The organism is Embleya sp. NPDC020630, assembly GCF_044334985.1.
Classification (GTDB): Bacteria; Actinomycetota; Actinomycetes; order Streptomycetales; family Streptomycetaceae; genus Embleya.
The window spans coordinates 1-112,371 of the sequence record NZ_JBIRUB010000012.1; the positions used below are offsets into that span (position 1 = coordinate 1).

Annotated in this window: 106 protein-coding genes and 1 pseudogene (1 of these 107 only partly in view); 54 read left to right on the plus strand and 53 right to left on the minus strand. The window is 72.5% G+C overall.

Going from position 1 to position 112,371, the window contains the following annotated elements; all coding sequences use genetic code 11:
• Positions 1–175 precede the first annotated feature (175 nt).
• The gene (locus ACH4XV_RS32465) at positions 176–1,213 is read right to left on the minus strand and encodes an RNA ligase family protein (RefSeq protein WP_395795891.1); all 1,038 of its coding nucleotides are present in this window, start codon (positions 1,211–1,213) and stop codon (positions 176–178) included.
• Positions 1,214–1,291: 78 nt separating this feature from the next.
• Positions 1,292–1,942 (minus strand): TetR family transcriptional regulator, encoded by a 651-nt coding sequence (locus ACH4XV_RS32470; protein ID WP_395795892.1) that lies wholly within the window; start codon positions 1,940–1,942, stop codon positions 1,292–1,294.
• An 87-nt stretch (positions 1,943–2,029) separates the two neighbouring features.
• Between ACH4XV_RS32470 and ACH4XV_RS32475 the strand changes: the two genes are divergently transcribed.
• The 3 genes from ACH4XV_RS32475 (at position 2,030) to ACH4XV_RS32485 (ending at position 6,382) form a co-directional block, all read left to right on the plus strand.
• Positions 2,030–3,463, plus strand: coding sequence for a purine-cytosine permease family protein (locus ACH4XV_RS32475; protein ID WP_395795893.1), 1,434 nt, complete (start codon positions 2,030–2,032; stop codon positions 3,461–3,463).
• Positions 3,464–3,608: 145 nt separating this feature from the next.
• Positions 3,609–5,270, plus strand: a complete 1,662-nt coding sequence (locus tag ACH4XV_RS32480; RefSeq protein WP_395795894.1) for an amidohydrolase — start codon at positions 3,609–3,611, stop codon at positions 5,268–5,270.
• On the plus strand, positions 5,267–6,382 hold the full coding sequence (locus tag ACH4XV_RS32485) for a C45 family autoproteolytic acyltransferase/hydolase (protein ID WP_395795895.1): 1,116 nt from the start codon (positions 5,267–5,269) through the stop codon (positions 6,380–6,382). The genes ACH4XV_RS32480 and ACH4XV_RS32485 overlap by 4 nt, the downstream gene beginning before the upstream one ends.
• Positions 6,383–6,435: 53 nt before the next feature.
• On the opposite strand, the gene ACH4XV_RS32490 is transcribed toward ACH4XV_RS32485, so the two are convergent.
• The gene (locus ACH4XV_RS32490; RefSeq protein ID WP_395795896.1) at positions 6,436–7,866 is read right to left on the minus strand and encodes an APC family permease; all 1,431 of its coding nucleotides are present in this window, start codon (positions 7,864–7,866) and stop codon (positions 6,436–6,438) included.
• 101 nt (positions 7,867–7,967) lie between these two features.
• Between ACH4XV_RS32490 and ACH4XV_RS32495 the strand changes: the two genes are divergently transcribed.
• A complete protein-coding gene (locus ACH4XV_RS32495) occupies positions 7,968–8,666 on the plus strand; it encodes a TetR/AcrR family transcriptional regulator (protein ID WP_395795897.1) in 699 nt (232 codons plus the stop codon).
• Entirely contained in the window at positions 8,663–9,814 is a 1,152-nt protein-coding gene (locus tag ACH4XV_RS32500) for a P1 family peptidase (protein WP_395795898.1), read from the plus strand. Before ACH4XV_RS32495 ends, ACH4XV_RS32500 begins: the two co-directional genes overlap by 4 nt.
• Positions 9,815–9,909: 95 nt before the next feature.
• Here the strand turns inward: ACH4XV_RS32500 and ACH4XV_RS32505 are convergent, their stop codons facing one another.
• From ACH4XV_RS32505 to ACH4XV_RS32515, 3 genes are all read right to left on the minus strand, one after another.
• The gene (locus ACH4XV_RS32505; RefSeq protein WP_395795899.1) at positions 9,910–11,406 is read right to left on the minus strand and encodes an MFS transporter; all 1,497 of its coding nucleotides are present in this window, start codon (positions 11,404–11,406) and stop codon (positions 9,910–9,912) included.
• Between the two features lie 113 nt (positions 11,407–11,519).
• Complete coding sequence (locus ACH4XV_RS32510; RefSeq protein WP_395795900.1) at positions 11,520–12,437, minus strand: ornithine cyclodeaminase family protein; 918 nt, start codon at positions 12,435–12,437, stop codon at positions 11,520–11,522.
• A complete protein-coding gene (locus ACH4XV_RS32515; protein WP_395796103.1) occupies positions 12,434–13,462 on the minus strand; it encodes a proline racemase family protein in 1,029 nt (342 codons plus the stop codon). Before ACH4XV_RS32515 ends, ACH4XV_RS32510 begins: the two co-directional genes overlap by 4 nt.
• A gap of 271 nt (positions 13,463–13,733) precedes the next feature.
• Here ACH4XV_RS32515 and ACH4XV_RS32520 point away from each other — a divergent pair, with 271 nt between their 5' ends.
• Positions 13,734–14,933 (plus strand): hypothetical protein, encoded by a 1,200-nt coding sequence (locus ACH4XV_RS32520; protein WP_395795901.1) that lies wholly within the window; start codon positions 13,734–13,736, stop codon positions 14,931–14,933.
• 28 nt (positions 14,934–14,961) lie between these two features.
• Here ACH4XV_RS32520 and ACH4XV_RS32525 read toward each other — a convergent pair whose 3' ends face one another.
• Positions 14,962–16,047, minus strand: a complete 1,086-nt coding sequence (locus ACH4XV_RS32525; RefSeq protein ID WP_395795902.1) for a winged helix DNA-binding domain-containing protein — start codon at positions 16,045–16,047, stop codon at positions 14,962–14,964.
• 195 nt (positions 16,048–16,242) lie between these two features.
• Positions 16,243–18,645, minus strand: coding sequence for an ATP-binding cassette domain-containing protein (locus tag ACH4XV_RS32530; protein ID WP_395795903.1), 2,403 nt, complete (start codon positions 18,643–18,645; stop codon positions 16,243–16,245).
• A gap of 196 nt (positions 18,646–18,841) precedes the next feature.
• Here ACH4XV_RS32530 and ACH4XV_RS32535 point away from each other — a divergent pair, with 196 nt between their 5' ends.
• Positions 18,842–19,684: a TIGR02452 family protein gene (locus tag ACH4XV_RS32535; protein ID WP_395795904.1), complete on the plus strand. Its 843-nt coding sequence runs from the start codon at positions 18,842–18,844 to the stop codon at positions 19,682–19,684.
• Between the two features lie 25 nt (positions 19,685–19,709).
• Here ACH4XV_RS32535 and ACH4XV_RS32540 read toward each other — a convergent pair whose 3' ends face one another.
• Entirely contained in the window at positions 19,710–20,711 is a 1,002-nt protein-coding gene (locus ACH4XV_RS32540) for an erythromycin esterase family protein (protein WP_395795905.1), read from the minus strand.
• Between the two features lie 126 nt (positions 20,712–20,837).
• On the minus strand, positions 20,838–21,428 hold the full coding sequence (locus ACH4XV_RS32545; RefSeq protein ID WP_395795906.1) for a TetR/AcrR family transcriptional regulator: 591 nt from the start codon (positions 21,426–21,428) through the stop codon (positions 20,838–20,840).
• 153 nt (positions 21,429–21,581) lie between these two features.
• On the opposite strand from ACH4XV_RS32545, the gene ACH4XV_RS32550 reads away from it, so the two are divergent.
• The 3 genes and pseudogenes from ACH4XV_RS32550 to ACH4XV_RS32560 form a co-directional block, all read left to right on the plus strand.
• The gene (locus ACH4XV_RS32550; protein WP_395795907.1) at positions 21,582–22,403 is read left to right on the plus strand and encodes an SDR family NAD(P)-dependent oxidoreductase; all 822 of its coding nucleotides are present in this window, start codon (positions 21,582–21,584) and stop codon (positions 22,401–22,403) included.
• The gene (locus tag ACH4XV_RS32555; RefSeq protein ID WP_395795908.1) at positions 22,400–23,053 is read left to right on the plus strand and encodes an NAD(P)-dependent oxidoreductase; all 654 of its coding nucleotides are present in this window, start codon (positions 22,400–22,402) and stop codon (positions 23,051–23,053) included. The genes ACH4XV_RS32550 and ACH4XV_RS32555 overlap by 4 nt, the downstream gene beginning before the upstream one ends.
• 198 nt (positions 23,054–23,251) lie before the next feature.
• Positions 23,252–25,354: pseudogene (locus tag ACH4XV_RS32560) on the plus strand (MMPL family transporter); the annotation flags it as partial.
• Positions 25,355–25,451: 97 nt separating this feature from the next.
• Here ACH4XV_RS32560 and ACH4XV_RS32565 read toward each other — a convergent pair.
• Together ACH4XV_RS32565 and ACH4XV_RS32570 are read right to left on the minus strand one after the other, a co-directional pair.
• Positions 25,452–25,937 carry a nucleoside deaminase gene (locus ACH4XV_RS32565; protein ID WP_395795909.1) on the minus strand — a complete coding sequence of 162 codons (486 nt, stop codon included), beginning with the start codon at positions 25,935–25,937 and terminating at the stop codon, positions 25,452–25,454.
• A gap of 10 nt (positions 25,938–25,947) precedes the next feature.
• Complete coding sequence (locus tag ACH4XV_RS32570; protein ID WP_395795910.1) at positions 25,948–26,871, minus strand: LLM class flavin-dependent oxidoreductase; 924 nt, start codon at positions 26,869–26,871, stop codon at positions 25,948–25,950.
• Positions 26,872–26,964: 93 nt separating this feature from the next.
• Between ACH4XV_RS32570 and ACH4XV_RS32575 the strand changes: the two genes are divergently transcribed.
• Positions 26,965–27,453: an Lrp/AsnC family transcriptional regulator gene (locus ACH4XV_RS32575; RefSeq protein ID WP_395795911.1), complete on the plus strand. Its 489-nt coding sequence runs from the start codon at positions 26,965–26,967 to the stop codon at positions 27,451–27,453.
• 30 nt (positions 27,454–27,483) lie between these two features.
• Here ACH4XV_RS32575 and ACH4XV_RS32580 read toward each other — a convergent pair whose 3' ends face one another.
• A complete protein-coding gene (locus ACH4XV_RS32580; protein WP_395795912.1) occupies positions 27,484–27,894 on the minus strand; it encodes an organic hydroperoxide resistance protein in 411 nt (136 codons plus the stop codon).
• A 113-nt stretch (positions 27,895–28,007) separates the two neighbouring features.
• Between ACH4XV_RS32580 and ACH4XV_RS32585 the strand changes: the two genes are divergently transcribed.
• On the plus strand, positions 28,008–28,610 hold the full coding sequence (locus ACH4XV_RS32585; protein ID WP_395795913.1) for a TetR/AcrR family transcriptional regulator: 603 nt from the start codon (positions 28,008–28,010) through the stop codon (positions 28,608–28,610).
• 18 nt (positions 28,611–28,628) lie between these two features.
• Here ACH4XV_RS32585 and ACH4XV_RS32590 read toward each other — a convergent pair whose 3' ends face one another.
• A complete protein-coding gene (locus ACH4XV_RS32590; RefSeq protein ID WP_395795914.1) occupies positions 28,629–28,766 on the minus strand; it encodes a hypothetical protein in 138 nt (45 codons plus the stop codon).
• 95 nt (positions 28,767–28,861) lie between these two features.
• Between ACH4XV_RS32590 and ACH4XV_RS32595 the strand changes: the two genes are divergently transcribed.
• Complete coding sequence (locus tag ACH4XV_RS32595; protein ID WP_395795915.1) at positions 28,862–30,466, plus strand: phytoene desaturase family protein; 1,605 nt, start codon at positions 28,862–28,864, stop codon at positions 30,464–30,466.
• On the opposite strand, the gene ACH4XV_RS32600 is transcribed toward ACH4XV_RS32595, so the two are convergent.
• Together ACH4XV_RS32600 and ACH4XV_RS32605 are read right to left on the minus strand one after the other, a co-directional pair.
• Entirely contained in the window at positions 30,438–31,085 is a 648-nt protein-coding gene (locus ACH4XV_RS32600; RefSeq protein ID WP_395795916.1) for a response regulator, read from the minus strand. The genes ACH4XV_RS32595 and ACH4XV_RS32600 overlap by 29 nt on opposite strands.
• Entirely contained in the window at positions 31,073–32,170 is a 1,098-nt protein-coding gene (locus ACH4XV_RS32605) for a sensor histidine kinase (protein ID WP_395795917.1), read from the minus strand. The genes ACH4XV_RS32600 and ACH4XV_RS32605 overlap by 13 nt, the downstream gene beginning before the upstream one ends.
• A 111-nt stretch (positions 32,171–32,281) precedes the next feature.
• Here ACH4XV_RS32605 and ACH4XV_RS32610 point away from each other — a divergent pair, with 111 nt between their 5' ends.
• Positions 32,282–33,499 carry a serine hydrolase domain-containing protein gene (locus tag ACH4XV_RS32610; protein WP_395795918.1) on the plus strand — a complete coding sequence of 406 codons (1,218 nt, stop codon included), beginning with the start codon at positions 32,282–32,284 and terminating at the stop codon, positions 33,497–33,499.
• A gap of 107 nt (positions 33,500–33,606) precedes the next feature.
• On the plus strand, positions 33,607–34,305 hold the full coding sequence (locus ACH4XV_RS32615) for a hypothetical protein (protein WP_395795919.1): 699 nt from the start codon (positions 33,607–33,609) through the stop codon (positions 34,303–34,305).
• A 133-nt stretch (positions 34,306–34,438) separates the two neighbouring features.
• On the opposite strand, the gene ACH4XV_RS32620 is transcribed toward ACH4XV_RS32615, so the two are convergent.
• On the minus strand, positions 34,439–37,141 hold the full coding sequence (locus tag ACH4XV_RS32620; RefSeq protein WP_395795920.1) for an immune inhibitor A domain-containing protein: 2,703 nt from the start codon (positions 37,139–37,141) through the stop codon (positions 34,439–34,441).
• A gap of 466 nt (positions 37,142–37,607) precedes the next feature.
• On the opposite strand from ACH4XV_RS32620, the gene ACH4XV_RS32625 reads away from it, so the two are divergent.
• Positions 37,608–38,126 (plus strand): pyridoxamine 5'-phosphate oxidase family protein, encoded by a 519-nt coding sequence (locus ACH4XV_RS32625; protein WP_395795921.1) that lies wholly within the window; start codon positions 37,608–37,610, stop codon positions 38,124–38,126.
• A gap of 22 nt (positions 38,127–38,148) precedes the next feature.
• Here ACH4XV_RS32625 and ACH4XV_RS32630 read toward each other — a convergent pair whose 3' ends face one another.
• Positions 38,149–38,592, minus strand: a complete 444-nt coding sequence (locus ACH4XV_RS32630) for a MarR family winged helix-turn-helix transcriptional regulator (RefSeq protein ID WP_380012342.1) — start codon at positions 38,590–38,592, stop codon at positions 38,149–38,151.
• 119 nt (positions 38,593–38,711) lie between these two features.
• Between ACH4XV_RS32630 and ACH4XV_RS32635 the strand changes: the two genes are divergently transcribed.
• Positions 38,712–39,104, plus strand: a complete 393-nt coding sequence (locus ACH4XV_RS32635) for a nuclear transport factor 2 family protein (protein WP_395795922.1) — start codon at positions 38,712–38,714, stop codon at positions 39,102–39,104.
• A 34-nt stretch (positions 39,105–39,138) separates the two neighbouring features.
• Here ACH4XV_RS32635 and ACH4XV_RS32640 read toward each other — a convergent pair whose 3' ends face one another.
• Positions 39,139–40,317, minus strand: coding sequence for a citrate/2-methylcitrate synthase (locus ACH4XV_RS32640; RefSeq protein ID WP_395795923.1), 1,179 nt, complete (start codon positions 40,315–40,317; stop codon positions 39,139–39,141).
• Between the two features lie 112 nt (positions 40,318–40,429).
• Here ACH4XV_RS32640 and ACH4XV_RS32645 point away from each other — a divergent pair, with 112 nt between their 5' ends.
• Complete coding sequence (locus ACH4XV_RS32645) at positions 40,430–41,701, plus strand: citrate synthase (protein WP_395795924.1); 1,272 nt, start codon at positions 40,430–40,432, stop codon at positions 41,699–41,701.
• Positions 41,702–41,723: 22 nt separating this feature from the next.
• Here ACH4XV_RS32645 and ACH4XV_RS32650 read toward each other — a convergent pair whose 3' ends face one another.
• Positions 41,724–42,311, minus strand: coding sequence for a cysteine hydrolase family protein (locus ACH4XV_RS32650; RefSeq protein ID WP_395795925.1), 588 nt, complete (start codon positions 42,309–42,311; stop codon positions 41,724–41,726).
• Positions 42,312–42,405: 94 nt separating this feature from the next.
• Here ACH4XV_RS32650 and nadE point away from each other — a divergent pair, with 94 nt between their 5' ends.
• Positions 42,406–43,266, plus strand: a complete 861-nt coding sequence (gene nadE, locus ACH4XV_RS32655; RefSeq protein WP_395795926.1) for an ammonia-dependent NAD(+) synthetase — start codon at positions 42,406–42,408, stop codon at positions 43,264–43,266.
• A 66-nt stretch (positions 43,267–43,332) separates the two neighbouring features.
• Here nadE and katG read toward each other — a convergent pair whose 3' ends face one another.
• The gene (gene katG / locus ACH4XV_RS32660; protein WP_395795927.1) at positions 43,333–45,564 is read right to left on the minus strand and encodes a catalase/peroxidase HPI; all 2,232 of its coding nucleotides are present in this window, start codon (positions 45,562–45,564) and stop codon (positions 43,333–43,335) included.
• Between the two features lie 435 nt (positions 45,565–45,999).
• On the opposite strand from katG, the gene ACH4XV_RS32665 reads away from it, so the two are divergent.
• Positions 46,000–46,410, plus strand: coding sequence for a Fur family transcriptional regulator (locus tag ACH4XV_RS32665; RefSeq protein ID WP_380033639.1), 411 nt, complete (start codon positions 46,000–46,002; stop codon positions 46,408–46,410).
• A 222-nt stretch (positions 46,411–46,632) separates the two neighbouring features.
• On the opposite strand, the gene ACH4XV_RS32670 is transcribed toward ACH4XV_RS32665, so the two are convergent.
• Complete coding sequence (locus ACH4XV_RS32670; protein WP_395795928.1) at positions 46,633–47,220, minus strand: GNAT family N-acetyltransferase; 588 nt, start codon at positions 47,218–47,220, stop codon at positions 46,633–46,635.
• A 166-nt stretch (positions 47,221–47,386) separates the two neighbouring features.
• Here ACH4XV_RS32670 and ACH4XV_RS32675 point away from each other — a divergent pair, with 166 nt between their 5' ends.
• Positions 47,387–48,850 carry a S41 family peptidase gene (locus tag ACH4XV_RS32675; RefSeq protein WP_395795929.1) on the plus strand — a complete coding sequence of 488 codons (1,464 nt, stop codon included), beginning with the start codon at positions 47,387–47,389 and terminating at the stop codon, positions 48,848–48,850.
• On the opposite strand, the gene ACH4XV_RS32680 is transcribed toward ACH4XV_RS32675, so the two are convergent.
• Positions 48,847–49,698 (minus strand): class I SAM-dependent methyltransferase, encoded by an 852-nt coding sequence (locus ACH4XV_RS32680; protein ID WP_395795930.1) that lies wholly within the window; start codon positions 49,696–49,698, stop codon positions 48,847–48,849. The genes ACH4XV_RS32675 and ACH4XV_RS32680 overlap by 4 nt on opposite strands.
• Positions 49,699–49,996: 298 nt before the next feature.
• Here ACH4XV_RS32680 and ACH4XV_RS32685 point away from each other — a divergent pair, with 298 nt between their 5' ends.
• Positions 49,997–50,947 (plus strand): hypothetical protein, encoded by a 951-nt coding sequence (locus ACH4XV_RS32685; protein WP_395795931.1) that lies wholly within the window; start codon positions 49,997–49,999, stop codon positions 50,945–50,947.
• 53 nt (positions 50,948–51,000) lie between these two features.
• On the opposite strand, the gene ACH4XV_RS32690 is transcribed toward ACH4XV_RS32685, so the two are convergent.
• The 3 genes from ACH4XV_RS32690 to ACH4XV_RS32700 form a co-directional block, all read right to left on the minus strand.
• Positions 51,001–52,419 (minus strand): DUF2252 domain-containing protein, encoded by a 1,419-nt coding sequence (locus ACH4XV_RS32690; RefSeq protein ID WP_395795932.1) that lies wholly within the window; start codon positions 52,417–52,419, stop codon positions 51,001–51,003.
• Between the two features lie 191 nt (positions 52,420–52,610).
• Positions 52,611–53,420, minus strand: a complete 810-nt coding sequence (locus tag ACH4XV_RS32695; RefSeq protein ID WP_395795933.1) for a hypothetical protein — start codon at positions 53,418–53,420, stop codon at positions 52,611–52,613.
• On the minus strand, positions 53,417–53,743 hold the full coding sequence (locus ACH4XV_RS32700) for a PadR family transcriptional regulator (RefSeq protein ID WP_395795934.1): 327 nt from the start codon (positions 53,741–53,743) through the stop codon (positions 53,417–53,419). The genes ACH4XV_RS32695 and ACH4XV_RS32700 overlap by 4 nt, the downstream gene beginning before the upstream one ends.
• Before the next feature lie 136 nt (positions 53,744–53,879).
• On the opposite strand from ACH4XV_RS32700, the gene ACH4XV_RS32705 reads away from it, so the two are divergent.
• Positions 53,880–56,102, plus strand: a complete 2,223-nt coding sequence (locus tag ACH4XV_RS32705; RefSeq protein ID WP_395795935.1) for an MMPL family transporter — start codon at positions 53,880–53,882, stop codon at positions 56,100–56,102.
• A gap of 4 nt (positions 56,103–56,106) precedes the next feature.
• The gene (locus ACH4XV_RS32710) at positions 56,107–56,268 is read left to right on the plus strand and encodes a hypothetical protein (protein ID WP_395795936.1); all 162 of its coding nucleotides are present in this window, start codon (positions 56,107–56,109) and stop codon (positions 56,266–56,268) included.
• A 73-nt stretch (positions 56,269–56,341) separates the two neighbouring features.
• Here ACH4XV_RS32710 and ACH4XV_RS32715 read toward each other — a convergent pair whose 3' ends face one another.
• The 6 genes from ACH4XV_RS32715 to ACH4XV_RS32740 all read right to left on the minus strand — a co-directional run bounded on the left by ACH4XV_RS32715 (position 56,342) and on the right by ACH4XV_RS32740 (position 60,896).
• Entirely contained in the window at positions 56,342–56,893 is a 552-nt protein-coding gene (locus tag ACH4XV_RS32715; protein ID WP_395795937.1) for a cob(I)yrinic acid a,c-diamide adenosyltransferase, read from the minus strand.
• 71 nt (positions 56,894–56,964) lie between these two features.
• The gene (locus ACH4XV_RS32720; RefSeq protein ID WP_395795938.1) at positions 56,965–57,207 is read right to left on the minus strand and encodes a hypothetical protein; all 243 of its coding nucleotides are present in this window, start codon (positions 57,205–57,207) and stop codon (positions 56,965–56,967) included.
• Between the two features lie 195 nt (positions 57,208–57,402).
• Entirely contained in the window at positions 57,403–58,380 is a 978-nt protein-coding gene (locus ACH4XV_RS32725) for a phosphotransferase family protein (RefSeq protein ID WP_395795939.1), read from the minus strand.
• Between the two features lie 79 nt (positions 58,381–58,459).
• Entirely contained in the window at positions 58,460–59,482 is a 1,023-nt protein-coding gene (locus ACH4XV_RS32730; RefSeq protein ID WP_395795940.1) for a nucleotidyl transferase AbiEii/AbiGii toxin family protein, read from the minus strand.
• Positions 59,483–59,574: 92 nt separating this feature from the next.
• Complete coding sequence (locus ACH4XV_RS32735; protein ID WP_395795941.1) at positions 59,575–60,222, minus strand: response regulator; 648 nt, start codon at positions 60,220–60,222, stop codon at positions 59,575–59,577.
• Positions 60,210–60,896: a sensor histidine kinase gene (locus ACH4XV_RS32740; RefSeq protein ID WP_395795942.1), complete on the minus strand. Its 687-nt coding sequence runs from the start codon at positions 60,894–60,896 to the stop codon at positions 60,210–60,212. The genes ACH4XV_RS32735 and ACH4XV_RS32740 overlap by 13 nt, the downstream gene beginning before the upstream one ends.
• Positions 60,897–61,267: 371 nt before the next feature.
• On the opposite strand from ACH4XV_RS32740, the gene ACH4XV_RS32745 reads away from it, so the two are divergent.
• From ACH4XV_RS32745 to ACH4XV_RS32760, 4 genes are all read left to right on the plus strand, one after another.
• A complete protein-coding gene (locus ACH4XV_RS32745) occupies positions 61,268–61,633 on the plus strand; it encodes a YybH family protein (RefSeq protein WP_395795943.1) in 366 nt (121 codons plus the stop codon).
• A gap of 208 nt (positions 61,634–61,841) precedes the next feature.
• Positions 61,842–62,066 carry a hypothetical protein gene (locus ACH4XV_RS32750; RefSeq protein WP_395795944.1) on the plus strand — a complete coding sequence of 75 codons (225 nt, stop codon included), beginning with the start codon at positions 61,842–61,844 and terminating at the stop codon, positions 62,064–62,066.
• Positions 62,067–62,181: 115 nt separating this feature from the next.
• Positions 62,182–62,796, plus strand: a complete 615-nt coding sequence (locus tag ACH4XV_RS32755) for a dihydrofolate reductase family protein (RefSeq protein ID WP_395795945.1) — start codon at positions 62,182–62,184, stop codon at positions 62,794–62,796.
• A gap of 65 nt (positions 62,797–62,861) precedes the next feature.
• Complete coding sequence (locus ACH4XV_RS32760; protein WP_395795946.1) at positions 62,862–63,368, plus strand: hypothetical protein; 507 nt, start codon at positions 62,862–62,864, stop codon at positions 63,366–63,368.
• Between the two features lie 99 nt (positions 63,369–63,467).
• Here the strand turns inward: ACH4XV_RS32760 and ACH4XV_RS32765 are convergent, their stop codons facing one another.
• Complete coding sequence (locus ACH4XV_RS32765; protein ID WP_395796104.1) at positions 63,468–63,629, minus strand: DUF6193 family natural product biosynthesis protein; 162 nt, start codon at positions 63,627–63,629, stop codon at positions 63,468–63,470.
• 407 nt (positions 63,630–64,036) lie between these two features.
• Between ACH4XV_RS32765 and ACH4XV_RS32770 the strand changes: the two genes are divergently transcribed.
• Positions 64,037–64,711, plus strand: coding sequence for a hypothetical protein (locus ACH4XV_RS32770; protein ID WP_395795947.1), 675 nt, complete (start codon positions 64,037–64,039; stop codon positions 64,709–64,711).
• Positions 64,712–64,732: 21 nt separating this feature from the next.
• Here ACH4XV_RS32770 and ACH4XV_RS32775 read toward each other — a convergent pair whose 3' ends face one another.
• A complete protein-coding gene (locus tag ACH4XV_RS32775; protein WP_395795948.1) occupies positions 64,733–65,527 on the minus strand; it encodes an inositol monophosphatase family protein in 795 nt (264 codons plus the stop codon).
• Between the two features lie 158 nt (positions 65,528–65,685).
• On the opposite strand from ACH4XV_RS32775, the gene ACH4XV_RS32780 reads away from it, so the two are divergent.
• The 4 genes from ACH4XV_RS32780 to ACH4XV_RS32795 all read left to right on the plus strand — a co-directional run bounded on the left by ACH4XV_RS32780 (position 65,686) and on the right by ACH4XV_RS32795 (position 70,375).
• Positions 65,686–67,110 carry a hypothetical protein gene (locus tag ACH4XV_RS32780; protein ID WP_395795949.1) on the plus strand — a complete coding sequence of 475 codons (1,425 nt, stop codon included), beginning with the start codon at positions 65,686–65,688 and terminating at the stop codon, positions 67,108–67,110.
• A gap of 163 nt (positions 67,111–67,273) precedes the next feature.
• Entirely contained in the window at positions 67,274–68,524 is a 1,251-nt protein-coding gene (locus ACH4XV_RS32785; protein WP_395795950.1) for an AAA family ATPase, read from the plus strand.
• Positions 68,521–69,768 carry a VWA-like domain-containing protein gene (locus ACH4XV_RS32790; RefSeq protein WP_395795951.1) on the plus strand — a complete coding sequence of 416 codons (1,248 nt, stop codon included), beginning with the start codon at positions 68,521–68,523 and terminating at the stop codon, positions 69,766–69,768. The genes ACH4XV_RS32785 and ACH4XV_RS32790 overlap by 4 nt, the downstream gene beginning before the upstream one ends.
• An 85-nt stretch (positions 69,769–69,853) precedes the next feature.
• Positions 69,854–70,375 (plus strand): GIY-YIG nuclease family protein, encoded by a 522-nt coding sequence (locus tag ACH4XV_RS32795; protein ID WP_395795952.1) that lies wholly within the window; start codon positions 69,854–69,856, stop codon positions 70,373–70,375.
• A gap of 26 nt (positions 70,376–70,401) precedes the next feature.
• On the opposite strand, the gene ACH4XV_RS32800 is transcribed toward ACH4XV_RS32795, so the two are convergent.
• Together ACH4XV_RS32800 and ACH4XV_RS32805 are read right to left on the minus strand one after the other, a co-directional pair.
• Positions 70,402–71,310 carry an aminoglycoside phosphotransferase family protein gene (locus ACH4XV_RS32800; RefSeq protein WP_395795953.1) on the minus strand — a complete coding sequence of 303 codons (909 nt, stop codon included), beginning with the start codon at positions 71,308–71,310 and terminating at the stop codon, positions 70,402–70,404.
• A gap of 84 nt (positions 71,311–71,394) precedes the next feature.
• Complete coding sequence (locus ACH4XV_RS32805; RefSeq protein ID WP_395795954.1) at positions 71,395–72,036, minus strand: HD domain-containing protein; 642 nt, start codon at positions 72,034–72,036, stop codon at positions 71,395–71,397.
• Between the two features lie 71 nt (positions 72,037–72,107).
• Between ACH4XV_RS32805 and ACH4XV_RS32810 the strand changes: the two genes are divergently transcribed.
• Positions 72,108–73,097 carry a GlxA family transcriptional regulator gene (locus tag ACH4XV_RS32810; protein ID WP_395795955.1) on the plus strand — a complete coding sequence of 330 codons (990 nt, stop codon included), beginning with the start codon at positions 72,108–72,110 and terminating at the stop codon, positions 73,095–73,097.
• Here the strand turns inward: ACH4XV_RS32810 and ACH4XV_RS32815 are convergent.
• Positions 73,061–74,227 (minus strand): PP2C family protein-serine/threonine phosphatase, encoded by a 1,167-nt coding sequence (locus ACH4XV_RS32815; RefSeq protein WP_395795956.1) that lies wholly within the window; start codon positions 74,225–74,227, stop codon positions 73,061–73,063. The genes ACH4XV_RS32810 and ACH4XV_RS32815 overlap by 37 nt on opposite strands.
• A 288-nt stretch (positions 74,228–74,515) precedes the next feature.
• On the opposite strand from ACH4XV_RS32815, the gene ACH4XV_RS32820 reads away from it, so the two are divergent.
• The 4 genes from ACH4XV_RS32820 (at position 74,516) to ACH4XV_RS32835 (ending at position 79,290) form a co-directional block, all read left to right on the plus strand.
• The gene (locus ACH4XV_RS32820) at positions 74,516–74,938 is read left to right on the plus strand and encodes a hypothetical protein (RefSeq protein WP_395795957.1); all 423 of its coding nucleotides are present in this window, start codon (positions 74,516–74,518) and stop codon (positions 74,936–74,938) included.
• Between the two features lie 375 nt (positions 74,939–75,313).
• Positions 75,314–76,489 carry a glutamate--cysteine ligase gene (locus tag ACH4XV_RS32825; protein ID WP_395795958.1) on the plus strand — a complete coding sequence of 392 codons (1,176 nt, stop codon included), beginning with the start codon at positions 75,314–75,316 and terminating at the stop codon, positions 76,487–76,489.
• Positions 76,490–76,588: 99 nt separating this feature from the next.
• Positions 76,589–78,019 carry a KamA family radical SAM protein gene (locus ACH4XV_RS32830; protein WP_395795959.1) on the plus strand — a complete coding sequence of 477 codons (1,431 nt, stop codon included), beginning with the start codon at positions 76,589–76,591 and terminating at the stop codon, positions 78,017–78,019.
• The gene (locus ACH4XV_RS32835) at positions 78,016–79,290 is read left to right on the plus strand and encodes a pyridoxal phosphate-dependent aminotransferase (RefSeq protein ID WP_395795960.1); all 1,275 of its coding nucleotides are present in this window, start codon (positions 78,016–78,018) and stop codon (positions 79,288–79,290) included. The genes ACH4XV_RS32830 and ACH4XV_RS32835 overlap by 4 nt, the downstream gene beginning before the upstream one ends.
• A gap of 45 nt (positions 79,291–79,335) precedes the next feature.
• On the opposite strand, the gene ACH4XV_RS32840 is transcribed toward ACH4XV_RS32835, so the two are convergent.
• Positions 79,336–80,322 carry an ArsR family transcriptional regulator gene (locus ACH4XV_RS32840; protein WP_395795961.1) on the minus strand — a complete coding sequence of 329 codons (987 nt, stop codon included), beginning with the start codon at positions 80,320–80,322 and terminating at the stop codon, positions 79,336–79,338.
• 56 nt (positions 80,323–80,378) lie between these two features.
• On the opposite strand from ACH4XV_RS32840, the gene ACH4XV_RS32845 reads away from it, so the two are divergent.
• Positions 80,379–81,674, plus strand: coding sequence for an MFS transporter (locus ACH4XV_RS32845; RefSeq protein WP_395795962.1), 1,296 nt, complete (start codon positions 80,379–80,381; stop codon positions 81,672–81,674).
• Here ACH4XV_RS32845 and ACH4XV_RS32850 read toward each other — a convergent pair.
• Positions 81,664–82,863, minus strand: a complete 1,200-nt coding sequence (locus ACH4XV_RS32850; RefSeq protein WP_395795963.1) for a cytochrome P450 — start codon at positions 82,861–82,863, stop codon at positions 81,664–81,666. The genes ACH4XV_RS32845 and ACH4XV_RS32850 overlap by 11 nt on opposite strands.
• Before the next feature lie 297 nt (positions 82,864–83,160).
• On the opposite strand from ACH4XV_RS32850, the gene ACH4XV_RS32855 reads away from it, so the two are divergent.
• On the plus strand, positions 83,161–83,376 hold the full coding sequence (locus ACH4XV_RS32855) for a hypothetical protein (RefSeq protein ID WP_395795964.1): 216 nt from the start codon (positions 83,161–83,163) through the stop codon (positions 83,374–83,376).
• Between the two features lie 20 nt (positions 83,377–83,396).
• Here ACH4XV_RS32855 and ACH4XV_RS32860 read toward each other — a convergent pair whose 3' ends face one another.
• Positions 83,397–84,254 carry a phosphotransferase family protein gene (locus ACH4XV_RS32860; RefSeq protein WP_395795965.1) on the minus strand — a complete coding sequence of 286 codons (858 nt, stop codon included), beginning with the start codon at positions 84,252–84,254 and terminating at the stop codon, positions 83,397–83,399.
• Positions 84,255–84,355: 101 nt separating this feature from the next.
• Positions 84,356–85,117, minus strand: a complete 762-nt coding sequence (locus ACH4XV_RS32865; RefSeq protein ID WP_395795966.1) for an SDR family oxidoreductase — start codon at positions 85,115–85,117, stop codon at positions 84,356–84,358.
• Positions 85,118–85,238: 121 nt separating this feature from the next.
• Here ACH4XV_RS32865 and ACH4XV_RS32870 point away from each other — a divergent pair, with 121 nt between their 5' ends.
• A complete protein-coding gene (locus ACH4XV_RS32870) occupies positions 85,239–86,165 on the plus strand; it encodes a LysR substrate-binding domain-containing protein (protein WP_395795967.1) in 927 nt (308 codons plus the stop codon).
• A 185-nt stretch (positions 86,166–86,350) separates the two neighbouring features.
• Entirely contained in the window at positions 86,351–86,959 is a 609-nt protein-coding gene (locus ACH4XV_RS32875; RefSeq protein ID WP_395795968.1) for a hypothetical protein, read from the plus strand.
• Positions 86,960–87,227: 268 nt separating this feature from the next.
• On the opposite strand, the gene ACH4XV_RS32880 is transcribed toward ACH4XV_RS32875, so the two are convergent.
• A complete protein-coding gene (locus ACH4XV_RS32880) occupies positions 87,228–88,451 on the minus strand; it encodes a serine hydrolase domain-containing protein (protein ID WP_395795969.1) in 1,224 nt (407 codons plus the stop codon).
• Between the two features lie 424 nt (positions 88,452–88,875).
• Here ACH4XV_RS32880 and tpx point away from each other — a divergent pair, with 424 nt between their 5' ends.
• Positions 88,876–89,379 (plus strand): thiol peroxidase, encoded by a 504-nt coding sequence (gene tpx / locus ACH4XV_RS32885; RefSeq protein ID WP_380033561.1) that lies wholly within the window; start codon positions 88,876–88,878, stop codon positions 89,377–89,379.
• A 320-nt stretch (positions 89,380–89,699) separates the two neighbouring features.
• Positions 89,700–90,551 (plus strand): hypothetical protein, encoded by an 852-nt coding sequence (locus ACH4XV_RS32890; protein ID WP_395795970.1) that lies wholly within the window; start codon positions 89,700–89,702, stop codon positions 90,549–90,551.
• A 94-nt stretch (positions 90,552–90,645) separates the two neighbouring features.
• Here the strand turns inward: ACH4XV_RS32890 and ACH4XV_RS32895 are convergent, their stop codons facing one another.
• Positions 90,646–92,214: a carboxylesterase/lipase family protein gene (locus tag ACH4XV_RS32895; protein ID WP_395795971.1), complete on the minus strand. Its 1,569-nt coding sequence runs from the start codon at positions 92,212–92,214 to the stop codon at positions 90,646–90,648.
• A gap of 239 nt (positions 92,215–92,453) precedes the next feature.
• Positions 92,454–93,299 carry a M55 family metallopeptidase gene (locus ACH4XV_RS32900; protein ID WP_395795972.1) on the minus strand — a complete coding sequence of 282 codons (846 nt, stop codon included), beginning with the start codon at positions 93,297–93,299 and terminating at the stop codon, positions 92,454–92,456.
• Between the two features lie 251 nt (positions 93,300–93,550).
• Here ACH4XV_RS32900 and ACH4XV_RS32905 point away from each other — a divergent pair, with 251 nt between their 5' ends.
• A complete protein-coding gene (locus ACH4XV_RS32905) occupies positions 93,551–95,017 on the plus strand; it encodes a serine hydrolase domain-containing protein (protein WP_395795973.1) in 1,467 nt (488 codons plus the stop codon).
• Between the two features lie 10 nt (positions 95,018–95,027).
• On the opposite strand, the gene ACH4XV_RS32910 is transcribed toward ACH4XV_RS32905, so the two are convergent.
• Positions 95,028–95,963: a 4-hydroxy-tetrahydrodipicolinate synthase family protein gene (locus ACH4XV_RS32910; RefSeq protein ID WP_395795974.1), complete on the minus strand. Its 936-nt coding sequence runs from the start codon at positions 95,961–95,963 to the stop codon at positions 95,028–95,030.
• Between the two features lie 72 nt (positions 95,964–96,035).
• Between ACH4XV_RS32910 and ACH4XV_RS32915 the strand changes: the two genes are divergently transcribed.
• The gene (locus tag ACH4XV_RS32915) at positions 96,036–96,941 is read left to right on the plus strand and encodes a LysR family transcriptional regulator (RefSeq protein ID WP_395795975.1); all 906 of its coding nucleotides are present in this window, start codon (positions 96,036–96,038) and stop codon (positions 96,939–96,941) included.
• Between the two features lie 52 nt (positions 96,942–96,993).
• Here ACH4XV_RS32915 and ACH4XV_RS32920 read toward each other — a convergent pair whose 3' ends face one another.
• Positions 96,994–97,890: a LysR family transcriptional regulator gene (locus tag ACH4XV_RS32920; protein ID WP_395795976.1), complete on the minus strand. Its 897-nt coding sequence runs from the start codon at positions 97,888–97,890 to the stop codon at positions 96,994–96,996.
• Positions 97,891–97,996: 106 nt separating this feature from the next.
• On the opposite strand from ACH4XV_RS32920, the gene ACH4XV_RS32925 reads away from it, so the two are divergent.
• The gene (locus ACH4XV_RS32925; RefSeq protein ID WP_395795977.1) at positions 97,997–98,980 is read left to right on the plus strand and encodes an EamA family transporter; all 984 of its coding nucleotides are present in this window, start codon (positions 97,997–97,999) and stop codon (positions 98,978–98,980) included.
• Positions 98,981–98,990: 10 nt separating this feature from the next.
• Here ACH4XV_RS32925 and ACH4XV_RS32930 read toward each other — a convergent pair whose 3' ends face one another.
• Positions 98,991–99,578, minus strand: coding sequence for a TetR/AcrR family transcriptional regulator C-terminal domain-containing protein (locus ACH4XV_RS32930; protein WP_395796105.1), 588 nt, complete (start codon positions 99,576–99,578; stop codon positions 98,991–98,993).
• 45 nt (positions 99,579–99,623) lie between these two features.
• On the opposite strand from ACH4XV_RS32930, the gene ACH4XV_RS32935 reads away from it, so the two are divergent.
• Genes ACH4XV_RS32935 through ACH4XV_RS32950 form a run of 4 tightly spaced genes read left to right on the plus strand, consistent with a single transcriptional unit; the run spans position 99,624 to position 101,689 of the window.
• Positions 99,624–100,244: a CocE/NonD family hydrolase gene (locus tag ACH4XV_RS32935; protein WP_395795978.1), complete on the plus strand. Its 621-nt coding sequence runs from the start codon at positions 99,624–99,626 to the stop codon at positions 100,242–100,244.
• 26 nt (positions 100,245–100,270) lie between these two features.
• The gene (locus ACH4XV_RS32940; protein ID WP_380012165.1) at positions 100,271–100,450 is read left to right on the plus strand and encodes a ribbon-helix-helix protein, CopG family; all 180 of its coding nucleotides are present in this window, start codon (positions 100,271–100,273) and stop codon (positions 100,448–100,450) included.
• 1 nt (position 100,451) lies between these two features.
• Positions 100,452–100,796, plus strand: coding sequence for a VOC family protein (locus ACH4XV_RS32945; protein WP_395795979.1), 345 nt, complete (start codon positions 100,452–100,454; stop codon positions 100,794–100,796).
• Between the two features lie 32 nt (positions 100,797–100,828).
• Positions 100,829–101,689 (plus strand): class I SAM-dependent methyltransferase, encoded by an 861-nt coding sequence (locus tag ACH4XV_RS32950; protein ID WP_395795980.1) that lies wholly within the window; start codon positions 100,829–100,831, stop codon positions 101,687–101,689.
• Positions 101,690–101,732: 43 nt separating this feature from the next.
• Here the strand turns inward: ACH4XV_RS32950 and ACH4XV_RS32955 are convergent, their stop codons facing one another.
• On the minus strand, positions 101,733–102,689 hold the full coding sequence (locus tag ACH4XV_RS32955; protein WP_395795981.1) for a hypothetical protein: 957 nt from the start codon (positions 102,687–102,689) through the stop codon (positions 101,733–101,735).
• Between the two features lie 202 nt (positions 102,690–102,891).
• Between ACH4XV_RS32955 and ACH4XV_RS32960 the strand changes: the two genes are divergently transcribed.
• Positions 102,892–103,281 carry a DUF1801 domain-containing protein gene (locus ACH4XV_RS32960; protein ID WP_395795982.1) on the plus strand — a complete coding sequence of 130 codons (390 nt, stop codon included), beginning with the start codon at positions 102,892–102,894 and terminating at the stop codon, positions 103,279–103,281.
• Between the two features lie 6 nt (positions 103,282–103,287).
• Here ACH4XV_RS32960 and ACH4XV_RS32965 read toward each other — a convergent pair whose 3' ends face one another.
• Positions 103,288–105,240, minus strand: coding sequence for a LamG-like jellyroll fold domain-containing protein (locus tag ACH4XV_RS32965; protein WP_395795983.1), 1,953 nt, complete (start codon positions 105,238–105,240; stop codon positions 103,288–103,290).
• A 166-nt stretch (positions 105,241–105,406) separates the two neighbouring features.
• Entirely contained in the window at positions 105,407–105,997 is a 591-nt protein-coding gene (locus ACH4XV_RS32970) for an HAD family hydrolase (protein ID WP_395795984.1), read from the minus strand.
• Positions 105,998–106,184: 187 nt separating this feature from the next.
• Here ACH4XV_RS32970 and thrS point away from each other — a divergent pair, with 187 nt between their 5' ends.
• Positions 106,185–107,417: a threonine--tRNA ligase gene (gene thrS, locus ACH4XV_RS32975; RefSeq protein ID WP_395795985.1), complete on the plus strand. Its 1,233-nt coding sequence runs from the start codon at positions 106,185–106,187 to the stop codon at positions 107,415–107,417.
• Between the two features lie 67 nt (positions 107,418–107,484).
• Here the strand turns inward: thrS and gyrB are convergent, their stop codons facing one another.
• Complete coding sequence (gene gyrB, locus ACH4XV_RS32980) at positions 107,485–109,491, minus strand: DNA topoisomerase (ATP-hydrolyzing) subunit B (RefSeq protein WP_395795986.1); 2,007 nt, start codon at positions 109,489–109,491, stop codon at positions 107,485–107,487.
• Between the two features lie 393 nt (positions 109,492–109,884).
• On the opposite strand from gyrB, the gene ACH4XV_RS32985 reads away from it, so the two are divergent.
• Entirely contained in the window at positions 109,885–110,403 is a 519-nt protein-coding gene (locus ACH4XV_RS32985) for a tetratricopeptide repeat protein (protein WP_395795987.1), read from the plus strand.
• Here ACH4XV_RS32985 and ACH4XV_RS32990 read toward each other — a convergent pair.
• Together ACH4XV_RS32990 and ACH4XV_RS32995 are read right to left on the minus strand one after the other, a co-directional pair.
• Positions 110,355–111,854, minus strand: a complete 1,500-nt coding sequence (locus tag ACH4XV_RS32990; protein WP_395795988.1) for a PLP-dependent aminotransferase family protein — start codon at positions 111,852–111,854, stop codon at positions 110,355–110,357. The genes ACH4XV_RS32985 and ACH4XV_RS32990 overlap by 49 nt on opposite strands.
• 116 nt (positions 111,855–111,970) lie before the next feature.
• Positions 111,971–112,371 carry the 3' end of a slipin family protein gene (locus tag ACH4XV_RS32995; RefSeq protein WP_395795989.1) on the minus strand. It continues 526 nt past the right edge of the window, so 401 of the gene's 927 nt are visible here — the last part of the coding sequence; its start codon lies beyond the right edge, outside the window; its stop codon occupies positions 111,971–111,973.

A 112,371-nucleotide genomic window follows, 5' to 3' on the forward strand; every position in this document is an offset into this window, starting at 1 on the left:
GTTTGCTCCGTCCTTATAAAACATTCACTTTTTTTTTGTTGGTTGCGGGCCCCCCCCCCCGTTAAAAACGGGGGGGGGGGGCCCCGGGGGGGGGGGGGGGGGGGCCCGGCCCCGCGCCCCCCCCCCCCCCGCCCGCAGGCCCACCCACATACCCACCCGCACAAGCGCGGCACACTCACCCCGAACCGCGCCCGCGCCCGCCTCGCGCGCCCTCGCGTTCGGCGGCGTCGAAGCGGGCAAGCGCGCGGGCCCCCGACTCCAAGGCCCGGGCCAGGCTCCGCAGTTGCGCGTCCGACAGGCCGCCCACCTCGTCGGCGATCTCCTCCGCCGCGTCGTGGGAGATCTCCTCGGCCACCGCGTCGAGGGCCGCCCGGGGCCCGAGTTTGCTCACCGCCGCCGCCGCGCGGGTCGGCGTGAGCAGCGTCGCGGCTCGCACCAGCAACCACGCCGGCACCCCGGCCGCGCCCTCCGGCGGGGCCAGGTACGGCCGGGAGCCCGCGAAGCGGCGGTCCTCGGCGAAGCCGTCCTGCTTCACCTTGATCACCGGGCGGGCCCCATCGTGCTCCCACCACTCCCCGGCCGGCTTGAGCACATACCCCTCGGCGAGGTTGTCCTCGATGCGCGGCAGCCCGAGCAGGCCCGGGACCAGGCTCGCGAACACACACGACAGGTCCCCGAGCGAGTGCGCCGAGCCGTGCCCGAGCGCCGGCACGCAGCGCAGCCCCGCGTCGGCCGCGCCCGACCGCAACGCGCGGTCCGCGATCCAGCACCGCCCGTCCGCCGTCTCCACCGCCGCGTCGAACACCAACCAGTGCAGGTCGGGCGCGTACCAGACGCCGGTCTGCACCGGCTCGCAGGTGGGATCGGCCGGGACGTCCGGATGCGGGTAGCACCCACCGGCCAACTCGCCGTACACGGTCACCGAGGCCGCCTCACCCCACACCGCCCGCAACGAGGCGGCGAAGCGCGCCGCGCCCACGGCCAACCCCGGCCAGATCCTGGCGACCCCGAAGAAGTCGTCCAGCAGCTCGTCGGACAGCAGTTCGCGCCGTTTGGCCGGCCGCACCCCGGAGCCGTCGCACACCACCGCGAAATGCGCCCCGTGCACCTTCTCCGCCGCCACCCACTCGCGCCCGCCGCCCGCCCCGGGTCGCGCCTTCGCGGACATCTTCGGGTACGGCCACGCGAAATCCCCGGACCTGGCTTGTGACATGGCGAAATCCTCCGCCGTCCGCATCGCGCCCGGCAACCGGGTTTCCGGGTGGCGCCAAGCCCGACGCCGCCGCCCTCGTCAGAGTCGCGCCCGCAACGTGCCCCGTTCCAGGCCGAGTTCGCGTTCCGCCGTGGTGATCGCCATATCGTCGAGCACCGGGTGGTCGAGCCGGCCGTGGGCGTCGGCATCGGCGTTGGCGTTGGCGTAGGAGCCGAGGCCGTCGACGGTGACCAGGATGTGCAGGGCCGCGCCGAGGGCGTCGTCGGTGTCGAACTCCCCGGCCACGACGCCTGCTTCGATCAGGGCGGTGAGCGCGGTACGGGTCACCGTCTCCTGCGCGCCGACCGCATCGCGCAGGCCCTCCTTGAATCGGCTGAGGTGACGGGCGTTCAGCCACAGCCGGCTCAGGTCGAGATACGTCCCGTCGGCCAGCCTGACCAGGAACCGGGCCAGCCGGTCGATCGGCGCCAGCCCCTCCTCGTCCGCCGGCAACAACGTGTCGCGCTCCTTCGTCGCCGCGTCCGTGAACGCCTCGGCGACCAGGGTGTCCGCGGCCGGGAAGTAGTGGCCGATCAGCCCCGGCCGCACCCCCAACTCGTCGGCGACCCGGCGCAGCGTGATGCGTTCCAGGCCCTCTTCGAGGGCGATCCGCGCGGCGCTGCGCAGGATCTCCGCGCGGCGCTCGTCGGGCAGCTTGCGAACGCGGGTGGGTTGGGGTCTTGACGCCATGGCCCACAGCTTATTGGATGTGCGACCATTAGCCAGTTGGCCATGCGACCAATAACCGGCTCGGCCGGCCGACCCCGAGAGGCCCCGATGACCACCACCAAGCCCACTCCCGACGCGAGATCGCAGGACATACCCGGTTCCGGATCCGCCGGGCACCGGGAAACGCGCGGCATCGACCAGGTCCCCGCCGACGAGCGCGGCGGCGATCCCCGCCGGCTGTTCGCGGTCTGGGCCGCCCCGAACGTGAGCTATCTGAGCTTTGTCGTCGGCGCCACGCTGATCATCATGGGCCTGTCCCTCGTCCAGGCGATCGGGCTCATCCTCGCCGGCAACCTGCTGTGGATCTGTACCGGCGTGATCGCCGCCTCCGGCCCCGTCGCCGGCACCAGCGGGTCGGTGATCTCCCGCGCGATGTACGGCGTCCTGGGCAACAAGGTGGTCCTGGTCCTGACCGGATGGCTGATCGCCGCGGCCTACCTCGCGCTGAACTGGTCGGCCGCCTCGGTCGCCGGCATCGGCCTGGCCGCACGCTACGGCCTGCCCGACGATTCGGCCGTCGACGCCGCGGTGATCTGCGCCATCGCGGCCGGCACGATCCTGATCGCGATCTACGGATACGCCACGATCGTGCGCCTGTACTCCGGGCTCAGCGTGTTCCTGACCGTGGTGTTCGTCGTGGTGACGGGCTACGTGCTCGCCGAGACCGACTGGTCGTACACGCCGGCCGAACCGCTGCACGGCGCCGCCCTCGCCGCCGCGCTCGGCGCGGGGTTCACCATCATCGCCTCCACCCCGCTGTCCTACGCCAACAGCCCCGACCTGGCCCGCTACCTGCCGCGCGACAGCAACCCGTACGCCATCGCCGGCTGGACCGCCGTCGGCGCGTACCTGCCCAGTGTCGTCTTCACCACCGTGGGCGCCCTCGCCGCCACCGGCCTGGACATGAGCGACCCCGAGGCCGCGCTGGAAAGCATCCTGCCGGGCTGGTTCATCCCCGTCTTCGTGATCGCGGTCGTGGTCAACACGATGACCAACAACGGCATGACCGCCTACAGCGCGAGCCTGTCCATCCAGTCCGTCGGCGTCCGGCTCGCCCGCATCCCCGCCGTACTGATCATCGGCGTGCTCGGCACCGCCATGACGCTGTACGCGATCCTGGTCGTCGACTTCCTCGACAGCGTGCAGACGATGTTGCAACTCGTGGTCGTGGCGACCGGTCCGGCGATGGCGGTCGCGGTGACCGACCTGATCCTGCGGCGCAATCGATACCACGGGGCCGACCTGCTCGAACAACGCCGCGGCGGGCCGTTCTGGTACCACCGCGGCGTGCACCCTGCGGGCGTTCTCGCGCTGGTCGGCGGCGGCCTCGTCTCCGCGATGTGGGTGAACACCAGCTTCTGGACCGGGCCGATCGCCGCCGCGATGGCGGACGTGGACCTGGCCATCCCGTCCGGGATGATCACGGCCGCGGCGATCTACTGGGGCGTCTCCCGCGGGACCGGCACGATCCCGCGGACGTGACCCCACCCGGACGACACCAGGCACCCCACGCCATCCGAGCTACCCGAGCTACCCGAGCACCCCACGCAACCGAACGCCCCAAGCACTCCGAGAACCCCGAGCACCCCGAGCACCCCGAGCACCCGGCAAGACCGAAGGAAACCGCGTGTACGCCGACGTCATCCTGTTCGCCCGGCACCTCGAACAGCCCACCGCCGCTCCCGAAGCGCCCGCAGCCCCCGCGAGCCCAGACCCGCTCGACCGCGCCGACGCCGTCGCCATCACCGGCGACCGCATCGTCGCCGTCGGCCCCGCCGCCGACGTCGCCGCGCTACGCGGCCCCAACACCGTCGTCCACGACTTCCCGGGCGCGACCATCCTGCCCGGCCTCGTCGACGTGCACGCCCATCCGGTCTGGGGCTCGATCTCCATCGGCAGCGGCGTGGACCTGCTCGGCGCCGGCACCCTCGACCAAGTCTGCGATCGGCTGGCCCGCGCCGTGCGGGAGCGGCCCGCCGACGCCTGGATCACCGGCTACGACCTCGACGTGAACGTCTTCGCCGGCGACCCGACCGGACTCGTCCTCGGCGAACGATTCCCCGGCGTGCCGATCTCCCTGATGACCCGCGACGCACACGCCCTGGTGGTCAGCCCGCACGTGGTCGAGCTGATCGGCCTGACCGGCCGCGAGACGTTCACCGACGCCTCGTCCGTCGAGGTCGGCCCGGACGGCCGCCCGACCGGCTACATCGTCGAACTCCAGGCCATGGACCTGGTGTTCGCGCACTACCCCGAGGTCCCCCTCGACACCGCAGCGGAGTTCGTCCGGGACCGGCTCGAACGGCTCGCCGCCGGTGGGCTGACCGGGCTGCACGCGCTCGACTTCGCCGACCCGTCCGAGGCGGTGTACCGGCACATCGAGGCCCACGGCGACCTGCCGCTGCGCATCCGCTGCTCCCCCCTCGTGCCGGCCGACTCCGGCCCGGACGTCTGGCAACACGTGGCCGACCTCCAGGGCCGCCGCGGTCGGCGCTGGCACGTGGCGGGCGCCAAGTTCATGCTCGACGGCACCGCCGACAACGGCACCGCGTGGTTCGACCACCCCGACACCCACGGCGAGAACCGCGAGCCGCTGTGGCGCGACGTACACGCCTACCGCGCCGCGATGCGGTTCTTCACCGAACACGGCATACCGACCGCGACCCACGCGATCGGCGACCGGGCGGTGCGCTTCGCCCTCGACGTGATCGAGGAGGTCGGCCCGGTCGACCAGGCCCCGCACCGCATCGAGCACATCGAGTCCATCCCCGACGACCTCCTCGGCCGCTTCGCCGAACTCGACGTGGTGGCAAGCCTCCAGCCCGCGCACGCCACCCGGCACACCCGCGCCGACGGCACCGACAACTGGTCGCGCCGGATCGGGCCGGACCGGGTCGCGCACGGGTGGCGTACCCGCGACCTGCTCGACCACGGCGCCGTGGTGGCACTCGGCTCGGACTGGCCGATCGGCCCCGGCGACCCGCGCGTCGGCCTCGCCGACTGCCAACTGCGCCGCCCCGTCGAGGAGCCGAACTCGGCGCCCGTTCAGCCCGATCAGGCGCTCACCGCCCGCGAGTCCTACGCCGGGATGACCGTCGCCGCCGCGCACGCCGCCGGCGCCGGCGCCGAACTCGGCCGCATAGCCCCGGACTTCCTCGCCGACCTCACCGTCTTCGCGGCCGATCCGCTCACCCTCGCACCCGAGGCGCAGCCCGGAAACGCCGTACTGGCCACCGTCGTCGGCGGCGAGGTCCGCCTCCACCCGCGCTCCCCGGAAGGACGCCCGTGACCACGCTCGAAGTCCCGCCCTCCCCCCGACCCCGTCGCCACGTGGCGGTCGCGGCCGCGGACCCGCACACGCGCGGCGTCGCGCGCGGCGAACAACTGCGCGACGGCATCCCGGCCGCACTCGACGCATACGACCGCCTGTTCGCGCTGGGCGGCATCACGCCGGACCTGGTGCGTGCCGACGCCGAACGTGCCCTCGACACGATCGGGCGCTTCCACGCCGGGGCCCGGGCCGAGATCGAGGGCATCGCGCACGGCGCCGGCCTCGACCCGTGGCGGGTGGCCGCGCTCAACGCGCGCACCGAGATCCTGGCCCGCAGCGCGGCCGTACCCCCGGGCGAGTGCACCACGATCGTGCGCCGCGTCGCGGGCGAGCCGGGCCGCACGGCGCGGACGTTCGGCGTGCAGACCTGGGACTGGCACGTCGAACTGCGCGACCTGTGGCACACGGTGGAGTCGCGCGGCGGCCGGTACGACTTCGTCGGCATCACCGAACACGGCATCCTCGGCAAGATCGGGGTCAACAGTGCCGGGCTCGCCCTGCACTTCAACATCCTCGGCCACGAGCGCGACGGCATCGGCGGCGTGCCGATGCACGTCCTCGCCGCGATCGTGCTCGGCGAGGCGGGCGGCGTCGCCGAGGCCGTCGAGATCATTCGCGGCGCGCCCCTCGCCTCGTCCGGGTCGTTCGCGCTCTTCGACGAGGGCGATGCCGTGCTGCTCGACCTGAGCCCGGTCGGGGTGTTCGAGGTCCGGCCGGAGCCGGCCGAGGGATACCTGCTGCGCACCAACCACTTCCTGACGCCGGTGCCCGCCGAGGCGGAGAAGTCCTGGCTGTACCAGCCCGATTCGGGGCAGCGCTACGACTTCGTCCGGGCCCGGCTCGCCCGCACCGAGCCGCCCGCCGCTCCGGCCGGGCTGGCCCGGCTCCTGGTGACCGGGCCGGGCGAGCCGCCGGTGACGTGCGTCCCGGATCCCGCGCAGCCCCTCGGCGCGCGCTGGGCCGGCCTGGCCACCGTCACCCTGGAGCCGGCCGGCCGCACCGCCCATGTCCTCGACGGCACCCCGGCCGACGCGGGCTCCCGTCCCTGGCGCCGCCTCACGGCGGCCTGACCGGGTGGGTCGGGGCCGACACGGGACGGCCCCGACCCCCGAGGGGCGATCGGCTACTCGGTCGTGTCCCGAACCGGGTCGGGCATGGTCCAGCGGTGCTCGCGCCTGGGGTACAGGTAGGCGTAGTAGTAGAGGTATCCCGCCGCGACCATGGCCACGGCGATGCCGGCCGGGCGCCAGTCGGCGTCGATCGACTCGTACAGGACGTACGCCATCACGCCGATCGCGGCCACCGGGACCCACGGCCAGGCGGGCATCCGGTACGTCGCGTGGGCGGTCGCCCCGGAGATCCGGCCGTACAGCGCGGCGACGGCGACGAAGATGTACAACAGCACCAGATTGGCGCCGGTGGCCAGGATCAGTTTGTCCAGCGGAACGAGCCAGGCGACGACGATCGCGGCGGCGCCCATGAGCAGGGTGGCCAGGACCGGGGTGCGCAGGCGCGGGTGCACCGCGGCCAGCGGCCGGCCCACCATGTCGGGCCAGGCCCGGTCGCGGGCGGAGGAGTACACCAGTCGGCCGATCTGCAGCATGATCGCGATCACCGCGTTGACGATGGCGATCGCGATGCCCAGGCTGACCACGGTGTTGACCGTGTCGCCGCCGCGTTCGAGCAGGAAGTAGTTCATCGGGGACGGGGCCGCCATGAGTGCGCTCGTACTCGGCGTGCCCAGGAGCACCGCCACCAGCGGCAGGCACTCCGCGACCACGGTGATCCCGAGCGACCACATCACGATCCTGCCGATCGAGGAGACCTGTCGGGTCTCCTCGGCGTAGTACACCGACGTGCCGTAGCCGTTGTAGGCGAACAGCGCGCCGGCGGCGAAGGACGAGACGAGCCCGGCCGAGGCGCCGACGAGCACGCCGTTCTCGCCGAGCGCGTGCGGCGTCCACAGCGTGGATATCGGTTGCTCGACGTTGACCAGACCCAGCCAGGCCAGTACGGCGATCGCGGCGAGTTCGACGGCCAGGAACACCCCGGTGACCCAGGCGTTGGTGCGGATGCCGAGCACCGAGACGAGCGAGGCCACCGTGATCACGGCCAGTCCGGTCTTCTTGCCGCCGAGCGAGTCCCAGACCACGCCCAGGTAGTCGCCGGTGCCGAGGGCGATCACCGCCACCGTCAGGACCCCGGCGAGCAGCGCCAGCGCGAACAGCGCGAAGCCCGTGGCGCGGCCCAGGGTGCGTGCCGCGAAGGCGTATTCGCCGCCGGTGATCGGGAAGGCGCTGGACAACTCGGCGTAGCAGAAGGCCATCAGCATCCCGGCGACGGCCGCGAGCGCGAAGGCCAGTGCCGCCGCGCCGCCGAGCCCGCTGATCACCGACGGCATGATGATGAAGACGCTCGACGCGGGCGTGACCGCGGACAGCGTGATGAACATGTTCTCGCGCAGGCCCAGCGAACGGGACAGGTCCTGGGCGTAGGCCGGCGACTGCGGCGGCGGGGTGCCGGCGGGCGGCCGGCTGCCCTGGGTTTCGGCCATGTGGCTCCCTTGTCAGTTCTTTGACGCCGGAGTCAACGATATGGAAGAGTCCCACGTCAATGGGTTGACAATAATTTGGCAATGAAGACAAGGAATGGTGCATGGCACGTCCGAGGAATCAGACGGCGCGGCGCGAGCAGCTGGTCCACGCGGCCACCGAGGCGGTCGGCCGACGCGGGCTGGCCCAACTGCGGGTGGCCGATATCGCCGAGGTGGCGGGCGTCGCGCGAGGCTCGGTCAACTACTACTTCAGCGATCTCGGCGACCTGCTGCGGCAGGTCTACCAACAGGCGGCGGACCGCTTCTACACCTCCCGCACGGACACCGCCTCCCGGCTGCCCGACGCCCGGGACAAGCTGGTGGCCTGCGCCCGGCTCGGGCTGCCGGCCGGTCCGGAGGACGAACTCGCCGTGGTTCTGTACGAGTTCAGCGCCGCCGCCCGGGACGAGAGCGAATACGCCACGCTGGCGCAGAGCCTGTACGACCGTCAGGTCGCCATGTACGGCTCGATCCTGGAAATCGGGCGCGCCCAGGGCCACTTCCGGTTCACCGAGCCGATCCCGGACGTGGCCGCGAACCTGGTCACCCTGGAGGACGGCTACGGCCTGCACATCGTCGGCCGCAACTCCTCGCTGCCGCACGAGCGGGCCCTGGCCCTGATCCTGGCCCACGCCCGGCAGGCCACCAACTGCCCGGACCTGCGGCCGGACCGGGTCGTCCCGGATCCCGAGGCGACCGGTCCCGACACCTCTCCTCGGCATACCCCGGCTTCCCAGCACACCCCGGAAGGCACCACGTGAACGTCCACGCCGCATCCCCCCTCACCGCCACCCCGTCGGGACGGCCCCGCGCCCGCGCCCTGGGCATCCGCCTCGACGGCACACCCGGGCCGGCCAACGCGCTCACCGACGTCCCCGGCGTCGAGATCGGCTACACCACCCTCGTCGAGGGCACGTCGGTACGCACCGGCGTCACCGCCCTGCTGCCGCGCGGGCGGGCCGACGTGGGCCTGCCGTGTGCCGCCGGACGGTATGCGCTCAACGGCAACGGCGAGATGACCGGGGGCAGTTGGCTCGACGAGACGGGCAGCCTGGCGGGCCCGGTTCTGATCACCAACACGCACGCGGTGGGGCCCGTACACCGCGGCGTGATCGACTGGACCGTGGCCAACCGGCCCGACCTCGCCCGGCAGTGGCTGCTGCCCGTGGTCGCCGAGACCTGGGACGGCTACCTCAACGACATCAACGGCTCGCACGTCCGCCCCGAACACGCGGTCGCCGCGATCGACGCGGCTGCCCCGGGCCCGGTCGAGGAGGGCTGCGTCGGTGGCGGCACCGGTATGAACTGCTATGGCTTCAAAGGCGGTTCGGGCACGGCCAGCCGGCTCGTCGAGTACGGCACGGCCCGCTATACGGTCGGGGCCTTCGTCCAGGCCAACTTCGGCGCGCGCCGCGAACTCGTCGTCGCGGGCGTACCGGTCGGCCGCCGGATGACCGAGGACAACCCGATGGAGGACACCGACTGGTTCGCCCCCGGCGGGGCGGGCTCGGTCATCGTGGTGGTCGGCACGGACGCGCCTCTGCTCCCCGGCCAGTGCACGGCGCTGGCCCGCCGGGTCCCGATGGGCCTGGCCCGCACCGGCACCACCGGAAGCCACTTCTCCGGCGACATCTTCCTGGCCTTCTCCACCGCCAACCGGGGCGCCCTGGCCAGTGGCTTCCCCCAGTCCCCGGCCACGGACGAGGACTACGACACGCTGCGCCACATCCCGTGGGGTCGCATCGACCCGTTCTACACGGCCACCGTCCAGGCGGTCGAGGAGGCGGTCCTCAACGCCCTGACCACCGCCGAGGAAACCGTAGGCCGCGACGGCCACCGCACCCCGGGCCTCCCCCACGCCCGGCTGCGCACACTGCTCGAGGAGCAGAGCCACCCCACCGGCGACTGATCCGGCCACCGCGCGGGTGACGGATGACGCCGCCCGCGAAACGCCGCGCGGCGCCGACCCCGAGTGGGGTGGCGCCGCGCGGCGGGGGTGGGTGCTCAGTGGACGGGGGCGTGCGCGGCGACCTCGCGGGCGGCCGGCCTGCGCAGGGCCAGCGCGGCCAGGGCCGTCAGCACGATGCCGGCGGCGGCCAGGTACACCGCGGTGCGCAGGCCGTCGGCGGTGGCGACGCGCAGCGCCTCGCCGGTGTGCTCGCCCAAGCCGGCGTTGGCGATGGCGACCAGGAGGGCCAGGCCGACGGCGCCGCCGATCTGCTGGCTGGTGGAGGCGATACCGGACGCGATGCCCTGGTCGGTGGGGTTCACCCCGGTCGAGGCGGCGCCGAACATCAGGGTGTAGCCCGCGCCCTGGCCGATGCCGAGGATGACCAGCCCGGGAATCAGGGCGGCGTAGGAGGCGTCGGCGGACATGGTCGGCGCGATGATCGCGGCGCCGGCGGCGCCGGTCAGCAGCGAGGCGATCAGGATCGGGCGGATGCCGTACCGGGTGGCCAGCCGCCCCGCGGTCTGCGAGCCGACCGCGATGGCGGCCATCGGCACCAGGAAGGCCAGCCCGGTGCGCAGCGCGCTGTAGCCGTGCACGCCCTGGAAGTAGACGGTCAGGAAGTAGAGCAGGGTGCCGAAGGTGGCCATGTAGAGGAAGGTGACGCCGGTGCCGACGGTGAGGTTGCGGTTGGCGAACAGGCGCAGCGGCAACAGCGGGTCGGCGCTGCGGCGTTCGACGGCGACGAAGGCGGCGAGCAGGGCGAGGCCGGCGAGCGCGGCGCCGAGCACGGGGGCGGCGGTCCAGCCGGATTCGGGTCCCTGGACGAGGGCGTAGACCACGGCGGTGATTCCGACGGTGGAGGTGAGCGCGCCGGTCAGGTCGAACGAACGGCCCCTGGTCCGCGCCGCGTCGGGGGCGATCAGCGGGAACGCGAGGGCGGCGGCGAGGGCGGCGAGCGGGACGTTGACGAAGAAGACCGATTCCCAGCCGAGGGACTGGGTCAGCACGCCGCCCAGGAGCGAGCCCAGGATCATCCCGCTGCCGCCGGCAGTGCCCCACACCGCGAACGCCCGGTTGCGTTCCCGCCCTTCGGCGAAGCTCGTGGACACGAGGGTGAGCGTGGCGGGGAAGAGGAAGGCGCCGCCGATGCCCTGGATCGCCCGGGCGGCGATCAACAGCGCGGGCGATCCGGCGAGTCCGCCGAGCAGGGACGAGACGGCGTAGAGCGACAGTCCGAGCGTGAACATCCGACGCGGCCCGAACAGGTCGCTCGCCCGGCCGCCGAGGAGCAGGAAGCCGCCGAAGGCCACGGCGTAGGCGCTGATCACCCACTGGAGGTTCTGCGCGGAGAAGCCGAGCCCGGTGCCGATCTCGGGGAGCGCGACGTAGACGATGTTGTAGTCGATCGAGATGATCAGTTGGGCGAAGGCCAACAGCGCGAGCACGAGCGCCGGCCGACGGCGGGAGGGTGTCTCGGCGAGGGTGGTACCGCCGCCGGGGGCTTCGGCGGCGGCGGTCCTGCGGTGTGGCGTGGCGACTCGGGACGACATGGCGTGGCCTGTTCTGTGGAAGTGCGGTGCGGTGTGGTTCGCCTGGTGGCAAACACAAACCTAGGCGCGCGATCGACCAGCCACAGGGTGCATTCCGAGCCCGGATTCATGGGTCAATTTCCCCCGTGCCGCCGGTGGATCTCCACCGCGACGGCCAGGTCCTCCCAGGCCATCCCGACGCTCTTGAAAAACCGCGGCCGGTCCTCGGGGACCGTCCTCTCCCCCCGGACCAACTCCGCGAGGTTCACCCCGGCGTCACGGCCCGCGTCCCACCCGGCGAGGAGCAGATCGCCGGCCTCCTCGGCGGCGGCGCAGCGCGCCTCGACGTACACGGCCGAGCGCCGGACCAGCGCGGTGTCCACCTCTCGCGCCGTCGGCTCGTGTGAGCCCACCGCCACCACGACCGCGTGGGCGGGCACCAGCGTGCCGTCGAACAGCGGCTCACGGGCCGTGGTCGCGCACACCACGATGTCGGCGTCGGCGACCGCCTCCGGCGTCCCGACCGTCGCCGCGAGGCCGAACGTGCGGGCGTGCTCGGCCAGTTCCCGGGCCGCCTCGACGCGTCGCGCGACCACAGTGAGCCGTTTCAGCGGCCGGACGGCGAGCAGGGCCGCCAGGTGCCCGTACGCCTGCGGACCCGTACCGAACAGCACCAGGTGCCCGGCATCGGGGACGGCCAGCCGCCGGACGGCGACGGCGCTGACCGCGGGCGTCCGCAGCGTGGTCAGCGCGGCGCCGTCGAACAGCGCCAACGGTCGCAGCGTGGGCCCGTCGAGCAGCAGGTAGCTGCCGGTGATCCGGGGCAGTCCCCGGGCCGGATTGCCGACGGCGACCCCGGCGATCTTGACGCCCACGTGCGACGGGACCGCCGCGGGCATCAGGAGCAGCTCCCCGGCGGGCACGGCCACGCTCGACCGGGGCGGTACGCCCTCCGGATCGAGTCCGCCGAGCAGCGCGCGCTCGATCGTCCCGATCGCCTGCGCCGGCGTCAACTGCACTGGGATCGTGGGCAGTTGATCCGTCCCCGTCACAGCAAAAACCCCGTCCCGAGCGTGTCGTCGGCGTCGAGCAGGAACCGATGCTCGCCGGTGCGATACGCCGTGCCGGTGACCTCGGTGAGCACTCCGGCGGCGTGCGTCCCGACGACCTCGCCGGTGAAGATCGTGCCGATGATCGACTCGTGGCGCAGTTCCTCGCCCGTCGCGATCCGACCGCTGTCGGCGAGCAGCGCCAGCCGTGCGGACGTCCCCGAACCGCACGGGGACCGGTCGATCTGGCCGTCGGCGAACACGGTGACGTTGCGCTGGTGGAGTCCGGTCCCGGTGTCCGGCAGTTCCTCGTGGAGGATGACGCCGTAGACCCCGGACAGGCGCGGGTCGTCGGGATGCCGGGTGGCCGGCTCGTCGGCGAGCGCGGCGCGGATCTCCCGGCCGATCGCGGTGATCTCGGGCAGCTGCTCCGGGGTGACGGCGAGGCCGAGCGAGGTCGCCGAAACGGAGGCGTAGCAGGCCCCGGAGTGGGCGAGGTCGACCTGTACCGTGCCGCGCGAGGTGGTCACCGGGATCTTCCTGGCGGCGATGCCCGTGGGCACGTTGCGGAAGGTCACCGAGGTGGTCCGCCCGGCGCGGCGGTGCACGATGGCGGTGACCCGACCGGAGGGAACATCGATGTACACCCGCGCCGTTCCGTCCGCCGGCGCCGCCACCCGCCCCGAGTCGACCGCCCACGCGCCGAGCGCGATGGTGCCGTGGCCGCAGGCGGTGGAGTAGCCGTCCTTGTGCCAGAACAACACCCCCAGGTGCGCTTCGTCGTCGTCCGGCGGAACCACGAAACCGCCGTACATGCCGCCGTGCCCGCGCGGTTCGCGGGTGAGCAGTCGGCGGATGTCGTCGAGCGGGCCGGGTCGCGGCGCGGTGGCGGTACCGCCCGCCCCGAGTACGATCGCCCGTCGCTCGGCCACGGTGTCCCCGGCGATCACGGGCAGCCCACGGGAGACGATCCGGAAGGGTTCGCCGGCGGCGTGGTAGTCGACGGTCTCGATGGCGGCGATCACGATGCGGGCGCCTTCTTCCTGGGCGGGGGTGGGGACGTGCCGGGCACGAGCGGATGACGCGACGGCTCTGTAAGGTGTGACATTGTATTAACAGATATCAGACACCCGCAAGTATTTCCCGGACCGATCCCCCGGGCGGCTTCCTCCATCCGCGCTCTCGCCCTCGTTCTCACCCCGCGCCCGCCGCCGTCCCATTCTCGGCTATTTGCCAGACGACGGTCTTTCGTGGCGGATAGGTTGAAGTGAGGCATTCCGCCTCCCCGCATCTGACCGCATGGAGGTCGAAGTGCCGCATTTCGCCTACCAGTTCCACGCCGCCGTCGGCAACTGTCAACCGGTTCTCGCCGCTCCCGCCGGGGCGGGCAACCCGGCGCCGCGACTGATCAATCTGGCCAACACCGCCGGCGCCGCGCTGGTGCCGCACCTGGCCGGCGGAATACCCGCGGCCGGATTGGCGGCCATTCCCGCGCTGGCGGCGAACGCGCCCTACACGTGGGCCGGACTGACGAACGCGTCGCTGCGCATCGGGCTGTACCCGGCGGGACCACACCCCGCATACGAGGCGACCTGGCGCGTCGCGTCGTTGCGCGTGTCCGCCTATACGGCCGCGGGCGGCCACCTGCACGACACGCCGATCCTGGCGGCGCTGGACGCGGGCGAAAAGCGCTCCCTGGCCTACTTCACGGGCGTGACACTGGCCGTGTACACCGCCGGGATCACCGGCTTCACCTTCCCGCGCCACCTGTCCCGCCACGCCGCCGCCTACGGGGGAGCGGGCGTCGGATACACGCTCGATCCCGCGTTCGCCGCGGCCAACCTGCCCGACATCGTGTTCTTCAACCTGGGGGCGGGCACCTGCCAGGTGTGGGAGGCCAAGGGGCGCGGTGTGGGCGCGGCCGGCGGCGGTTTCGCCGTCGCCGGGGTCGCGGGGCTGCTCGGCACGGCGATCGACCAGACCCGCAAGCTCGCCACGGTGCGCATGCCGGGCGTCTTCGGCGCGCTCGTCGCGCCCAATGCCCGCATCGCCTCCGTCGCGCGGGTCAATCCCGCCGACGGCCGGTGGCACCTGCACGTGGCCGACCCCGCCCAAAAGCGGCGCCGGGAGGAAGGCGATCCCATGGAGAAGGCGAAGTTCTACGAAGAGTTCTATCGTCCCTTCCTCGAGATGATCGACGGCAGCACCGCCACGCTCACCGTCGACAGCGTGCGGTTCCTCGTCGCGGTGGTGCCGGGAACCCGGGTCCGCATCGGGCTCGACGAACGGATCGCGGATCTCTTCGGTCAACACGTCGGCAAGCGGGGACGCCCCGAGGGAGATCGTGCCGCAACGGCGTCACCGGAGGAGATCTGCGAACGGATCGAGGAGATCGTCGAGGCGGGCTACGGCCAGGCCCCGATCGACAACCTCTACATCAGCCCGGAGGGCATCCTCACCGAGGCCGACGAGGAGGACCTGACCCAACCTCCGGCCTGACAGCCGGACGAGCGGACCACATGGCGGCCTACCCGATCCGCACCCGGTCGTTCTCGCCGTCGGACAGGAACGACGCCAACGCCTGCCCCTCCTCGCCCACGGCGGCGTGTTCGGCCCGGGACAACGACCCCAGCGGGGTGACCGTCACCGCCCCGCCCTCGACGCTCCACGTCGCGCCGACCCGGCCGTCGAGCAGGACCACGCGCACGCCGGCGACCGACAGGCCCCGGTGTGCGTCGTCGACGACGCGGGTGCGGTCGTCGTAGCCCAGGAGCGCGTTGTCGAAGGCGGGGAGGAAGCGCACCGGGGCGGGGGTGTCGGGGTCGGGGCGCGGCGCGTCGGGCAGGTCCAGCAGTTCGCGCCCCCGCTCGTCCCGGAACGAGACCAGTTCCGGGCGCACCGCGGCAACCGCGCGCGGCAGACCCGCGAGGCCGCACCAGGCGCGCAGGTCGGCCGAGGAGGCGGGGCCGAACGCGGCCAGATAGCGCCGTACCAACGCCTCGCCGACCGGATCCGCGTCCCCCGGGGCCGGCGGGTCGACCTCGCGCCCCAGCCACGAGGAGACGAGCGCGTTGCGCACACCCGCCCGGGTCCGCCACACCCCGCGCGGCGGGAGCTGCACCACCGGGACGAGCGCGATCAGCATCTCCCCCAGCGCCTTCGGCGACACGTCGGGCCAACGATCGGCGAGCGCCCGGGCGAACTCCGACATCGAGCGCGGCAGCCCGTCGGCCATCACCTTCCGGCCCTGCGCGGCCAGTTCGTCGAGATCGATCCCCTCCAGCTCACGGCGGTACACGCCCATCACCCGCTGCCGCAACATCGCGTTGTGACGGGTCCGCCAGGCCAGTGCGTCGGCGGCGGTGACCAGGTGCACGGTGCGGCGCATCAGGTGGGTGCGCACCACGTCGCGTCCGGTCACCAGGTCGGACAGCGTCGCCGGGTCGAACGCGCGCAACCGCGACCAGAGCCCGATGAACGGCTCCTGCGGTTCCTGCGCCTGGAGACCGCCGACGTGCGCGACGGCCGCCGCCGGCGCCATGTCCATCCGATCGAGCAACAACTGCCGTGCCAGGGTCGCCCGGTTGAGCGCCCGCGCGTCGAGAACGGTCATCGCAACCGACCCCCCTTCGTTTCCCCGCCCACGATCACGACAGATCCCTCGCCTCTCCTCGCGTCCATATCCCCAGCCTCACATCGGTAGCGGTCAGATTGTGACCGCTACTCGGAGGCATCATGGGGGCTCCAGGCACGGGAGTTGCCCGGGGGAACACACCGCCGAGCCGGGACGCACCGACCCACCGCCCCCTCAGCCCCCCACATAGTCCGCCAGGTGCTCGGCGGTCAGCGTCGACCGGGCCGCGACCAGATCCGCCGGCGTGCCCTCGAACACCACCCGCCCGCCGTCGTGCCCCGCCCCGGGCCCGAGGTCGATGATCCAGTCGGCGTGCGCCATCACCGCCTGGTGGTGCTCGATCACGATCACCGACTTGCCCGCGTCGACCAACCGGTCCAGCAGCCCGAGCAGTTGCTCGACGTCGGCGAGGTGCAGTCCCGTGGTCGGCTCGTCCAGGACGTACACCCCGCCCTTGTCGCCCATGTGCGTGGCCAGCTTGAGCCGCTGCCGCTCGCCGCCGGACAGCGTGGTCAGCGGCTGCCCCAGACCGAGGTAGCCGAGCCCGACGTCGGCGAGCCGCCCGAGGATGGTGTGCGCGGCCGGCGTATGCGCCTGGCCCGCGCCGAAGAACTCTCGAGCCTCGTTCACCGACATCGCCAGCACCTCGCTGATGTCGCGCCCGCCGAGGTGGTATTCCAGCACCGAGGCGTCGAACCGCCGGCCCTCGCACTCCTCGCACACACTCGCCACGGAGGCCATCATCGCCAGGTCGGTGTAGACCACGCCGACCCCGTTGCAGGTGGGACAGGCCCCCTCGGAGTTGGCGCTGAACAGGGCCGGCTTCACCCCGTTCGCCTTCGCGAACGCCTTGCGAATCGGGTCGAGCAGCCCGGTGTACGTCGCCGGATTGCTGCGCCGCGAACCCCGGATCGGCGCCTGGTCCACCGACACGACACCCTCGCCGGCGGCCTGCGAGCCGCCCACCAGCGAGCCGTACACGAGCGAACTCTTCCCGGAGCCCGCGACCCCGGTGACCACCGTGAGCACCCCGAGCGGCACATCCACGTCGACGTCGCGCAGGTTGTGCGTGGCCGCGCCGCGGATCTCCAGCGCGCCGGTGGGCTTGCGTACCCGCTCCTTGAGCCTGGCCCGGTCGTCGAAGTGCCGGCCGGTGACGGTGTCGCTCTTGCGCAACTCGTCCACGGTGCCCTCGAAGCAGACCGTGCCGCCCGCCGAACCGGCGCCCGGGCCGAGGTCGATCACATGGTCGGCGATCCCGATCGTCTCCGGCTTGTGCTCCACCACGAGCACCGTGTTGCCCTTGTCCCGCAGACGCAGCAGCAGGTCGTTCATCCGCCGGATGTCGTGCGGGTGCAGGCCGATGGTGGGCTCGTCGAAGACGTACGTGGTGTCGGTGAGCGCGGAGCCGAGGTGGCGGATCATCTTGACCCGCTGCGCCTCGCCGCCGGAGAGCGTGCCCGACGCCCGGTCGAGCGAGAGGTAGCCGAGGCCGATCTCGACGAACGAGTCGAGGGAGTGCCCGAGGTTGGCGAGCAGCGGCGCCACCGACGGCTCGTCGATGCCTCGGATCCACTCCGCCAGATCGCTGATCTGCATCGCGCACGCGTCGGCGATGCTCACCCGCTTGATCCGCGACGACCTGGCCCCCTCGCTCAGCCGGGTACCGCCGCACTCGGGGCAGGTCCCGAACGTCATCGCCCGCTCGACGAACGCCCGGATGTGCGGCTGGAGCGCGTCGATGTCCTTGGCCAGCATCGACTTGCGGATCTTCGGGATGAGCCCCTCGTAGGTCAGGTTGATCCCGTCGACCTTGATCTTGGTCGGCTCCCTGTACAGGAGGTCGTGCAGCTCCTTCTTGGTGAACTTGCGGATCGGTTTGTCCGGGTCGAAGAAGCCGCAGCCGCCGAAGATCCGGCCGTACCAGCCCTCCATGCTGTAGCCGGGGACGGTGAGCGCGCCCTCGTTGAGCGACTTGGAGTCGTCGTAGAGCTGAGTGAGGTCGATGTCGGAGACGGTGCCCCGGCCCTCGCAGCCGGGACACATGCCGCCGGTGCGCTGGAAGGACGCCTTCACCGCCTTCTTGGTACCGCGCTCGACGGTGATCGCGCCGCTCGCCCGGACCGAGGGCACGTTGAACGCGTACGCGCTGGGCGGGCCGATGTGCGGCTTGCCGAGTCGGCTGAACAGGATGCGCAACATCGCGTTGGCGTCGGTGGCGGTGCCGACCGTGGAGCGCGGGTCGGAGCCCATGCGCTGCTGGTCGACCAGGATCGCGGTGGTCAGCCCTTCGAGGACGTCCACCTCCGGCCGGGCCAGGGTCGGCATGAAGCCCTGGACGAAGGTGCTGTAGGTCTCGTTGATCAGCCGCTGCGACTCCGCGGCGATCGTGCCGAAGACGAGCGAACTCTTGCCCGAGCCGGACACGCCGGTGAAGACGGTCAACCGACGCTTGGGGATCTCGACGTCGATGTCCTTGAGGTTGTTCACCCGGGCGCCGTGCACGCGGATCAGATCGTGGGTGTCGGCGGCGTGCGGCGCGGGCGACCGCGGATTCGTCCTCGGGGCCTTGCTCATCCTGACTCCTGTGCTCGCGGTCGGGCGCTTTCGGTGGGTCGGCGCCGGCGGGTCGGCGGTGTGTGGCGATCACGCTAGCCGCCGGCTCCGCGACCGTGCTTCTTCATTCCTGATCGATTCGATCACCGGCCGAGCGACGCGCCGCGTGCCGAGAGTAATTGGGCCCTCGCGTGGCAAACCTCTAGCGTACGAGCCTGTGAACAGCAGATTGCGGGACATCGCTGCCGTGAACGCCCGGATCGTCGCCACGGGCGAATACTCGACCCCTTACGGCACGGTCCGGGTGGGGCCCGCGCTGCACGCGGCGATGTCCGGCACCGTCGGCCATCCCCCGGACGAGCCGCTCGCCCCGCACCCGGTCGGCACCGGGCCGTCGACGCGGGTCCGGGTGACCGGCGAGAGCAGCCTCCAGGCCGCGCGGCGCCTGTCCGGGTCGGGCTCGGGCACGATCGCGGTGCTCAACTTCGCCTCCGCGCGCAACCCGGGCGGCGGCTATCTGCGCGGTGCCCGGGCCCAGGAGGAGGACCTGTGCCGCAACAGCCTGCTGTATCCGTGCCTGTTGCGGGCCCCCGACTACTACGCCGCCCACCGAGCCGGACCCGATCTCCTCTACAGCGACCGGGTCATCTGGTCCCCCGCCGTCCCGGTGCACCGCGACGAGCACGGTCGCCTCCTCGACGAGCCGTTCCCGGTGTCGTTCCTGACCTGCGCCGCCCCCAACGCCGGCGAGACCCTGCAACGCGACCCCGCCGCGCACGGCCGCGTCCGGGAGACCCTTCGCCGCCGCGCGGGCCGCGTTCTGGCGGTGGCCCGGCATCACGGCGCCCGCCGCCTGGTTCTGGGCGCCTGGGGATGCGGGGTGTTCCGCAACGACCCGCGCGAGGTCGCCGGCGCGTTCCACGACCACCTCGCCCCCGACGGCCCCTTCGCGACGGCCTTCGAACACGTCGTCTTCGCCATCCACGACCCCTCCCCCGACTCGCCCGACCGGACGGCGTTCACGGAACGCTTCGGCGCCGCGGAGGCCGCCCGGCGCTGACCGGGCGGGGCCGCGTCGGTGCGCTTCAGCGGTGGTGTGCGGCGCCCACGTGGTGCAGGTGGACGAGGATGTCGTAGGTCGGGTGCAGGCGGGTGTTCGTGTACTCGTCGCACGGCCACACGACGCCGACGCCGCGGGTGGGGTGGGCGTCGGCCAACCAGTCACGGGCGAGCCCGGGGGCGACCGTGCGGGTGTCCAGATACCAGTCGCGTCGACACACCTGTCCGAGGACGAACTCGGCGGCGCCCGGCCCGGTGGGTCCGAGGTCGAAGCGGCGCCGGGGCCGCCCCGGGGCGGTGGTGTCGATCGCGCCGAACGAGCCCTGGCCGAAGGTGAATCCGACGCCGGCGTACCGACCGCCGAGCCGTTCGCGCAACGCCCGCCCCGCGTTCGGCGGTTCGTCCCCCACCCCGCTTCCCGCGGCGACCTCGGTGTTGTGCGCGCACACGAACACCCCGGCGCCGATCCGGCGTTGCCACCGGATCACCCCCTCGGCCGCGGCCTCGGCCCGGTCGGCGTGCGAGAGTTCGCTCCCGATCCCGAGCACCCGTACCGCGCCCGGCGCACCGCGCACGTTCCACAGCCGCATCCAGCGGAACACGTCGAGCGTCTCCAGGGTGTTCCATGGGCTGTCGTCGGCGCGGAACTCCTCGTCCATGATCGTTTTGAGGTGGCCGGTGCCGTGCCGCACCCACGCGTCCAGACGCGCTCCGGCGCGCGGATGGATCCCGAGCACGAGGCCGCGGAAGCCGTGGTGGTCGACGAGATGTCGGAACAACCGATGCTTGACCGTGCCGAACTCGCCCGAGCCGTGGGTGGCCGCTCCCGCGCCGACCACCTCCACGCCCTGGAGCATCGTGCCGAACGCCGCCAGATCCGTGTCGGGCCCGCCGGGGACGGTGCTGCGCAGCGGAAAGGCGTAGGCCGCCAGCGCCAGGGCGGGATCACCGCGCAACGGAGCGGGGGCCGGGGGCGTCACGGAGACGGCCGCCGGGCCGTAGGCAAGGGACAAACGTTGTGATTTCATGCATCGACGCTAGGCAACCCACCGCGCCGCCCGCGTCGTCCACGAGACCCAGGACTCGAGTACCCCTCGGGCTCCGGCCGGCCATTACCCGGGTCACCCGGCGGCCGGCTCGGCGCGGCCTCCCGGTCAGTCCCGCGCGGCCGCGTATACGGCCGTGACGGCGTCGGCGATCGGGCCGGCCGGGTCGCGCTCGGGGTCGCGGCGGGCCAGGCCGTCGTACATCTCGAAGCCGGTGAGTTGCCAGACGACGTCGATCGTCTCGGACCCGGCCTCCACCCCCCGGGCCGCCAGGAGCGAGCCGAGCGCGGTGCGGCGCATGTCGTCGCGCTCGCGCAGCAGTCGGTCGAGATCGGCATCCAGCACCGCCATGCCGCGCAGCCTGCGGATCACCACCGGGTCGGCGGCCCAGAAACGACAGAAGGTCTCGGTGAACCGGCGCAGCGCCGCGTGCACGTCGGGCGCGGCGAACGCCTCGGACAGGTCGACGCCCGCGCGCGTGGCCAGCCCGTCGAAGAGGGCTTCGAGCAGGCCGGCCTTGGTGCCGAAGGCGTTGTAGACGGTCTGGCGGGACACGTCCGCCGCCTTGGCGATGGCGTCGAGGGTGATCTGGGTGGGCTTGGCGGCCGCGAGCAGCGAGCGGGCGGCGGTCAGGATGCGCAGTCGGGTGTCCTCGGCTGCGGCCTGGCGTTTGTCGGACTTGTACACGCGCGGACTCACGCGGCTTGCCCCTTTCCCAATTTTGGATTTACTGTCTGTCCATTGAATTCTACGCGACCTCGCGGATCGCGGATACCCCGGCCTGCCCGGGCGTCCCGATACGCGGGATTCGCACCCTCCACACTTTGCGCCACCTCGATTCGGGAGTGCACCATGTCCACCCTTCACCAACCTCTCGCCGACCGCGTCGCGATCGTGACCGGTGCGAGTCGCGGCATCGGCGCCGCCACCGCCCGAGCCCTGCACCATGCCGGTGCGCGCGTCGTGCTCGCCGCCCGTGACGCGGACGCGCTGACCGCGCTGGCCGACGAACTCGACGCGGCCCACGGCCGGGCGCTCGCCGTGCCGACCGACGTCACCGACCCCGGCGCCGTCGAGCGACTGGTCGCCACCACCGTCGACCGCTTCGGCCGGCTGGACGCCGCGGTCAACAACGCCGCCGGCGGCGGCCACCCGCCCACCCCGCTCGCCGACGTCGACGTGGCCGCCTTCGACAGCGCCTTCGCCGTCAACCTGCGCGGCGTCTTCCTGGCCCTGAAGTACGAGATCCCCGCCATGCTCGCGAGCGGCAACGGCGGCGCCATCGTCAACATGTCCTCCACCGCCGGCCTCCAGGCGGTCGGCGGTCTGGCCGGGTACGTGTCCAGCAAGTTCGGCCTGATCGGGCTCACCCGCACCGCCGCGCTCGACTACGCCGACGCCGGCATCCGGATCAACGCGCTCGCGCCCGGCCCGATCCACACCGAGCAGCTGGAGGCCGCCGGGGAGCAGGCCCGACAGGCCGCCGCCCAGGCCATGCCGATGCGCCGGATCGGTCTGCCCGACGAAGTCGCCGCGGCCGTGGTGTGGTTGTGCTCCGACGAGTCCTCGTTCATCACCGGCGCCACCCTGCCGATCGACGGCGGCAAGCTCGCGGGCGCGCCGCCCTTCCGTCGCCCCGCCGGCCGGCCGCAGACGAACCCGACCGCGCCGTGAACCTGCTCGTCGTGGGCGCCGCCGGCGGCACGGGCATGCGGCTCGTCGCGCAGGCCCTGGTCGCCGGCCACCGCGTCACCGCCCTCGCCCGCGATCCGCGACGCGTCACCACCCGACACGAACACCTGCACGTGGTCGCCGGGGACGCGCTGGACCCGGACACGATCGACGCGGTGGTCCCGGGCCACACCGCCGTGCTCAGCGCGCTCGGCGCCACCACCCGCGCGCCCACCACGATCTACTCGCGGGGCACGGCCAATCTGCGCCGCTCGATGACCGCCGCGGGTGTCCGGCGCCTGGTCTGCCTCTCCTCCGGCGCACTCGACTCGGGCGCCGGGGTGCCGGCGGCCCAGCGCCTGGTCACCAAATTCATCGTCAAGCCCCTGCACCGGCACGCCTATGCCGACATGCACCGCATGGAGCAGGACCTGGCCGAGGCCGACCCCCGCGCCGACGCGCTCGACTGGACCGTGATCCGCGTCCCGATGCTCACCAACGGACCGCGCACCGGCACCTACCGGTACAGCCCCGACGAGGGGCGGCCACTGGATCGCCCGACCCGGCTCTCGCGCGCCGACCTGGCCGATTTCATCCTCGGCCACGTCGACGACCGCGAGACCTTCGCGACCCGGGTCGCCATCTCGTACTGACCCGCGCCGACGACCCTCGGAAAAAAGGCCGCCGAGGGGCGGTCCGGTGCCCGCCACCGGCACGGCGACCGCACGCGACCGCCCCTCGGCCCCCCATGCCGCCGTCCCGCCCCGGCCGACGTGCGACCACCGGCGCCCGGCACCCGTCGACCGGCGCCCTTCTCCCCTACCGCTTTCGACCGCATCCACGAGGTAGACATGGCCACAACCCGGGCGGCGATACGGCCCCCCGCTTCACCAGGTCCGTCCGCCACACCCGGATGGACGCGTTACGCCCGGGTCGTCGCGGGCCGCCGCTCCAAGTGGGCGGTCCTGGCGATCTGGGTCCTGCTGATAGCCGTCGGCGGATCGTTCGCCGCGAAGATCGGCTCGGTCCAGGACAACGACCCGCAGACCTGGCTGCCGGCCGACGCCCAGTCGACCAAGGCCATGGACATCGGCGAGAAGCACTTCGCCGACAAGAACGTCGCCACGGCGGTGGTCGTCTACGCCCGCGAGAGCGGCCTGTCCGCCACCGACCTGGCCAAGGTCGACCGCGACCGGGCGGCCCTCGCGGCCGAGGGCGCCGCCGCGCCCGTGCCGGCGCCCGTGGTCGCCGAGGACCGTCGGGCCGCGTTCCTGAGCGTCGCGCTGCGCACGTCCAAGAACGACAACGCCGTGCTCGGCGACGGCGTCGACAAGCTGCGCGACCTGGCCCGGGCCGACGCGCCGGCCGGGCTCGACGTACGAATCACCGGACGCGCCGGCAACATCGCCGACTTCATCGACGTCTACTCCGGCCTGGATCTGGCCCTGCTCGGTGCCACTCTCGGCCTGGTCGCGCTGCTCCTGCTGATCACGTACCGCAGTCCGATCCTGTGGCTGATCCCGCTGCTTTCGGTCGCCTTGGGCGCCCAGGTCGCCAACGGGGTGGTGTATCTGCTCGCCCGGCACGCCGGGTTGCTGGTCAACGGGCAGAGCGCGTACGTCCTCACCGTGCTGGTCCTCGGCGTCGGCACCGACTACGCACTGCTCCTGGTGGCCCGCTATCGCGAGGAGTTGCGCCGGCACGAGGACCGGCACGAGGCGATGGTGCAGGCGTTGACCAGGTGCCTGCCGGCGATCGTCGCGTCCGCGCTGACCGTGATCGTGGCCACTTTGTGCCTGGTGTTCGGCAGCATGAACTCCACCCGGGGACTCGGCCCGGTCGTGGCCGTCGGCGTCGCGGTGGTTTCGCTGGCGATGACCTCGCTGCTCCCGGCCCTGCTCGTGATCCTCGGCCGGTGGGCGTTCTGGCCGTTCGTGCCCCGGTATACCCCGGACGCGCCGGCCGAGCCGGTCGCCGCCGAGCGGGCACGCGGACTGTGGCCGGCGGTGGCCCGGTTGGTGGGACGTGCCCCCCGCGCGCTCTGGATCGGCACCGCCGTGGTCCTGGCCGCCCTCGCACTGGGCGCGACCGCCACGTCCACGGGCCAGACCCAGGCGGAGCAGTTCACCAAGAAGGTCGACTCGGTCACCGGCCAGCAACTCCTGGCGCGGCACTTCGCCGCCGGGTCCGCCGCGCCGGCCGACGTGTACGTGCCCTCGGCCGTCGGCGGCGACGCGGCGGCGATCATCCGCAGCGTCCCGGGGGTCGCCGCCGCGAGCGTCGACCGGACCGCCGGTGGGTGGGCGCACATCGGTGCGGTCCTCGCCGACGCCCCCGACACCGGCGCGGCCCGACGCACCGTCGACCACATCCGGATCACCCTCGATCATGCCCCCGGGAAGGTGTCCGAGGCCGTCGTCGGCGGGCAGAGCGCGGTCGCCCTCGACACCTCGAACGCGCAGGGCAGGGAGGAGAAATTGCTCATCCCGCTGGTCCTGGCGATCGTGCTGATCATGCTCGTGGTGCTGCTGCGCGCACTGGTCGCGCCGATCGTGTTGCTGCTGTCCGTGGTGCTCTCGTACGCCGCCGCCGTCGGTGCCGCCGTGCTGGTCTTCCGCGCGCTCGGTCATCCCCGGATCGATCGTGGTCTGCTGCTGTTCGGCTTCCTGTTCCTGGTCGCGCTGGGCATCGACTACACCGTCTTCCTGATGACCCGGGCCCGGGAGGAGGTCCGGCTGCGCGGCCATCGCGAGGGCATGCTGACCGCGCTCACCGTCACCGGCGGCGTGATCACCTCGGCGGGACTCTTGCTCGCCGCGACCTTCGCCGCGCTCACCGTCATCCCCACGGTCACCTCGCTGCAGCAGGGCTTGCTCGTGGCCATCGGCGTGCTCTTGGACACGTTGCTTGTCCGCAGCCTGCTCGTCCCGGCCCTCGCCCTCGACATCGGGCCGCGCATCTGGCGCCCGGGACACCCCGAACGCCCGCCCCCCCCCCCCCCCCCCCGCGCGGGGGGGGGGGCGGGCGGCCCGCCGCCCCCCCGACCGGCCGTCAACCCTGGCCGCGGAAGCGGCGGTGCAGCGCGCGGATCTCCTCGGCCAGCGCCGGGACCGGGCCCTCCACCACGAGCCCGGGTACGACCTCCCCGATCGGCAGGGCCCGTACGGGGGAGGCCGAAACACCCAGTTCGGCCAGCCACTCGCCGGTCTGCTCGGCCGAACTGACGTAGACGATGCGACCGAGGCCCACCCAGCCGTGCGCCGCCGCGCACATCGGGCAGTGCTCCCCGGAGGTGAATACGGTGGCCGCCGCCCGCTCCGGGGGTGTCAGGTGCGCGGCCGCCCAGCGGGCCAGTTCGATCTCGGGGTGGCGGGTCGGGTCCCCGGTGCTGCGCTCGCGGTTGCGGTCCTCGGCGAGGACGGTGCCGTCCGCGGCGACCAGGACCGAGCCGAACGGCTCGTCGCCGGCCGCCACGGCCTCGGCGGCCAGTTCCACGCAGCGGCGCAGGTGGATGAGTTCGTCGTCCGACACGGTCATCGGGTCTCCGTCATTTCGCTTCAGTGGAATCGGCGGGCGGGGTGCGCTCGCCGGAAGGGGCGCGCACCCCGGGCGGGGTGCGCCCGCCGTTGGGGGTACGCAGTCGCTCGGCCACCCGGGCCAGCATGCGCCACGCGGCGCCGGGATGCCGGGTCTCGTTCGGGTCACCGTCGAACGGATCGAGCACGACGGTCTCGGCGCCCAGGCCGCGCAGGCCGTCCAGATCGTCGAGAACCTGCTCGATCGTGCCCTCGCCGGCGAGTCGCGTGGCATCGGGCAGCGGCTCGTCGGTGACGTGCAGCGCGATCCGGGGCACCAGCGCCGGCGTCGCCCGGCCCTCCCCCTCGGCGATGTCGCGCATCCGGTCGACCGCCGCGTGCATCCACGGCATGGTGCGGCGCAGCGGATGCCAGGCGTCGCCGAGGCGCACCGCGCGGCGGATGCCCGCGTCGCTGTTGCCGCCGACCCAGATCGGGATACCGCCCGCGCGGTAGTCGTCCTCGCCGTCCGCCCACGCGGCGCGAATCGCCGCGAGGTGCTCGTCCGTGGTTCGGCCTCGGCGCTCGAACGCCAGCCCGAGTGCGGCGAACTCCTGCCGCGCCCAGCCGACGCCCACGCCGAGCACCAGGCGCTCGTCGCTCAACCGGTGCAGGTTGGCGGCCATCCGGGCGACGAGCAGGGGGTGTCGGTAGGGGACGATGAGCACCGTGGTGCCCAGCCGGACCCGCCGGGTGACGCCGGCCAGCCAGGCGAGCGTGGTGAAGGGTTCGTAGAAGGGGGCGGGATACTGCTCCGCGACGTCGGGCGTGATCGCGATGTGGTCGGAGACCATCAGCAGGTCGAATCCCAGCCCCTCCACGGTCTGTGCCCAGTCGCGCAGCATGCCCGGATCCGTGCCGGGGCCGAAATTGGGGACGTTGACACCGAGTTGCATGGATCGAGGCTATCCGGCGGCAACCCGAGGACTGAAGACATAATTCGTGCCCTTGCGGCCGGATCACCGTGGATCCGCCGGTAGTCTGGCCGAATGACCGAGGATCTCGACGCCACCGACTGGGCCATCCTGGGTGAGCTGCAACGCGACGGTCGTATCCCGCTGACCGAACTCGGGCGTCGGGTCAGTCTGAGTGCGTCCGCGACCACGGAGCGGGTCAGGCGTCTGGAGGCGGTCGGCGTGATCACCGGCTACCGGGCGGAGGTCGACCTCGCCCGGACGGGCTTCGCCGTGCTGGCCGTGGTGCGCTTGAAGTACCCCGGAAGTCGGCACGGCCCGCTGCACCGCCTGCTGGAGGAGCGGCGGGAGATCCTGGAGTGTCTGCGCACCACGGGCGAGGACTGCTACACGCTCAAGGTGGCGGCCACGTCGATGCCGCATCTGGAGGCGATCATCGACCGCCTCGCGCAGTTCGGCAGCACCACCACGAACATCGTCTACAGCCAGACGCTGACCTATCGCGGCCCCGCCCGCCCCACCCCGCCCGGCGACGACCGGGACGGGGAGCACGCGGCGGACTGACCCCTCGGGGCCGACTGCTCGGGCACTCGGCTACTCGACGACGAGTTCGACCGGGATGTTGCCCCGGGTGGCGTTGGAGTACGGGCAGACCTGGTGGGTGGCCTCGATCAGGGCGCGGCCCTGCTCGGCGGACAGGTGCTCCGGCAGTTCCACGCGCAGCGTCACGCCCAGCCCGAAGCCGCCGTCGCCGTTCGGGTTCAGGTCGACCTCGGCGGTGACCGAGGCGTCGGCCGCGTCCACGCCCTGGCGCTTGGCCACCAGCTGCATCGCGCTGGCGAAGCAGGCCGAGTAGCCGGCCGCGAACAGTTGCTCGGGGTTGGTGCCGATGCCGTCGCCGCCGAGTTCGCGCTGTACGCCCAGCTTGACGTCGAGTTGCCCGTCGGAGCTGACCGCCCGGGCGTCGCGTCCGGCCGAGGTCGCGATCGCGGTGTACAGGCTCATGGTGGTCCCGCCTTCTCCAAGTGATGGCAGACAGATCCGAGTAGTGGCAGACAGATCTGTCTGTTCGGTCGACGGATCCGAAGGTAGACAGACCTGTCTGGTAAAGTCAAGGCATGCCCACGACGACCCCCGATCGCCCCCGCGAGAGCCCGGCCCGCCGCCGCGTGCTCGACACCGCGAGCGCGCTCTTCTACGCGGAGGGTGTGCATGCCGTGGGGGTGGACCGGATCATCGCCGAGGCGGCCGTCGCGAAGGCGACCTTCTACCACCACTTCCCGGCCAAGGACTCGCTCGTCCACGCCTATCTGAGGGAGCAGTTCGAGGCGCAGCGCCGGGCCGTCGACGACTTCCTCGCCGGCTCCGCCGACCTGCCGCCGCGCGAGGTCCTGGTGCGGCTCTTCGACCTGATCGTCGAAATCGGCCGCCAACCCGGCTTCCGGGGGTGCGCGTTCATCAACGCCGCCGCCGAATTCCCGGATCTCGCGCATCCGGTCCGCGGCGCGATCCAGGACCACCGGACCTGGTTCCGCACGATGCTGACCGACCTGCTGACCGCGGCCGGCGACGCCCACCCCCGGACCACCGCCGACATCCTCATGCTGCTGCGCGACGGCCTGGCCGTCGGCTGCTACCTGGACGACGCCGACGCCATGCGCCGGATCGCCCGGGACGCGCTCGACCGGGTCCTGGGCGCACCCGACGACCCGACCCGATAGCCGCCCCGGCCGCCGGCACTACCGCCCGGCCGGCGCCTCCTCCTCGGGCAGCGGCGCTCCGGTTCCGGTGCGCACGGATGTGGCGTGCTCCGGGTCCGCGAGCCGCGCCGCGCCGGCCGAGCCGGCGGTGACCACCAGGGTCGACGTTGCGCCCACATCACTCGCGATCGCGCGCCGGGTGTGTCGGGCCCGCTCCCGGGTGAACACACCTACGCTGCCTGTGGGTGGCGTGGCCGTGTGGAGCGAGATGGGTGATTCCGGAGGCGGATGTGGTGCGTGACGGTGGGAGATTCGACGTCGTCGTGGTAGGCGGCGGCCACAACGGCCTGGTCGCCGCCGCCTACCTGGCACGGGCGGGACGCTCGGTCGTGGTGGTGGAACGGCTCGACGAGGTCGGCGGCGCGGCGGTGTCGGCGCGGCCGTTCCCCGGGGTCGACGTGCGGTTGTCGCGCTACTCGTACCTGGTCAGTCTGCTGCCCCGAAAGATCGTCGAGGACCTGCGACTGCCCCTGGTGACGCGGCGCCGGCGGATCGGGTCGTACACCCCGCGCGGCGCCGACGGCCTGCTCGTCGACACCGAGGACCGGGCGGGCACCCGGGCCGAACTGACCCGGTTCGCGGGCGCGCTCGACGCCGACGCGTGGGAGCGGTTCGGCGCGGCCACCGGCCGGCTCGCCCGGCGGGTGTTCCCCACTCTCACCGAACCGCTGCGCTCCGAGGCCGAGTTCCGCCGTCTCGTGGACGACGAGCGGCTCTGGGACGCGGTGTTCGCGCAACCCCTGTCGGGCCTGATCGAGGCGGAGTTCGCCGACGACACGGTGCGGGGCGTGGTCGCCACCGACGCGCTGATCGGCACGTTCGCGCCGATGCACGACCCCGCGCTGCGGCAGAACCGGTGTTTCCTCTACCACGTGATCGGCGGCGGTACGGGCGACTGGGACGTCCCGGTGGGCGGCATGGGCGCGGTCACCGCGAGTCTGGCCGACGCGGCGCGGACGGCGGGCGCGCACCTGCGCACGGGCGCGACGGTGACCGCCGTGAACCCCGACGGCGAGGTGTACTACACGATCGGCGACACGGAGTATCGCGTGGCGGGCGGCCACGTACTCGCCGCCGTCGCCCCAAAAACGCTGGGTCGGCTGCTGGGCGAGCCGGCCGCCGGCCCCGCGCCGGAGGGGTCGCAGCTCAAGGTCAACATGGTGCTCGCCCGACTGCCGCGCCTGCGTGATCCGCGCGCGGACCCGCGCCGGGCGTTCGCGGGCACCTTCCACGTCAACGAGGGTTACGCCCACATCGCCGACGCGTACGAGCAGGCCGCGGCCGGGCGGATGCCGACGTTGCCGCCCGGCGAGATGTACTGCCACACCCTCACCGATCCCTCGATCCTCGGCCCGGGGCCCCGGGCCGCCGGGGTGCATACGCTGACCCTGTTCGGTCTGCACATGCCCGCGCGCCTGTTCGCCGACGACCACGACGGCGCTCGGGCGAAGGCGCTGCGCGCGATGCTCGACTCCGTCGACGACGTGCTCGCCGAGCCGATCGAGGACTGCCTGCTGCGCGACGCGAACGGCGACCCGTGCCTGGAGGTGCACACGCCGCTCGACCTGGCGGACGAACTCGGGCTGCCCGCCGGGCACATCTTCCACCGCGACCTGTCCTGGCCGTACACGCCGAACGGCGAACCATCGGGGACGTGGGGTGTCGAAACGGCCCACGAGCGCATCATGCTGTGCGGGGCCGGCGCCCGGCGCGGCGGCGGCGTGAGCGGCGTCCCCGGCCACAACGCGGCGATGGCGCTGCTGCGCGGGCCGGTCCGCGGCGCCGGCGTCAGCGGGGCGACGCGTCCAGGTAGGTGAGCACGGCGAGGACGCGACGGTGTCCGGCGTCGCCGGCGGCAAGGCCGAGCTTGGCGAAGATGTTGCCGATGTGTTTGTGCACCGCGTTGTCCGTCACCCGCATGCGGGCGGCCATGGTCGTGTTGTCGAGGCCCTGGGCCATCAGGCCGAGGACTTCGCGCTCGCGGGTGGTCAGCACGGTCAGCGGATCGTCCCGGCGGCGCACGACCTGGGCGATCACCTCGGCGTCCAGCGCCAGGCCGCCGGCCGCGACCTTGCGCAGCGCCTCGACGAACTCCGCGACCCGGCCGACCCGGTCCTTCAGCAGGTAGCCGACGCCGTGGTGGCCGGTGGACAGCAGTTCGGTCGCGTACGTCTGCTCGATGTACTGCGACAACACCAGGATGGGGAAGTCCGGTCGGCGACGGCGCACTTCGATCGCCGCTTGCAGGCCCTCGTCGCGGTACGACGGCGGCAGGCGTACGTCGACGATGGCCGCCTGCGGTTCCTCCTCCGCCACCGCCGCGAGCAGGTCGTCGGCCGTGTCGACGACGCGGGCGACATCGAATCCGTGTCGGGCGAGGATGAGTTGCAGGCCCTCCGCGAGCAGCACGTTGTCCTCGGCGATCACCAACCGCACGGCAACCCCACCATGATCGAGGTGGGACCGCCCACCGGGCTGTCCACCGTCACCTCGCCGTCGAGCGCCATCGCCCGTCGACGTATTCCGGCGAGTCCGGTGCCGCGCGTCTCGTCGGCGCCGCCCGTGCCGTCGTCGGTGACGCGGATCCGCAGGCGGTCGGCCTCGCGGTCGAGCGTCACGGTGGCGACGGAGGCCCCGCTGTGCTTGGTGGCGTTGGTCAGCGCCTCGACGACGGTGAAGTAGGCGACCGTCTCGACGGCGGCGGGTATCTCGCCCAGGTCGCCCACATCGAGCCGGGCGGGCACCCCCGACCGGGCGACGACCGCCGTCAACGCCCCGGACAGTCCCCGGTCGGCGAGGATCGGCGGGTAGATCGTGCGGATCACGTCGCGCAGTTCGGCCAACGCTGCCTCGGCGCTCGCATGCGCCCGTTCGATCAGCGCCTCGGCCGTGTCCGGATCCTCGCGCACGGCCTGCCGGGCCAGGGCGAGGTGGATCGTCATCGCGACGAGCCTGCCCTGCGTGCCGTCGTGCAGATCCCGCTCGATCCGGCGCAGTTCGGCGCCGTGCGCGTCGAGTACGTCGGCCCGGGTCCGGGTCAGCGCGGCCACGCGCAGCTCCAGCCGCTCCGCCCGCGACGACGCGAGAAGGCGGGCCTGGGCGCGGGCGAGCGGCGGCAGCCCGAAGCACGCCACGGCGCCGAGGCCGACGACCTGGACGACACCGAGGGTCAGCGCGTCGCCCCAGCCGTCGATCGGTACGTCCACCCACAATCGTGGCCGGTCGGCAGGGGAAAACGCCCACCAGGCGGTCAGCCCGATCACGCCGACGATCGTGTTGCCGACCACGAGCAGCGCGAGCAGGCCCGCCGGCACGCCGGTCGCCGCGTTGAGCGCCAGCCACCGGCGCGTGGTCGGCGCCGAACCGCTCGGTACACCGAGCCGGCGCCGCGCGGCGGATCGCCGACGGTCCGCCCAGTCGCCCACCATCCCCGGGTGCGGGAGGAAGAGCAGCCCACCGAGCGCGGCGAACATGTTGCCGAGCAGGTAGGCGCAGGCACGCACCGCGTTCGCCGCATACATGACGGTCAGTATGCGAACAGGGGTCCGCCCCCCGCACTACAGCCCGCTGTACCGAAACGCCTGCAGCCGGTGGTATCGGCGGCCGGCCCGGCGCCGGCTAGCTTTCCGGCCATGGGAAAACACCTTCGCACCCTTCCGCTGACCCTGGCCCTGGCCCTGGGCGCCACGGCGACCGGCGTGCTGTTCGCGCCGGTCGCCGTGGGCGCGGCGGCGTCCCCGCCCTGTTCGCCGATCGCCGGCGAGCGGGCCGGCGCCGGCGTGCTCCACGGCGTGCCCGACCATCGCCGGCTGCGGCGTGACGCCGAGGCGGTGTCGGCCCTGGGCATCCCGGCCGTCCAGGCCAGGGCGACGGCCGGCCCGATCACCTGTTCCGCGCGAGTCGGCGTCGCCGATGTGCGCACCGGCCGGGACATCCCCGCCGACGGCGCGTTCCGAATCGCCAGCACGTCCAAGGCCCTCACCGCGACCGTGGTGCTCCAACTCGTCGGCGAGGGCCGCCTGGGGCTCGACGACCGGATCGAACGATGGTTGCCGGGGCTGGTGGCCGGTCGCGCGATCACGATCCGCCAGGTGCTCCAGCACACCTCCGGCCTGCCCGACGCCATCCCGTCGTGGAACACCGAGGCGGAGTACCTGAAGCTGCGGTATCAGCGTTACTCCACCCGGCAGTTGGTGGAGGACGCGGTCGCCATGCCGAAACTCTTCGAGCCGGGCGAGGGCTGGGCCTATTCCAACACGGGCTACCTGATCGCCGAGCTGATCATCGAACGGGTCACCGGGCAACCGTGGGCCGCCGAGTTCGAGCGGCGCATCTTCCGCCCGCTGGGCATGGACCACACCTACTGGCCCGGTTCATCGCCCGACATCCGCCTGCCGCACGCGCTGCAATACCAGCGCTTCCACGGGAAACTCGTGGACGTCACCTCCCAGATCCCCGCCTACCCGGCGGGCGGCATCGTCTCCACCACGCGCGATCTCGACGTCTTCTTCCGGGCACTGCTCGGCGGACGCCTGCTCCGCCCGGCCGAACTGGCCGCGATGAAGAGCACCCGTCCCGTCGACGCCGCGCTGCAGAAGTTCTGGCCGGGCGGCGAGTACGGCCTCGGACTGGTCTCCCGTCCGCTGACCGACACCGGCGACGAGCGTTATTGGGGACACGACGGCGGCGACTCGGGCTCCATCGTGACCACCGGCTTCGCCGAGGACGGCCGACGGGGTGCGGTGGTCTCGATGAACTTCGGACTCGACGCGACCTTCGAGGAGACCCTCGCCCAACAACGGGCCGCCGACCGGGTCGTGCGGAACGTGCTCCGCCCGCCGCGTCGGTGAGTCGTCGGTCGGCGGGGGTGCCGAAGTGTTCCGGTCCCGGCCGTGGTTCGCCGACGACGGGTGGGATCATGACACGTTCGCAACGGCACTGATCGGGGAGGGATCGGATGGGCGCCGGCACCCCGGCGACGGCGGAGCTGTTGTTGCGGTGCGCCGATCCGGAGTTGGCGGCGCGGGCCGCCCTCGAACTGCTCGTCGCGCCGCCCGAACCGTTTCGGTCGCAGTGGGCCACCGGACCGCTCGAAGCCGCGATGCGCCGCAATCCCGAGAACGCGACCCGGCATGTCCCGGACACGTTCTGGCCGGAGGCGATCGCCGCCCACCGGCGGGGCGAGTTGCCCGGCGCCGTCCTGGCCAACCTCGCCGCCCAGCCCCGGTGCCCGGACGAACTCTCGCTGGCTGCTTGCCACTTGGACCCGGAGGCGGCGGCGCGTGTGGGGCGGCGCTCACCCGCCCACGCCCGCGCCGCACTCGGCGATCCGCTGTGCGAGCCATTGCGGGACCGGCCGAGCGAGTGGATCGACGAGGCGGACAACTGGTACGTCGACGCGGTCGCCGACGGCACGCTCACCATGCGTGATTTCGTCGAGACGGCGCAGCCGCCGCTGCGCATGCTCGGCGCTCTCGACGCCTTCGCGGCCCTGCTCCCCGAAGAACTCGACGAGGCCCGGCGGCTGATCGCCGCGCACATGGCGAACACCCTCGGCGACAGTGTCGACGCATGGGTCATCGCCGGCCGCATCGCCCCCGATTTCCCGGGCGCACTCCCGGAGTTGCCGACCACGGCAACCGCGGCGGCCACGTGAAGCTCGGTGAGGTGCCCACCGTGCGCATCGAGATCGGCAGGGCCGGCCACGCACGTACGTCGGCCCCCACAAACGGAGTTGCGTCGTGGGGGCCGACATCGTGCGGGTGGAGCGGGTAGGGCGGGTGGAGCGGTTACTTCCGTGCGGGGGCGATCCAGACGACGGCGCCCGTGTCATGCGGCAGCGGGGTGATCGGGAACACGGTCACGCCGTATGCCTTCTCCAGCCCGGGGTTGCCGTTGCCGGTCACCGAATCGTGGAACGGCTTGCCGTAGTTCGCGAAGTCCGGCGAGCCGTCCGGCTTGGTCACCTTGGTCGAGTACGGCGCCCGCGCCGGAACCACGGTGGAACCGTCGCGGTCCTTGCCCTCGAATCCGTTCGGGCCCGCCTGGACGCCCGGCGCGTAGCCGAACACGTCGGAGAAGAACCGCACCGGCTCCGTCTTGGCGAAGTTCGCGCAGTGGTCGCCGGCCCGGAGGCAGGCCTGGAATCCCGCGGTGTCCTTGAAGCCGAACGCCGCGTTCGCCGATTGCACCCGGGCCTCCACGTTGGCCGCCTCGTTCGACGGCAGGTGCGGGAAGCGGTACGGCTCGGGGTTCGCGTCGACGAGCAACAACTCGCCCTTGGCGCCGTACGACGGGCTCCGGTCGAGATAGTTGAGGATGCCGTTGTTCGGGTACTCGTTGTCCCGGAGCCACACCAGCATGCCCGGCGCGTTGTAGGCGAGCTTGGAGCGCTTGCCGTTCTCACCGAACGTGTAGGTGTACTTCAGGCCCTGGTCGAAGCCGGACAGGTTGCGCCATTCGAGCAGGTAGTACTGCTCCTTGTTGAAGGTACCGTCGGAGCGGATCCACCCGGCGCCCCGAGTGCCGGCGCCGACCGAGCCCGCCACGGGCGTCCAGCCGTTGTCGCCCTGCTCGACGTCGTCCGACCATACGGTGGTGCCACCGTTGGTGAGCGAGAAGTCGTCGGCGAGCCAACCCTTCTCCTGCGTCGCGGCGTCCGTGTCGACGCCCAGGCGCAGTTTGATGTTCTGCCCGGCGTACGCGGTCAGGTCCACGTGGTCGTGGCGCCAGCCGTTGCTGTCGCCGGTGAGCCCGGTGCTCTTGCCGAACCGGCGCAGGTTGCCGTTCGGGTCCGGGTAGTCCGGCGGGGTGGACACGAGCGTGCCCGCCTCGTCGCGGACCTCCAGCTGCTTCCACGTGGTGCCGCCGTCGGTGGAGACCTCGACGAAGCCGAAGTCCCAGTCCACCTCCAGCGAATAGTCGCTCCACCACTGGAACTTCAGGTCGGTCCCGGCCGGGACGGCGAGGTCGCGGACGAGTTTGACGTCCGCCCACTCCTGGTCGTTGTTCGAATACCACGCCTTGGTGCCGCTGTGCGGCGTGGAGAATCTGAACACCTTGTCGGGCAGGTTGACCCGGACCGCCTGTTGGGTGCCCTTGGGCGTCTTGGCCGCCTGGCCGAGCGTGGCGATGGTGGGTTTGTCACCCACCTTCAGGACCTGCGGTGTCAGCCAGCCGAGCGTGTACTTGGACCACGCGCTCATGTTGGCCGGCATCGACTGGAACAGCGGACCCGAGTGGGAGCCGCTCGCCATCAGGTCCCAGAAGTTGACCGAGGACTCGCCGCCGCTGAAGTTGTCGTACAGGTCCGGTAGACCGAGGTCGTGGCCGTACTCGTGGGCGAACACGCCCACGCCGGAGTCCTCCGGCTGCACGATGTAGTTCGCGACCTTGACGGTGTTTCCGGGCACGGTGTAGCCGCCCGCCACGGCGCTGGAGTGCGCCCAGATGGCGTATGTGCCCTCGGCGCCGCCGCCGGAGGACTTGTCCTTGCCCGAGTGCACCAGGACCAGGTGGTCGACCACGCCGTCGGGCTCCTGCGTGTTCCCGTCGTTGTCGGCGTCGCCGGTGTCCTCCTTGTCGTAGTCGGCCCACGGGAAGTTCGGCTGGCTGCGCGCGAGTTCGTTGACCGCGTCGATCGCGAGCGTGGCCGCGCCACCCGGGTTGTTCGGGTGTCCGCTCATGTCCTGCTGACGCTTGCCGCAGGCACCCGCGCCGTACCACGCCTCGGAGTGCGGGACCTTGATCCACGGAGTGGCGGTGCCGGAGACGGTGTACTTACCGCTCGACATCTCCTCGTACATGTTCTTCATCGTGTAGCCGGAGACGTCGATGCCCGGCTTGCCGTCGGGACCGATCAGGTCCTTGCGCATGCGCTCGGTGATGCCCTGCTTGGTGTAGAGCATCTTGTTGAAGTGCTCGGGGCTGAAGTCCTTGACCCACGGCGTGTTGTTGTCGTTCCCGGCCAGTGCCGGGTCCGGGATCGTGTTGTGCAGCGGGCCGTTCTTGATCGTGCCCGGCGGTTCCACGACACAGGAGGGATCCAGGACGCTCGCGCGGCGGTTGAACCCGGAGAAGTCGTCGTTGGCGTTCTCGTTGAACTCGACGAGAATGGTCAGCAGTTTGGCGTTCTGTTGTTTACCCGGCGCCAAACCGCTCTTCTCGGCCTTCAGTTGCTCCGGACTCTTGCCTGTGCGCTGGGCCTCGGCTTCCAGCAGGCGCAGTTGCCCCGCCGCGCGCGGGTTGCCCTCACGGTCCTTGGCGCCGCGCCCCTCCTTGGCCTTGCGGGCCTTGTCGGCGGCGGTCACTTCGCCGTCGACGCCGGTGCCCTGGGGGAACTCGGCTTCGACGGTGTTGAGATAGGTGTCCTCGGGTCCGGGGTTCCACACCGCCCTGGTGTTGTCCACACGCACGGGCGCGGCTACGGACGCGGCGCCGGTCACCGTGGAAAGGCCCGCGGCCACGAGTACGGAAGCCGACAGTAAAGTCACCGGGCCACGGAAACGCCGGAGGCCTCGCGGCGGCGTACCGCCGCGCCCGGGTATCGCTCGACTCAAGATGGTCTCCCCTTCCGCCCGGAAGGTGGTCCCGGACGCGAAGCGACGCCGATCAGGGTGCTGTGGTGCCTTACGCGCCCACGACGTCGAGCTGATTCGGCAGAGCCCGACCCCCACCTCCCGCCTGCCGTCGGGTCACGACGGAGACGGGATTTCGCGTCGGGCATCCGGACCCTAGATGCGCCTGTGACACCAGAGACAGGGGAGGCAAAGATTTTTTTATTAACTCTTTACCCGAGGCTCACGACAGCTCCAAGGAAAGGCCCGCATATCCGGGAAAATCGCGCGCACCGATGACTTCGCGGACCCGGGGCAGTCCTTTTCAAGGGGCCGCAAAGGTCCACACGATCCCGCCCGGACCCGGGCGGGTCCGCGCACACCGACACCCGGAGGACGCCCGATGTCCCAGCACGAACCGCGCACCCGACTGGACTCGCGCTACAGCCACCCCGACGCCGAGCCCGTGCCGTGGTCGGTGGCGGTCACCCGCCTGGCGACCGCCCCGGTGTTCTGGCTGAGCACGGTGCGGCCGGACGGACGACCGCACGTGACGCCGCTGCTGGCGGTCTGGCTGGAAAACGCGCTGCACTTTTGCACCGGCGCCGACGAACGTAAGGCGCACAACCTCCATACCAATGCGAACTGCGTGCTGACCACCGGCGACAACGCCTTGGACCGGGGCCTGGACCTGGTCGTCGAGGGTCGCGCCGTACCCCTGGCGGACGATCCGTCCCTGCGCCGCATTGCCGACGCCTACGCGGGCAAGTACGGCCCCGACTGGCGGTTCGAGGTCCGCGACGGCGCCTTCCACGGCAGCGGGGGCAATGTGGCCCGGGTCCTGCGGGTGGCGCCGACCACCGTCTTCGGCTTCGGCAAGGGCACGTACAGCCAGACCCGGTGGCGCTTCGACGCCGCGTGAGGTCGAACCCGGACCGCCCCGATCAGGCGAACGGACCCTCGGCGACGAAGCGGCGCAACGATCGGGCGAACTCCCCTGCCGCACCCGGCGGCCAGGTGTCCAGGCTCGCGGTGATGTGATCGGCCAGTCGGCGGCGCAGTTCGACCACCGCGCGCTCCCCCGCGTCGGTGAGCACGAGCAGCGCCGCCCGCCGGTCGGTGGGGTGCGGTTCGCGCCGTACCAGTCCGGCCTCCTCCAGGCGGGTGGCGCGGCGGGTGACGCCGGAGCGGTCGAGTCCGACATCGGGTGCCAGATCGGCCGCACTGCGCGGTCCCGTCCGGGCCAGCGCGCTCAGGACCGGGTAGGTCACCTCGTCCACGCCCTCGCCCATGCCCTCCGTCAACGACCGGTGCAGTCGCTCCCGTGTCGTCCGCCGCAACAGCAGGCCCAGCGCGTCGGCGATCTCGTATCCCACCTCATTGTCCACACCACGAAGGATAGCGTGCGCGGCGCACGCATATGGTGCTACGGTGTGCAAACGAAACGCGTGCGCCACGCACGCATCTCTTTCGTTACCTTCCGCTCACCAGAAAGACAGGACCTCCCATGGCCTCCGCAGGTATCGCCGCCGCGCTCACCGACCTGCTCTTCGACCGCGACCTCCCGCTCGCCGAGGCCGCCGACCGGCACTTCGCCCCGGACTACCGCCAGCGCACCGACGGGGAGTGGGCCGACCGCGCCGAATTCCTCGCGCACATCGCCCACTTGCGCACGATCGTGGCCACCGGTTCCGTCGAGGTCCACGACGAACTCCGCGACGGAACCCGCTACGCCGACCGGCACACGGTCGACATCACCAAGCACGACGGCTCGACCGTACGCACCGAGGTCTACGTCTTCGCCGACCTGGCCCCCGATGGTCGTTTCCACCGCATCGAGGAGGTCACCCTCATGCTCCGAGGCGACGAGGCCGACCGGAATATCGGCAGCGCCCGCTGAATCCGGCCGGCCCGACCCGGGCCCTGCCCGCACCTCAGCCGGTGGGCACCGGCTGAGGCGCGGGCGGCCCGGTGTACCGGGCGATCGGCCGGATGATCTTCGTGTCCTCGGCCTGCTCCAGGATGTTCGCGCACCACCCGATCACCCGACTCACCGTGAAGGTCGGCGTGAACATGTTCCGGGGAATGCCGCACAGTTCCATCACCACACCCGCGTAGAACTCCACATTGACGTGCAGTTCCCGCCCCGGCTTCAGCTCGGCCAGGATCTCGGTCACCCGTCGGTGCACCGTGCCGGCGAACTCCACCAGCGCGACGCCCCGCGCGTCGGTGTGCGGGGCGAGTTCGCGGGCCAGCTCGGCCAGCATCACCGCACGCGGATCCTCGGTGCGGTAGACCGGGTGGCCGAATCCCATGACCCGCTCGCCCTCGGCGATCCTGGGCCGTACCCACGCGTCGACCGCGTCGGGCGAGCCGATCGCGTCCAACGACTCCAGCGCCCGATCCGGCGCGCCGCCGTGCAGCGGACCGGAGAACGCGCCGATCGCCCCGGCCACCGCGGACACCAGATCGGCCCCCGAGGAGGCGATCACCCGCGCGGTGAACGTGGAGGCGTTGAAGCCGTGGTCGACGGTGGCGATCAGATACCGCTCGATCGCCGCCACCCGCTCGGGTTCGGGCTCCTCGCCGGTCACCAGGTACAGCCAGTTGGCCGCCGTGGACAGATCCGCCCGGGGCTGCAACGGCTCGGCCCCGGCCCGGATCCGGTACAGCGCCGCCAGGATCGTCGGGGTCACCGCCCCCACCAGGAGCGCGTCCGCCCGGCGCCGCTCCGGCGACGACTCCCACAGCGGCGGCAGCGTACGCGCGGCGCCGATCAGCGACAGCGCGGTGCGCAGTCCGGCGAGCGGATCGAAGCGCTCGCCCGCCGTGGCGATGGCGCGCAACACCGGGCGCAGCTCCTCGGGCAACACCCGCAGTCGGGCCAACTCGGCTGCGAACGCCGTCCGTTCGTCGGCCCCGGGCAGTCGGCCGTGCACGAACAGGAACCACACGTCCTCGAACGTCCGGGTGCCGGCCAGCTCGATCGCCGAGTACTGCCGGTAGTGGTAGAAGCCCTTCGCGCCCTGCACATCGCCCAGTTCGGTGGTGGTGACCACCACCCCCTTCAGCCCCCTGGGTACTTCGATCCCGCCGTCGACGACGACCGACATGACACGCCTCCCGCTCTGCGCACAGTTCCGCTTAGGCCACCTCGAATGTCGTCCCGACGATCAACTATCGTCAATGTTGATTGCCTCAATACGAGCGGAAGGCGGCGACGAAATGGCTGGTAGACGGGCCGTGCCGGGCGACGAAAGTGACCGGGATTACCTGACCACCGCCCAGGTCGCGCAACGGTTGGGGGTCAAACCCGAGACCGTGTACGCCTACGTCAGTCGCGGGTTGCTGACGAGCGTGCGCGAGACGCGACAGCGCGGCAGCCGGTTCGCCGCCGCGGACGTGGAGGAGCTGGCGAACCGGACCGGCGGCCGGCGCGCCCGCCCCGCCAACGGCTCGATCGAACGTATCCACACCCGGGTGACCCTGCTTGCCGACGACCGGCTCTACTACCGGGGCCGCGACGTGGCCGAACTCACCGGGTATCGCCTGGAGTCGGTGGCGCACTGGTTGTGGCGGGGCGTGGACCTCGCCGAGGTGCCCCCGTTCGAGGCCCCCGCCGGGCCTGCGGATCTGGTCCGGCGCACGGTGGCCCCGCTGCCGGACACCGCGCGACTCACCGACCGTATCCGGATGATCGTGGCCGCGGCGGGCACGGCCGATCCGCTGCGCTTCGACCTGTCGGAGCAGGCCGTGGTCCGCGCGGGCGAGGCGCTGCTCGCGATGATCGCGGACACGCTGCCCCCGTGCCCGGGCACGGCCCCGCCGACCGGGCCCTCCCTCGCGGCGCGGTTGTGGCCGAAACTGACCGCCCGCGCGGCGACCCCGGAGCGCATCCGGATGCTGAACGCCGCGCTCGTGCTCAAGGCCGACCACGACCTGGCGGTGTCGACGCTGGCCGCGCGGGTGGCGGCCGGCGCCCGGGCGGACGTGTACGCGGTGGTCTCGGCCGGGCTGGGGGTGTTCGACGGCCGGCATCACGGCGCGGCGATCGGGTTGGCGTACCGCTTCCTGCGCGACGCGCTCGACCCGGCGGGCGGCGGCCCGACCGGCGCGGTCGCCGACCGGTTGCGCGCCGGGGAGCACCTGCCGGGCCTGGGCCACCTGCTCTACGCCGAACACGACCCGCGCGCCGACCTGTTGCTCGGCCTGCTCCGCGAACACGCCGAGCACGACGAGCGGGTCGCCCGGGTGATCCGTGCCGTGGACGCGCTGACCCGCGAACCGGCGCCGCGCGCCGAGGTGTTCCCCAATGCCGACCTGGCGCTGGCCGCGTTGGCGCACGCGATGGATATGCGCCCGGACGCCGGCGAGGCGGTCTTCGCGATGGCCAGGTCGATCGGCTGGCTGGCCCACGCGATGGAGGAGTACCGACAGCCCGGTCTGCGCTACCGGGCCATCGGCGTCTACACGGGCACCCGCCCGCCGAGCCGCTGAGGCGCGGCGTCGACGGGTCGGCTCACTGCGCCTGCGCCTGCTCTTCCACCGCGCCGGCGACGGATTTCAGCCAGTCCTCGACCAGGGCGACCTCCACCCACTGCGGAAACAACTTCTCGGTCAGGAAGCGGTGCACCTCGGGGTCGAGGTCGAGGCAGCCGTCCACGAGCACGGTCAGGCCGAAGTCCAGGTCCTGCGCGTGACACAGGGTGTAGAGCACGACACCGCTGGTGGCGATGCCGGCCAGGACGAGACGATCGATGTCGCGCGCCCGCAGGACCAGGTCGAGGTCGCTGCCGGAGAATGCGCTGCCGCGTCGCTTGGTGACCACGACGTCGCCCTCGCGGGGCGCGATGGCGGGGTGGATCGCGCTGCCCGGGGCGCCCTCGGTGAACAGCCCCATCGCCGCGGAGTTGGTGAGCACCCGGTTGCGCGGACTCACCTCCGGCAGCCCCGGCCGCAGCCCGATCACCACATAGATCACGGACATGCCCGCCGCGCGGGCGCCTTCGATCGCCGCGCCGAGCCGGTCCAAGTATCCGGAGCCGTCGTCGGCCATCTCGACGATCTCCTGCTGTACATCCATCACAAGCAGTGCGCCGTTGCCCATGCGTATCGCCCCTCCCACCACGGACCGCGCGGCCCGTGAGCCGCCGACACCGCTCCCCGGCATCGGGTCGTGCCCCGCTCGGTACAGTACGGGGATGGCAAACCCCAGGGAGCAGATTCTCGCCGAACTCGGCGTGCGGACGGCCGTCGTGCCCAAGGTGGAGATCCGGCGCCGGATCGACTTCCTCAAGGACTACCTGCGGTCGACCCCGGCCAAGGGCTACGTGCTCGGGATCAGCGGCGGCCAGGACAGCACACTGGCGGGCCGGTTGTGCCAGCTCGCCGCCGAGGAGTTGCGGGCCGAGGGCCGTGAGGCGCGGTTCGTCGCGGTACGGCTGCCCTACGGCGTGCAGGCCGACGAGCACGACGCGCAGATCGCGCTGGGGTTCATCCGGCCCGACCGCTCGGTCACCGTGAACGTCAAGCCGGGCGCCGACGCGGTGGCCGCCGAGGTGGCCCGCGGTCTGGCCGAGTCGGCGGGCGGGGAGTCCGAGCGGGCGGGCGAGGAGTCCGAGCTGCGGGACTTCGTGCGCGGCAACCTCAAGGCCCGTGAGCGCATGGTGATCCAGTACGCGATCGCCGGACAGCTGAACCTGCTCGTGGTGGGCACCGATCATGCCGCCGAGGCGGTGACGGGCTTCTTCACCAAGTACGGCGACGGCGGTGTCGACCTCACCCCCCTGACCGGTCTGACCAAGCGTCAGGGCGCGGCGCTGCTCCAGGAGTTGGGCGCGCCGCCGAGCGTGTGGGAGAAGGTGCCGACCGCCGACCTGGAGGACGACCGGCCCGCGCTGCCCGACGAGGTGGCACTGGGTCTGACGTACGCTCAGATCGACGAGTACCTGGAGGGCGGCGACGTCGCGCCGGAGGTGGCGGGGCGCCTGGAGTCGACCCATCGCGCGACCCGGCACAAGCGGGCCCAGCCGGTCACCCCCGACGACGACTGGTGGCGCTGACCGCGCCGCGGCGGTTCGTGGAACAGCGTCCGGGTCGGCCCGCGTGGGCCGACCCGGACGTCGTCGTCACACCAGGTCGAACCGGTCCAGCTCCATCACCTTGGTCCAGGCGGCGACGAAGTCGGTGACGAACTTCTCCTTGGCGTCGTCGCTCGCGTAGACCTCCGCGAGCGCGCGCAGCTCGGAGTTCGACCCGAAGACCAGGTCGACCCGGCTGCCGGTCCACTTGACCTCGCCGGTGGCCGCGTCGCGCCCCTCGAACGTGTTCGCGTCCTCCGACGTCGCCTTCCACGTCGTGCCCATGTCGAGCAGGTTGACGAAGAAGTCGTTGCTCAGCACGCCGGGCGTGCTGGTGAACACGCCGAGCGACGACTCCTGGTGGTTGGCGCCCAGCACGCGCAGCCCGCCGACCAGGACCGTGGTCTCCGGCGCGCTCAGGGTCAGCAGGTTCGCCCGGTCGATGAGCAGGTACTCGGCCGGCAGCCGGTTGCCCTTCGCGAGGTGGTTGCGGAACCCGTCGGCGGTCGGCTCCAGCGCGGCGAACGACTCGACGTCGGTCTGCTCCTGCGAGGCGTCCACCCGGCCCGGGGTGAAGGGCACCTCGATGTCGACCCCGGCGGCCTTGGCGGCCTGCTCGACCGCGGCGCCGCCGGCGAGCACGATCAGGTCGGCGAGCGAGACCCGCTTGCCGTCCGTGCGACCGCCGTCGAACGCCGCCTTGATCTCCTCCAGGCCGTGCAGCACCGCGGCCAGCCGGTCGGGCTCGTTGACCTCCCAGCCGAGCTGCGGTTCGAGGCGCAGCCGCGCGCCGTTGGCGCCGCCGCGCTTGTCGCTGCCCCGGAAGGACGACGCCGACGCCCACGCGGTGGAGACCAGTTGGGACACGGTCAGACCGGAGGCGAACACCCTGGCCTTGAGGTCGGCGATCTCCTCGGCGCCGATCAACTCGTGGTCGACCGCCGGCAGCGGGTCCTGCCACAGCAGCGTCTCGGTGGGCACCTCCGGGCCGAGGTAGCGCACGACCGGGCCCATGTCGCGGTGGGTCAGCTTGAACCACGCGCGCGCGAAGGCGTCGGCGAACGCCTGCGGATCGGCCAGGAACCGACGCGAGATCTGCTCGTACGCCGGGTCGAAGCGCAGCGACAGGTCGGTGGTCAGCATGGTCGGCGCGTGCGTCTTCGACGGGTCGTGCGCGTCCGGGACGGTGCCCGCGCCGGCGCCGTCCTTCGGCTTCCACTGGTGCGCGCCGGCCGGGCTCTTGGACAGCTCCCAGTCGTAGCCGAACAGCGTCTCGAAGAAGCTGTTGTCCCAGCTCACCGGGGTTGCGGTCCAGGCGCCCTCCAGCCCGCTGGTGATCGCGTCGGCGCCCTTGCCGGTACCGAACGTGTTCTTCCAGCCCAGGCCCTGCTGCTCGATCGGGGCGGCCTCGGGGTCGGGACCGACATGGTCGGCCGGGCCCGCGCCGTGCGTCTTGCCGAAGGTGTGCCCGCCGGCGATCAGGGCGACGGTCTCCTCGTCGTTCATCGCCATCCGGCGGAACGTCTCGCGGATGTCGCGCGCGGCGGCCAGCGGGTCCGGGTTGCCGTTCGGGCCCTCCGGGTTGACGTAGATCAGGCCCATCTGGACCGCGCCGAGCGGGTTCTCCAGATCCCGGTCGCCGCTGTAGCGCTCGTCGCCGAGCCAGGTGGTCTCCGGACCCCAGTAGACGTCCTCGTCGGCCTCCCACACATCGGCGCGTCCGCCGCCGAAGCCGAAGGTCTCGAAGCCCATCGTCTCCAGCGCCACGTTGCCGGTGAGTATCAGCAGGTCGGCCCAGGACAGGCTCTGCCCGTACTTCTTCTTGACCGGCCACAGCAGCCGACGGGCCTTGTCCAGGCTCGCGTTGTCCGGCCAGCTGTTGAGCGGGGCGAAGCGCTGCTGCCCGGCACCGGCGCCGCCGCGGCCGTCGCTGATCCGGTAGGTGCCGGCGCTGTGCCAGGCCATCCGGATCATGAACGGGCCGTAGTTGCCGTAGTCGGCCGGCCACCAGTCCTGCGAGGTGGTCAGCACCTCGGCGATGTCCCGCTTCACCGCGGGAAGATCGAGCGCCTTGAACGCCTCGGCGTAGTCGAAGTCCGCGCCGAGGGGGTTGGCCACGGCGGGGTTCTTGGCGAGGATCTTCAGGTTCAGTCGCTCCGGCCACCACTGCCGGTTCCCACCGCCCTGGGTCGGGTGCGGTGCGCGCGTGTGCGCGACCGGGCAGCCCCCTCCGCCCTCCGTCTTCGCGTCTACGACGATTGCATCATTGTTCTCGGACATGGGAATCCTTCCGGACCAGGCGGATCGTGGTACTCGGGGCATGCGAGCGGTGCAACGTCGGGGGGAGAAGCCGGACTCGCCGGACGTGCTCGGCCCGGGAGCGTCGACAAACCTCTACGGTCGTGCGGTCCACGTCGGCGGCGACACGACGGATCGGCGGAACCGGGCCGCGTCGCGGTCGGTTCACCACGTGGTACGGGTCCCGCGCCGGCGGCCGACTTCGTCAGGCCGGCACCGCGCGGTTCCACGGCGGTGGTCCCGTCACGTCTCCGTCTCCTGCCGTAGTGGGGTGTTCCCGACTCTTGGCTATCGCCAGAACCGATCCTACGATGGACAGAGTCCAAGTCAAGATGTGCGCCAATTCCATATTCAAACGGAACCCGGACCTCCGCCGGTAAACTCGGGTCTCCACCGAACCTGAATAGGTGAAGCGATATGAGTGACCTGCTGGAGCGACTGCGCGCGCGTGGTTGGCGGATGACGTCGCAGCGGCGCGTCGTGGCCGAGGTCCTCGACGGCGACCACGTGCATCTGACGGCCGACGAGGTCCACGCGCGCGCGGTGGCGCGCCTGCCCGAGATCTCCCGTGCCACGGTCTACAACGCACTGGGCGAGCTGGTCTCGCTGGGCGAGGTCATCGAGGTGTCCACCGACGGCCGCGCCAAGCGCTACGACCCCAACGCGCACCGCCCGCACCAGCACCTGGTCTGCTCCCGGTGCGGCACCATCCGCGACGTACACCCGGCGGGCAACCCCCTGACCGACCTCCCCACCGACCAACGCTTCGGCTTCACGGTCTCCGCGGTCGAGGTCACCTACCGAGGGCTGTGCCCCGGTTGCGCGTAGCGCCTCCTTACCACACGGGTGATCGCGCCGAGCCACGGACGAGGGCGGATGCTCGACAGTAGGGTGGGGCGGAACGACCGTGAGGAATGAGGAGGCGATCGTGGTGGGCGACGCGCACGCCGAGACATCGGAAGACGCGCCGCTGTTCCCCATGCCAACTGGCCGCACCTGAGCGATCGCTGATAGCGACTCACGGGCGCACTGCCCGCCCCGTGCCTACCGTCACCCCTGGTGCAGCCAGGTGTTCAGGACGACCTGGCGGCCGGGGCGGTGGCGGGTGACGGGCTTGGCGTCGGTGAGGTGGAAGCCGGTGGATCGGGCGACGGCGATGCTGGGGGTGTTGTCGGCGGCGATGCGCAGGATCACCGCGTCGGCGCCGAGTTCGTCGCGGGCGTACTCCGTCATCAGGCGCACCGCGCGGCCGGCCAGGCCCTGGCGGCGGTGCCGTGCGCCGATTCCGTAGGCGATCTCCCCCACCCGACTCGGCCGCGCGGCCGCGGAGCCCAGGTCGATGTCGGGGCCGTCGGCGTCCGGGAACAGCAGCACCTCGCCGCACGGTTCGCCGCCGTCGAGGGTGATCGCGAGTTGGATGCCCCGATGCAGGGCGCGGGACGCGCGGGCCCGCGCCAGATACGCCCGCGCGGCCTCCGCGTCGAACGGCGATACCAACGGCGTCCATCGGTCGATCTCGGGTTCGTCGAACAGCTCGACCATGGCCGGCACGTCGTCGTCGTTCCACTCGCGCAGCCACAGCCCGTGGCCCTGTACGCGGATCTCGCTCGGCAGAAGGTATGCGGGTGATGAGGTCATGACCTCGATCCTGCCCCCTGATCCGCGCCGAGGCTACGCCCGCCGACGCGAGACCGCGCTTATCGGCTACCGGCCGCCGGGGGAGATGTACCGCCTCGCGAGAGGGAGTTCGTTCTCCGACCTGTGGTGGTGTCGAGGGCTCGTCGGGCCTGGAAGCGTGGTGCGCATGACCACACGACACGTGGGCCGCGTGTGCCGCGGCCGGTATCGACTCGTCCTGATGGGCACGGTTGTCCTGGCTCTGCTCGGTTCCGCAGGCGTGGCCGTCGGCGCGGAGCCGGCCCCCGCCTCGGATCGCGCCCCGGACGGGATCTGGCGCTCCGACGGCTACGGGACGGTCCTCACGATCGACGGCGGCGTATTGCGGCCGTACGAGACGACCGACCTCGGGTGTGTGCCCGGCACCCCCGCGTACCGGGAGCACGCACCGGACGGCTCCGTGCGGTTCCGCGCCCGCGACGCCCCCGACAGCTACTTCCCGATCACGGTACGCCGGCTCCCCGGGCGCCCCGAGCGGGCCGCCCTGACCGTCGAAGGCACCCTGGGCCGGCGCGAGTTGCGGCGCGTCCGCACGCTGCCGGCCGACTGCCTGCGGCCCGCGCCCGCCGATCCGCGGGCCGTCTTCGACGTGTTCTGGCAGACGTTCCGGGAGAACTACGCCTTCTTCGCCGAACGCGGCGTCGACTGGGCGGCGGCCCGGGACAGGTATCGGCCGATGGTGCGCCCGGACACCACCGACGATCGCCTCTTCGAGATCCTCACCACGATGGCCGAACCACTGCGCGACGGCCACACCTCCCTGCGGGCCCCGGCCCTGGACCGCTTCTGGCGGGTCGGTCGCCCCGGAACACCCGAGTTGGACCAGGCGTACGAGGACCGGATCCGGGCCTTCGTCGAGCGCCGCGACCTCGGCGGCACACCGTTGCGGACCTTCGCCGCGGGTGCGATCGGCTATGCCGAACTCCCGGGCCGGATCGGCTATCTACGGATCAACCGGTTCGTCGGCTACACCGGCGACCAGGCCCCGTTCGCGGTCGAGGCCGCCGAACTCGACCGCGCCCTCGACACGATCGTCACCGCCCGGCGCGCGTCCGGTCCCGACGCCTGGCACGGCCTGATCATCGACATCCGGGTCAACCTCGGCGGCTTGGACGACCTCGGCCGACGCGTCGCCGCCCGGCTGACCGACCGGGCCCACCCCGCCTACGTCAAGAGCGCCCGCGACGACCCGCGCGACCCCACCCGCTTCACCCACCCCCAGGCGTTCCGGATCGAGCCCGCCGCCGGCGCACCGCGCTACACCGGCCCGGTCGCGGTCCTCACCGGCCCCGCCACGGTGAGCGCCGGCGAGACGTTCGCCCTGGCCCTGCGCGAACGCCCGGGCCCCACCACCTTCGTCGGCGACAACACGCAGGGCATCTTCTCCGACATGTTCGGCCGCACGCTCCCCAACGGCTGGGCGTTCACCCTGTCCAACGAGCGCTACCTCTCCCCGACCGGCCGCGGCTTCGAAGGTGTGGGGCTGCCGGTCGACTTCCGCACCCCGGTCTTCACGGACGCGGAGTTCGCCGCCGACCGCGACTCGGCCTTCGACCGCGCGGTGCGACTGCTGGGCGGCCGCAATCCCTAACCGGTGGCCCCGCTCTGGGGGCTGCGGGCGGTGACGGTGAAGTAGTCGAGGGTGCCCTCGCGGTAGGCCAGGAGGAAGTTGTGCGGCCAGGTGCCGGGCGCCCAGGTGCGATCCAGCCAGCGGTCCCATCCGGGCCAGACCGACTCGCCGATCGAGGCGACCCGGATGTCGTCGAGTCCGGCGCGTTCGAGCGCGTCGGTCAACTCCGGGACGGTGTGCGGTACATCCAGGTCCTCGGCGAACGTGGGCAACAACTCGGCCGGCCGCCGCGCCCGGACCGGATCGGCGTCGGGAACGAGGAACGTGGCCACGACCATACGCCCCCCGGGCCGCAACACCCGCGCGGCCTCGCGGGCGAACGCCCCGAGGTCCCGGAAGTGCTGGGCGGCCTCGACGCTGTACAGGCAGTCGAACTCGCCGTCGCCGAACGGCATGTCCTCGGCCGCCCCGCGCACGAACCGCAACTCCCCGGGCCGGCGGGCACACACCTCGGCGGTGGCCTGCGCGGCCCGCCGCAACTGCTCCGGATGGATGTCCATGCCGGTGACGAGGGCGAAGCCGTACTCCTCCAACGCCACCGCGCCCCCGGCCCCCATCCCGCAACCCACCTCCAGAACCCGCAACCCCTCGCCCGGCGCCAACCCGTCCAGCACGTGCCGATACAGGGCCCGCTGGCCGGCGATGCGATCCTCCTCGGTGAGCGCCCGATCGAGATCGATCCCTTGCCAGTAGCCGAAGTTGATGAACCCACCGCCGAACAACCCCGTCGCCCCGAGATCCTCCGCCCCATAGGTCCTCTCGACCGCCGCCGGAATCACATGCCGCGCCCCACCGGACCCGTCCGTCATCGACCCCACCTCTCGACAGAAAGCACACCCACCCCCCGGTTGCCCACCCCACCCACCCCCCGAACCCGCCCCCCCGATTCCGCACCACCGGGCACCGCGTCACCCACACCGATCAACCGTCGTCGGACCACGCACGGCCGAGTCGCGCCGCGATATACGGACGGTGGGATTCCGGATCGTGGGGCATTGGTTCGACGGTGTTCAGGTGTGTGGTGTCTGGCGGCCATCGTGTTGCGCCAGGGTCTTGGCGGCCGGACCTGTCGGTACGGCACTGGCACGGCAGAGGAGTTCGGTGCACATGAGGTCGATGGTCCGAGGTTTGCGGTCGGCGGTACGCGGCGTGGCGGCCGGGGCGGCCTGCGTCGCGCTGTGTGCGACGGTCGGGCTCACGGGCACGGCGCACGCGGCGGAGGTGTCCGACGAGCAGGCGGCGCAGGCGAAGCCGGCGTTCCCGTCCGAGATCAAGGGGTGGCAGCCGATCGGGCGGTACGAGATCGACGCCGCGTCGCAGGCCCAGGGACTGGCCAACGTGCGCCCGCCTGGCGCCAAGCCCTACCTGTACTACACGGGCAACACCTCGATCCCCGCGCCGGTGCGCGAGCGGGGCTGGTCGCACATCGGCGACCCGGACTCCTCGCGCGGCTACCTGTTCGACGCGTACCAGGGCGGTGGCGACGCGACCGCGAAGATGTTCCGGGTGACCACGCCGTCGGGCGCGGCCTACGAGTACGTGCACCCGCTGGCGGCCGGCGAGGCGATGAACAACTCGTTCGCCGCGATCTCGCCCGACAGCCGCTGGATGGTCTCCGGTGAGTGGGACACGATGAACCGCCTGCTCGTCTTCCCCACCCCGCTGCTCAACCCCGCCACGGGGCGCACCGGTGGCGACCTCGCGCTCGCGGGCACCATCGAACTGGACCGTCCGGTCAAGGACATCCAGGGTTGTACGTTCCTGGACGCGAAGCGGCTGCTGTGCGCGTCGGACGACTCCGACCGGAAGTTGTTCCCCGAGGCCAAGCCCCTGTTGCAGATCGAACTGAAAAAGGCGCTGAACGGTCGCACCGTCACCGGGCACGTGACCTCGCTCGGCGCGCTTCCGCAGCTCAGCGCCTGCCCCGGCACGGCCGTCGACTTCGAGACCGAGGGCAACGACTACGACCGGCACACCGGTGTGCTGCGCGTCGAGATGATCCCGCCGCGCGACTGCGCCGCGCGCGCGACGGTGTACGAGTTCAAGCGCAAGCACTGAGCCGGTGGCGGTGGGTGGTGGGCCACGGGGCGGACGCCCGGTGGCCCACCGTCCTACGCGTTCTCGGCGGTGAGCCGGCCGGACTTCACCGCCGCGAGGAGCGCGGCGTGGTCGCGTTCGTTGCGGTCGGCGTAGGTTTCCGCGAAGGTGGTCACCGCGCGGTCGAAGGTGTCCCCGCCGCCCAGGTAGGCGGCCACGGCGATGCGGTCGCCGGAGCGGGCGTGCGCGCGGGCCAGGGTGGCGCCGCACAGTTCGCCGAACACGCGCATTCCGCGCGGCACCATCAGGGACGGTTCGGCGATGCCCTTCCAGTCGCGGAGTTGGCGGACGTAGAAGTCGCGTTGCCGTCCGTCGATGCCGTCCGCCCGTTCCCAGCCCAGGAGCATGTCGCCGGCGGCCTGCATCAACCGCTGGCCCGCGACGACCCGTTCGCCCTGGGTGGCCGTCTCGGCGGGGCCGACGTGCGCGGCCAGGACCGACTCGTCGGCCTCCTTGGCCTGGAGGATCAGCGGGTCGTCCAGGTCGCGGCCGAGCAGGAGCACGATCCAGCAGCGGGTGCCGACGCTGCCGACGCCGACGACCTTGCGGGCCATGTCCACCACGGTGTACTGGCCGAGCAGGTGGCGCAGTTCGGAGCGGAGCGTCTGCCGATACCGGTCGATCAGGTCGCCGATCCGCCCGGCGAGCGCGGCCCGTTCGTCGTCGGGCAGGAGTTCGGCGATCGGGGTGACCAGTGGCGGTGAGGAGATGATCCGCGGCTCGCCGTCGACCATGCGGGTGAGCTTCGCGAAGGCCTGGAGGCTGTCCCGACCGCGCGCCTTGCCCATGGCCTTGGACAGTTGCCGCCGGCCGCGTTTGTGCAACCGCCCGGACGCCAGCGCCCGGACCCGGTCCGCGTCGGCCTTGGCGTACCAGACGTCGAGGTTGCGCATGCCCGCGAAGCGGCGCATCGCCTCGCGGTAGGACCGTACGGTCGCCCGGACCACGTCGGCGCGCTCGGCGTCCGTGTAGCCGTTCTCGCGCCCCGCGATGACCAGGCTCGCGGCCAGTCGCTTCACGTCCCACTCCCACGGCCCGGGCAACGTCTCGTCGAAGTCGTTGAGGTCGAACAGCAGCAGGCGTTCGGGCGAGGCCAGCAGTCGGAAGTTGAGCATGTGCGCGTCGCCGCACAGTTGCACCCGCAGCCCCGAACTCGGCGTGTCGGCAAGGTCGCTCGCCATGATCGCGGCGGCACCCCGATAGAACCGGAACGGCGACTCGGCCATGCGCCCGTACCGGATGGGCACCAACTCCGGTACCCGCGACGCCGATTGCCGCTCGATCAGGTCGATCGGGTCGGGCCGCCGGGTCGGCGCGAACTCGGCGTGACTCGACCGCGGCGCGTTCGCCCGCGCCGCCCGGCCGCGCTCGGCGCGCTCCCGGGGTGTGGGCGGCGGGGTCGCGCGGGTACGGACTTCGGCCTTCGGCGTCATCGCAAGTCCTCCGGGGCCGCATCGAGGCACACGCGATCCGCGCGTGCGGCCGACGCGGTTCGCCCGAACGGGCGCCCCCGATCGCCTGGGCGGCCCGGGGGCGGGGACGGCACGCCGCCCCACCTCAGGAAACGCGTTGGGCCCGCTCCCGGCGAGCGGTGTGGCGCCAACGAGTGACGGCGGCGCGGCCGTCAGGGCCGGCGGGTACGCACGGGGCGGTGCGCGCGCAGGCGGCGCCAGGTGTCGGCCAGGTGTGCGCCGAAGGCGAGATTCAGCACGGCGGCCGGGGCGATCAGCGGCCAGGCGAGCGAGGCGGGGGCGGTGACGCCCCGGTTGACGACCAGCATGAGCAGGGTGGCCAGGACGAGGAGTACGCCGAACGTGGCGGTCGCCGCCTCGCGCAGTGGCGGGACCGCGCCGGGCAGGGCGGCCCGGGGGCCGGTCGCCGCGCGCAGTCCGGACAGCGCCGAGGCCGCGGCCAGGACCGTCCCGAAGGCGAGCAGCCCCAGGCCCGCGTCGAGGACGGGCGGTCGCCGCTCCCAGGGGCCGGCCGGGCCGGCCAGCATGGCGGTGGACCATATGGCCGCCAGCGCCGGCAGCGCCGCGAGGGCGGTCAGGACCTGGCGCCGCGCCCGGCGCCGGCCGGTGGCGGCGTTGTACGCCTCGGCCACGGTGGCCGGCGACCCCCACTCGGCCACGGCACGGCGGCCGGCCTCCTCCGGGTCGCCGCAGTCGTCCAGGTGCGCCTCGGCCGCCGCGAGCAGCCCGTCGAGCGCCTCGTCCAGGATCGCCCGACGCCGGGCCCGCGTGCCGGTCAACTGGGCGGCCAGGCGGCGAAGGTAGTCGTCGATCACGGCGTCGGGCAGGGCGGCGGGCACGCTGTCGGACGCGGCGTCGGGCACGCTGTCGGACGCTGCGTCGGGCCCGGCAGCGTGCACGGCCGGCTGCGCGGCGTCGGCCTCGGGCTCGTACCCGTCGCCGGGCGCGGGAGCGGGCCTCACGCGGGCTCGACCCCCAGCACTCCGGACACGACGTCGGCGAACTCCCGCCAGGACGAGCGCTGTTCGCTCAGTGCCCGCTGCCCCGCCCGGGTCAGCGTGTAGCTGCGCCGGCGCCGCCCTCCGTGCACCGACCACCGCCCGGCGATCAGACCGGCCGTCTCCAGCCGGTGCAGCGCCGGATAGACGGTGCCCGTCGGCAGCGTGATGTGCCCGCCGCTGCGGGACTTGAGTTCCTCGACGATCGCGTAGCCGTGTTGCTCGCCGGACTCCAACACGGCCAGGAGCATGCCTTCGAGATGCCCTTTGAGCACTTCGGCCTTCATGGGTCGGCAGGCTACACCGGCGATGTGTAGCGAGACTACGTGCCCTTGCCGATAGGTAGCGATGTTATGTATAGACTCCCGCCGTATAAGTAGCGTGGCTATCCATTCGAAACGGGGGACGTCCGTCGTGGAGACGATGACGCGTTGGGTCCTCGGACACCGGCGCCTGGTGATCCTGGTCTGGCTGGTGCTCGCCGCGGCGGGCATCGCCACCGTCGGCGACACCATCGATCGGCTGAGCCAGGGCTCGAAGTTGCCCGGCCGGCCCGGACAACAGGCCAACGACCTCATCCGGGAGCGCTTCGGCGGCACCGGCGGCCGCAACGCCCCGCTGCTCGTCGAGGTGACCGTCCCGGAGGGCCGCCGCGCGGACGAGGCCGAGGTGCGCGACGCGTTCGACGCGGCCGTACGGCGCGCCACCCCGCCCGGTGGCCGGCACGCGTCGTTCGCGACCACCGGCGACCCCGCGCTGATCTCGGCCGACGGGCGCACCGCCGTGGCCCTGGTCTACCCGCCCGGCGGCGAGGGGCCGAAGGCGTACGGCGACGCGCCGGCCCGGGTGCGGGCGGCGGTGGCCGGGATCGAGGTCGCCGGCGCGCCCGTACGGGTCACCGGCCGGCCGCTGCTGTCCGGACGCGACAGCGGCGCCGCCCGCAGCCCGATCGCCGAGACCCTGCTCGGCGCGCTGGGCGCGTTGGTCGTACTCGGCCTGACCTTCGCCGGCGGCCTGGCCCTGATCCCGCTCCTGACCGCCGCGATCGCCATCCCCACGACGTTCCTGCTGGTCGGCGGCCTGACCCGGGTCACCGACGTGTCGTTCATCGTGCAGTACCTGGTCGCCCTGATCGGCCTGGGCATCGCGATCGACTACGCGCTGCTCGTGGTGACCCGATGGCGCGAGGAACGCGACCGCGTGGGCGGGGCCGATCCGGGCGGACCCGATCCGGGCGGGCGCGTCGAGGCGATCGTGCGCGCCGCGACCACCGCCGGCCGCGCGGTCCTGCTCAGCGGCGCGACCGTCGCCCTGTCCCTGGCCGCGCTGGTCGTGCTGCCCGTACCGTTCCTGCGCAGCGTCGGCTACGCGGGTCTGCTGATGCCGCTGGTGAGCGTCGCGGTCACGCTGACCCTGCTGCCGGTGCTGCTGTACGTGTGCGGCGCCCGGCTGGACGTGCCGCGCCGCACTCGGCGTGCGGACGGCCGAGCGTGGTCGGCGATCGCCCGGGCCACCACACGTCGGCCGGTCCTGGCGGCCGTGCTGGGCGGCGCGCTGCTGCTCGCCCTCGCCGCACCCGCGCTGACCATGCGGGTGGGGCAGCCGCAGGTGACGGCGCTCGGCCGTGGCGGTGAGCCCGCGCGGGTGTTCGCCGCGATCGAGCGGGCCGGCTTCGGCACGGGTATCGCCCAGCCCATCGAGGTGGCGACCGACGGCGACGCGAAGGCGCTGGCCCGGCGGTTGGCGGCCGAGCGGGGTGTGGCCGGCGCGATCGCCCCCGCCGAGTGGGACAGCGGGGGCCTGCGGGTCGTGGAGGTGTGGACGGCCACGGACCCCGCCACCGACGCGGGTCGCGCCGCGGTGGGCCGGGTCCTGGCGGCGGCGCGCGCCACGCCCGGGGTGCACGCGGGTGGCGGCCCGGCGCAGGATCGCGACTTCGCGGACGCGGTCTACGGCTCGTTGCCGCTGGTCCTGTCGGCGATCGCGGTGCTCACGTTCCTCGTGCTGATGCGGTCGTTGCGGTCGATCTGGCTGCCGGTCAAGGCCCTGGTGCTGAACACCGTGTCGGTGGCCGCCGCCTACGGCGCGGTCGTACTGATCTGGCAGAAGGGCTACGGCAGCGAACTGCTCTTCGACACTCCGGCCACGGGGGCGATCACGGTGTGGGTGCCGATGGCGGTGTTCGCGTTCCTGTTCGGATTGTCCATGGACTATGAGGTGTTCATCCTGACCCGGATCCGCGAGGCGCACCTCGACCTCGCCGCCCGAGGGGTCCGGGACACCACCGAGGAGGCCGTCGTGATCGGCATCGGCCGTACCGGCAGGCTGGTAACCTCGGCCGCGCTGATCCTGTTCCTGGCCTTCGTCGCGTTGTCCACCGTCCCGGTCACCGACGTCAAGATCCTGGCCACCGCCCTCGCGGTCGGCATCGTGGTGGACGCGACGATCGTCCGAGGGGTACTCGCGCCCGCGCTGGTGACCCTGATGGGCCGGGCCAACTGGTGGTTCCCACACCGCGCGCACGGCCCGCGCGGCGGCCGGGATGTCGACGGACCGAAGCACGCGGACGACCCTGGCGTGGCCTCGGACCCGGCCCGTACCCTGAACCGGATCGACCCCGAACCCCCACGACCCGAAAGGGGCTGATGGCGTGCCGATGCCGCTCCTGATCGTCCTCGTCGTCGTCGGGCCGATCGTGATCGGGATCGCCTTCGTCGCGCTGCTCGGAGCCACGCTCGGCCGCCGGGCCCGGGAGGGGCGGCGCACCGGCCGCTACACCTCCCGCCCCGGCAACTCGTCGAGCAACTGGTGACCCGAGCCGGCCGCCGAACGGGCCCGGGAGCCCCAAAAGACTCCCGGGCGCCTGAACGCCTCCAAACCGGCGGTCAACTCCTGGGCGCCCACAACTCCTCGGGGACGCCCGCCTCGTGGTCAACCCAACGCGCCAATGCGAACAGCAGATCCGCGAGCCGATTCAGGTAGGCCAGTACGAACTCCCCCACCGGCTCCTGCCGATTCAGCGCCACCGCCCCGCGCTCGGCCCGGCGGCAGACCGCCCGCGCCACGTGCAGGTGCGCGGCGGCCAGACTTCCGCCCGGAAGGATGAAGTTCGTCAACGGCGGTGTCGCCGCGTCCAGTTCATCGATCGTGTCCTCCAGCTCCCGAACCTCTTCACCGCTCAGCCGAGGCAACTCCGCCCCGGATCCCTCCCGGCTCGGCGCCATCAGCTCACTGCCCACGACGAACAACGTGTTCTGCACGCCCCGCAACACGAGCACCGCCCGCTCCGGCAAACCCGCGGCCACGGCAAGGCCGATCATCGCGTTGCACTCGTCAACGCCCCCGATCGTCTCGATGCGCACCGAGTCCTTCCCGACCCGCCGCCCACCCCAAATCCCCGTCTCGCCCCGATCCCCACCGCGCGTGTACAACTTCACGCCGACCACCTTTCGCGACAACATCACCACGAACAGCCCTACCCGCGTCCGAACCTCGGACCGACTCCGCCTCACGCGGACGAAGTCGACCGCCCCCCGGTCGAGCCCTCGACGTGCCGTACGACGACGCGGTCGTCGAGCGCCGCCCGAATGCCCTCACTACCGAGCCACCGACCGAGCCGGCCGTGCGACTCGGCCACCTGATCGATACCGAGCCCGGTATCGGGAACGGGATCGAGGTACATCCGTGGCTCGTGCGGCAGCGTGGTCGGAATGAGGTCCGGCCGATGCCGGGCAAGGTCGTCGAGCAACACCCGGCGGTGGTGCTCCCGAATGCCGATGATCAGCCGCCCTGCTTGCCGCCGAACGACTCGCGCCCGAACAACTGCGCTACAAGCCCATGGCCACCGAGGTCGTTCGCGAACTGCGGCGGCGCCGGCGGGGCGAGCTCTTGGAGGAACTGGCCACGCGCATCGGCGCCGACGACTAGAACTGCGCACGCCCGGGCGCTACACGGGGACGACCAGGGACAGGGCCTCGTTGAGGTTGTGTTCGGCGATGTCCTGCATGAACTTTCGGTTGGGGAAGTCGCCGTCGAGGAGGCGTAGGGGGCCCGCCGTCAGGGACAGGCGTTGGGCGAGCATGTAGAGGGCGAGGCGGGCCTCGTCGAGGTTGTCCGCCGCCACCCGGCGGTAGTCGTCGTGGAGGCGGATGCGCAGGAACACGTGCTCCCATTCGACGTCGAAGTACATCAGGTCCTCGATGTCGATCAGCACCGGATTGCCGTCCCGGTCCACCAGGACGTGGTCCAGGCCCAGTTCGCCGTGAATCACCGAGTATTCGGCGCGCGGCCGTACTGCCGAGGCGAGTTCGTGCAGCCTCTCCTCCAACCGGTCGCGGGCCCCGGCGATCCTCGCGTCGCGCCCGGCCGCCTCCGCGAGGTGGCGCAACGCGGAATCCAGCACGACGCCCTCGCAGGAAATGCCCCGCGCCGTGCCGCCCCCGTCGATCAGCGCCACCTTGCCGTACGTCGGCGCCCGATACGCCCGCATCGCCGCCAACCCCTCCGCCAGTCGCGCCATCGTCGGCTCCACCGCCCGCGGGTCGCGCTCGAACCGGGTCATCAGGTCCTCGCCGGGGAAGTCCTCCACGATGGCGAGGTCGGCCGGGTGGTAAGCCCGGTCGCGGTCGACCAGATACACCTCCGGCACCCGCAGCCCGAGCATGTCCAGCCGGGCGTGCGCCGCCTCGAACAGGTCGAGCCCGACACCCGGCGAGAACGGGTCGGCCACGTCGTCGTCGCCCTCGTGTGCCGGCCAGTAGTTCTCCGAGTCCTCCCACAGATAGGCGATCACCGACGTCGCGTCGTCCATCGTCAGCCGGTACACCCCCTTCCGGGTGCCGCCCGTGAGCCGCTCGACCCCCGCCAACCGCCGCCCACCGCCCAGCGCGGCCCGTACCGCTCCCGCCAGTTGATCCCGCGTCACATTCCTCGGCGCCACGTCCGCGACCGCCTTCCCGGTTCGGCAACCGGGGCACCCTACGCGAGCAGTCGCCCGCGGGCGATCAGTTTTCCCGTGCCGCGAACACCGGCGCCAACGCCGCGTCCAGCCGGCCGAGCCACTCCCGGGCGGTGCCGCGCGCGCCGGGGAGGTCCGCGAGCAGGGCGGACCAGTCCGACTCGTCCACCGGAACCGCGTCCGGGTCGAAGCCGTGCTCGGGCACGCTCCGGATGAAACCGCTGCCGACCCGACGCAGCAACGCCGGGGTGAGCTGGGTGCGTTCGTCCTCGGCCAGCAGGACCGCGTCGTAGAGATCCTTGCTCCGAGGCCGGCCGCCCTCGCCGCCGTCGAGATGCAGCCACACCAGCTTCCAGGCCAGCGACAACTCCCGGCTCGCGGTACGCACGACCGGCGCCGGCCCGCCGTCGGCGCGCGGTATCCGGGCCCACACCGGCGGTTGGTGCAGCTTCTCGTCGAAGGCGAAGTCGAGCCGCGCCTCCCCCGGCGGCAGCCCCTCCGCCTCCCAGGGGATCAGGATGCGCATCCCGCCCGCGCCCTGCCCGTCGTACGCGTAGCCCCAATCGCCGTCCCGACGCGTGCCGTTCGCGTCCAGGACCAGGCCCGGCGCCGCCTCCGGCCGTTTCCCGATCCATTGCGTCAGGTCCTCGTAGGCCGGGATCGACCCCACCGGATCCGGGTCCGTATCCCAGCGAAGCCCCTCGGGCGGCGCGATCACCCGCACGCCGCGCGTCTCGAACTCCCGCTCCCCGTCGGCCCAGATCTCGTATCCGGCCGCCCCGCCGACCGCCTCCGGCCACTGCTGTACGGCCGCGACGGTGTCGAGGTAGGGGTATGGCGCCGACGGATCGATGTGGACGATCGGCGCGGGCAGCACCACGAAGTCCAGGTCCGCCGGCTCCCGCGCCCGCTCCCCCATCCAGGCGGCCATGGCCATGCTCCCGCGCAGCATCACACAGTCACTCCACGGCGCGGCCGCGACGAGCCCCAACAGGTGGTCGAGCACGGCACGATGGGCCGCCCGCCGACGCGCCGACGTATCCCCGTCCGGGTCGACGCCGTATGCCATGCGCTCCTCCTCGACGTCCGCGCCTCCGCCCCGGCCGGCGACTGTACCGATCGAAGCCGACACGGGCCCCGGGCGCCGACGACCTACGCCCGTCAGCGCCCGTCGCGGAGGTACGTGAGCACCGCCTGGACGCGGCGATGACCCGCGTCGGACGCCGGCAGGCCGAGTTTGCCGAAGATGTTGCCGACGTGTTTGTGTACCGCGTTGGCGGTGATGAACAGGATCTCGGCGATCTCGCCGTTGCCCAGGCCGCGGGCCATCAGCGCGAGCACTTCGTGCTCTCGGGGGCTGAGCGGGTCCAGGGGGCCGCCGGCCGCGGCCGTCATCAGTTGCGACAGCACCTCGGGATCCATCACCGTCTCGCCGGCCACGACCCGCCGCAGGCTGTCCACGAATTCGCTCATCCGTCCCACGCGGTCCTTGAGCAGGTAGCCGACGCCGCCCGCACCGTCGGACAACAACTCCCGGGCGTAGACGTGCTCGACGTACTGCGACAGGACCAGGATCGGCAGACCGGGGCGGACACGCCGCAGTTCCAGCGCGGCGCGAAGTCCCTCGTCGCGAAAGGTCGGTGGCAGCCGGACATCGGTGACGACCAGGTCCGGCTCGTGCGTTTGCACCGCGGCGATCAGGCCGGGGCCGTCGGTGACCACCTCGGCGACACCGATGTCCCGTGTGGACAGGATGAGTTCCAGGCCCGCTGACAGCAGCGCGTTGTCCTCGGCGATCACGACGCGCACGGCAGCTCCACGGTGACGACGGTGGGTCCGCCGATCGGACTGGTGATCGCCACCCGGCCGTCCAACGCGGCCACGCGGCGCCGGATGCCGACGATGCCGGTGCCGTTGCGCTCGTCCGCGCCCCCGACGCCGTCGTCCGCGACCTCGACGACCAGGGTGCCGTCGCGGCGGGTCAGGCCGACGTGGGCGCGTTGTGCCCGGCTGTACTTGGTGGTGTTGGCGAGCGTTTCCGCCACGACGAAGTACGCGGCGGCCTCGATCGCGGCGGGCAGGCGGCCGAGTTCGCCCAGTCGGACGTCGGTGGTGACCCCGGTCCGGGCGGCGACCGCGTCCACCGCCCCCGCGAGGCCGCGGTCGGCCAGGATCGGCGGGTAGATGGCGTGGACGACGTCGCGCAGTTCCGTCAACACCTCCTCCGCCCCCTCCAGGGCCTCGCGCAACAGGTCGGCGACGACCGGGTGTTGGGCGCCGAGGAGATCCCGGGCGACGCCGAGGCGCATGGCCACCGCGACGAGACCGGCCTGGGCGCCGTCGTGCAGGTCGCGTTCGATGCGGCGCAACTCCGCGCCGTGGGCATCGAGTACGTCCGCCCGGCTCGGGACCGCCTTCGCCGCCCGCGCGGCGACGACCGGCTCCCGGTTCGGGGCGCAGAGGCACCCTCGGTCACGCCACACCTCACACCACAGCGATTTCGCTCGATCCCGCACACTCGCCACTTTCTCGGCCCCGTTCCGGATGCACACCACGCACACCACGCGCGGCGACCTCGGGGGCCGCGCACACTACGGCGACCCTATGAACGGGTGCGGCGCCCGGGCGTCCTTCCGGGGGACGAGTACCGGAGTACCGGATCCGCGGTACCCGGTCCGGGGTGTATGGGCCATATGCAGGCCGCGGCGGTGCCGTACCAACGTCCGCTCCATCCCCGTTGACCATAACCATCACTTCTGGCATCCATCGGATCCATCTGTTGGATTTCTGATCGGCGGGCGAGCAGGATGGAACCACGAAAGGCCGCGACACCACGAGGAAAGGAACACAAACCATGTCCGAGTACGAGAAGGCCATGCGTCCCGAGGACATCACCCGCCTGTTCGTGGAGCGGTCCAACGCCGGCGACGCCGCCGGGGTCGCCGCGCTCTACGCGGAGGACGCCGTACTGGCCTACCCGCCGGGCAGCACGACCGTGGGCCGGGAGGCCATCCGCGAGCTGTGGGCCAAGGTGCTGGCCAACCGGCCCCACTTCGAGCCCGAGGAACCGCTGCCGACGCTGATCAACGGCGACATCGCGCTCACCTCGACCCCGCCGAAGGACGGCTCCGGCGCCCGGGCCCAGGTGGTCCGGCGCCAGCCCGACGGGAGCTGGCTGCGGGTGCTCGACCAGCCCGAATTCGCCCCGCCCACCCGCTGAACCCCCGACGGCCGCCCCGACCCGGGCGGCCGTCGGCGTGCGCCGGGTCGGACGCCGGATCAGCCGACGCCTGGTCGGTCGGCGCTGGGCAGCCCCGCCGCCCCCGCCGGCCGCCGCACCGCCGCGTCGACCAGCCCGCGCACCCGCGCCGCCGGAACCGTGATGCCCGGCGTACCCCGCGTCCAGCGCAGGAAGTCCTCGACGTCCAGTGCCGGAATCTCGCCGGGACCGGGTGTACGTCCTGCACCACCCGACGGCGGGCGAGCCGACCCTGCACGGCGAACTCGTCGCGCTGCCGGACGAGCCGGCGTGTCGGGGGCTCGACCTGTTCGCCGCCGAGCCGGGGTCGGCGTCCGAGCGGGCGTTGCGCGAGCTGGGCGGCGGCGGCCTGCCCGCGCACGAGGCCGGGAGCCTGCCGACGGCCCGGCCGTGACATCCGTCGAACCGGTTTCCCATCGGGTCGCACCCGCACCGATGAGTTTCGCGGGCGGCCGTCGTCTACCTCCATGACAACGACACCGCACCGACCGCAGCACCTGGAGCACATCATGAGGAAGATCACCGCCGGCCTGTTCATCTCGCTCGACGGGGTCGTGGAGGCGCCCGACCAGTGGCACTTCCCCTACTTCGACGACGAGATGGGTGCGGCCGTCGGCGCGCTGCTCGAAACGTCCGACACCCTCCTGCTGGGTCGCAAGACGTACGACAGCTTCGCCGGCGCCTGGCCCGAGCGGGAGACGGCCGGTGGCGACGACGCCGCCTTCGGGAAGGCGATCGGCGACGCGCGCAAGATCGTGGTGTCGCGCGGCGAGCTGACCTTCACCTGGCGCAACTCCGAGCAGTTGCGCGGTGATGTCGTCAGCGCCGTCGCCGCGCTCAAGGACGAGCCGGGCGCGGACATCTCGATCAGCGGCTCGGTCTCGATCGTGCGCCTGTTGTTGGACGCCGGGCTGCTGGACGAGCTGCACCTGTTCGTGCACCCGATCGCGGTGCGCACCGGCATGCGGCTGTTCACCGAGGGCGAGGGGGCGATCCCGCTGCGGCTGATCTCGTCGAAGGCGTTCGGGTCCGGCGTGCTCCACCTGGTGTACGGCCCGGCAGCGGCGGCCGGCGACGCCTCGTACGACGACGCCAAGGTGCACCTGTCCCAGGCGCGTCGGTAGCGCGTGGGCGCGGGTGTCCGCAGCGTGCACAGCATCGTGTTCGGCCGTCGCTCGTTCAACGGGGTATGAGCAACCACGCCTCGCCGCCCGACGGTTCCCACCCCGCCACGGACCCGCAGACCTCCCCCGAACAACGCGCGGCCCTGGAGCGGATCACCGCGGCGGGCGGTCGGGCCGGCGCCTGGCTGTGCGGTCTGGGCCGTCCGGGCGGCTCCGCCTGGGCCCTCGCCGGCGCCGTCGAACACACGCTTGCCGAGCTGCGTCCGTACGGGCCGACCGAGGTGGACCCCCGCCCCGGTCTGGCCCGTCCCGGCGTCGACCGGGATCTGCTGCCGTACCTGGACCCGTACGCCGGCCCGGCCGGACCGGTGATCGGCGCGGTGCCCCTGACCCCCGCCGAGACGGTCGCGGTGCTCGCCACGACCGGCTGCGCCCGCATCGCGCCGCTGACCATGTCCCGCCCGGACTGGGCCGACCAACTCCTCGCCCTGGCCGACACCATCGACAACGCCCTCCAACACGCCACGCACGTCGAGCCGGACGCCGACTCGCGCTCCGACCCGACGGCGTAGCCGTCGCGCAGCGGGTCGGTCGTCCGGGTCGCCTGCCTGCCTCGTCGCCCCACGGATGGCCCACCGCCCCGCGCCGCTCTCCGCGAGCGGCCCGGGGCCTCACACCTCGAACTTGCCGAAGTCGGAGGCGTTTCCCACCACCGCCGGCCCCAGATCCGCCGGCGCGTGGGCCAACACCACGGCAACGGCCTCCCAGGCGGAGCCCACTTCGCCGAACACGTCCCCGGTGCCCCGCTCACGAATGCGGATACGACCCGTCAGGCCGGTCGACCTCGTGTCGCAACCGCATCGACGCCCACGACCTCGTCACCCTCTGCCACTGCGCCTCGACCACCTCCGCGGACTCACGCGCACGCACCGCGGACGGATCGGAGGGATTCGAGTTCACCGCGACAGTCTGACGCCGCCCCACCTCCCTGTGAAGCCCCGCACACGCCCACACAACGCCCAATCCACCCCGAGCACCCGAATCGGGTCCTCGCCCGGCCGGGATGCGTGCCCATGTCGACCGCGATGCCGGTCGGTCGGGCCGATGTGGGTTTGGGCTGGTCGGGGGGCATCCGGGTCAGCATTCTTGGGGGGCGCGGGAATTACAGAGCGAGGGGCGGGCCGTGGGCGGTCGATCCGTGGGTTTGGCTAACTTGGCGGTCCGGGTGGGGGATTCGGATGTGTCCCCCGTTGCGTCCGGGCGTTTGTGGTGTGCGGGGATCGCGGCGGGCGCGGCGTCGTTGGGGGTGGTCGTCGCGGATGTGTACGCGTATTTCGTTTATCGGGACTGGCGGGCCTGCCTGGCGTCGCGTGTGCACACGTCGGTCGAGCCGGAGGCATTGTCGACCGGTGCGCGGATGGTGCCGCGCGGGAACGGCGCCACCGACGCGGCGGCCGCGGCGGTCTTCGTCACGAGTGTGACGATGATCGCCCTGGTCGTGTGGTGGACCGTGCTGGTCTCCCGGAACCGCTCGGCCTGGTACGGCCCTTCGCGCAGCTTCGGCGTCCTGTGCCGCTCGGCCCACCGGCGGGCGGGCAACGCCGGACACGCCGGGATAGGCCCCGCCCCGGTGCTGGTGTCGGCCGTGGGGATACTCGTGTTCACCACGCTCACCCGGCTGTTGGGCCTGGTCGGCACGGACTGGAGCGGGCCACTCGACGGGCAGGTCCGGTCGGAGATGGGTTTCCTGCACTCCCGGATGATGCTCGCCCTCGCCCACGCGGCGGGCGCGCTGCTGATGGCGGTCGTGGTGGTGACGACGACGCGACGACACCTGCGCCTGCCGAGCCGCCGATCGGACCCCGATTCCGACCCTGTTTCCGACCCCGACCCATCGGCGCCTCGGGGCGAGTAAGGCGTGTCCGGCCGATCCCACCTACCGGATCATGCCCAGGAGTGCGGTGTGGGTTTCCCGGTCGGCCGCGGCGATCAGGCCGGCCGCCCCGGTGTACGGCGGTCGGCCGTACAGGTCCGTCACCACACAGCCGGCGGCCTCACACAGCGCGATGCCGGCGGTGAAGTGCACGCTGTCGCGCAGGTCGCCGTCGGTGACATAGGCGGCCCGGCGACCGGCGGCCACCCACGCGACGGCCAGGGTGGTGGACACCACGCGCGGCCGGAAACCCGCGACGAAGTCCGGGTCGGCGAGGAGCCGGACCGCGCGGAACGACGGCGCGTTCGGGAACGGCGGATCCAGGTTCACATCCACCAGCCGCGACCCGGACGACGGCACCAAGTCAAGGTCTGCACCGCCGAGTTGACGGTATGCCCCGGAACCGTCGGTCCAGAAGACCTCGTCGGCGAACGGATCCGCCACGGCCGCCGCGACGGTCTCGACACCCACCCGCAGGGCCACGTTCACCGCGACCAACATGTTGCCCACGGCGTAGTTCAACGTGCCGCACAACGGATCGACCAGCCACCGGCGTTCCGCGCCGGCCGTGCCGGTGTGGCCGCTCTCCTCGCCGGTGACCGCGTCGTCGGGCCGCACGTCGCGGAGGATGTCCAAGATGGCCTGTTCCGCGTCCAGATCGGCGGCCGTGGCGAAGTCTCCGGCGCCCTTGTCGAACCGCTCCGGCGACGTCCCGTACATCCCGCGCACCACGGCCGAACCCGCCCGCGCCGCCCGTACGGCCAGCCCCGCATCCGTCTCCATCTCCAAGATCGCCATATGGGGAGCCTACGCGCCGCTCTCGACGAGCACCCGAGCCTCCGCACAGTGAGCCAGGGGGGTCCCTGGCCCTCCGCGGTCGAGGGCGCTAGGCTCCTGCCGATGACTACTCACTCCGTACACGGATTGGGGGTCCCCACCGCGCAAGGTGAGTGCTGATGCTCACTGCGATCGCGAATCGGGATTCCCGCCTCACCCTCTGGCTGCGCGTGCGCGAGTTCGCCGTGCCGCCCTCCATGATCGAGACCGCGACCGCTCGCCGGCTGGCCGGTGACTGGCAGGCCGCCTGCACCGCCGCCGGTGTCGACGTCGACATCGATCTCCGCTTCGAAGCCCGCACGCGTGGCGGGGAGTTCGCCGCCCGGATCCGGAACGACCTGCGTGCTCTGGCACCGGATCTGCTGCGCTGGCACATGCCGAGGATCGCTCCCGACGGGCTGCTGCGCCCGGGTCTGACCGTGTCCCTGGCGCGGTACGACGTCGGCGAGCCCGGCGGCACGCGCCCGGTGCACCTGGTGGCCCGTACCCCGCCCGCGTGGGCGGACGCCGGTCAGCGCATCGCCCTCGCCCTGTGGGACGGATCGCATCGCGACGTCGCCGGCTTCCGTCACCATCCGCACCGCCATCCCCACCGACGGTTCCGACTGGACCTGCACCGACATCTCTGGGACGCCCGCCGCAGCGACGAGCTGTGGATCCGTTCCGGGGCCGACCGGCCGCCCCGCGACGGCGGTTCGGGGCCGGATCCGACTCGGCCGGGACCGATCCCGGCCGAGTGCGCCGTCGACCGATGGGCCGCCGAGGCCGCGATCCTGCTCCGGGCCGAGGGGCAACCCACCGGCACCGGCTCGGTCGCGGTGCGCTGCGGGGGCCGTCGCCGGCTGGTCCTGCACGTGGTCGCGGACGACGACGGTCCCGGGCCGTCGATGGTACGGATCGCGTCCGTCGAACCGCGACCCGCCGGCGGCGACATCACCGGGCTGCCGGTCCTGCCCGACGCGGCCACCTGGATACCGCCCGACCTGGAACTGCTGCGCGCCGGCCTGATCGGACCCGATCGGCTGCACCCGCTGGTCGCCGCGGCATTGGTACCGGGCCATGTCGCGGGCGCGGCACCCGTCCTCGCGGACCACGTCTCGGGACGACCCGACATCGTGGAATGCCGGGGCGCTCGCCACCGCATCGGCCTGGTCGACGGCGTACTCGCGCCGCTCGACCACGATCCGGCCGAGATCCGTCGCGAGGAACTGCTGCACGCATTGACCGGCACCCCGCTGCCCTGCCTCCAGGCCATCGACGCGGCACACCGCCGCCCGGACTGCATCGCGGGCGTCCGCGAACGTCTGGACCACGGCGACATCGCCGGCGCACTCGCCGTCGTCGAGAGCCTGCTCGGCCCCGACGCACTACCGCGCGGCGGCCTCCTCCGCGACGAACTGGAAGACGCCGCCGAACGGTTGATCACTCACGGATTGTTCCGAGCGGGCCTGGGCGGACCGGCGCCCGACCGCATCCCGCTCCGAAACCGTCCACGTCCCCCACACACCCGCCGCGCCCATCCGGGCAACATGTACCCGCACTGAGGCGAACCCGCCCACCAAGCCGGGGACTTCGAGCCGACGCACACACGTGTGCGCTGCCGAGCGCGCCGCCGCAGGCACTTCGCCGCGCGCTTGCGTGCGCACTTCAGCGTGCGCACCTTCGCGCGCCCGAAGCTCCCCCACCGAACCCAAAAGGTGATCACCCATGCCCACACCCGCCCCACTCACCCCCACCGCACCCCGCAGCACGTCCCAACTCGACGTGGCCGCCGAGTTGTTGGCTCTCCTGCGGGACACCACCACCGAGCCCCGCCCCGATACCCAACTGGAGGCACTGACCCTGGCCGTGGCCGCCGACCTGCCCGTACTGCTGTGGGGTGAACCCGGGATCGGCAAGACCGCCGCGCTCACCCAACTCGCCGAGACCCTGGACCTGCCGCTCACCACCGTGATCGCCAGCGTGCACGAACCCTCGGACTTCTCCGGCCTGCCCATCGTCGGCGACGATCCGGCGACCAACGGTGTACCGATGGCCCCGCCGGAGTGGGCCGTTCGCCTCGTGCGCGCCGGACGCGGACTGCTGTTCCTGGACGAGTTGTCCACCGCGCCGCCGGCCGTACAGGCCGCCCTGCTCCGGCTCGTCCTCGAACGCCGGGTCGGCGCCCTGCAACTGCCGCCCGGTATCCGGATCGTGGCCGCCGCCAACCCGCGCGGGTCGGCCGCCGACGGCTGGGAGCTGAGCCCGCCGATGGCGAACCGCTTCGTACACCTCCAATGGGTACACGACCACGACGTCGTGGTGCGCGGCCTCGGCGGCACCTGGCCGCATGCCACCCTGCCCGTCCTGGACCCGACCCGACTCGCCGAGGCCGTGGCCTTCGCCCGCCGGGCGGTCTGCGGCCTGCTCGCCGGCCGGCCCAAGCTCGTCCACCTCCTTCCCACCACGGAAATCCGTCGCGGCGGCGCCTGGCCGTCGCCGCGCAGCTGGGACATGACGGTGTCGCTGATCGCCTTCGCCACCGCCGCCGGATCCTCCCGCGAGGTGGTGTCCCTGCTGGTCAGGGGCACCGTCGGGGACGGCCCGGGGCTCGAACTGCTGGCCGCCCTGGACCGGATGGACCTCCCGGACCCCGAGGACCTGCTCGCCGACCCGACCCGCGCGATCCTGCCCGAGCGCGGGGACCTGCGTCAGGCCGTACTCGACGGCGTCGTCGAGGCGGTCCGCAACCGCCCGGACAAGCCCCGCTGGGACGCGGCCTGGGCGATCCTGGTCCGCGCGCTCGACACCGGCGCCCCGGACCTGGTGGTCGTCCCCGCCACCACCCTCGCGTCGCTGCGCGACCAGGACTGGGAGGTGCCGGCATCGATCGAGCGGCTGGCCGGAGCCGTGTCGCTGTCCCGGCGCGCGGACCGGGCGGCGGCCCGAACCGCGGTGACCGCACGGGCCGGCCGATGATCGCCAAAGCGCCGGGAGCCCTCGACCTGGACAAGCTCTACGCTGCCCGCCTGTACGCCGCCCGCGCCCGCCCGTACCTGGCCACCGCCCTGTACGCGCTGCACGTGGTCGAGTCGCGGGCCGTGTCGACGATGGCCGTCGACCGGCACTGGCGATGCTACGTCTCACCGGCGTTCGTGGCCCGAACCCCCGAGGAGGAACTGGCCTCCGTATGGGTGCACGAGGTGTCGCACCTGCTTCGCGACCACCACGGGCGCAGCGACCGGGTGGCGTACGAGCGCGGGTTGACCGGCCGCGGTGACCGATTGCGGATGAACCTCGCCGCCGACTCCGAAATCAACGACGACGCGTTCGACGACGGACTGCCCCAGCCCGAAGGCGCCGTGCTACCGGGCTTGTTCGGAATGTCCAACGGCGAGTTGATGGAGACCTACCTGCGCGAGATCGTGATGGGACTGGTCACGCAGGACCTGGCGTGGCTGGACTGCGGCAGCGGCGCCGACGGGTTGGATCGGGAGTGGGATCTGGGGCCGGACGGCGCGCACGGCCTGAGCGAGCAGGAACGGGACGCGGTCCGGTACCGGGTGGCGCAGGGCATCAGGGGCCGGCCCGGGCATGCCTCGAAGTCGTGGCGGCGGTGGGCCGAGGAGGTGTTCCATCCGCCGCAGCCGTGGCGGCAGTTGCTGGGCGCGGCGGTGCGCTCGGCGGTGGCCGGAGCCGGCGGTGCGGACGACTACACGTACGGCCGGCCGGCCCGCCGTTCGGCCGGCGTGCCCGGCGTCGTGTTGCCGAGCCTGCGTCGCAAGCCGCCACGGGTGGCCGTGGTGGTCGATACGTCCGCGTCGGTGAGCGACGCCGAACTGGGCAGCGCCCTCCTCGAAGTGGCCGCCATCTCCCGCGCCGTGGGCGGCCGGCGCGACCTGGTCACCGTGGTGTCGTGCGACGCGGCGGCCCGGATCGTGCAACCGCTGTGCGACGGCGAGGGCATCACGCTGCTCGGTGGCGGCGGTACGGACCTGCGCTCGGGGTTCGCCAAGGCCCTGCGCCGCAGCCCTCGCCCCGACGTTGTCGTGGTGTTGACGGACGGTCAGACGCCCTGGCCCAGTGCCCGCCCGTCCTGTCGCACGGTGGTGGGCCTGTTCCCCCGCATCCACGGCCATTCCGTGAACGAGGACAACCCCGAGTACACTCCGGACCTGCCACCCGACTGGGCCCACGTGGTGACGATCGGCCCAACTCCCTGATCGCCCAGGGGAGTCCACGGGTGACGGGGGGGTCGGCAGCACGGCGCCGGCGTCGCCGTCCCCGGCGTCGTGGTGTCGGACCGGGATGGAAACATGGGGGTTCCCGGAATCGTGTCGACGACCCGGGAATGGTCGGCCTGCCGAGGAGGTCATCATCAGCGACGCCACCGGCCTGTGCATCGCGCCCCGCCCCGACGGCGGGTGCCGTGCACCGGCCCTCCCCGACGCCCCGGTTCCGCTGTGCGCCGAACACGTGGCCGCCACCTGCGAGTTCGCCCACGACGGCCTACCCGGCGACGACGAGGAGGAGACTCCCTCCGGCCGGCGCCCGCGCCGACAGCCCACCGAGGTCACCATGCTCGGCGAGGGGCTCGTCTACTTCGTCCGCACCGATCGACGGATCAAGATCGGCTTCACCACCGACCTGCGCCGGCGACTGGCCCAGTCCGCCCCGGGCGAGGTCCTGCACACCGAACCCGGCTCGATCGCCGACGAACGCCGCCTGCACGCGGCGTTCCAGGACCTGCGCCTTCGCGGCGAATGGTTCCGCGCGGATCCTCGCCTCCTCGACCACATCGCCACCCTCAAGGCGAAGGCGACCGCGTAGAGCGAAGCCGCAGGCAACCGCGTTGATCAGGCGTCCTGTTCGCCCAGCACGGCCGCCAGAACGTGTCGGGCGTTCGTGGTCATCGCCCGGTTGGTTTCGCGGTAGTACGGGAGGGCGATCACGGCCTGCGACAGCGTGCGCGCCCGGCCCCGGATCCAGGTCGCGTCGTCGACGTCGAGGGCGTCGCGGAAGGTCCGCCTCGCGCCGGCGGGCAGCAGGTTCCAGGCCGGGACCAGGTCGCAGGCCGGGTCGCCCACCCCCAGGCAGCCGAAGTCGATCACCGCCGTCAACCGCCCGGCGCCGTCCACCAGCAGGTTGCCCGGCATCAGGTCGGCGTGCAGCCACACCGGCTCGTCCCGCCCCGCGTCGGCCCGCAGTCCGTCCTCCCATACCGCGATCGCGGCATCGCAGTCGACGCCCTCCTCCGGGATCGCGCGCAGCTCCTCGATCGCCGACCGGGTCGAGGCGTCCAGCGCGGCGAGCGGTCCGCCCCGATAGGCCTTCGGCGCTCCCGGCAGCTCGACCCCGCGCATCGCCGCCACGAACCCGGCCAGGTCCTCGGCCGGCCGCGCGGGTGCCCGCAGTGCCCCCGGCTCCGGGTTCTCCCCCGCCAGCCACCGGTACACCGACCACGGCCAGGGGTACCCGTCGGCCGGTTCCCCCGCGCCGAGCACCTCCGGCACGGCCGTCGGCAGCCGCCCGGCGAGGCGCGGCAACCACTCCCGCTCCAGCGGGACGTCCGCGACCCCGCCGCGCAGCAGCGGCAACCGCACGACCATGTCCTCGCCCAGTCGGTACATCGCGTTCACCGTGCCACCCGACGGAACCCGCTCCACCGGCAGTCCCGCCCATCGGGGGAACTGTCCGGCAACCAACCGCCGCACGAGGTCGCCGTCGACGGGGTGCGTACCGGAGTGCATCTGGCCCGTGTTCATCACCGACCATCCGACAGCCCACCCACGACACCCGTCAACCGTTTTCCCGCCCGCCGCCCCGCATCCATACCCGGGACGACCCGCTCACTCGCCCCAGCGCGAAGCCGCCGCCCCCGCCTCCATCCCGGTGCGGCCCGTGCCGTCCTCGCCCCGTTCGCGGAGCAGTTCGCCGGGGAGGCTGTAGCGGGGGGCGTTCTGCGGATTCCGGCGGGCGTGGCGGACGATTTCCCCGGTCAGCGTCTCGGCCATCCGCAGCCGGGGGTGTTCGGCGTGGATCGCCCGGGCCTGGGCGTCGTCGACACATTCGGTGTCCACGCCGAAGTCGATGGCGATGCCCCTGCGGGTCAGGTACGCCAGCGTGCCGCGGCGCTCGGCGATCCCGGCCGAGGTGTGCAGCGCGATGGCCTCCCAGACCCGGTCGACGTCGGCGGCGGCCACCCCGCCCTCGGTCAGGAACGCCGCGGCCATGTCGGCCCCTTCGACCTCGAATCGTTGCCGGCCCTCGGCGTCGGGCGATGTACCGAGGTCGTGCAGCGCGCAGGCCGAGAACAGCAGGTCGGGGTCGAAGTCCGCGCCGGGTCGCAGCCCGTCGTACGCGGCCTGCAACGCGGCGAACCGGTAGCTGCGGAAACTGTGCTCCGCGGTCGGCCGCGACGTGCGGGCCCGCACGTACTCGATCGTCCGGTGGGCCAGGGGCGTGGTGGGAACAGCGGCGATTGTGTCCATGCCCCGACGGTAATCGGCGGATCAGTGTCCGAGGCAGTGGCACGATTGCCATTGATCGATAGCATCGTGCCATGCCCGCCGCAGCCCGTACCGGGGCCGACGCCCCGGTGCCACGCCCGCCCCACCACGTCGTCGTCCTGGCCCAACCCGGGGTCCTGGCCCTGGACTTCGGCATCCCGATCCAGGCGTTCGGCGACTGGGAGGGAAGCCCGTACCGGGTCACTGTCTGCACCGAGCACCCCGGCCCCGTCTCGCTCCACGGCGGCCCATCGCTGCTCGTCGACCGCGGTCTGGACGCCCTCGCCGACGCCGACACGATCGTCGTGCCCGGCCTGGTCCCGCCCGACCCCCCGTCGCCGCGACTGCGCACCGCCCTCGCCGAGGCCGCCGCCCGCGGCGCCCGCATGGTGTCGATCTGCACCGGCGCGTTCGTCCTGGCCGGCGCGGGACTGCTGGACGGCCGTCGCGCCACCACCCACTGGCAACGCGCCGCCGAACTGGCCCACCGATACCCGTCGGTGCGCATCGAACCGCAGGTGCTCTACGTCGACGAGGGCAACGTGCTGACCTCGGCGGGCGTGGCCGCCGGTATCGACCTGTGCCTGCACATCATCCGCGCCGACCTCGGCGCCACGATCGCCAATCAGCGGGCCCGCGCCCTGGTCGCCGCCCCGCATCGCGCGGGCGGCCAGGCGCAGTACATCGCCCATCCCACCCCGCCCGAACGCGGCGGCGGGCTGGATGAGTTGCGCGCCTGGGCGCTGCGCCACCTGGACGAACCGCTGACCGTCGACGTGCTGGCCCGACGAGCCCGGCTGTCCCGGCGCACCCTCATCCGCCGCTTCCACGAGGAGACCGGACTGCCGCCGATGCAGTGGTTGTCCGACGCCCGCGTCGACCGGGCCCGTGAACTCCTCGAGGACTCCGACCTGTCCATGGCCGCCGTGGCCCGCCGATCCGGCCTCGGCACCCCCGCCAACCTGCGCACCCTCTTCAAACGCCGTCTCGGCGTACCCCCCAGCGCCTACCGCGCCACCTTCGACACGGCCACCGCCCCGTAGCGGTGCCGGCCCGGCAGCGGCGTGGGGGTGCGTTCGATCGCGACCACGGCGGCGTCGTCCGCGAGCCGGCCGCCGACGTACGCCGGCAGGTCTTGCCGGAGGTGGTCGAGCAGCCCCTCGGGGCCGAGGTCGCTCCACCCCGCGACACGTTCGATCAGGGGATAGAACGTACCGTCGGGCGCCCGGGCCTCGATCACACCGTCGGTGTACAACATCAGGATGTCCCCAGCGCGGAGCGTGAAGGTGTCGACCACGTAGTCGGCGGCGTCGATGCCCTGGCACAGGCCCAGCGGGGGTGCGGGCCGCCGCGCGTCGAGGGTGTGCACCCGGCCGTCGTGCAGAACCAGCGGGGGCGGGTGTCCGAAGGTGGTCAGCGCGCCCACGCCGTCGTGCTCGCGCAGGTCCGCGACGATGCCGGTGATGAAACGCTCGTCCGCGTCCGTGTCGGTCGGGGACAACTCGGCCAGGTAGCGGCAGATGCTCTCCTCCAGCGCGGCGGCCAACTCGGGCAGCGCGGCGAACCGATGGGCACCCTCACGGAACGCGCCGAGCAGTTGCGCGGCGTCACCGATGGCGGCCAGTCCTTTGCCGCGGACGTCGCCGATGATCAGGCGGACCCCGGCGTCGGTGCGGGCGAGCGCGTACAGGTCGCCGCCGATCTGCGCCTCGTCGTCGGCGGCCAGATACAACGACGCGATCCGCAACGAGCCGACCCGACGCGGCAGCGGCCGAAGCAGGACCCGCTGTGCGGCCTCGGCGACCGAACGCAGCCGGACCACCTCGCGTCGGCGCTGTTCGCGGCGCAGACACAGGTACCACACCAGTACGGAGATCATGGCGACGGCGATGACCTGCATGAGGTGGTTGCGGGTGACCAGGCCGCCGCGCAGCTCGGCGATGAGCATTTGGGCGCCGACGGCGACGGCCCCGATCCCGGCGGTCAGCCGCGGCCCGGCGAACGAGGCGGCCAGCGCGGGCGCCACGACCAGAAGCGGGCCGAGGTGCACGTCGGGTGAGGAGATCAGGTCCACGACCGTGATCACCACGATCAGTGCGACGGTGAGTACCGGCAGTGCATGGGCCGTTTGCCACGGGTGCCGGAACTCCGCGAGACGCCGTCGGAGTACCACGTGTCCGAGTGTGCCCCTTCCGCGACCCCCTCGCGCGACCGAGCCCCGGCGCGCCGATATCGGCCGCACATCGCGTGACGATCGGTCACCGTCGGGCGGGCAGAATCGCCGGACGGTCGGATTACGGCATTCGTGGCATGCCGTGGTCCGGTACGGCGCGTTTGCCTCCGAGTCGGTCGTCCCCCGTGTTGGACTCGGCGGCGTGGCGAGGCGGTGGGCGCGCGGACATACGGCGCGCGCGGCATCGGTCGCTATCGGCATCGGCGGCAGTCGTGGACAGGAGCGGTGATGGCACGCGGCACGCACATCGAGGATCAGGAGCACGGCCGGCGTTGTCCGCTGGGGGCCGCGTCGGCGCACGCGTGCGGCGGCCCGACCGACGAGCGCGGCGTGCCGATGCTGGGCCGCTCGCCGGCCGTCGGCGACGAGGACGGTCCGCCCGGGTGCGGGGTACATCTGGGCGAGATGCTGGTGTTGCGCGATCCGGATCTGTGGATCGGCGTACTCTTCGACGCGCCCACCGACCGGGCCGCCGACTTCGACGGCGACGCCGGGGCGGTCGCGGAGTTCGCCGAACATCTCGCCCTCGACGTGGCCGACCAGCGGGTCGACGAACTCGACGACCGCGACGGCTTCGTCGCCCGCCCGGTGACCGCGGACGAACTCGCCAGGGCGGTCGAGTACGCCCTCGGCGCCATCGGCGTCGCGTAGTCACCGAAAACCCGCACGGTAACCGATCCGCCACCCCCTTGGGGGCAACGGGCGGGCGCGGCCCCGCACCATCCCGGCCCTGCGGCATCCCCGCCCACCCCCGTCATCGGCCTCCCTCACGGGCCCCTTTCGTGTCGACTGGCGATGCTCCGGACCAACCGCGAAGCTGGAAATCGGACCGGCGCTCGCCCGTCGGGTGCCGTCCGGTGCGACCGTCGAGCGGCGCACCAGTGACCGCCCGGTTCCGGTCGCGCAAGACCGCCGCGGCATCCCAGACCCGGCCGGCCGTCTCCCGTTCGGCCTGGATCCGAAACAGCCCACCCGCCCGTGCGCCGGTTCGTTGCCGGGCTCGCCCGGGTGGCCGAAGGACTTCCGATGGCAGGTTCCCGCTTCACACTCCGGCAGCCCGAATCCCCCGCCCGGTCCGCGACCCGGGAAGCACCCGCCGTCGTGACGCCGACCCCGACGATGGGCGTCGAGGAGGAGTTCCTGCTCGTCGACGCCCGAACCGGCGCGCCCGCCCCGCGCGCCGAACTCGTCGTGGCCAAGGCCGCCGACGCGGACACCACCCGCCTGGAAGCCACCCGCTACCAGGTGGAGTCGGCCAGCCTCGTCGCGCACACGGCGGACGAACTACGCGCCCACCTCGTGCGATCGCGGCGCGACTGGACGGAGGCGGCGGCCGTGTTCGGGTGTCGCCTCGTCGCCGGCGCCACCCCGGTCATCGCACCCGCTCCCGGGCCACTGCTGATCGACGCCCCGAGGCGACACGAGCAGTCGACCCGCTACGGCGACCTGACGGACACGTTCGTCAACTGCGGCTGCCACATCCACGTCGGGACCCTCGACCCGGAGACCGCCGTACAGGTGACCTGCCGGCTCCGCCCCTGGCTGCCCACCCTGATCGCACTCGGTGCCAACTCGCCGTTCCGCGACGAACACGACACCGGGCACGCCAGTTGGCGCAGCGTCGTCAACACCACGTGGCCCTGCTCCGGCATTCCGCCCCGACTGACCTCTGTGAGCGCCTACGAGCACGCCGTCGCCGGCCTGATCGCCACCGGCGCCATCAAGGACCGCAAGATGATCTATTGGGACGCGCGCCCGTCGGCGTCCTGGCCGACGGTGGAGGTCCGGGCGCCGGACGTGGCGACCACGGTCGACGAGGCGGTGCTGCTCGCCGTCCTGGTGCGCGCGTTGGTCGCCGACGCGCTGACCTGGATCCGCGCGGGCGAACCCGCTCCGGACATCCCGGCGGAGGTGTTGGTCGCGGCCCGCTGGCGTGCGGCTCGCGACGGTCTCGAAGGCATGGCCGTACATCCGGAGCGCGGGGAACTCGTCCCGGCCAACACCATGGTCGACGCGCTGATCGAGCGGGTACGCGACCACCTGGACGCGGCGGGCGACCTCCCCCACGTCGCCCGAACCCTCGCCGGCCTGCGCCGCGACGGTTGTGGGGCACGGCGCCAACGCCTGGTCTTCGAACGCCGGCATCGTTACACCGACGTGGTCCGCTACCTCGCGGACGCCACCGAGCAACAGGGCGGGTAGCCCGGGGAACGCCCGCCGTCGGCGGCCCGCGCCTCACCGGCGCGGTGCCCGACCCCTCCACCGCCAAGCCATGAACCCTGATTCCTCCGGGAGTTCGTCATGCCGTCGATGCCCACAACCATGCCCGCCACCGAACGTTTCCGGGCCCTGGGACCGCGTCATCTGGACGAGATCGCGGACCGCTACGGGCTGTCCGACGACATCCGCGAGACCATCCGCGCGGTCGCGTGCGTACTGCCGTTCCGGGTCAACGAGTACGTCCTGTCCAACCTCGTGGACTGGGACGACATCCCCGACGATCCGATCTTTCGGCTCGTGTTCCCGCAACGCGGCATGCTCGACCCGGCCGACGAACGCCGACTGGCCGAACTGGCCCGTGGGCCAAGGGACCGGGCCGAACTGCGGTCTTTGGTAAGGCACATCCGCGACGGCCTCAATCCGCATCCGTCCGGACAGCGGCAGCTCAACGTGCCGCGCGTGGGCGAGGCCGAGGTGCGGGGGCTGCAACACAAGTACCGGCAGACGGTGCTCCACTTCCCCGGGCAGGGCCAGACCTGCCACGCCTACTGCACGTACTGCTTCCGCTGGGCGCAGTTCGTCGGCGACCCCGACCTGCGCTTCGCGGCGCCGACGCCCGACGGACTCCTGGCCTACCTGGCGGTGCATCCGGAGGTCGAGGACGTCCTGGTCACCGGTGGCGATCCGTTGGTGATGTCCACCGAACGGCTGCGCGCACACCTGGAACCGATCCTGGGCGTCGAGACGGTGCGCACCATTCGCATCGGCACCAAGTCGCCCGCCTACTGGCCACATCGGTTCGTCACCGACCACGACGCCGACGACCTGCTGCGCCTGTTCGAAGAGGTCGTCGCCTCCGGGCGCAACCTTGCCGTGATGGCGCACTTCAGCCATCCTCGGGAGTTGGAGACCGACCTCGCCCGCCGGGCCCTCGCGCGCGTTCGCGGTACCGGCGCGCTCGTGTACTGCCAGGCTCCGCTGATCGCGCACGTCAACGACGACGCGGCGGTGTGGGCTCGGCTGTGGCGGGCCGAACTGGCCTGCGGGGCGGTCCCGTACTACATGTTCGTCGAGCGCGACACCGGCCCGCACGAGTACTTCGCGGTACCGCTGGCCCGGGCCGCGGAGATCTTCCGCGGCGCCTATCGCACGCTGCCCGGTCTGGCCCGCACGGTCCGCGGACCGGTGATGTCGGCGACGCCGGGCAAGGTGCTCATCGACGGCGTCGAGGACGACGGGAGTGGCCGCTACTTCCGGTTGCGGATGCTCCAGGCACGGGAACCGGCCCTGGTCGCACGTCCGTTCCGGGCACACTACGACGCCGGCGCCACCTGGCTCGACGACCTCGTGCTCGCCCCGGACACTCCCGCCGACATCGCGGCGGCGGTGGACACATCCGGCCGCAGCGACATGAACGGCACGAGCACCCCGGGCGCCCCGCACGGGCTCGCCGGCCGGGCGCGGCGGCGGAGTGGGTACGACCTTCGGCCGACGGAGGCGATGCGGCGATGACCACCTGGTGCACCTCGCCCAATCTGGCGCTCAACGAGGTCGTGGATCGCCGCCGGGCCGAGGGGGTGCCGATCGTGCACCTCGGGTTCGGCGAGTCCCGGCTGCCCGTCTTCGCCCCGCTTCTCGACCGGTTGCGGGCCGGGGCGCCGACCAACGCGTACGGCCCGGTGGCCGGCGACCTCGCGGTCCGTACCGCGGTGGCCGGATACTTCGCCCGTCGCCGACTGCCCACCGATCCGGAACAGGTCGTCCTGGCACCGGGCAGCAAACCGTTGCTGATGGCGATCCAGCATGTCGTCGCGGGCGACGTGTTGTTGCCCCGGCCGTGTTGGAACTCCTACGCGCCCCAGGCCCGGTTGGCCGGCAAGACACCGATCGGGGTGCCGATTCCCCGCGACTACGGGGGAGTTCCCGATCCGGACGCCTTGCGGGCGCGGATCCGCGCCGCCCGGGCCGACGGGCTCGACCCGCGCATCGTGGTGTTCACCCTGCCGGACAACCCGACCGGGACACTCGCCCCGCCGGACCTGGTGCGCCGGCTCTGCACGATCGCCGAGGCGGAGGACCTGTTGGTCGTCTCGGACGAGATCTACCGCGATGTGGTGCATGATCCGAACGCCACCGAACTGCTCGGTCCGGCGGAGGTGCTCCCGGAACGCACCGTGGTGACCACGGGGTTGTCCAAGAGCCTCGCGCTGGGCGGTTGGCGGATCGGCGCGGCGCGGTTCCCGGCGGGTGCCCGAGGTGCCGGGATCCGAGCCGAAGTGGTCGCGGTGGCCAGCGAGTTGTGGTCGACCCTGGCCCGACCCATGCAGGAGGTCGCGCGGTACGTGTTCGAGGAACCGCCGGAGATCCGCGAGCGCCTGGCCGCGAGTGCCCGGCTGCACGGGGCGGTGGCCCGGGCTGTGTACACGCTCGCGGTCGCGGCGGGCGCCGAGTGTCGTCCGCCGACAGGCGCGTTCTACGTCTACCCGGACTTCGAACCGCTGCGCGGCCCGCTCGGTGCGCTCGGCGTCACCGACTCGGCGTCCCTACAGCGCCGACTCCTTGACGCGTGCGGCATCGCGGTGTTGGCCGGCCACCTCCTGGGCGACGACCCCGGCGCGCTGCGGTTCAAGGCCGCCACCAGCATGCTGTACGGCGACACGATCGCCGAGCAGGAGGCCGCGCTCGCGGATCCCGCCCCGACCGAACTGCCCCACGTCCGCGCCGGACTCGCCGCCATCGAGGCGGGCTTCGGCGCACTCGGCGGCCGTACCCCCGGCGGCTGAATACGTGGCGGCCGAACGCGTGGCGGCCGACCCGGTCGCCTCGGGTCAGTCCGCCGGCCGCCCGTCGGTCAGCCGGTCGCCCAGCGTGCTCCGGTGATAGAGCACCCGGCGGCCGGTCCGGCTGCGGGTCACCAAGCCTGTGGCGTGCAGGACGCGCAGGTGTTGGGACACCGCGCTCGGCGTGACGTCGAGTCGGTCGGCGATCTCGACGCCGGCCATCGGCTCGGCGAGGAGGACGAGCAGTTCGGCCTTGGCGGCGCCGACGAGGGAGGCCAGGGCGCCGGCGTCGGGGACGGGCTCCCGGATCCACAAGGTGGCCACGCCGCGACTGGGATACATCAGCATCGGCGGTTCCTCCGCACTGAGCGGCGGCGCTGGTTTGTGCGCGAACACCGAAGGTACGAGGAGCAGTCCCCGACCGGCCGCCGCCACGTGGTGCCGGCCGATCATCTTGTCGATGTACAACACGCCGTTGTCCCAGCGCAGGTTCGGGTGCATGTCGGCGAACAACGACCGCGCGCCGCCCAGGGCCAGTTGCCGCGCGCGGTAGGTCATGTCGGCTTCGAGCAGGAGCCGGATCCGCGGCCACGTCGGCCGGATGGCGATCTCCCAGTAGCGCCGCAGCAGTTCGCAGATGCGATCGCGCAGCGCGGCCACCACTTCGTCGTCCCCGGCCACTTCCCGCAGCGGGGCGGGGACCTGGTCCGGGGCGTGTGTGTCGATCAGGTCGCGGCGGACCAGGTCCGGGGAGGTGCGCCGGACGGCGGCCAGTTCCTCGGCGAAGCTCGGCGCGAAGGTGCCGGGTCGCGGGGTCAGGTAGTCGGGGAGGGTGCGCCGGACCGCGACGAGGGACAGCAGCAGGTCGGTGTCGAGCCCGTCCAGTCGGTCGACCACCGACCTGCGCCACGGCAGCAACAACGCGGACAATCCCGGCTCGCGCAACACCCGCAGGCTGCACACGGTTTCGTGCAGCGGGGAGAGGGCGAACCGTGTGTCGGCGAGGTCCTCGACGCCGAGTTCGTAGCTGATCATCAAGCTCCACGCTACATCCATTGGCACCGGCGCGGCGGTGCCGTGGACTGCCGGGTATGACAGACACGGGCAACGACACCTCGCCCGGGCCCCGGAGCGGGGTCCGCCTCCCGCCGGATCCCGCTCCTGCGGCGCGGCCCGACGGGCCGGGAATGCCCCGTCGGCTGGTCCTGATCCTGGCGCTGACCTGCGCGGTCGGCGTGGGCAACATCTACTTCCCGCAGGCGATCGTCCCACTGATCGCCACCGGCCTGCACGAATCGCCGGACACCACCGCCCTGGTGGTGACCGCGACGCAGATCGGCTACACGCTCGGGATCTTCCTGCTCGTACCGCTCGGCGACCGCCTGCCGAACCGTGCGTTCCTGGTCACCCTGCTCTCCGTCACCGCCGCCGGACTGCTGCTCGCGGGCTGCGCGCCCGGTCTGGGTGTGCTCGTCGCCGCCGGGGTCGTGATCGGCGCCACCACCGTGGCCGCGCAGATCGTCGGCCCACTGGCGGCCGGACTGGTCGCCGCCGAACATCGCGCCACGATGATGGGCACCCTGCTCAGCGGCTCGATCGGCGGCATGCTGCTCGCCCGCACGTTCAGCGGCGCACTCGGCGAGGGGCTGGGCTGGCGCGCCCCGTACCTGGTGGCGGCGGCCGTGGTCGCGCTGCTCGCCGCCGCGCTCGCCCGGGCCCTGCCCGAGACCGAGCCCACCTCGCGCCAGGCGTACCCCGCACTGCTCGCCGAGCCGCTGCGACTGCTGCGGGCCGAGTCGGAACTGCGCCGCTCCTGCCTGTACCAGGCGACCGTGTTCGCCGGGTTCTCCGCCGTGTGGACCTGCCTGACGCTGCTGCTCACCGGTCCCGCCTACCACCTGGGTGCCCAGGCGGTGGGGCTGCTCGCCCTGGTCGGCGCGGCGACCATGGTCTGCACCCCACTCGCCGGGCGCCTGGTGGATCGGCGCGGGTCGGATCCGGTCACCCTGATCTGCCTGCTCGGCGTGCTCGTCTCCGCCGCCGTCCTGGTCCCGGGCGCCCGGGGCGGCGCCTGGGGGCTGACCGCCCTGGTCGCCGGCACGCTGCTGCTCGACGTGGCGATGCAGTGCGGGATGGTCGCCAACCAGGCCCGGGTGTTCGCGCTGCGCCCCGACGCCCGCGGCCGACTCAACACCGCCTATATGACGTGCGCTTACCTCGGCGGCAGCGCGGGTTCCTGGCTCGGCGTCCGGGTGTACGGGCGGGCCGGCTGGCGGGGGGTGTGTGCCCTGGTGGCGCTCCTCGCCGCCGTCGCGTCGGCCCGCCACTGCGTGGCGCTGTACCGCCGTCGCCCGGCCGCGGCCGACCGCCGGCCGCTCACCAGGTGACCGGAAGCTCGGCGACCCCGTACACCGCCGACGACGCCCGCAGTCGTACCCGCTCCGGCGGCACGGCGCGGCTCAGGGTGGGAAATCGGCGCAGCAGCGCGGGGATGGCGATGCCCAGTTGCATGCGGGCGAGTTGGGCGCCCAGGCAGTGGTGGGTGCCGTGTCCGAAAGCGAGGTGCGGGGTGGGCCGGCGGTCGGGGTCGAAGCGGTCCGGTCGATCGTGCACGGCCTCGTCCCGGTTCGCGGATGCCAGCGAGACCACGACGTGGTCGCCGGCGGCGATCGTATGGTCCCCGATCACCACGTCGGTCAACGCCGTTCGGGGCAGGCCGTAGGGAATGACGCTGAGATATCGCAGCAGTTCCTCCATCGCGTCCGCGACGGCGGCCGGGTCCTCGGTGTCGCGCAGCCGGTCGGCCGCCTCGGGTTCTTGAAGGAGCAGGAAGGTGCCCAGGCCCAGCATCGCGGCCACGGTTTCGTGTCCGGCCTCCAGCAAGTGGTTGGCCAGGCCGATGAGTTCGGCGTCGGTGAGGGTGTCGGCGTGGTCCCGGACGAGGCTGCCGAGCAGTCCGTCGCCCGGCCGCTTGCGCTCCCGGGCGACGAGGTCGGCCATGTACGCGTGCGCCTCGGCCGCCGCCGCGGCCACCTGCTCGGTGGGGCGGGCGAAGTCGAGCAGGGTGGTGGTGCGGCGTTGGAATCCCTCGCGGTCGGCGTAGGGCACGCCGAGCAGTGCGCAGATCGCCAGGGACGGGACGGGGAGCGTGAAGTGGGCGACGAGGTCCACCGGGGGTCGCATACGTTCCAGGACGTCCAGGGCGTCGGACACGGTGCGTTCGAGGTCGGCGCGCATCCCGCGTATTCGGCTCGGGGTGAACGCGTCGACGAGCAGTCGGCGGACCCGGGTGTGTTCGGGTGGGTCGAGGCGCAGCAGGTTTCCCACCCGTCGCGCCTCCAGGTCCGGGCCGGTCGGGCGCAGCAGGTCGGGCGTGCGGGCGGTACCGAACCGACGGTCGACCAGGACGCGGCGTACGTCCCGGTCCCGGCTGACCAACCACAGCGCGCTGCCGTCGGGTAACGACACTTTGCGCAGGGGCTCTTCGGCACGCAGTCGGTGGAAGGCGTCGGGTGGGTCGAAGGGGCGTCCCTCGGGGCGGACGCTGGGCAGGGGGATTGCACTGGTCCCGGACACGGGGCACCTCGCAGGCGATCGTCGGACGGTGACGGTGACTTGGTGCGTGCTCTCGCCGAGGCATCGCGACCGGGTCGGGGACGGTACGCTCGGGGCACCGGGCGAGGGCGTCCCGATGTTTCCCCGCCTCGGGCCCGGCTACGCGCCGAGTCGGGGCGACGGCGACCTCGACACCGCCGAGGCGCATCTGGTGCCCATGCTCGACCGGTACGCCGACGTGTCCTCGCGGGCGGGCACCATCCGCGCCGGTCCGAACTCGGTTTCGTCGCCGAACCGCGCGGCGACGCGGACCGTGCCGTGTTCGCGGCCCTGCTCCTGGGCGCGGCCGACGCGGGCCACCGCAGCGTGGACGCTCCGCTGCCGCCCGGGGGACGTACCGACGCCGACCGGATCACCGCCGCGACGACGGCCACGCTCGGGCCGCGCGCGTTCGCCGAGGCTTTCGCACGCGGCGCCGCCCTGGACTCGAACTCGGCCGCGCACCTCGACCGGACGGCGCCCTCCCCTGCGTAACGGAGCCTCGATGCCCGTGCTCAGCCGAGGAGTTCGGTGAGGCGGCCGGCCTGGCGCTCGGCGGTCCCCGGCGGATTCCGGGGGTTCTCCGGGTCCTCCATCGACAGCTGGAACAGCCAGACGAGGGCGAGCAGGCGTCGGCAGTCGGGCACGCGCGCGGCCTCCGCCGGGGTGAGGTCGACCCGATCGAGCAGTCGACGCACGTCCAGGGACGTATCCACCCAGCTCGATACGTGTTCGGTGATCTCCGCGAGTTCGAAGGCCCGGTCGCTGCGCCCGGACTCCTCGAAGTCCACGACCCGGATCCGCGCCCGTGTCCCGCGTACTCCGGCGTCCGGGCGATCCCCGGGATCCTCCAGGTAGTTGGCGAGATTTCCGTCCCCGGGGCCGAGGACGGCGGACACCTGCCCGCGACCGAGAGCCCGCCGACCACCACCCTGATTCAGCCAGTGCACGCCCGCCGCGAGGGCTCGGCCGACCGAGCGTGTGGTGTCGAGCCCCCACCCCGCCCACTCGTCGATCCGGGCGATGATCGGGTCCTGCTGCCCCGGCCGGACCGGGAGTTCGCGGACGACCTCGTCCGGGACGGCCGCGTACAGCGTGTTCAACGTCGTGGCCAACGCGTCGACACGCTCGTCCCGCACGTGCGTGCCGCGCAGCGCGACCCCCGGCAGCCGGGACATCACCACGACCGGGCACGACGGTCGAGGATCCCGGCTCACCGGGCGCGGGGCCAGGTCGGGCGCGAAGCGGTGCAGCAGGGTCAGCGCGGTCCATTCCCGCCGGTGGTTGTCGTGCGCTCCGGCGCGAAACGTCTTGACCACCGTGTCGGGTCGGAATTCGAGGGCGTGGGTACTCCACGGGCCGTTGGTCGTCATCCGGCCCAATCCTGCCGGACGGGCGCGCCCGCCACATGGGCCCGACGCGGCCCGCCCGCCGATCGCCCGGAGCCCGCAGCCCGCAGCCCGCAGCCCGGACGTCAGGCGAGACGCCCACCCCCGTCGACGTGCAGAACCGTACCGGTCACGTACGGGCTGGTGAGCGCGAACAGGACCGCCCGGACCACGTCGTCGGGCGTACCGACCCGGCGCGCCGGGTTGCGCTCGGCGACCTGACGCAGGAACGCCTCCTTGTCGGCGCCCATGCCGTCCCAGGCGCCGGAATCGACGATGCCGGGCGAGACGGCGTTGACCCGCAGCGGGGCCAGTTCCACCGCGAGCGCCTGGACCAGGAAGGCCAGTGCGCCGTTGGTGGTGGCCATCACCACCCGCCCGGGCGCGGGCCGCCACGCGGCCACGCCGGAGAAGAAGGTGAACGAGCCGCCCTCGCGCATCCGGCCGGCCAGGTGCTTGGCGAGCAGCATCGGCCCGATCACCTTGGCCGCGAACGCGCGTTCCACGGAGGCGAGTTCGAGGTCGGCGACCGGACCGTTCGCGGGCATCGCCGCGGTCGAGACCAGGTCGTCGAAGCTCCCGACCTCGGCGGCGAACGCGGCGATCGAGTCCTCGTCGGCGAGGTCGAGGGCCAGGACCGCCGCCGGCCCGGGCAGGGTGTCCGCCGTCTCCCGCAACCGGGCCGGGTCCGGACCCGCGAGGATCGTTTCGGCCCCGGCGGCCGACACCTGCGCGGCCAGGGCACGGCCCATGCCGGATCCGGCCCCGACGACGACGATCCGCCGCCCTTCGAGGGTCGGGGCGGGGGTGTGCGCGGCGGTCCGGGAGAGATCGGGCGTGACAGACATGGGTGGCACCTTCGTTGCTCATGCCGTATTTCGGGTGCATACGGCCTTGTATCTCGACTCTGCGGCACATCCAACCCATACGTCCAAGGCATACTTTCTATCTCTGCCATAAACTGTGTCTATGGCAACGTTGCGGCAGTTGGAATACCTGGTGACCGTCGTCGACGCCGAGTCCTTCACCCGCGCCGCCGAGCTGCTGCACGTCTCCCAACCCGCGCTCTCGCACCAGGTCCAGGCCCTGGAGCGGGACAGCGGAGGCCCGCTCCTGGAGCGGCTCCCCCGCTCGGTCCGGCCCACCCCGATGGGCCGCGCGATGTTGCCGTACGCCCGTGCCGCGCTCGCCGACGCCGCCCGGGCCCGCTCGGCCGCCCGCCGCGTGGCCGGTCTGGAGACCGGCGAACTGCACCTCGCCTCGGTCTACTCGGTCAGCCTCGGCGTGCTCCCGCCCGTCCTGCACCGGTGGCGCCGCACCCACCCCGAGATCCGGGTGAGCCTGGTGGACCACCGGCACGCCGGCGAACTGCACGAGACGATGACCGCCGGACGCGCCGACCTCGCCGTCGGCCCGCCCCCACCGCGCTGGGACGGACCGCTGCGCGACCTGGGCGTCGAGGAGTTCGTCGTGGTGGTCCCGGCCGACGATCCGGCCGCCGCCGACGGCGCGACGCGGGTCCGGATCGACACGCTGGCCGAGCGCAGTTGGGTGCACTACGCGGCGGGCAACGGCCTCGCCGACGTACTGGATCGTGCCTGCGCCGCCGCCGGGTTCCGGCCGAACACCGCCGTACGTACCGAACAGACCGCCGCCGCGCCCCTGCTCGCCGCGGCCGGCCTCGGCCCCACCCTGGTGCCCGCGAACGTCATCCCGCCGCACTTCCCCGGCCGACTGCTGCGCCCCGACCCGCCCGTGCGCCGTGCCCTCGCCGCGTACGCCCGCCCCCGGCCGGATCCGTTGACCACCGCGTTCCTCGACACGCTCACCGAGCACGCCCGCGTGCTGCCGGCCCACGTGCGCGCCCGACTCGGCCCCGATCCGGACAAGGCCTGACGCCCGGCGACCGCCGACCGACACCGCCGACCGACGTTCGGCCTCCTCGATCCAACAGCACGAAAGCATCATTCGTAGGGGAAACCGGGCTTTCCCGCACACGGCGCACTCCGACGCGCGATCATGTCGGCATCCCGGGTGTGGGTATTCCGCGCACCGGGCACGTCGAGCGAAGGAGTCGCCGGATGGCGTCGTCGGTTGAGGAACTGCGTGTGTCGCTGGAACGGGAGGCCGATGAACTGGCCCATCGTCGCGAGGAGTTGGAGACGGAACTGGCCGAGGTGGAGCGACAACTCGAGGCCCGCCGCAACGCGGTCGCACACCTGACGTTGATCCGCCCCCTCGTCGCGCCCGTACCGCAGCCCCGCAGGGAGCAGAAGTCCGCGCCGCCCGCCGCCGCTCCGGACCCGGCACCCGCGGCCAAGGCCGCGCCCAAGGCCGCGGCCGAGACCAAGCGCACCACCCCCGCGCCGCGCCGGCGCAAGGCCGCGCCCCGCCCCAAGGCCGCCGCCCCGGCACCGGCCGGCCCGCGCCGGAAGGCCGCCCGCGCCCCGAAGGCCGCCGCCCCCGCACCGGCCGCCGAACGTCGGGTCCGCACCCACCTGCGCGACGAGATCGCGGCACTGCTGAGCGCGAGCGAGCAGCCGATGAACGTCCGCCGACTCACCGAAGCCCTGGGCGAGGAGCCCACGAAGAGCCGCCTGGAGAGCGTCCGCACCTCCGCCGAGGGCCTGGTCAAGGCGGGCCGCGCGGGCAAGGCCGGCCGGGGCCTGTTCACCGCCGCCGCCGGCTGACCGGACCACCCGCGCCCACGACACCGATGGCGCGCCCGCGGCCACGAGGCCGACCCCGATGCGGCCCGTACCGCCGTGCACCGGGCGGGAGTTCGGGAGGCCGCAGTGGCCACGGCGGCCCGCTCGCGCATCCCTGCCGCGCCGGTCCGCCGCCGCAACTCCGGCCGGCTGTCCGGGTATCCGCCCCGACCCACCCGGCCCGAAAACGCGCCGGCAGCGCGGCACGAGCCCCTCGGGGCGTTGTGCCGCGCTGCCGCGTGCGCCGGGGTCAGCGCTCGGCCGGGAGGTCGTACACGTTCTCCGGCGTGACGACGGAGGTGATCGCCTTGGCGAACAGCGTGCTGGGCTCGTTGCCGTCGTGCAGGATGTCGGTGTTGAGCAGGATGACCATGGTGGCGTCCTGCTCGGGCAGATACATCGTCACGCTCTCGTAGCCCGGCAGCGATCCGTTGTGCCCGACCCAGCCGCGGACGCGGAACAGCCCGAGCCCGTACCCGGCGTCGTCGAAGCCGGGCACGGGCACGAACTTCTCCCGCTGCTCCTGCACGACCGGGGAGAGCAGCGTCCCGGTGGCCACCACCTTCGCCCAGCGGCGCAAGTCGTGCAGGTCGGAGATCATCGCGCCGGCCGCCCACCCCCAACTCGGGTTCCAGTCCGTCGTGTCGGCGACCTCGCCGGTCAAGGTCTGGTCGGTGTACCCGTGCGCGTGCGGCGCCGGGAACTCGGCGCCGCACGGGAACAGGGTGTGCCGCAGGTGCGCCGGTCCCGTGACCCGCCGGTGGATGAACTCGGCCAGCGGCATCCGGCCCACCTTCTCCACGACCAGGCCGAGCAGGACGGTGTTGGTGTTGGAGTACTGGAACGCGCTGCCCGGCGCGAAGACGTTCGGGTGCCGGAAGGCGTAGCCCAACAACTCCTGCGGGGTGAACGCACGGGTCGGGTCGCTCAGCAGCGCCTGTACGAAGTCCGGGTCGGCGGTGTAGCTGAACAGGCCGCAGCGCATCTCCGCCAGTTGGCGGAGGGTGATGTGGTCGCCGTCGGGCACCCCGTCGACATACACGGAGATCGGATCGTCCAGCCAGAGCCGCCCCTCGTCGACCAGTTCCAGGAGGGCGGTGACGGTGAACGTCTTGGTCTCGCTGCCGATCCGCATGTTGAGATCGGGCGTCATCGGCGCACCGGTGGCGATGTCGGCCACCCCCGTCGATCGCACGTAACTGCCCCGACCGGGCCACCACAGACCGACCGTCACCCCGGGTACCCCGGTCTCCCGACGGGTCTGCGCGATCACCTCGTCGAGACGGGCCACGATCGCCGGATCCAGGCCGTGCGACGCGTGGTCGCCGGGGTCCGAGGCGTCGACGCGCGGATCACCGGCGACGACGATCGTCGGTGGCGCGGCCTGCGCCAAGGGGCCGGCCAGGGTGAGCGGGACGAGGGCGGACAGCGCGAACAGGGCGGTGGCGAGGCGGCAGCCGGAGGCACGGCGCATGGCGATATGTCTCTTCCGGGGGTGAGGGGACGGGACAGCGAGGGGACCGGACAGCGGAGGGGACCCGCTCGGCCAAGGTGATCACCCGTCCGCGCAGCGGACCGCGCGCCGACCGGCACCGCCCGGCGATTCCACCCGTACGGCCGCCGGCGCCGCGCCCCGGACGCGGGCCGACATCGCGCCGGGGCGCCGACATCACGGGCCGACCGGCGCCGCCCCTCGGCCCCGATCGGGCGCCCGATAGCCTGAGGCGCACGCTTCCCGGCCGTCGGGCGTCCCGCTCCACGGATGTCGGTCGCCGATTGGGCTTCGGTCCGGGAGCGGCCGTGTCGGGACCCGGGACACGTGTCGGTCGCGGTCGTCCCGCGGTCGGCACGCGGCCCGACACGACCGGCTCGCATCCCCTACCAACTCGGAGGTTCCCATGTCACAGACGGTCAACTTCAAGGGCAACCCGGTCGCCGTCGCCGGCCGCCTCCCGCAGCCCGGCGACAGCGCGCCCGACTTCTCCCTGGTGGCCAAGGACCTGTCCGACGTGTCGCTGGAGAACTACGCCGGCAAGCGGAAGGTGCTCAACATCTTCCCGAGCATCGACACCGGCACCTGCGCCGCGTCGGTGCGCCGGTTCAATGCGTCGGCCGCCGACCTGACGAACGCCGTCGTCCTGTGCATATCGGCCGATCTGCCGTTCGCCCAGGGCCGTTTCTGCGGTGCGGAGGGCCTGGACAACGTGGTGACGCTGTCCACCATGCGGGGCCGCGAGTTCCTGGAGAACTACGGCGTCGCGCTCACCGAGGGCCCGCTGGCGGGCGTCGCCACGCGCGCCGTCGTCGTACTCGACGAGAACAACGTGGTCGTGCACTCCGAACTGGTCGCCGAGATCGCCGAGGAGCCCGACTACGAGAAGGCGCTCACCGCCCTCAAGTAGGACGTGTCACGGCGGGCCGATCGGATGACGCATCCGTACGATCGGCACCCGCCGCCGCGCCGGGGGACCGGATCGCGCCGACGACCTCGGCCGATCCGGTCCCCCGGCGTCGGAATATCCATTTCGCGCGGAGATCCCCACATCGGCCGCCAATGGTTGATCTTGGTGCGGCACCCGATGCTAGGTTTTCACCGATTGTCAGCCGGTACGACACCATCCGGCGGGTTCCTCAGGTCGGACGCCCGGACCGCCGGAGAGCATCGGTGCCGTACCGTGCCACGTCGTACCGCGCGTCGGCCGTGATTCGAAACGAGTCCCCGATGTTCGAACACGACGCACCGGACACGGCACGCGCCGCCACCCGCACCCGGGCCCGCCGCCGGCCGTGGCGCGCCCTTGCCGTGACCGCGTGTGCGGTGGCCGTCCTGGCGTCGTCGAGCGCGTGCGGCGGAGGCGACGACAAGAAGGCCGCCGCCGAGCCGCCGCCGAGCGCCGGCCCGCAGACCCCCGGTTCGACGCTGCCGCCCGCCGCCGGCAGCGCCACACCCAGCGCGTCCGCGTCCCAGTCTTCGCTGCGGCCGTGTGTACCGGTCACCGCGACCGACAAGCCCACGCGCGGCACCCTCACCCGCGAGGACCTGCGCTTCGCGTCCCGCGACCCCAGGCCCGTCACCGGCGACGAGGTCTTCGGCCTCGCGCAACTCCCGTACAAATACGCGGGTGGCATGCTGACCCGGACCTGTGTGAAGACCGTGGACGACTGCGCCGCCGTGGCCTTCGACAAGGCCGCCGAGCAGATCGCGCGATTGGGCTGCGAACGCGGCGTCGTCGCGCTCTACGTGGACAAGGCGAACAACGTCCAGACCACGGTCGGCGTGCTCCAGATGCCCACCGCCGTGGCCGCCGCCACCCTCGCGGTGGACGACCCCGACGGCTTCCGGCAGGTCACGCCGCCGACGGCGTCCGGCGCCGAGAGCTTCGCGCCCGACGCCACCTTCAGCCGGGTCAACGAATCGCTCTACCGCTACTACATCTACGCGATATCCGGCCGCGCGGACGGCAAGCAGCGCGAAGCCGGCGAGGTGGACCGCCACATCGCCGCCCAGAACGCCGTCTACCACCTCGTCGGCGACTCCCTGGACCGCCGCTCCACCGGCGCCGCCGCGTCGTGACCGCCCGCCCCGCTCGGGACGGGTGCCGTCCCGAGCGGGGCGGGCGGCACACATCCGGCGGTCGTGGGTATGGGATCCGCGCGACCGGCGAGTGCTACCCCGCCACCATCGACAACGCCGACATGGGCTCCCCCGCCCAGATCCGCCGGGACGCCTCCTCCGGATAGACGGCGATCGTCGGCTCGGCCGCGAAGACCCGGGTCGTGCGCGACTGCGGCTCGTACGCGGGCCATCCCGGGTCGCCGTCCTTCGCGAAGGCCGTCCACGCGGCGCGCATGTGGGCGGACAGCGCCTCCGCCTCCGCCGTCGGGCCGCCGCCGAACAGCAGGGCGGGTTGGCCCCGATCCAGGTTGCCGAACACGAGCGGGACGTCGAGGCCGTGACAGGCGCCGAGGACACCACCCATGCCCGGTGCGGACCAGGTCAGTTCGTACACGTGCGCCCGGCCGCCGCCGGCGATCCGCGCCTCGGCCAGGTGCAGGCTGGGCATCCGGAACAGCCGGTCGGAGCGCACCAGTTCGTACAATTCCTCCGGACTCGCGTGCGGATACCCGGCGCGGTAGCGGCGCGCGGCGTCGCGCTCCGGGCCGAACACGTCCAGGGCGGTCGCGGCCTGATCCTCCGTCACCTCGCCGAGCAGCCCGTCGAGCACGGTGAGCAGGCGCTGTTCGTCGCGCGTGTGGCCGACGAGAAGCGGTACGTCCCGCCCGAAGCCGTCGGCCAGGGCCCGCCACGGTGTGGCCGGGAGCCAATCGCCGTCGACGACCGGCGCGAACGGGGTCGCCCCGTGTGCGGCCCGCCCCCACCGCCCGGCCCAGCGGGTGATCCCGGCGGCCACCGCATCCCCGGCTGCGGCCAACAACTCCGGTTCCACCTCGTAGAGTTCGGCCATCGTGGCGCGCATCCCCAACTCGGCGGCACAACTCGCCGCGACGTCGGCGGCGAGTTCCGGCGTGAAGAACGTACCCTGCACGCTCTGCGCCACGGCCCGGCCGAACAGTCCGGCCGCGCGCGGCATCGCCGACAACGCCGCGACCGACCCGCCGCCCGCCGACTGGCCGAAGACGGTGACCCGGTCCGGATCCCCGCCGAACGCCCGGATGTTGTCCCGTACCCACGTCAGCGCCGCGATCTGATCCAGCAGCCCCCGGTTGGCGGGCGCGCCCTCGATCAGCCCGAAACCCTCGAACCCGACACGGTAGTTGAACGTCACCACCACGACGCCGCCGTCCCGGGCCAGTCGTGCGCCGTCGTACTCCGGCAGACCGGACATGCCGACCGTGTACGCACCACCCTGGATCCACACCATCACCGCAAGCCCCGCGCCCGGGCCCGGATCGGGCGACCAGACATTGACCGTCAGCCAGTCGTCGCCCACGGCGCCCCGCGCCAACTCGGCCATCCCGAGCGCGCCACCCTGAGGCGGCGGCGGCCCGTACGCCAGGGCCGGCCGCACCCCGTCCCACCCGCGCACCGGCCGAGGCGCGGCAAACCGCAGCGCACCCACCGGCGCCTCGGCGAACGGAATACCCCGGAAAACCGCGACCCCCGCCTCCCGCCGGCCCCGCACCGCCCCGACCGCCGCCCGCACTTCGGGCTGCTCGACATCGGAGGACTCGGACGGCTCGGACGGCTCGGACGGCTCGGACGCGCCAAGAATCATCACGACTGCCTTTCGGAGCGGGTCGGGTGCGCACACCTTGGGCCCGAAGCACAGCGGAGAAGCCGGCGTCGCCCCGGACACCCCGGATCATCCCGCCACACCGGCCCACGCGCCGGCCATTTAGCCCCGGTGCCGCCCGCTTCCGCTCCCGCGACAAGCCGAAGCCGGGCGGCGGTACGGGACCCCCCTCCTCGCCCCGCACCGCCGCCCGGCCCCGGCCGGCCGTGGCGCTCTCTCGGCTAGCGGCGCTCCAGCATCGGCAGGCGCGACCGGGCCGAGTGCGCGGCGACCGTGTACCAGAGGTTGACCAGGTCCATCAGCTGGTCCGGGCCCGTCGCCTCGCAGCGCACCGTGAGCAGGTCGACCCGCTCCGCGCCGGGGACCGCCGCCGCGAGCTCGGCGGCCAGCGGGATCTGGAAGCCGACCTCGAAGACGAACTTCTCCGGCAGCGCCAGCGGCTCCAGGACCCCGGCCTTCTCCACGGCCGCCGCCGCGCCGGCCCGGATGAGGTCCTGGGCGACGGTCGGGTGCACGTTGTTCGCGGCGGTGAAGCCCTCGGCGGTCTTGACCGGGACGGTGATCACGCCGGGGAAGGCCGCGGCGGTGGCGGCGCAGACCTCGTTGTCGCCGGTGACCAGTCCGATCGGGACGCCGTGCCGGGCCGCGAGGAGCGCGTTGACCTCGGCCTCGGTGACGGGCTTGCCGTTCAGCCGTACCGAGGTGAAGTCCGACGAGAAGGTGTGCGCGAGCACCCCCGGCGCGCCGGCCGCCGCGTGGTAGCCGATGAACAGCGCGACGCCGTGGTTCGCGCCGAGGCCGTGCGCCATGCACTGGGCCTTCGGGCTGCCCAGGATCACCCGGGCGCGCGGGTCCAGGTGCTGCACGATCAGGTTGTCCATCGTGCCGTGGCTGTCGTTGATCAGGACGCTGTCCGCGCCCGCCGCGAAGGCACCCTCGATGGCCGCGTTGGCCTCGCCGGTCATGATCTCCTGCGCCCTGGTGTAGCCACCGCCGCCGCGCACGATCTGGTCGAGGGTGGCGATGCCCGCCACTCCTTCCATGTCGATCGAGATGTATACGTCCATGGAATCTCCCGTTCGTCGCCGGTTGCCCGCGCCCAGTGCCGGATGTCCGTCGGGCACCGCCCTTCGGGTACCGCCCGTCGGGCGTCGCCCGTCCAGTGAGCATCACGCACCCCGGCCTCGACGGGCGTCGGCGATTCGGACAGGCTCGCATGGGGTTCTTCGTCCTCCCGGACGATTCGACCGCCGCGCACGCTGCCTAGCGTGAGCGCTCCCCGCGGCAGACCGCCGCCCTTCGAGGAGGTGCCCGACCCATGGGACGACCCACCCCGCCCGATGCCGCCACGCCGGCTTCCGGCCGCTCGGACCGCTCGGCCGCGGCGGGCTCGACCACGCCGCTGCCGACCGCCGAAGACCTGCGGACGCGCCTGGCGGAGCTGGTCGAGAAGTCGGGGATCCCCGGGGCGAGCCTCGCGGTCCGGGTCGGCGATCGTACTGTGGCCACCGCGGTGGGCGTGCTCGACGTCGAGACGGAGTACCCGGCGACCACCGACTCGGTCTTCCAGATCGGCTCCATCACCAAGGTGTGGACCACGACCCTGGTGATGCAACTGGTCGACGAGGGCCTGATCGACCTCGACGTCCCGGTCCGTACCTACATCCCCGACCTGCGACTCGTCGACGAGGACGCCGCCGCACGGATGACGACTCGTCATCTCCTGTGCCACACCGCGGGTTTCGAGGGCGAACTGTTCGACGACCACGGCAACGGCGACGACTCCCTCGCCCGTCTGGTGGCCAGTCTGGCCACGGTCGGCGAGCAACTGTTCCCGCCCGGCGAGACGTTCTCGTACTCCAACGCCGGATTCGACCTGCTCGGCCGCATCGTCGAGGTGTGCACGGGAGTGACCTGGGAGCAGGCGCTGCGCGATCGCATCGTCGCCCCGCTCGGTCTGACGCATGTGGCCAACAACGCGACCGAGTCGATTCTGCTGCGCAGCGCGATCGGACACATCGGCCGCCCCGACGGCACCAACGTGAAGGCGCCGGTGCACCACACCGACCGCAACGGCGCACCGTCCGGCTCGGCGCTCGCCATGACCGCGACGGACCTGCTCGAATTCGCCGCCGCGCACATCCGGCTCGGGCAACTCCCGGATGGAAAGCGACTGTTGTCCGAGGAGTCGGCGCGGGCGATGCGCGAGCCGCAGATCGAGATCGGCGGCGACGGCGCGTTCGGCGCGCGGCTGTGGGGCCTCGGCTGGATCCTGTACGACTGGTCCGGCGGCGAGGTCATCGGCCACGACGGCGGAACCATCGGCCAGGGCGCGATGTTGCGTGTGGTGCCGGAACGTGACGTCTCGATCGCGCTGTTGACCAACGGCGGTGCCCTGTACGGCGTGTACGACCTGATCTGCGAACTCCTCGAAACCCTCGCCGACGTGCGCCCGCCGGCGCCGGCGCTCCCGCCCGCCGAGCCGCCGGCCGTCGACACGAGCTACCTGGTCGGCAGTTACGCGTCACCCGCGCAGCGGTTCGACATCGCCGAGACCGAGGACGGGCTGGTCGCCACCACGCGGCTGCTCGGCAAGCTGGGCGCGCTGTTGGGCGACGACACGGTGACCATGCGGGTGGTGCCGACGAGCGAGCGCATGCTGATCAGCACCGAGGCGGCGGGCGGACGGCACCAGCAGTTCCTCTTCCTCGGCGAGGGCGAGCGGGCCGAATTCCTGCACGTGGGCCGGGCGATGCGCCGCATTCCGGACGCCGGGGCCGAGTAGCCGCGGCCGGCTATAGGTCGGCGAGGAGCTTGTGGGCCTCGTCGACCGCCTCGAGGCCGGCCGGCAGCAGGGGCAGACGCACGTTCGGGGTCGGGATACGGCCCTGGGCGTGCAGCACGCCCTTGATCACGGTGGGGTTCGGTTCGCGGAAGAGCGCGGCCGCCAGTCGGGCCAGGGCGTGCCCGAGCGGCCGGGCCCGGTCGAGGTCGCCGCGCTGCCAGGCGGCGGTCAGTTCGACGAAGCGGTCCGTGGCCACATGTGCCGAGGCGAGTACGCCACCGGACGCGCCGAGCGCGAGCAGGGGCGACAGGAACGGGTCGTCGCCGACCAGGACCGCGAAATCGGCCGGGAGGTCACCGAGCAGGTCCACCGTCTCGCCGTCGATACCGCCCTGCGCGAGCTTGACCCCGACCACGCCGGGAAGCCGGCCCAGCGCGCGCAGCGTGGCCGCGTCGAGGGGTCGGCCGGTGCGGTACGGGACGTGATACACGACCAGCGGCAGCGGAGCGGCCTCCGCCAAGTGGGTGAAGTGCGCCAGTACGCCGGCCTGCGAGGGGCGGCTGAAGTACGGCACGGGCACCAGCGCGGCGGCGGCCTCCGGCCGGTGCGCGAGGTCGGCGAGCGCGCGGTCACTGGCCCGGGTGTCGTTGCCGCCGGCGCCGATCACCAGGACCGCGTCGCGCTCCGCGCAGACGCGGGCGCAGACGTCGATCACGGTGGTGCGCTCGTCGGGGTCGAGCGTGGCCGCCTCCGCGGTCGTGCCCAAGGCGACGAGGCCGGTCGCGCCCGCGGCCAGGACGGAGTGGGCCAGGTCCGCGAGCGCGTCCACCGCGATGCGGCCGTCGGCGGCGAAGGGGGTGACGAGCGGGACGAGGATTCCGGTCAGGGGTGTACGCCGTTGCCGAGTCTGCGGAGTCTGCCGATTTTGCCGTGTTTGCCGAGTCATGAATACGAGGGTGGCCCGCCCCGATCACGCAGGTCCAGTTCACATTCGTGAAGCCGAGCGTAAGCTGAGCCGATGCTCGACGTCCGCCGCCTGCGCCTGCTGCGCGAACTGTCCCTGCGCGGCACGATCGCCGCCGTCGCCGAAGCCCTCGCGTTCACCCCTTCGGCGGTCTCCCAGCAGCTCGCCACCCTCGAACGCGAGGCGGGCGTCCCGCTCCTCGAACGCACCGGACGACGGGTCACCCTCACCCCGGCCGGGCACACCCTGGTCGGTCACGCCGAGGCCGTGCTGGCCCGCCTGGAGCAGGCCGCGGCGGAGCTGGCGGACACCCGCCGCGGCCCGGCCGGACCCCTGCGGATCGGCGCCTTCCCGACCGCGACCCGGGCGATGATCCTCCCGGCCCTCACCTCGCTCGTGGACCGCCATCCGGGCCTGGAGCCGATGGTGGTGGAGATCGACCCGGCCCGGGTCGCGGACGCGTTGCGCGCGGGCGACCTGGACGTCGCGCTGATCCACGAATACGACTTCGTCCCGACGGTCGCCGAACCGGGCATCGCCACAAGCCCGTTGTGCACCGAACCGATGTACCTGGCCGACCAATCCCCACCGCCCGCGGGCACCCCCACCGACTCGGTGCTCGCCGGTTGCCGGAACTCCCCCTGGATCACCGCCACTCCGGGCACGTTGTGCCACGCGATGACCATCCGCGCCTGCCAGGCCGCCGGCTTCACCCCGCATGTCCGCCACCAGGTCGACGACTTCACCACGGTGCTGTCCCTGGTCGCCGCCGCCCAGGGCGTAGCGGTCGTCCCCCACCTGGGCATCCCCACCCCCACCCCCGCCGTATCCCTCACCCGCCTCCCCCTCCACCGCCGCACCAAAATCGCCCACCGAGAGGGCGCCACCCACCACCCGGCCGTCCTGGCGGCCACCAGAGCCCTGCAATCCTCCCTCCCCACCGCACTCACCCCCACGTGATCGCCACCGTGAGCCGCGCCGAGCCGGCGTTCGATGGCGGTGATCGTCCCGGTCACTGCCGGAAGCCGGCGCGTTGGCGTAGCAGGGTTGTCATCAGGGCCAACGGGGGCCAGTTCAGGCGGCCTTGGCGGGCCACCGCTCGGGCGCGCATCTCGACGGGCGGGGCGGTGAGGGGGATCAGCCGTACGCCGGGGGCCACGGTCGTGTCCAGGGGCAGCAGGCCCACGCCGAGGCCGGCCGCGATCATGCCCTGGACCAGGTCGAGGCTGTCGGCCTGGTGCGTCACCCGAGGGGTGAAGCCCACCATCGAGGCGAGCGTACGGATCACCGTCTCGTCGGCGGTGTTGCGGGAGTTGACGATCCAGTCGTGGGTGTCGAAGCGGCCGAAGACGTCGAGCGTCGTGCCCTCGCTCGCGTCGGCGTCGGCCGGGACGCCCAGCCCCCAGCGCGCGGTCCACAGCGGCGTGGCCCGCACCGTCGGATCCTCGGCCGCCGGCGCCAGGTTGTAGTCGTAGGCCAGTGCCAGGTCGGTGGCGTCCTCGGCCAGCAATGCCAGCGCCTCGGCCGGTTCGTGTTCGCGGATCAGCACGTGCACGCGCGGATGGCTCACCGCCAACTCCCCGACCACCGGCAGCAGATGGGCCCGGATCGCGGTGGCGTACCCGGCGATCCGCAGTGTGCCGTTGGGCTCCGCGCCGGGCGACAGGTCGTGCTGCGCCGCCTCGACGGCGGCGAGGATGGTCACCGCGTGCTCGGCCAGCCGGCGCCCGGCCGGGGTGAGCCGGACCCGGCGCCCCTGCGGCTCGATCAGCGCGGCGCCCATGTCCCGGGACAACACCGCGATCTGCTGCGAGACGGTCGAGGTGGTCGTGTTCAACACGTCCGCGACCGCGCGCATCGACCCGAGTCGGGCCAGTTCCACCAGCACCTGCAGGCGTCGGGTCTCCATGCGTCGTTCTCCGAGGTTCCACGCTGCGAATCGTCCACGATTCGTGAACGATATCTTTCGGATCGGCACGTGGACACGAACGATACGCCGGGCCTCTACTTGGCGCATGAGCATTCCGGATCCCCGCACCCGCCCCGAGATCGGGCGTCCCACCGGCGGTCGGCCGAGGCTGCCCGACGCCGCGACCGGGGCGTTGATGGCCGTCGCCGCGATGTCCACCGTGCAGCTCGGACTGGCCCTTTCCGTGCCGCTGATCGACGACCTCGGCGCCCTCGGTACGGTCGCCCTGCGACTCGCGTGGGCCGGGGTGCTCCTGCTGGTCCTGGTCCGACCGCGGCCGCGCGACTTCGGCGGTCGGGACCTGTGGGCGTGCACCATGCTCGGCGTGGTGAGCGGGTGCCTGATGGTGTTCTTCATGCTCGCCGTCGCGCGCCTGCCGCTGGGCACCGCGAGCGCGCTGGAATTCCTCGGCCCCCTGGCCGTGTCCCTGTACGGCTCGGGCGGCGGGCGGCGGCGCTGGACCGCCCTGGCCGGAGCCGGCGTCGTACTGCTCACCGAACCCTGGCACGCCGGCATCGATCCGCTGGGTCTGGCCTTCGCGCTGGCCGCCGCGGCCTGCTGGGCGGCGTACATACTGCTGACCCAACACGTCGGCGACCGGGTCACCGGCCTGAGCGGACTGGCCGTCTCGATGCCCGTGGCCGGACTCGTCGCCCTCATCGCCGCCGCACCGACCGGCCTGGGTCGGGTGACCTGGCACCTGGCGCTGATCATGCTGGGGCTGGCCGCGCTCAGCGCCGTACTGCCGTTCAGCCTCGAATTCCTCGCACTGCGCCGGCTGACCACCTCCGCGTTCGGCACGCTGATGAGCCTGGAGCCGGCGATCGCGCTCCTGATGGGCCTGGTGGTCCTCGACCAGATACCCGGCGCGGTCCCGGCCGCCGGCGTCGTCTTCGTGGTCCTCGCCGGCATCGGCGCCACCCGCACCGGCGCCCGAACCACCGCGCCGGAACCCGCCCACCCGGCCGACCCGCATCCCGTCCCGCGTCCCGACCCGTATCCCGACCCGCAGGTCCGCGTGGCCGGATAGCGGCAGCCCGCTACCCCTCGCGCGCGGCGCGCGTCGCGGCCAGTCCGTCCAGGAGGTGTCCCAGGAATCGATCGAACGTCGCGTCCGGGTCGGCGGACCGGGCCGGTTCCGCCAGGGTCCGGGCCAGGCGCGGATGGTCCGGGCTCGCGGCGACCGCGCGCAGGTAGCGGCCCCGGGCCTCGGCCAGTTCGCCAGTCGTCCGCCCGGCGCGCACCGCGGCACGATCCCGGGCGACCTCGTAGCCGACGTGGCTCGCCACGAATCCCGTCACCAGGCTGAACACTTCGAGCGGGCCCTGCCCGTCGAACCCGGCCGGTTCGAGCACGGCGAGCGCGTGTTCCGTGAAGGCGAGCGTGTTGGGGCCGAGCGTCTGCTGCTCCTGCAGGGCCGCCGGCAACCATGGATGACGAAGCATCAGATCGCGTTGGGCATGCGCCATGGCGCGCAGATCCGCGGTCCAGGCCCCCGTCGGCGCGGGCGGAGTGGGCTGGTCGCCGGCCACCCGGTCGATCATCAGCTCCAGCAGGGTCTCCTTGTTCGGCACGTAGGAGTACAGCGACATCACCCCGACGCCGATGCGCGCCGCGACGCCGCGCATGGTCACCGCGGCGAGCCCGTCGGCGGCGCCGACGAGTGGCGCGACATGGCGGACTGGCCGCCGGCCGAGGCGGTGGCGCAGCGCCGGTACATCGCCGCCGACGGCACGCTGAGCTGCGAGCCCGGCGCGGCCGCGGCGCCCGCGGTCCTGCGCTACGACCCCGCCGACCCGACCCCCTCCGTCGGCGGCGCGACGCTCTCGCCCAAGGCCGGACCCCGGGACAACACCGCGTTGGAGGCCCGCGACGATGTGCTGACGTTCACCACACCGCCGCTGACCGAACCACTGGAGGTCTGCGGTCCGGTGTCGGCGGACCTGTACGCGGCCACCGGCACCGACCACATCGACGTCTTCGCCCGCCTGTGCGACGTGGACGAACGCGGCCGGTCCACGAACGTGTGCGACGGCATCCTCCGGCTGACCCCGAACGGCTCCACCCCGGCGCGGATCACCGTCGCGCTGAGCCCCACCGCGTACCGCTTCGGGTCCGGCCATCGCGTCCGCCTCCAGCTGAGCGGCGGCGCCCACCCGCGCTTCGCCCGTAACACCGGATCGGGGGAACCCGCCCACACCGCGCGGGAGATCGTGCCCACGAGCGTGGAATTCCACCCGGGATCGGCCCTCGTCCTGCCCGTCGTGCCGACCCGAAGCCGAACCGACTGTTAGATTGCTAGCGTGCTAGCATTCCTCTCGTGGGTGACGAGGATGTGAAGCAGTTCAACGTGTATCTGCCGATCTCACTGATCAAGCAGGTCAAACACCGTGCCATCGAGTCGGAGCTGTCGCTGTCGGCGCTGGTCGCCGCCGCGCTGCGCGCCTACCTCGACGACACCCCGGGTGAACGAGAGCCATCGTCCGAAAAGGAGAGCTGACATGACGACCGAGGGCATCGAAGCCGTGTTCCTGGAGACGCACAACTGGGGCAAGGCCGCCAAGTTCTTCCAGGGACTGGGCTACGAGTTGGAGTTCTCGACCGGGCACAACTCCGGCCAACTGCGCAACGGCGAGGGGCCGTTCGTATTCATCGCCGAGGTGCCCGAGACCCGGGAGCCCGGGATGCGGCTGGTCCTGCGGGTACCCGACGAGGACACGTTCCGGCCCGCCGACGGGGTCGAGGTGGTCACCCCGTTCGAGGACACCCATTACGGGACCAGGGAGATGACCGTCCGCGACCCCGACGGGCGGGAGTGGACCCTGTCGGCGCCGGCCCGGCCGTGAACACCTCCGACGTCGACCGAACGGAGCGACCCGTGCCCGACGAACGTTTCGCGACGCCGGACAACACGGCGCTGCGGGTGGCCCTGTGGCGGGCCCTGCACCTGCGCCTCGATCCGGCGCCGCACGTCTTCGAGGACGAGATCGGCCTGCGCATCGCCGATCCCGACCCGGACTGGCGCGAGCGGCCGGACATGGATCCGGACCTGACCCGCTGGTTCCGGGCCGCGATCGTGGCCCGGGCCCGCTTCATCGACGACCTGGTGATCGAACAGGTCGAGCGCGGAGCGGAGCAATATCTCGTCCTCGGCGCCGGACTGGACACCTTCGTCCAGCGTCGACCGGAAGTCGCGGCCCGGATAAGCGTGTTCGAGGTCGACCAACCCGGCCCCCAGGCGTGGAAGCGTCGGCGACTGGAGGAACTCGGCTACGGCGTCCCGGACCGACTGCACCTGGTGCCGGTCGACTTCGAGTCGGGCGCCTCGTGGTGGGACGAGCTGACCGCCGCCGGATTCGACCCGACCCGGCCGACCGTGGTGGCCTCGACGGGCGTCGCCCTGTATCTGACCAGGCAGGCCAACACCGACACGCTGCGCCGGCTCGCGTCGCTGGCCCCGGGCTCCACGCTGGCCATGACGTTCCAACTGCCGCCGGAACTCCTCGACTCCGAGGAACATCGCGCCGCGTTCCGGATCGCGATCGAGGGGGCCGAGGCGGCCGGGACGCCGTTCGTCAGCTTCTACCCGCCGGAGGAACTCCCGGAGTCGGCCCGTGAGGTCGGTTTCGCCACCGCCCGACACGTGTCGGCGGCCGAGCTCAACGAGCGCTACTTCGCGCATCGCGCGGACGGACTGCGCACCTCCAGCGGCGAGGAGCTGCTGGTGGCGACCACCTGACCGGGCTCTGGGGCGCCCGCGTTCGCGGATACGGACGCTCCGCTCAGCGGCGCGGGCAGCCTCGGGTGGCCTCGGTGTGCGAACGCTCGAAGAACGTTCGGCCGCCGCCGTAGCTCCACGGGAGATGGAAGCCGTGGTGGTCGGTGGCGTCGAACCGCATCGCGAGTTCGGACCAGCGCTGCGATTTGGCCAGGGCGTAGCCGAGCGCGCTGTGATCGGACAGCGCGCTCGGCGGGCGGGGCGAGCCGTCGACCGGGTAGCGGTCCAGGGCGGTGTCCAGGTCGCGCTGCCGGGACTCGGCGAGCCAGAAGGCCGTGTCGTCGGCGGCGCCGTCCCCGCTGCCGTGCGTGTGCAGCGCGTACTCGATGTGCGCCTCGACCACGAGGATCACCAGGGGCGAGCCGTCGGGCGCCTCGGCCGCGGCCGTGCGGGCGAACGTGTACATCTCGTCGTGCGATCCGCACCATTTCTCGCACAGGTACTGCAATGCCGCGTCGTGCCCGGCACGGTGGTACGGATCGCGCTCGCGCAACGCCGCCCATCGGGCGTCGAACACATCGCGCGCGACACCGAGTCCGCGGCAGACCCACAACCACGAGACCCACGGGGTGGGATCGTCGCCGGCGGCCTCGGTCGCGAGCAGACAGGCACGGTCGGCGTCGGCCAACAATGCCCGAAAATCGGCGAATTGCCGTCCGCCGGTGAGACTCGCCTGCTTCGCGGCGCGCGCGTTCCAGGCCGCGCGCACCATGGCGGCGGCCATCACCACCAGCGGGTCCGCCGATTCGGGGCGCTCCGCGCGCCACTTCCACACCCATTCGGGGTGCAGCGCGGCCGCCTCGCCCAACGCGGTCACGGCGACCACCCGCCGTGCCCAGTCCCGTCCCACCCGCTCCAATAACGCGGCGGCCGGTGTGAAATCGCCGTTGCGCGCAAGGGTCTGCGCGACCGCGCGGACCTCGGCATCGTCGAGCGCGGCGTCCGACACGAACACAGGCACCGGCGCCGACGATCGCGGCGAGGTGAAACGACCCCAAGCTGACATGGGCAAGGATCCTATGCGCCATCCCGACCCTCGGTCAGGGGGAGCGGGCGGGAATCGTGGAACGTCCACCCGCAGCGTGCGCGAACACTGGAGGCCGCGCTCCTCGCGGCCGGCCGGTACGGCGTTACGGGCGACGCTTCGGCTACCGTTACGGGCCATGACGTATGTCACCGACCCGCGGGTCGACACCTACATCGACGCCCTGCCCGAGTGGCAACAGATCATTTGTCGCGAGGTCCGGGACCTGGTGCACGCCGCCGACGACGAGGTGGTCGAGACCATCAAGCGCACCGTCCGGCCCTACTTCGTCCTCCAGGGCAACATCTGCGCACTGCTCGCGGCCAAGGACCACGTCAACGTGTTCCTGTATGACGGCGCCATCGTCCCCGACCCCGAGGGGATCATCACCGGCGGCCACGACAACAAGACCGCCCGCACGGTGGCCGTCCGCGAGGGCGAGACCATCAACGGTCCCGCCCTCAAGGCGATGTTCGAGCAGATCATCGCCAACAACCGCGCGGGCGGTTGGCGCAGGCTCAAGCGGTAACGGCCGTCACCTCGCCGGTTGGCGACCGATCATGAAGGCGTCCGGGCGCAGCGCGCGATCGACGATGCGCACGTCGCCCACCCAGGCGTTGACGGTCTGGTCGAGCTTGCCGTCGTACGCGTAACCGCCCAGCATCCAGGGGAGGTTGAGCGTGGTCAGGCCGTTCGCGCGGGCCGTCGGGTTGCGCACCACGGGGCAGCCGTCGATGTACATCGTGGTCTGCCGGGAGTCGTTCACGACGGCGACGTGCCACCACGCGTCCAGGGTCAGTTCGTGGCCCCAGTTGGTGGCCGAGCCGTCGCCGTCGAGCGGGTAGACGCACCACTGGAGTTCGCGCCCGCCCGACAGGCTCAGCGTGACCACCGGCTCCTGCGGGTCGCCCTTGGGCTTGCGCGCCTCGCCGCTCATCCCCCAGCGGCTCAGCAGCGCCGACCACGCGTCCTTGCCGCCGTCCCAGTCGGCGGGCAGCTTGAAGAACGCCTCGACGGTGTATCCGGAGCGGAACGTCGCCCGGTTCAGCGGCGCGTCGTTCGCGGTCTGGAAGTGGCCGCCGCGCAGCGGGGACTTGCCGCCCGCGAGCCGGACGCTGCCGTGCCCGGGCTGGTCCGGGTGGTACTGCCCGGACCAGCTCACCGACCCGGCCGCCGCGCCCGGCGCCGGGATCAGGGTCAGGTCGTTGCCGCGTCCGGACAGGTCCTTGACGCGCTGCCCGCCGGGCACGGGCGCGCCTTCCCGGTGCGAGCCGTCGAAGCGCCAGTAGGCGACGGTGCCGGGCACCACCATGCGGGCGGCCGGACGGGCCGGGCGCTGGGGGATCGGCGCGAAGCCCGCGAACCGCTTGTCGAAGTCGACCGGCACCGAGAAGTAGTCGTCGGGTCCGGTCAACTCCATCTCGCGGCGCTCGAGTTCGTTGAGGTCGCGGCTGTTGCGACCGAGGATCCACGGGGACAGCGTCTCCACGTCGATGGTGTCGCGGTCCAGGTCGAAGTGGTAGAGCCGGATCATCGCGGCGCCGCCGAAGTAGCGGTTCTGGTAGTTGGTGATGTGCAGGTGTACGTCGTTGCCGGCGTCGTTGCGACGCGTGCTGCGGCCGGCCGGCCAGTAGTGGCCGTTGAGGGTGAGGAAGATCTGGTCGTTGCCCTTGATCAGCTCGTCCCACAACCGGCGGCCGTGGTCGGAGAATTCCGCCTCCCGGCCGGGGACGTCGGCGGAAACCAGTTCGTGGCTGGTCAGGATCACCGGCGAATGGGGGTGGTCCGCCATCACCTTGCGCGCCCACGCGATACTCGCGGGCGAGGGCCGCCAGTCCAGGGCGAGGACGAGCCATTCCCGTCCCCCGGCCTGGAACAGGTGGTAGGTGTTGTAGCCGTCCGGGGTGGCCCCGCCGAACGAGCGTTTGCCGCGGAAGCGTTGCGGGCCGAACGTGTCCAGGTACGCGGACCGGCCGCGCCGGTCGTCGGTGTTGGAATCGATGTCGTGGTTGCCCGCCAGCACGCTGTAGGCGACGCCCTTGCGGTCGAGCACCTCGAACGCCCGGCCGATGCCGTCGAATTCGGGCTTGCGGCCGTTTTGGGTGAGGTCGCCCAGGTGCGCCATGAAGACGATGTTGTCCTCGCGCGCGTGCTCCAGGATGTACCGGAAGGACGCCTCGATCGGCGCGGTGGTGATGCTCGGCTCGTCGAACATGTACTGCGTGTCCGGCATCACCACCAGCGTGAATCGCCGACTGTCGCGGTCCGGACGCCACGCCGGCATGCCCTGCGCGTCCACCGGCGCGTCGGCCGCCGCGCCCTCGGCGCCGCCGTCCGTCCCGGCCGCGGCGGCCGGGGAGATGCCGACCGCCCCCACTGCGGCGGCACCGGCTCCGGCCAGCGCCGCGGAGCGCAGGAACGCCCGGCGGGCGGGCCCGGACAGGGGCGTGACGGGCTGGGGACAATCGTTGTCGTGCTGCTCGCACATGGTGCTTCTCCGGCGCAGGCGGGGTGGGGGCATGCGCACGGTATTGGTTGGAAAACCCACGAAGATCATCCACACCGCCAACAACGGCCGACGACCGGGTGAATTCGCCGCCGGCACGCGGCGATGCCCCACCCGCCGTGTCCGCGCCCTCACCCGGAAGGCGGATTCACCCCTGCCGGCTCTGCGGTACCCGCACCGACGCCATGCCCGCGGCGGTGGCCGCCTGGATCCCCATCTCGGTGTCCTCGAAGACCAGACAGTCCGCGGGGGCGACGCCCAGGTGCGCGGCGGCGCGGAGGAACCCCTCGGGGTCGGGCTTGGCCCGCGTGTAGTCCTCGGCGCACACCAGCACGTCGAACCGGTCGAGCAGGCCGAGGGCGTCCAGCGACGAGGTGACCGAGTCGCGGGTGCTGCCGGAGACCACGGCGGTGGGTATCCGGCCGCACGCGTCGTCGATGTGCGCGAGTATCCCCGGTACGGGGGTCAGCTGCGGCAGATACTCCCGAAAGAGCAGTTCCCGCCGGCGGGCGACCGCCTCGACCGGCATGGCCAGACCCTGGTCCGCGTTGAGCGAGGCGATGATGTCCGTCACCGTTCGCCCGCCCCAGGCATAGAACAGGTCCTCGGGGAACGCGCAGTCCCACTCGTCCAGGGCCTGTTTCCAGGCCCGATAGTGCAGCGGCATGGAGTCGGCGATGGTTCCGTCGCAGTCGAACAGGTACGCGCGAAACTCGCCGGGCGGCAGGGAAATGATCATCGGCTCACCGTATACCCGGCCGATCGCCCCTCTGCTACGGTTGCCGGCATGAAGCGCGCTGCCATGATGACGACGACGCCGGAGAGTGTCCCGGCGCGCTGACGGATGTCTTGGTCAAAAAGCCCCGGGGCGAGTGCCCCGGGGCTTCGGCTTGTGGTCACTCGCCCCACATCAGCGAGGAGACCCCATGTACGACCACCGCAGGCTCGGCCGCGAGTTGGACCTGTTCGACACCGACCCGCTGATCGGCGCGGGACTGCCCTACTGGCTGCCCGACGGCGCCACCGTACGGCACACCCTCGAGGAGTACATCCGGGGCGCGGAGCGTCGGGCGGGCTACCGGCACGTCTACTCGCCGGTGCTCGGCAAGCGGGAGTTGTACGAGATCTCGGGCCACTGGTCGCACTACAGCGACGACATGTTCCCGCCGATGGACCTCGGCGGCGAGCAGGTGGTGCTGCGGCCGAGCCTGTGTCCGCACCATGCGGTCATCTACCGCTCCCGCGCCCACAGCTACCGCGAACTTCCGTTGCGGATGGCCGAGTTGGGCGGGATGTTTCGCTCCGAGCTGTCCGGCGTGCTGGGCGGGCTGACCCGGGTGCGGGCGATCCAGCTCAACGACGCGCACATCTTCTGCACCCTCGACCAGGTCACCGACGAGGCGCGGGCCGCGCTGGAGATGATCCGCCGGGCGTACGAGGCGCTCGGCATCGAGGCGAGCCGCTACCGGCTCTCCCTCCCGGGTCCGGGCGGGAAGTACGTCGCCGCGCCGGAGAAGTGGAGTCGGGCCACCGCGTTGTTGCGGGACGTACTCGACCGCTCCGGCCTGCCGTACGAGGCGGCGGAGGGGGAGGCCGCGTTCTACGGCCCCAAGATCGACGTCCAGGTCACCGACGCGGCCGGCCGGGAGTCCACCCTGTCCACCGTCCAGGTCGACTTCCATCAACCCGAGCGGTTCGACCTGCACTACATCGGCGCCGACGGGGCCCGGCATCGGCCGGTGATGATCCACCGCAGCATCATCGGCAGCGTGGAACGGGCCGTGGCCCACCTGATCGAGCAGCACGGCGGGGCCTTTCCCGCCTGGCTCGCGCCGACCCAGGTGGTGGTCCTGCCGATCACCGAGGCCGAGTGGCCGGGCGCCGAGGAGGTGGCCCGCCGCTGCGCCGAGCTCGGACTGCGGGCCGAGGTCGCGGGTCCGGAACGAGGCAGCCTCGGCGCCCGGATCCGGGAGGCGCGACTGGTCCCGTACCAGGCCGTGCTCGGCGCCCGCGAGGCCGCCGCCGACCACGTCGCGCTGCGCCTGCGCGACGGCCGCCGGCTCGACGCGCGACCGGCGGACGACGTACTCGCCCGGATCGCCGTCCTCGTCGCGGCGCACGCGGGCGAACTGTGGGGGGACAAGCACGCCGAGGTGTAGGACCCACGGGAGTCGGGTGCCTCGCGCCGCGAGGGTCGCCGCCGCGCGAGGCACCGACTCCCCCGCGTCAGATGTCCAGGAACCGCACGTCGGCGGCGTTGCGTTGGATGAATCCGCGCCGCGCCTCGACGTCCTCGCCCATCAGGATCGAGAACAGCGCATCGGCCTGTGCGCCGTCCTCCAGCGTGATGCGACCGAGCACCCGGTGGTCGCGGTCCATGGTCGTCACCCGCAACTCCTCCGCGTTCATCTCGCCGAGCCCCTTGAAGCGCTGGATGCTCTCCTCGCGCAGTCGCCTGCCCTCGCGCCGGCCGCGTTCGACGAGCATGTCGCGTTCCCGATCGGCGTAGGCGTACTCGATGTCGCCCCGGCTCCAGGTGATCTTGTACAGCGGCGGGCGGGAGAGGTAGACGTGTCCGGCCTCGATCAGCGGCCGCATGAAGCGGAAGAGGAAGGTCAGGAGCAAGGTGTTGATGTGCCGACCGTCGACGTCGGCGTCGGCCATCAAAATGATCCGGTGGTAGCGCAGCCGGTCGATGTCGAAGTCGTCGTGCACGCCGGTGCCGAAGGCCGAGATGAGGGCTTGGATCTCCTGGTTGTCCAGGATCTTGTCGACGCGGGCCTTCTCCACGTTGAGGATCTTGCCCCGGATGGGCAGGATCGCCTGATACTCGGGATTGCGGCCGGACTTGGCCGAACCGCCGGCGGAGTCGCCCTCGACGATGAAGATCTCGCAGGCGGCCGGATCGGTGGACCGGCAGTCGGCGAGTTTGCCGGGTAGTGCGATGGATTCCACCAGGCTCTTGCGGCGGGTGAGATCACGGGCCTTGCGCGCGGCGAGCCGGGCGGTCCGGGCCTGGACCGCCTTGCGCACGATCTCCGTCGCGTCGACCGGGTTTCGGGCGAACCAATCGGTCAACTGTTCGTGCACGGCCTTGTGTACGTACGTGCGCGCCTCGGTGCTGCCCAGCCTGGTCTTGGTCTGCCCCTCGAACTGCGGCTCGCCCAGCTTGACCGAGACGATCGCGGTCAGTCCCTCGCGAATGTCCTCACCGGGCAGGTTCTCGTCCTTGTCCCGCAACAACCGTCGCTCGCGCGCGTAGCGGTTGACCACGCCGGTCAGCGCGGCGCGGAAACCCTCCTCGTGCATGCCGCCCTCGCGGGTGTGGATGGCGTTGGCGTAGGAATAGACCCCTTCGCTGAACCGGGAGTTCCACTGCATCGCGACCTCGACGGACACCGACTGCCCCGCGTCCTCGGCCCGGATGGAGACGACCGACGGGTGCACCGGCTCGCCCTTGCCGGCGTTGAGGTGGGTGACGAAGTCGATGATGCCGCCCTGATAGCGGTATTCGACGGACCGGGCCGGCTCGTCGGCGCCGGGCGGGCGTGCGCCGTGGCGTTCGTCGGTCAGAGTCAGGGTCAGGCCCCTGGTGAGGAAGGCCATCTCCTGGAGGCGACGGGCCAGGGTCTCGAACGAGTACTCGGTGCTCTCGAACACGTCCGGGTCGGCCCGGAAGGTGAGCGAGGTGCCGGTGTCGGAGACGGCCTCGTGCCGGACCAGTTCGGTGACGGGCACACCCCTGCGGTAGTCCTGGGTCCACCGCCGGCCGTCGGTGCGGATCTCCACCGACAGGTGCGTGGACAGCGCGTTGACCACGGACAACCCGACACCGTGCAACCCGCCGGAGACCGCGTAGCCGCCACCTCCGAACTTGCCGCCCGCGTGCAGCACGGTCAGCACCAGTTCCACGGCCGGTAGCCCCTTCTCCGGGTGCAGCCCGACCGGGATCCCGCGCCCGTTGTCCACCACCCGCACGGCGCCGTCGCCCAAGAGCGTGACATCGATGCGATCCGCGACACCGGCGAGGGCCTCGTCGACGGAGTTGTCCACGATCTCCTGCACCATGTGATGCAGCCCGCGCTCGCCGGTCGAGCCGATGTACATCCCCGGTCGGCGGCGCACCGCGTCCAGCCCGTCCAACACGGTGATCGCGCCGGCGTCGTACGCCGGGCCCTGCCTCCCGCCGCCGTCGGACGACGCGACGGCGGAAAGGCTGCCGGAATCAGTCACAAGGCTCTCTTTTCTGGCATCACGAATCACGCTCCCACCGCGATGGCGGGAGCGGTCGTGTCGTCGGGTGATACACCGGCCCCGGACAGGCCGAACAAGCCCCGGGGCGCGCAGATTTCCTCGCCTCGAGAACTGGTCCAGGATACCGAATGTTGGCCCGAACACCAGGTCTTCAGAGCCTCTATACGCCTTTATGAGCGCCTGAAATCCCATGAGCCAAATCCCCCTACTCAAACCGGCCTTTGAGGCCGTCAGGTCGCCATACAGCGCTTCGCCCCGGTGCGGGTCGACCCCACGCCAACCACCCGGCCCGGCACACGGCAGGATCGTCCGCACCGCGGCCCGGCCGCGGTGCGGTACCACCCGTCCCGATTCCGCGGAGGCTTTGCACACATGAGCGACAACGGCACCGACACCTGGACGCGGCGCATGGACGATCTATGGGCCGACTTCGACGCGCATCAGCCGGACGACTTCGTGGCCGCCGTTCGGGCGCTGGTCGACGAGCGGCCCGACGACGACGCGGTCGCGGCCTACTGGATGGGGTCGGCGTACGACTCGACCGGCTACGAGGCCGAGGCGGCTCCGCACTATCGGCGCGCGTTCGCCCTCGGGCTGCCCGAGGACATGCGGCGCCCCGCCACCATCCAGTTCGCCAGCACGCTGCGCAATCTCGGCGAACTCGCCGAGAGCGTCGCGCTGTTGACCGCCGAGCGGGAGGCCGGATCCGACCAGCTCGACGACGCGCTGGCCGCGTTCCTGGCCCTGTCCCTGGTCGACTCGGGGCGCGAACGCGAAGCGCTCGGCCTCGCCCTGGGCGCCCTGGCGCCGCACCTGCCCCGCTACACCCGCTCGGTCACCAACTACGCCCGCGCCCTGATCGAGGACCCGGAACCCACGACGGCCGGCTGAGCGTCACCCGCACCGGCCGGACGCCGACCCTCGTCGAGCCCGGTGCGCAGGGCCCCGGCCAACGCCTCCAGGGCCCGCCGCCACGCGTGCCCCGGCGGGGTCGCGTAGCCGATCACGAGCGCCGCCGGTCGGGTCGGGTCCGGGTCGCGCCAATAGCCCTGGCCGTGCAGGCCGTGCAGGCGCAGGCCGAGCCGACCCGCCGCGGCGATCACCCGGCGCTCGTGGTCGGCCGAGGGCAGCGGGAGCAGTGCGTGCAGGCCGGCCGAGATGCCGCTCAGGGGGGTGTCGGTCACGGCCGCCACGCACTCCGCGAGATCGGCCCGGCGGCGCGCGTAGCCGAGTCGGGTCCGCCGGACGTGCCGGTCGTGGTCGCCGCGCCGAATCAGGTCGGCCAGGGCCAGTTGCTCGATCGCGGACGGCGCCGCGCCGGTCTCGACCACCGCCCGCAGCACGGCGTCGCGCAGCGCGGCCGGGACGACCAGCCAACCGATCCGTACCCCCGGGGCCAGTGTCTTGCTCGCGGTGCCGGCGAAGACGACCCGGTCCGGATCGAGCGCCTGGAGCGCGCCGACGGGACGACCTCGATAGCGGAACTCGCCGTCGTAGTCGTCCTCCACGATGTATCCGCGGCAGCGCCGCGCCCATGCGACGAATGCCGCGCGCCGCTCGGCCGAGAGCACCACGCCCGTCGGATGCTGATGCGCGGGCGTGAGCAGCACTGCCCGTACGTCCGACGGCAGTTCGTCGGGATCGGCGCCGTGCCCGTCGACGGCCAACGGGATCGGGACGACGCCGGCCGCGCGCAGGAGATCCCGGTGTCGGGCCAGACCGGGCTCCTCGGTCGCCGCGCGCCGCCCACCTGATGCGGCCAACGCCCGCCCCACGACGGCCAGTCCGTGCCCGAAGCCGGTCGTGATCACCACCGCGTCCGGCGTCGCCCGCACACCCCGGGTGCGGGCCACGTAGTCCGCGATCGTCGCCCGCAGCTCCGGCACGCCGCCCGGCTCGGGTTGACCCAGCACCCGCGCATCCAACTCGGCCACGGCCCGGCGCACGCTCGCCGCCCACCGATCACGCGGAAAGGAGGTGAGATCGGGCAACCCGGGCCGCAGGTCGAACATCGGCCCACCCCGCGGCGCCACCGTCGGCGACACGGTTTCGCCGCCCCGCCCCGCCGCGATCGCGGCCACCCTGGTCGCCGAGCCGGTCACCGCCACCAACCAGCCCTCGGCGGCCAGTTGCCCATACACCCCGACCACGGTCCCCCGCGCCACCCCCAGATCGGCGGCCAGACTGCGACTACCCGGCAACCGCGTGCCCGCCCCCAGCCGCCCGGACCGCACCGCCTCCCGCAACGCCGCTTCCAACGCCCGCCCGACCCCACCGTCCGCACGCACGACATCAAGATGCAGATCGAGCCCACCGACCCCCACCACCCGCTCCACCGGCACGCCCCCACCTCCCGCACACGAACGACCGACCGGGACCACCCTCGCGCCCCCAGCCTACGAAGCAGCCGGCGAGCACCGAGGCAGGCGGGCCGCGACGGGCCTCGCGGCAGCGGTCGTCACCGCCGGTTCTTCAGGTGATGCGGATGCGTCGACACCGGCGGTCGCGCGTGCCCCTCCCGCAACCACGCCGACGTACCGTTCGCGCCGGTCGTACCCGTCGCGGCGCCCGCCGCGGCCGGCGCGCCCGCCGCCGTCTCGCCCGAGTCCGGCGCCGATCCGGCGGTCGCGTTCTCCAGGAACCGCAACAGCTCCACCGGGAACGGCAGTACGACGGTCGAGTTCTTCTCCGCCGCCACCTCGACGATGGTCTGGAGCAGGCGCAATTGCAATGCCGCCGGGCTGCTCGACATCACCGTCGCCGCCGAGGCCAGCTTGCGCGACGCCTGGAACTCGCCGTCGGCGGTGATGATCCGCGAGCGCCGCTCCCGCTCCGCCTCGGCCTGCCTCGACATCGAGC

Bases quoted from the DNA above. Each gene is read 5' to 3' on its own strand.
- ACH4XV_RS32465 (WP_395795891.1), bottom strand. From the start codon at position 1,213: ATGTCACAAGCCAGGTCCGGGGATTTCGCGTGGCCGTACCCGAAGATG.
- ACH4XV_RS32470 (WP_395795892.1), bottom strand. From the start codon at position 1,942: ATGGCGTCAAGACCCCAACCCACCCGCGTTCGCAAGCTGCCCGACGAG.
- ACH4XV_RS32475 (WP_395795893.1), top strand. From the start codon at position 2,030: ATGACCACCACCAAGCCCACTCCCGACGCGAGATCGCAGGACATACCC.
- ACH4XV_RS32490 (WP_395795896.1), bottom strand. From the start codon at position 7,866: ATGGCCGAAACCCAGGGCAGCCGGCCGCCCGCCGGCACCCCGCCGCCG.
- ACH4XV_RS32495 (WP_395795897.1), top strand. From the start codon at position 7,968: ATGGCACGTCCGAGGAATCAGACGGCGCGGCGCGAGCAGCTGGTCCAC.
- ACH4XV_RS32505 (WP_395795899.1), bottom strand. From the start codon at position 11,406: ATGTCGTCCCGAGTCGCCACGCCACACCGCAGGACCGCCGCCGCCGAA.
- ACH4XV_RS32520 (WP_395795901.1), top strand. From the start codon at position 13,734: ATGGAGGTCGAAGTGCCGCATTTCGCCTACCAGTTCCACGCCGCCGTC.
- ACH4XV_RS32525 (WP_395795902.1), bottom strand. From the start codon at position 16,047: ATGACCGTTCTCGACGCGCGGGCGCTCAACCGGGCGACCCTGGCACGG.
- ACH4XV_RS32530 (WP_395795903.1), bottom strand. From the start codon at position 18,645: ATGAGCAAGGCCCCGAGGACGAATCCGCGGTCGCCCGCGCCGCACGCC.
- ACH4XV_RS32540 (WP_395795905.1), bottom strand. From the start codon at position 20,711: ATGAAATCACAACGTTTGTCCCTTGCCTACGGCCCGGCGGCCGTCTCC.
- ACH4XV_RS32550 (WP_395795907.1), top strand. From the start codon at position 21,582: ATGTCCACCCTTCACCAACCTCTCGCCGACCGCGTCGCGATCGTGACC.
- ACH4XV_RS32565 (WP_395795909.1), bottom strand. From the start codon at position 25,937: ATGACCGTGTCGGACGACGAACTCATCCACCTGCGCCGCTGCGTGGAA.
- ACH4XV_RS32570 (WP_395795910.1), bottom strand. From the start codon at position 26,871: ATGCAACTCGGTGTCAACGTCCCCAATTTCGGCCCCGGCACGGATCCG.
- ACH4XV_RS32575 (WP_395795911.1), top strand. From the start codon at position 26,965: ATGACCGAGGATCTCGACGCCACCGACTGGGCCATCCTGGGTGAGCTG.
- ACH4XV_RS32580 (WP_395795912.1), bottom strand. From the start codon at position 27,894: ATGAGCCTGTACACCGCGATCGCGACCTCGGCCGGACGCGACGCCCGG.
- ACH4XV_RS32585 (WP_395795913.1), top strand. From the start codon at position 28,008: ATGCCCACGACGACCCCCGATCGCCCCCGCGAGAGCCCGGCCCGCCGC.
- ACH4XV_RS32605 (WP_395795917.1), bottom strand. From the start codon at position 32,170: ATGTATGCGGCGAACGCGGTGCGTGCCTGCGCCTACCTGCTCGGCAAC.
- ACH4XV_RS32610 (WP_395795918.1), top strand. From the start codon at position 32,282: ATGGGAAAACACCTTCGCACCCTTCCGCTGACCCTGGCCCTGGCCCTG.
- ACH4XV_RS32615 (WP_395795919.1), top strand. From the start codon at position 33,607: ATGGGCGCCGGCACCCCGGCGACGGCGGAGCTGTTGTTGCGGTGCGCC.
- ACH4XV_RS32625 (WP_395795921.1), top strand. From the start codon at position 37,608: ATGTCCCAGCACGAACCGCGCACCCGACTGGACTCGCGCTACAGCCAC.
- ACH4XV_RS32635 (WP_395795922.1), top strand. From the start codon at position 38,712: ATGGCCTCCGCAGGTATCGCCGCCGCGCTCACCGACCTGCTCTTCGAC.
- ACH4XV_RS32640 (WP_395795923.1), bottom strand. From the start codon at position 40,317: ATGTCGGTCGTCGTCGACGGCGGGATCGAAGTACCCAGGGGGCTGAAG.
- ACH4XV_RS32645 (WP_395795924.1), top strand. From the start codon at position 40,430: ATGGCTGGTAGACGGGCCGTGCCGGGCGACGAAAGTGACCGGGATTAC.
- ACH4XV_RS32650 (WP_395795925.1), bottom strand. From the start codon at position 42,311: ATGGGCAACGGCGCACTGCTTGTGATGGATGTACAGCAGGAGATCGTC.
- nadE (WP_395795926.1), top strand. From the start codon at position 42,406: ATGGCAAACCCCAGGGAGCAGATTCTCGCCGAACTCGGCGTGCGGACG.
- katG (WP_395795927.1), bottom strand. From the start codon at position 45,564: ATGTCCGAGAACAATGATGCAATCGTCGTAGACGCGAAGACGGAGGGC.
- ACH4XV_RS32665 (WP_380033639.1), top strand. From the start codon at position 46,000: ATGAGTGACCTGCTGGAGCGACTGCGCGCGCGTGGTTGGCGGATGACG.
- ACH4XV_RS32670 (WP_395795928.1), bottom strand. From the start codon at position 47,220: ATGACCTCATCACCCGCATACCTTCTGCCGAGCGAGATCCGCGTACAG.
- ACH4XV_RS32675 (WP_395795929.1), top strand. From the start codon at position 47,387: ATGACCACACGACACGTGGGCCGCGTGTGCCGCGGCCGGTATCGACTC.
- ACH4XV_RS32680 (WP_395795930.1), bottom strand. From the start codon at position 49,698: ATGACGGACGGGTCCGGTGGGGCGCGGCATGTGATTCCGGCGGCGGTC.
- ACH4XV_RS32685 (WP_395795931.1), top strand. From the start codon at position 49,997: ATGAGGTCGATGGTCCGAGGTTTGCGGTCGGCGGTACGCGGCGTGGCG.
- ACH4XV_RS32690 (WP_395795932.1), bottom strand. From the start codon at position 52,419: ATGACGCCGAAGGCCGAAGTCCGTACCCGCGCGACCCCGCCGCCCACA.
- ACH4XV_RS32700 (WP_395795934.1), bottom strand. From the start codon at position 53,743: ATGAAGGCCGAAGTGCTCAAAGGGCATCTCGAAGGCATGCTCCTGGCC.
- ACH4XV_RS32705 (WP_395795935.1), top strand. From the start codon at position 53,880: ATGACGCGTTGGGTCCTCGGACACCGGCGCCTGGTGATCCTGGTCTGG.
- ACH4XV_RS32730 (WP_395795940.1), bottom strand. From the start codon at position 59,482: ATGGCATACGGCGTCGACCCGGACGGGGATACGTCGGCGCGTCGGCGG.
- ACH4XV_RS32745 (WP_395795943.1), top strand. From the start codon at position 61,268: ATGTCCGAGTACGAGAAGGCCATGCGTCCCGAGGACATCACCCGCCTG.
- ACH4XV_RS32755 (WP_395795945.1), top strand. From the start codon at position 62,182: ATGAGGAAGATCACCGCCGGCCTGTTCATCTCGCTCGACGGGGTCGTG.
- ACH4XV_RS32760 (WP_395795946.1), top strand. From the start codon at position 62,862: ATGAGCAACCACGCCTCGCCGCCCGACGGTTCCCACCCCGCCACGGAC.
- ACH4XV_RS32775 (WP_395795948.1), bottom strand. From the start codon at position 65,527: ATGGCGATCTTGGAGATGGAGACGGATGCGGGGCTGGCCGTACGGGCG.
- ACH4XV_RS32780 (WP_395795949.1), top strand. From the start codon at position 65,686: ATGCTCACTGCGATCGCGAATCGGGATTCCCGCCTCACCCTCTGGCTG.
- ACH4XV_RS32785 (WP_395795950.1), top strand. From the start codon at position 67,274: ATGCCCACACCCGCCCCACTCACCCCCACCGCACCCCGCAGCACGTCC.
- ACH4XV_RS32790 (WP_395795951.1), top strand. From the start codon at position 68,521: ATGATCGCCAAAGCGCCGGGAGCCCTCGACCTGGACAAGCTCTACGCT.
- ACH4XV_RS32795 (WP_395795952.1), top strand. From the start codon at position 69,854: ATGGAAACATGGGGGTTCCCGGAATCGTGTCGACGACCCGGGAATGGT.
- ACH4XV_RS32800 (WP_395795953.1), bottom strand. From the start codon at position 71,310: ATGAACACGGGCCAGATGCACTCCGGTACGCACCCCGTCGACGGCGAC.
- ACH4XV_RS32805 (WP_395795954.1), bottom strand. From the start codon at position 72,036: ATGGACACAATCGCCGCTGTTCCCACCACGCCCCTGGCCCACCGGACG.
- ACH4XV_RS32810 (WP_395795955.1), top strand. From the start codon at position 72,108: ATGCCCGCCGCAGCCCGTACCGGGGCCGACGCCCCGGTGCCACGCCCG.
- ACH4XV_RS32820 (WP_395795957.1), top strand. From the start codon at position 74,516: ATGGCACGCGGCACGCACATCGAGGATCAGGAGCACGGCCGGCGTTGT.
- ACH4XV_RS32825 (WP_395795958.1), top strand. From the start codon at position 75,314: ATGGCAGGTTCCCGCTTCACACTCCGGCAGCCCGAATCCCCCGCCCGG.
- ACH4XV_RS32830 (WP_395795959.1), top strand. From the start codon at position 76,589: ATGCCGTCGATGCCCACAACCATGCCCGCCACCGAACGTTTCCGGGCC.
- ACH4XV_RS32835 (WP_395795960.1), top strand. From the start codon at position 78,016: ATGACCACCTGGTGCACCTCGCCCAATCTGGCGCTCAACGAGGTCGTG.
- ACH4XV_RS32840 (WP_395795961.1), bottom strand. From the start codon at position 80,322: ATGATCAGCTACGAACTCGGCGTCGAGGACCTCGCCGACACACGGTTC.
- ACH4XV_RS32845 (WP_395795962.1), top strand. From the start codon at position 80,379: ATGACAGACACGGGCAACGACACCTCGCCCGGGCCCCGGAGCGGGGTC.
- ACH4XV_RS32860 (WP_395795965.1), bottom strand. From the start codon at position 84,254: ATGACGACCAACGGCCCGTGGAGTACCCACGCCCTCGAATTCCGACCC.
- ACH4XV_RS32865 (WP_395795966.1), bottom strand. From the start codon at position 85,117: ATGTCTGTCACGCCCGATCTCTCCCGGACCGCCGCGCACACCCCCGCC.
- ACH4XV_RS32870 (WP_395795967.1), top strand. From the start codon at position 85,239: ATGGCAACGTTGCGGCAGTTGGAATACCTGGTGACCGTCGTCGACGCC.
- ACH4XV_RS32875 (WP_395795968.1), top strand. From the start codon at position 86,351: ATGGCGTCGTCGGTTGAGGAACTGCGTGTGTCGCTGGAACGGGAGGCC.
- ACH4XV_RS32880 (WP_395795969.1), bottom strand. From the start codon at position 88,451: ATGCGCCGTGCCTCCGGCTGCCGCCTCGCCACCGCCCTGTTCGCGCTG.
- tpx (WP_380033561.1), top strand. From the start codon at position 88,876: ATGTCACAGACGGTCAACTTCAAGGGCAACCCGGTCGCCGTCGCCGGC.
- ACH4XV_RS32890 (WP_395795970.1), top strand. From the start codon at position 89,700: ATGTTCGAACACGACGCACCGGACACGGCACGCGCCGCCACCCGCACC.
- ACH4XV_RS32895 (WP_395795971.1), bottom strand. From the start codon at position 92,214: ATGATTCTTGGCGCGTCCGAGCCGTCCGAGCCGTCCGAGCCGTCCGAG.
- ACH4XV_RS32900 (WP_395795972.1), bottom strand. From the start codon at position 93,299: ATGGACGTATACATCTCGATCGACATGGAAGGAGTGGCGGGCATCGCC.
- ACH4XV_RS32905 (WP_395795973.1), top strand. From the start codon at position 93,551: ATGGGACGACCCACCCCGCCCGATGCCGCCACGCCGGCTTCCGGCCGC.
- ACH4XV_RS32910 (WP_395795974.1), bottom strand. From the start codon at position 95,963: ATGACTCGGCAAACACGGCAAAATCGGCAGACTCCGCAGACTCGGCAA.
- ACH4XV_RS32915 (WP_395795975.1), top strand. From the start codon at position 96,036: ATGCTCGACGTCCGCCGCCTGCGCCTGCTGCGCGAACTGTCCCTGCGC.
- ACH4XV_RS32920 (WP_395795976.1), bottom strand. From the start codon at position 97,890: ATGGAGACCCGACGCCTGCAGGTGCTGGTGGAACTGGCCCGACTCGGG.
- ACH4XV_RS32925 (WP_395795977.1), top strand. From the start codon at position 97,997: ATGAGCATTCCGGATCCCCGCACCCGCCCCGAGATCGGGCGTCCCACC.
- ACH4XV_RS32930 (WP_395796105.1), bottom strand. From the start codon at position 99,578: ATGCGCGGCGTCGCGGCGCGCATCGGCGTCGGGGTGATGTCGCTGTAC.
- ACH4XV_RS32935 (WP_395795978.1), top strand. From the start codon at position 99,624: ATGGCGGACTGGCCGCCGGCCGAGGCGGTGGCGCAGCGCCGGTACATC.
- ACH4XV_RS32945 (WP_395795979.1), top strand. From the start codon at position 100,452: ATGACGACCGAGGGCATCGAAGCCGTGTTCCTGGAGACGCACAACTGG.
- ACH4XV_RS32960 (WP_395795982.1), top strand. From the start codon at position 102,892: ATGACGTATGTCACCGACCCGCGGGTCGACACCTACATCGACGCCCTG.
- ACH4XV_RS32965 (WP_395795983.1), bottom strand. From the start codon at position 105,240: ATGTGCGAGCAGCACGACAACGATTGTCCCCAGCCCGTCACGCCCCTG.
- ACH4XV_RS32970 (WP_395795984.1), bottom strand. From the start codon at position 105,997: ATGATCATTTCCCTGCCGCCCGGCGAGTTTCGCGCGTACCTGTTCGAC.
- thrS (WP_395795985.1), top strand. From the start codon at position 106,185: ATGTACGACCACCGCAGGCTCGGCCGCGAGTTGGACCTGTTCGACACC.
- ACH4XV_RS32985 (WP_395795987.1), top strand. From the start codon at position 109,885: ATGAGCGACAACGGCACCGACACCTGGACGCGGCGCATGGACGATCTA.